The 114,023-nt window shown below is 59.6% G+C and carries 104 protein-coding genes, 1 tRNA gene and 4 pseudogenes (1 of these 109 running past the window's edge); 61 read left to right on the forward strand and 48 right to left on the reverse strand.

Annotated features, from left to right (window positions below; all coding sequences use genetic code 11):
- Nucleotides 1–213 precede the first annotated feature (213 nt).
- Nucleotides 214–1,665 carry a pyruvate kinase gene (gene pyk, locus B0D71_RS27315; protein WP_103397488.1) on the reverse strand — a complete coding sequence of 484 codons (1,452 nt, stop codon included), beginning with the start codon at nt 1,663–1,665 and terminating at the stop codon, nt 214–216.
- A gap of 205 nt (nt 1,666–1,870) precedes the next feature.
- Between pyk and B0D71_RS27320 the strand changes: the two genes are divergently transcribed.
- The gene (locus tag B0D71_RS27320; protein ID WP_103397489.1) at nt 1,871–2,254 is read left to right on the forward strand and encodes a tetratricopeptide repeat protein; all 384 of its coding nucleotides are present in this window, start codon (nt 1,871–1,873) and stop codon (nt 2,252–2,254) included.
- A 233-nt stretch (nt 2,255–2,487) separates the two neighbouring features.
- Nucleotides 2,488–2,847, forward strand: coding sequence for a PilZ domain-containing protein (locus B0D71_RS27325; RefSeq protein WP_056726083.1), 360 nt, complete (start codon nt 2,488–2,490; stop codon nt 2,845–2,847).
- A gap of 37 nt (nt 2,848–2,884) precedes the next feature.
- Here B0D71_RS27325 and B0D71_RS27330 read toward each other — a convergent pair whose 3' ends face one another.
- Nucleotides 2,885–4,213: a DUF58 domain-containing protein gene (locus tag B0D71_RS27330; protein ID WP_103397490.1), complete on the reverse strand. Its 1,329-nt coding sequence runs from the start codon at nt 4,211–4,213 to the stop codon at nt 2,885–2,887.
- Entirely contained in the window at nt 4,210–5,256 is a 1,047-nt protein-coding gene (locus tag B0D71_RS27335) for an AAA family ATPase (RefSeq protein WP_165798760.1), read from the reverse strand. Before B0D71_RS27335 ends, B0D71_RS27330 begins: the two co-directional genes overlap by 4 nt.
- A gap of 243 nt (nt 5,257–5,499) precedes the next feature.
- On the opposite strand from B0D71_RS27335, the pseudogene B0D71_RS32495 reads away from it, so the two are divergent.
- Together B0D71_RS32495 and B0D71_RS27340 are read left to right on the forward strand one after the other, a co-directional pair.
- Nucleotides 5,500–5,595: pseudogene (locus tag B0D71_RS32495) on the forward strand (hypothetical protein); the annotation flags it as partial.
- 412 nt (nt 5,596–6,007) lie between these two features.
- Nucleotides 6,008–6,376, forward strand: coding sequence for a DUF5064 family protein (locus B0D71_RS27340; RefSeq protein ID WP_103397491.1), 369 nt, complete (start codon nt 6,008–6,010; stop codon nt 6,374–6,376).
- Nucleotides 6,377–6,392: 16 nt separating this feature from the next.
- Here the strand turns inward: B0D71_RS27340 and B0D71_RS27345 are convergent, their stop codons facing one another.
- The 6 genes from B0D71_RS27345 to B0D71_RS27370 all read right to left on the reverse strand — a co-directional run bounded on the left by B0D71_RS27345 (nt 6,393) and on the right by B0D71_RS27370 (nt 13,967).
- Nucleotides 6,393–8,180 (reverse strand): SulP family inorganic anion transporter, encoded by a 1,788-nt coding sequence (locus B0D71_RS27345; RefSeq protein WP_103397492.1) that lies wholly within the window; start codon nt 8,178–8,180, stop codon nt 6,393–6,395.
- 49 nt (nt 8,181–8,229) lie between these two features.
- Complete coding sequence (ppk2, locus tag B0D71_RS27350) at nt 8,230–9,051, reverse strand: polyphosphate kinase 2 (protein WP_103397493.1); 822 nt, start codon at nt 9,049–9,051, stop codon at nt 8,230–8,232.
- Nucleotides 9,052–9,576: 525 nt separating this feature from the next.
- On the reverse strand, nt 9,577–10,740 hold the full coding sequence (locus B0D71_RS27355) for a DUF4350 domain-containing protein (protein WP_103397494.1): 1,164 nt from the start codon (nt 10,738–10,740) through the stop codon (nt 9,577–9,579).
- Nucleotides 10,737–12,281 (reverse strand): DUF4129 domain-containing protein, encoded by a 1,545-nt coding sequence (locus tag B0D71_RS27360; protein WP_103397495.1) that lies wholly within the window; start codon nt 12,279–12,281, stop codon nt 10,737–10,739. Before B0D71_RS27360 ends, B0D71_RS27355 begins: the two co-directional genes overlap by 4 nt.
- On the reverse strand, nt 12,268–13,245 hold the full coding sequence (locus B0D71_RS27365; RefSeq protein ID WP_103397496.1) for a stage II sporulation protein M: 978 nt from the start codon (nt 13,243–13,245) through the stop codon (nt 12,268–12,270). The genes B0D71_RS27360 and B0D71_RS27365 overlap by 14 nt, the downstream gene beginning before the upstream one ends.
- Nucleotides 13,242–13,967: an RDD family protein gene (locus B0D71_RS27370; RefSeq protein WP_103397497.1), complete on the reverse strand. Its 726-nt coding sequence runs from the start codon at nt 13,965–13,967 to the stop codon at nt 13,242–13,244. Before B0D71_RS27370 ends, B0D71_RS27365 begins: the two co-directional genes overlap by 4 nt.
- Before the next feature lie 186 nt (nt 13,968–14,153).
- On the opposite strand from B0D71_RS27370, the gene sbcB reads away from it, so the two are divergent.
- A complete protein-coding gene (gene sbcB, locus B0D71_RS27375; protein ID WP_103397498.1) occupies nt 14,154–15,584 on the forward strand; it encodes an exodeoxyribonuclease I in 1,431 nt (476 codons plus the stop codon).
- A gap of 99 nt (nt 15,585–15,683) precedes the next feature.
- Here the strand turns inward: sbcB and mvaT are convergent, their stop codons facing one another.
- Nucleotides 15,684–16,061, reverse strand: a complete 378-nt coding sequence (gene mvaT, locus B0D71_RS27380) for a histone-like nucleoid-structuring protein MvaT (RefSeq protein WP_007945872.1) — start codon at nt 16,059–16,061, stop codon at nt 15,684–15,686.
- A 325-nt stretch (nt 16,062–16,386) separates the two neighbouring features.
- Here mvaT and purU point away from each other — a divergent pair, with 325 nt between their 5' ends.
- Together purU and B0D71_RS32500 are read left to right on the forward strand one after the other, a co-directional pair.
- Nucleotides 16,387–17,235 carry a formyltetrahydrofolate deformylase gene (gene purU, locus B0D71_RS27385; protein WP_103397499.1) on the forward strand — a complete coding sequence of 283 codons (849 nt, stop codon included), beginning with the start codon at nt 16,387–16,389 and terminating at the stop codon, nt 17,233–17,235.
- Nucleotides 17,236–17,321: 86 nt separating this feature from the next.
- The gene (locus B0D71_RS32500; protein ID WP_420825152.1) at nt 17,322–17,561 is read left to right on the forward strand and encodes a hypothetical protein; all 240 of its coding nucleotides are present in this window, start codon (nt 17,322–17,324) and stop codon (nt 17,559–17,561) included.
- Here the strand turns inward: B0D71_RS32500 and B0D71_RS27395 are convergent.
- The 3 genes and pseudogenes from B0D71_RS27395 to B0D71_RS27405 form a co-directional block, all read right to left on the reverse strand.
- A pseudogene (locus B0D71_RS27395) lies at nt 17,542–18,013 on the reverse strand (lysylphosphatidylglycerol synthase transmembrane domain-containing protein); the annotation flags it as partial. The gene B0D71_RS32500 and the pseudogene B0D71_RS27395 overlap by 20 nt on opposite strands.
- A gap of 56 nt (nt 18,014–18,069) precedes the next feature.
- Nucleotides 18,070–18,219 (reverse strand): annotated as a pseudogene (locus B0D71_RS27400) (DUF2334 domain-containing protein); the annotation flags it as partial.
- A 65-nt stretch (nt 18,220–18,284) separates the two neighbouring features.
- Nucleotides 18,285–20,174, reverse strand: coding sequence for a methyl-accepting chemotaxis protein (locus B0D71_RS27405; protein WP_103397501.1), 1,890 nt, complete (start codon nt 20,172–20,174; stop codon nt 18,285–18,287).
- Between the two features lie 188 nt (nt 20,175–20,362).
- On the opposite strand from B0D71_RS27405, the gene B0D71_RS27410 reads away from it, so the two are divergent.
- Nucleotides 20,363–21,850 (forward strand): helicase HerA-like domain-containing protein, encoded by a 1,488-nt coding sequence (locus tag B0D71_RS27410; protein WP_103397589.1) that lies wholly within the window; start codon nt 20,363–20,365, stop codon nt 21,848–21,850.
- 107 nt (nt 21,851–21,957) lie between these two features.
- Here the strand turns inward: B0D71_RS27410 and B0D71_RS27415 are convergent, their stop codons facing one another.
- The gene (locus B0D71_RS27415; protein ID WP_103397502.1) at nt 21,958–22,413 is read right to left on the reverse strand and encodes a DUF721 domain-containing protein; all 456 of its coding nucleotides are present in this window, start codon (nt 22,411–22,413) and stop codon (nt 21,958–21,960) included.
- Nucleotides 22,414–22,720: 307 nt separating this feature from the next.
- On the opposite strand from B0D71_RS27415, the gene secA reads away from it, so the two are divergent.
- From secA to B0D71_RS27435, 4 genes are all read left to right on the forward strand, one after another.
- Complete coding sequence (gene secA / locus B0D71_RS27420; protein ID WP_103397503.1) at nt 22,721–25,456, forward strand: preprotein translocase subunit SecA; 2,736 nt, start codon at nt 22,721–22,723, stop codon at nt 25,454–25,456.
- A gap of 120 nt (nt 25,457–25,576) precedes the next feature.
- Complete coding sequence (gene argJ, locus B0D71_RS27425; protein WP_103397504.1) at nt 25,577–26,794, forward strand: bifunctional glutamate N-acetyltransferase/amino-acid acetyltransferase ArgJ; 1,218 nt, start codon at nt 25,577–25,579, stop codon at nt 26,792–26,794.
- A gap of 92 nt (nt 26,795–26,886) precedes the next feature.
- Nucleotides 26,887–27,519, forward strand: coding sequence for a glutathione S-transferase (locus tag B0D71_RS27430; protein WP_103397505.1), 633 nt, complete (start codon nt 26,887–26,889; stop codon nt 27,517–27,519).
- Nucleotides 27,516–28,460 (forward strand): Nudix family hydrolase, encoded by a 945-nt coding sequence (locus tag B0D71_RS27435; RefSeq protein WP_103397506.1) that lies wholly within the window; start codon nt 27,516–27,518, stop codon nt 28,458–28,460. Before B0D71_RS27430 ends, B0D71_RS27435 begins: the two co-directional genes overlap by 4 nt.
- Before the next feature lie 115 nt (nt 28,461–28,575).
- Here the strand turns inward: B0D71_RS27435 and B0D71_RS27440 are convergent, their stop codons facing one another.
- The 3 genes from B0D71_RS27440 to B0D71_RS27450 are packed head-to-tail and all read right to left on the reverse strand — an operon-like array spanning nt 28,576 to nt 32,159.
- Nucleotides 28,576–29,157 carry a cob(I)yrinic acid a,c-diamide adenosyltransferase gene (locus B0D71_RS27440; RefSeq protein ID WP_103397507.1) on the reverse strand — a complete coding sequence of 194 codons (582 nt, stop codon included), beginning with the start codon at nt 29,155–29,157 and terminating at the stop codon, nt 28,576–28,578.
- A gap of 2 nt (nt 29,158–29,159) precedes the next feature.
- Nucleotides 29,160–31,196, reverse strand: coding sequence for a HAMP domain-containing sensor histidine kinase (locus B0D71_RS27445; protein WP_103397508.1), 2,037 nt, complete (start codon nt 31,194–31,196; stop codon nt 29,160–29,162).
- Between the two features lie 45 nt (nt 31,197–31,241).
- The gene (locus B0D71_RS27450; protein ID WP_103397509.1) at nt 31,242–32,159 is read right to left on the reverse strand and encodes a putative 2-dehydropantoate 2-reductase; all 918 of its coding nucleotides are present in this window, start codon (nt 32,157–32,159) and stop codon (nt 31,242–31,244) included.
- A gap of 134 nt (nt 32,160–32,293) precedes the next feature.
- On the opposite strand from B0D71_RS27450, the gene B0D71_RS27455 reads away from it, so the two are divergent.
- The gene (locus B0D71_RS27455) at nt 32,294–32,779 is read left to right on the forward strand and encodes a YajQ family cyclic di-GMP-binding protein (RefSeq protein ID WP_007977344.1); all 486 of its coding nucleotides are present in this window, start codon (nt 32,294–32,296) and stop codon (nt 32,777–32,779) included.
- Between the two features lie 137 nt (nt 32,780–32,916).
- Nucleotides 32,917–33,759 carry a mechanosensitive ion channel family protein gene (locus tag B0D71_RS27460; RefSeq protein WP_103397510.1) on the forward strand — a complete coding sequence of 281 codons (843 nt, stop codon included), beginning with the start codon at nt 32,917–32,919 and terminating at the stop codon, nt 33,757–33,759.
- A gap of 141 nt (nt 33,760–33,900) precedes the next feature.
- On the opposite strand, the gene B0D71_RS27465 is transcribed toward B0D71_RS27460, so the two are convergent.
- The gene (locus B0D71_RS27465) at nt 33,901–35,229 is read right to left on the reverse strand and encodes an OprD family porin (protein WP_103397511.1); all 1,329 of its coding nucleotides are present in this window, start codon (nt 35,227–35,229) and stop codon (nt 33,901–33,903) included.
- 911 nt (nt 35,230–36,140) lie between these two features.
- Here B0D71_RS27465 and B0D71_RS27470 point away from each other — a divergent pair.
- Both B0D71_RS27470 and B0D71_RS27475 read left to right on the forward strand, forming a co-directional pair.
- Nucleotides 36,141–36,566, forward strand: a complete 426-nt coding sequence (locus B0D71_RS27470; RefSeq protein ID WP_103397590.1) for an HIT domain-containing protein — start codon at nt 36,141–36,143, stop codon at nt 36,564–36,566.
- A gap of 3 nt (nt 36,567–36,569) precedes the next feature.
- Nucleotides 36,570–36,776: a SlyX family protein gene (locus B0D71_RS27475; RefSeq protein WP_007977339.1), complete on the forward strand. Its 207-nt coding sequence runs from the start codon at nt 36,570–36,572 to the stop codon at nt 36,774–36,776.
- A gap of 64 nt (nt 36,777–36,840) precedes the next feature.
- On the opposite strand, the gene B0D71_RS32135 is transcribed toward B0D71_RS27475, so the two are convergent.
- A complete protein-coding gene (locus B0D71_RS32135; RefSeq protein ID WP_103397512.1) occupies nt 36,841–37,443 on the reverse strand; it encodes a cold-shock protein in 603 nt (200 codons plus the stop codon).
- Between the two features lie 311 nt (nt 37,444–37,754).
- On the opposite strand from B0D71_RS32135, the gene B0D71_RS27485 reads away from it, so the two are divergent.
- From B0D71_RS27485 to nadA, 19 genes are all read left to right on the forward strand, one after another.
- Nucleotides 37,755–38,225: a Dps family protein gene (locus B0D71_RS27485; RefSeq protein WP_103397513.1), complete on the forward strand. Its 471-nt coding sequence runs from the start codon at nt 37,755–37,757 to the stop codon at nt 38,223–38,225.
- Between the two features lie 266 nt (nt 38,226–38,491).
- The gene (locus B0D71_RS27490) at nt 38,492–38,827 is read left to right on the forward strand and encodes a ribbon-helix-helix domain-containing protein (RefSeq protein WP_103397514.1); all 336 of its coding nucleotides are present in this window, start codon (nt 38,492–38,494) and stop codon (nt 38,825–38,827) included.
- Between the two features lie 136 nt (nt 38,828–38,963).
- Nucleotides 38,964–39,185, forward strand: a complete 222-nt coding sequence (locus B0D71_RS27495; RefSeq protein WP_007977333.1) for an FmdB family zinc ribbon protein — start codon at nt 38,964–38,966, stop codon at nt 39,183–39,185.
- A 119-nt stretch (nt 39,186–39,304) separates the two neighbouring features.
- A complete protein-coding gene (gene aspS, locus B0D71_RS27500) occupies nt 39,305–41,080 on the forward strand; it encodes an aspartate--tRNA ligase (RefSeq protein ID WP_103397515.1) in 1,776 nt (591 codons plus the stop codon).
- 128 nt (nt 41,081–41,208) lie between these two features.
- Entirely contained in the window at nt 41,209–41,955 is a 747-nt protein-coding gene (locus B0D71_RS27505) for a YebC/PmpR family DNA-binding transcriptional regulator (protein WP_007977329.1), read from the forward strand.
- Between the two features lie 160 nt (nt 41,956–42,115).
- A complete protein-coding gene (ruvC, locus tag B0D71_RS27515) occupies nt 42,116–42,640 on the forward strand; it encodes a crossover junction endodeoxyribonuclease RuvC (protein WP_103397516.1) in 525 nt (174 codons plus the stop codon).
- Between the two features lie 114 nt (nt 42,641–42,754).
- The gene (gene ruvA / locus B0D71_RS27520) at nt 42,755–43,363 is read left to right on the forward strand and encodes a Holliday junction branch migration protein RuvA (protein WP_103397517.1); all 609 of its coding nucleotides are present in this window, start codon (nt 42,755–42,757) and stop codon (nt 43,361–43,363) included.
- A complete protein-coding gene (gene ruvB / locus B0D71_RS27525) occupies nt 43,364–44,425 on the forward strand; it encodes a Holliday junction branch migration DNA helicase RuvB (RefSeq protein ID WP_008015800.1) in 1,062 nt (353 codons plus the stop codon). It begins immediately after the preceding gene.
- A gap of 127 nt (nt 44,426–44,552) precedes the next feature.
- The gene (ybgC, locus tag B0D71_RS27530; protein ID WP_007990726.1) at nt 44,553–45,020 is read left to right on the forward strand and encodes a tol-pal system-associated acyl-CoA thioesterase; all 468 of its coding nucleotides are present in this window, start codon (nt 44,553–44,555) and stop codon (nt 45,018–45,020) included.
- Nucleotides 45,010–45,705 (forward strand): protein TolQ, encoded by a 696-nt coding sequence (tolQ, locus tag B0D71_RS27535; RefSeq protein ID WP_007995636.1) that lies wholly within the window; start codon nt 45,010–45,012, stop codon nt 45,703–45,705. Before ybgC ends, tolQ begins: the two co-directional genes overlap by 11 nt.
- Before the next feature lie 23 nt (nt 45,706–45,728).
- Entirely contained in the window at nt 45,729–46,181 is a 453-nt protein-coding gene (gene tolR, locus B0D71_RS27540) for a protein TolR (RefSeq protein ID WP_162130292.1), read from the forward strand.
- Nucleotides 46,181–47,260, forward strand: coding sequence for a cell envelope integrity protein TolA (tolA, locus tag B0D71_RS27545; protein ID WP_103397518.1), 1,080 nt, complete (start codon nt 46,181–46,183; stop codon nt 47,258–47,260). Before tolR ends, tolA begins: the two co-directional genes overlap by 1 nt.
- 17 nt (nt 47,261–47,277) lie before the next feature.
- Nucleotides 47,278–48,558, forward strand: a complete 1,281-nt coding sequence (gene tolB / locus B0D71_RS27550; RefSeq protein ID WP_263296155.1) for a Tol-Pal system beta propeller repeat protein TolB — start codon at nt 47,278–47,280, stop codon at nt 48,556–48,558.
- A gap of 52 nt (nt 48,559–48,610) precedes the next feature.
- Entirely contained in the window at nt 48,611–49,108 is a 498-nt protein-coding gene (gene pal / locus B0D71_RS27555; RefSeq protein WP_003178634.1) for a peptidoglycan-associated lipoprotein Pal, read from the forward strand.
- A gap of 6 nt (nt 49,109–49,114) precedes the next feature.
- Entirely contained in the window at nt 49,115–49,954 is an 840-nt protein-coding gene (ybgF, locus tag B0D71_RS27560) for a tol-pal system protein YbgF (RefSeq protein ID WP_103397520.1), read from the forward strand.
- A gap of 165 nt (nt 49,955–50,119) precedes the next feature.
- Entirely contained in the window at nt 50,120–50,767 is a 648-nt protein-coding gene (gene queE, locus B0D71_RS27565) for a 7-carboxy-7-deazaguanine synthase QueE (protein ID WP_103397521.1), read from the forward strand.
- Between the two features lies 1 nt (nt 50,768).
- Nucleotides 50,769–51,461, forward strand: a complete 693-nt coding sequence (gene queC, locus B0D71_RS27570) for a 7-cyano-7-deazaguanine synthase QueC (RefSeq protein WP_103397522.1) — start codon at nt 50,769–50,771, stop codon at nt 51,459–51,461.
- 63 nt (nt 51,462–51,524) lie between these two features.
- Nucleotides 51,525–51,600, forward strand: a tRNA-Lys gene (locus B0D71_RS27575).
- Between the two features lie 270 nt (nt 51,601–51,870).
- The gene (nadA, locus tag B0D71_RS27580) at nt 51,871–52,929 is read left to right on the forward strand and encodes a quinolinate synthase NadA (protein ID WP_103397523.1); all 1,059 of its coding nucleotides are present in this window, start codon (nt 51,871–51,873) and stop codon (nt 52,927–52,929) included.
- A gap of 73 nt (nt 52,930–53,002) precedes the next feature.
- Here the strand turns inward: nadA and B0D71_RS27585 are convergent, their stop codons facing one another.
- The 12 genes from B0D71_RS27585 to arcD (B0D71_RS27640) form a co-directional block, all read right to left on the reverse strand.
- Nucleotides 53,003–53,491 carry an RDD family protein gene (locus B0D71_RS27585; RefSeq protein WP_103397524.1) on the reverse strand — a complete coding sequence of 163 codons (489 nt, stop codon included), beginning with the start codon at nt 53,489–53,491 and terminating at the stop codon, nt 53,003–53,005.
- Between the two features lie 95 nt (nt 53,492–53,586).
- Nucleotides 53,587–53,799, reverse strand: a complete 213-nt coding sequence (locus B0D71_RS27590; protein ID WP_007977299.1) for a cold-shock protein — start codon at nt 53,797–53,799, stop codon at nt 53,587–53,589.
- Nucleotides 53,800–54,202: 403 nt separating this feature from the next.
- Nucleotides 54,203–55,327: a glycine cleavage system aminomethyltransferase GcvT gene (gcvT, locus tag B0D71_RS27595; RefSeq protein WP_103397525.1), complete on the reverse strand. Its 1,125-nt coding sequence runs from the start codon at nt 55,325–55,327 to the stop codon at nt 54,203–54,205.
- A gap of 36 nt (nt 55,328–55,363) precedes the next feature.
- Nucleotides 55,364–56,740, reverse strand: coding sequence for an L-serine ammonia-lyase (locus B0D71_RS27600; protein ID WP_103397526.1), 1,377 nt, complete (start codon nt 56,738–56,740; stop codon nt 55,364–55,366).
- A 204-nt stretch (nt 56,741–56,944) separates the two neighbouring features.
- The gene (gene gcvP / locus B0D71_RS27605; RefSeq protein WP_103397527.1) at nt 56,945–59,812 is read right to left on the reverse strand and encodes an aminomethyl-transferring glycine dehydrogenase; all 2,868 of its coding nucleotides are present in this window, start codon (nt 59,810–59,812) and stop codon (nt 56,945–56,947) included.
- An 11-nt stretch (nt 59,813–59,823) separates the two neighbouring features.
- On the reverse strand, nt 59,824–60,207 hold the full coding sequence (gene gcvH / locus B0D71_RS27610; protein WP_008047373.1) for a glycine cleavage system protein GcvH: 384 nt from the start codon (nt 60,205–60,207) through the stop codon (nt 59,824–59,826).
- Nucleotides 60,208–60,600: 393 nt separating this feature from the next.
- Entirely contained in the window at nt 60,601–62,109 is a 1,509-nt protein-coding gene (locus tag B0D71_RS27615; RefSeq protein WP_103397528.1) for a sigma-54-dependent transcriptional regulator, read from the reverse strand.
- Between the two features lie 187 nt (nt 62,110–62,296).
- The gene (locus B0D71_RS27620; RefSeq protein ID WP_103397529.1) at nt 62,297–62,659 is read right to left on the reverse strand and encodes a DUF5064 family protein; all 363 of its coding nucleotides are present in this window, start codon (nt 62,657–62,659) and stop codon (nt 62,297–62,299) included.
- 12 nt (nt 62,660–62,671) lie between these two features.
- Nucleotides 62,672–63,601, reverse strand: coding sequence for a carbamate kinase (gene arcC / locus B0D71_RS27625; protein ID WP_103397530.1), 930 nt, complete (start codon nt 63,599–63,601; stop codon nt 62,672–62,674).
- Between the two features lie 152 nt (nt 63,602–63,753).
- Entirely contained in the window at nt 63,754–64,764 is a 1,011-nt protein-coding gene (locus tag B0D71_RS27630) for an ornithine carbamoyltransferase (protein WP_007974406.1), read from the reverse strand.
- A gap of 82 nt (nt 64,765–64,846) precedes the next feature.
- Complete coding sequence (arcA, locus tag B0D71_RS27635; protein WP_103397531.1) at nt 64,847–66,103, reverse strand: arginine deiminase; 1,257 nt, start codon at nt 66,101–66,103, stop codon at nt 64,847–64,849.
- A gap of 31 nt (nt 66,104–66,134) precedes the next feature.
- Nucleotides 66,135–67,562: an arginine-ornithine antiporter gene (gene arcD, locus B0D71_RS27640; RefSeq protein ID WP_103397532.1), complete on the reverse strand. Its 1,428-nt coding sequence runs from the start codon at nt 67,560–67,562 to the stop codon at nt 66,135–66,137.
- Nucleotides 67,563–67,999: 437 nt separating this feature from the next.
- Between arcD (B0D71_RS27640) and arcD (B0D71_RS27645) the strand changes: the two genes are divergently transcribed.
- Together arcD (B0D71_RS27645) and B0D71_RS27650 are read left to right on the forward strand one after the other, a co-directional pair.
- Nucleotides 68,000–69,427 carry an arginine-ornithine antiporter gene (gene arcD / locus B0D71_RS27645; protein ID WP_103397591.1) on the forward strand — a complete coding sequence of 476 codons (1,428 nt, stop codon included), beginning with the start codon at nt 68,000–68,002 and terminating at the stop codon, nt 69,425–69,427.
- Nucleotides 69,424–70,287, forward strand: a complete 864-nt coding sequence (locus tag B0D71_RS27650; RefSeq protein ID WP_103397533.1) for a DNA-3-methyladenine glycosylase family protein — start codon at nt 69,424–69,426, stop codon at nt 70,285–70,287. Before arcD (B0D71_RS27645) ends, B0D71_RS27650 begins: the two co-directional genes overlap by 4 nt.
- Before the next feature lie 130 nt (nt 70,288–70,417).
- Here B0D71_RS27650 and B0D71_RS27655 read toward each other — a convergent pair whose 3' ends face one another.
- The 10 genes and pseudogenes from B0D71_RS27655 to gap all read right to left on the reverse strand — a co-directional run bounded on the left by B0D71_RS27655 (nt 70,418) and on the right by gap (nt 81,542).
- Nucleotides 70,418–71,767, reverse strand: a complete 1,350-nt coding sequence (locus B0D71_RS27655) for a CoA transferase (protein ID WP_103397534.1) — start codon at nt 71,765–71,767, stop codon at nt 70,418–70,420.
- 172 nt (nt 71,768–71,939) lie between these two features.
- The gene (locus B0D71_RS32505) at nt 71,940–72,695 is read right to left on the reverse strand and encodes a methyl-accepting chemotaxis protein (RefSeq protein ID WP_420825153.1); all 756 of its coding nucleotides are present in this window, start codon (nt 72,693–72,695) and stop codon (nt 71,940–71,942) included.
- Nucleotides 72,696–72,797: 102 nt separating this feature from the next.
- Nucleotides 72,798–74,078, reverse strand: a pseudogene (locus B0D71_RS32510) (methyl-accepting chemotaxis protein); the annotation flags it as partial.
- A 200-nt stretch (nt 74,079–74,278) separates the two neighbouring features.
- Nucleotides 74,279–74,668 carry a YbaN family protein gene (locus B0D71_RS27665; RefSeq protein WP_103397536.1) on the reverse strand — a complete coding sequence of 130 codons (390 nt, stop codon included), beginning with the start codon at nt 74,666–74,668 and terminating at the stop codon, nt 74,279–74,281.
- Nucleotides 74,669–74,829: 161 nt separating this feature from the next.
- The gene (locus B0D71_RS27670; protein ID WP_103397537.1) at nt 74,830–75,438 is read right to left on the reverse strand and encodes a biliverdin-producing heme oxygenase; all 609 of its coding nucleotides are present in this window, start codon (nt 75,436–75,438) and stop codon (nt 74,830–74,832) included.
- Between the two features lie 114 nt (nt 75,439–75,552).
- The gene (locus B0D71_RS27675) at nt 75,553–78,120 is read right to left on the reverse strand and encodes a TonB-dependent receptor (protein ID WP_103397538.1); all 2,568 of its coding nucleotides are present in this window, start codon (nt 78,118–78,120) and stop codon (nt 75,553–75,555) included.
- A gap of 122 nt (nt 78,121–78,242) precedes the next feature.
- Nucleotides 78,243–79,208 carry a FecR family protein gene (locus tag B0D71_RS27680; protein ID WP_103397539.1) on the reverse strand — a complete coding sequence of 322 codons (966 nt, stop codon included), beginning with the start codon at nt 79,206–79,208 and terminating at the stop codon, nt 78,243–78,245.
- A gap of 121 nt (nt 79,209–79,329) precedes the next feature.
- Nucleotides 79,330–79,848: an RNA polymerase sigma factor gene (locus B0D71_RS27685; protein WP_103397540.1), complete on the reverse strand. Its 519-nt coding sequence runs from the start codon at nt 79,846–79,848 to the stop codon at nt 79,330–79,332.
- 77 nt (nt 79,849–79,925) lie between these two features.
- The gene (locus B0D71_RS27690; RefSeq protein ID WP_103397541.1) at nt 79,926–80,390 is read right to left on the reverse strand and encodes a methylglyoxal synthase; all 465 of its coding nucleotides are present in this window, start codon (nt 80,388–80,390) and stop codon (nt 79,926–79,928) included.
- A 150-nt stretch (nt 80,391–80,540) separates the two neighbouring features.
- Entirely contained in the window at nt 80,541–81,542 is a 1,002-nt protein-coding gene (gene gap, locus B0D71_RS27695; protein ID WP_103397542.1) for a type I glyceraldehyde-3-phosphate dehydrogenase, read from the reverse strand.
- A 220-nt stretch (nt 81,543–81,762) separates the two neighbouring features.
- Here gap and edd point away from each other — a divergent pair, with 220 nt between their 5' ends.
- The 11 genes from edd to B0D71_RS27750 all read left to right on the forward strand — a co-directional run bounded on the left by edd (nt 81,763) and on the right by B0D71_RS27750 (nt 95,455).
- Complete coding sequence (gene edd, locus B0D71_RS27700) at nt 81,763–83,589, forward strand: phosphogluconate dehydratase (RefSeq protein ID WP_103397543.1); 1,827 nt, start codon at nt 81,763–81,765, stop codon at nt 83,587–83,589.
- Complete coding sequence (locus B0D71_RS27705; protein WP_103397544.1) at nt 83,586–84,545, forward strand: glucokinase; 960 nt, start codon at nt 83,586–83,588, stop codon at nt 84,543–84,545. The genes edd and B0D71_RS27705 overlap by 4 nt, the downstream gene beginning before the upstream one ends.
- A 187-nt stretch (nt 84,546–84,732) precedes the next feature.
- Nucleotides 84,733–85,464 (forward strand): response regulator, encoded by a 732-nt coding sequence (locus tag B0D71_RS27710; protein ID WP_103397545.1) that lies wholly within the window; start codon nt 84,733–84,735, stop codon nt 85,462–85,464.
- A gap of 31 nt (nt 85,465–85,495) precedes the next feature.
- On the forward strand, nt 85,496–86,923 hold the full coding sequence (locus B0D71_RS27715; RefSeq protein WP_205886065.1) for an ATP-binding protein: 1,428 nt from the start codon (nt 85,496–85,498) through the stop codon (nt 86,921–86,923).
- Between the two features lie 185 nt (nt 86,924–87,108).
- Nucleotides 87,109–88,368 (forward strand): D-mannose isomerase, encoded by a 1,260-nt coding sequence (locus B0D71_RS27720; protein ID WP_103397547.1) that lies wholly within the window; start codon nt 87,109–87,111, stop codon nt 88,366–88,368.
- A 117-nt stretch (nt 88,369–88,485) separates the two neighbouring features.
- On the forward strand, nt 88,486–89,784 hold the full coding sequence (locus B0D71_RS27725; protein WP_103397548.1) for an ABC transporter substrate-binding protein: 1,299 nt from the start codon (nt 88,486–88,488) through the stop codon (nt 89,782–89,784).
- Nucleotides 89,785–89,944: 160 nt separating this feature from the next.
- Nucleotides 89,945–90,853 (forward strand): carbohydrate ABC transporter permease, encoded by a 909-nt coding sequence (locus B0D71_RS27730; protein ID WP_008056768.1) that lies wholly within the window; start codon nt 89,945–89,947, stop codon nt 90,851–90,853.
- Nucleotides 90,846–91,691, forward strand: a complete 846-nt coding sequence (locus B0D71_RS27735) for a carbohydrate ABC transporter permease (RefSeq protein ID WP_103397549.1) — start codon at nt 90,846–90,848, stop codon at nt 91,689–91,691. Before B0D71_RS27730 ends, B0D71_RS27735 begins: the two co-directional genes overlap by 8 nt.
- A 4-nt stretch (nt 91,692–91,695) precedes the next feature.
- Nucleotides 91,696–92,856: an ABC transporter ATP-binding protein gene (locus tag B0D71_RS27740; RefSeq protein WP_103397550.1), complete on the forward strand. Its 1,161-nt coding sequence runs from the start codon at nt 91,696–91,698 to the stop codon at nt 92,854–92,856.
- A 206-nt stretch (nt 92,857–93,062) separates the two neighbouring features.
- The gene (locus B0D71_RS27745) at nt 93,063–94,409 is read left to right on the forward strand and encodes a carbohydrate porin (protein WP_103397551.1); all 1,347 of its coding nucleotides are present in this window, start codon (nt 93,063–93,065) and stop codon (nt 94,407–94,409) included.
- A gap of 191 nt (nt 94,410–94,600) precedes the next feature.
- Nucleotides 94,601–95,455, forward strand: coding sequence for a D-hexose-6-phosphate mutarotase (locus B0D71_RS27750; RefSeq protein ID WP_103397552.1), 855 nt, complete (start codon nt 94,601–94,603; stop codon nt 95,453–95,455).
- 150 nt (nt 95,456–95,605) lie between these two features.
- On the opposite strand, the gene B0D71_RS27755 is transcribed toward B0D71_RS27750, so the two are convergent.
- A complete protein-coding gene (locus tag B0D71_RS27755; protein ID WP_170948639.1) occupies nt 95,606–96,466 on the reverse strand; it encodes a MurR/RpiR family transcriptional regulator in 861 nt (286 codons plus the stop codon).
- A 228-nt stretch (nt 96,467–96,694) separates the two neighbouring features.
- Here B0D71_RS27755 and zwf point away from each other — a divergent pair, with 228 nt between their 5' ends.
- The 3 genes from zwf to B0D71_RS27770 are packed head-to-tail and all read left to right on the forward strand — an operon-like array spanning nt 96,695 to nt 99,547.
- Nucleotides 96,695–98,164, forward strand: coding sequence for a glucose-6-phosphate dehydrogenase (gene zwf / locus B0D71_RS27760; RefSeq protein WP_103397553.1), 1,470 nt, complete (start codon nt 96,695–96,697; stop codon nt 98,162–98,164).
- Nucleotides 98,151–98,864, forward strand: coding sequence for a 6-phosphogluconolactonase (gene pgl, locus B0D71_RS27765; RefSeq protein ID WP_103397554.1), 714 nt, complete (start codon nt 98,151–98,153; stop codon nt 98,862–98,864). The genes zwf and pgl overlap by 14 nt, the downstream gene beginning before the upstream one ends.
- Nucleotides 98,865–98,881: 17 nt before the next feature.
- On the forward strand, nt 98,882–99,547 hold the full coding sequence (locus tag B0D71_RS27770; RefSeq protein WP_103397555.1) for a bifunctional 4-hydroxy-2-oxoglutarate aldolase/2-dehydro-3-deoxy-phosphogluconate aldolase: 666 nt from the start codon (nt 98,882–98,884) through the stop codon (nt 99,545–99,547).
- Between the two features lie 207 nt (nt 99,548–99,754).
- Here the strand turns inward: B0D71_RS27770 and B0D71_RS27775 are convergent, their stop codons facing one another.
- Both B0D71_RS27775 and B0D71_RS27780 read right to left on the reverse strand, forming a co-directional pair.
- The gene (locus tag B0D71_RS27775; protein WP_103397556.1) at nt 99,755–100,936 is read right to left on the reverse strand and encodes an aminotransferase class V-fold PLP-dependent enzyme; all 1,182 of its coding nucleotides are present in this window, start codon (nt 100,934–100,936) and stop codon (nt 99,755–99,757) included.
- A 19-nt stretch (nt 100,937–100,955) separates the two neighbouring features.
- Nucleotides 100,956–101,192 carry a DUF3820 family protein gene (locus B0D71_RS27780; protein ID WP_003227425.1) on the reverse strand — a complete coding sequence of 79 codons (237 nt, stop codon included), beginning with the start codon at nt 101,190–101,192 and terminating at the stop codon, nt 100,956–100,958.
- A 203-nt stretch (nt 101,193–101,395) separates the two neighbouring features.
- Here B0D71_RS27780 and B0D71_RS27785 point away from each other — a divergent pair, with 203 nt between their 5' ends.
- On the forward strand, nt 101,396–101,863 hold the full coding sequence (locus B0D71_RS27785) for a ferritin-like domain-containing protein (RefSeq protein ID WP_103397557.1): 468 nt from the start codon (nt 101,396–101,398) through the stop codon (nt 101,861–101,863).
- Nucleotides 101,864–101,991: 128 nt separating this feature from the next.
- On the opposite strand, the gene B0D71_RS27790 is transcribed toward B0D71_RS27785, so the two are convergent.
- Together B0D71_RS27790 and B0D71_RS27795 are read right to left on the reverse strand one after the other, a co-directional pair.
- The gene (locus B0D71_RS27790; protein ID WP_095967928.1) at nt 101,992–102,462 is read right to left on the reverse strand and encodes a MaoC family dehydratase; all 471 of its coding nucleotides are present in this window, start codon (nt 102,460–102,462) and stop codon (nt 101,992–101,994) included.
- 41 nt (nt 102,463–102,503) lie between these two features.
- Entirely contained in the window at nt 102,504–103,448 is a 945-nt protein-coding gene (locus B0D71_RS27795; RefSeq protein ID WP_103397558.1) for an alpha/beta hydrolase, read from the reverse strand.
- 258 nt (nt 103,449–103,706) lie between these two features.
- Between B0D71_RS27795 and fadD2 the strand changes: the two genes are divergently transcribed.
- A complete protein-coding gene (fadD2, locus tag B0D71_RS27800) occupies nt 103,707–105,395 on the forward strand; it encodes a long-chain-fatty-acid--CoA ligase FadD2 (RefSeq protein ID WP_103397559.1) in 1,689 nt (562 codons plus the stop codon).
- Between the two features lie 384 nt (nt 105,396–105,779).
- Nucleotides 105,780–107,480: a long-chain-fatty-acid--CoA ligase FadD1 gene (gene fadD1, locus B0D71_RS27805; RefSeq protein WP_103397560.1), complete on the forward strand. Its 1,701-nt coding sequence runs from the start codon at nt 105,780–105,782 to the stop codon at nt 107,478–107,480.
- A 210-nt stretch (nt 107,481–107,690) separates the two neighbouring features.
- Here the strand turns inward: fadD1 and B0D71_RS27810 are convergent, their stop codons facing one another.
- Nucleotides 107,691–108,068: a hypothetical protein gene (locus B0D71_RS27810; RefSeq protein WP_103397561.1), complete on the reverse strand. Its 378-nt coding sequence runs from the start codon at nt 108,066–108,068 to the stop codon at nt 107,691–107,693.
- Nucleotides 108,069–108,270: 202 nt separating this feature from the next.
- On the opposite strand from B0D71_RS27810, the gene B0D71_RS27815 reads away from it, so the two are divergent.
- The 3 genes from B0D71_RS27815 (at nt 108,271) to def (ending at nt 110,138) form a co-directional block, all read left to right on the forward strand.
- The gene (locus B0D71_RS27815) at nt 108,271–108,462 is read left to right on the forward strand and encodes a CsbD family protein (RefSeq protein WP_103397562.1); all 192 of its coding nucleotides are present in this window, start codon (nt 108,271–108,273) and stop codon (nt 108,460–108,462) included.
- A gap of 177 nt (nt 108,463–108,639) precedes the next feature.
- Nucleotides 108,640–109,596: a YihY/virulence factor BrkB family protein gene (locus tag B0D71_RS27820; RefSeq protein ID WP_103397563.1), complete on the forward strand. Its 957-nt coding sequence runs from the start codon at nt 108,640–108,642 to the stop codon at nt 109,594–109,596.
- 2 nt (nt 109,597–109,598) lie between these two features.
- Complete coding sequence (def, locus tag B0D71_RS27825) at nt 109,599–110,138, forward strand: peptide deformylase (RefSeq protein WP_103397564.1); 540 nt, start codon at nt 109,599–109,601, stop codon at nt 110,136–110,138.
- Nucleotides 110,139–110,257: 119 nt separating this feature from the next.
- Here def and B0D71_RS27830 read toward each other — a convergent pair whose 3' ends face one another.
- Nucleotides 110,258–110,668 (reverse strand): GNAT family N-acetyltransferase, encoded by a 411-nt coding sequence (locus tag B0D71_RS27830; protein WP_103397565.1) that lies wholly within the window; start codon nt 110,666–110,668, stop codon nt 110,258–110,260.
- Nucleotides 110,669–110,997: 329 nt separating this feature from the next.
- On the opposite strand from B0D71_RS27830, the gene B0D71_RS27835 reads away from it, so the two are divergent.
- The 4 genes from B0D71_RS27835 to B0D71_RS27850 form a co-directional block, all read left to right on the forward strand.
- Nucleotides 110,998–111,939, forward strand: coding sequence for a fatty acid desaturase (locus B0D71_RS27835; RefSeq protein ID WP_103397566.1), 942 nt, complete (start codon nt 110,998–111,000; stop codon nt 111,937–111,939).
- Nucleotides 111,940–112,081: 142 nt separating this feature from the next.
- Nucleotides 112,082–112,873: a phosphate/phosphite/phosphonate ABC transporter substrate-binding protein gene (locus B0D71_RS27840; protein ID WP_103397567.1), complete on the forward strand. Its 792-nt coding sequence runs from the start codon at nt 112,082–112,084 to the stop codon at nt 112,871–112,873.
- Nucleotides 112,874–113,016: 143 nt separating this feature from the next.
- Nucleotides 113,017–113,565: a sigma-70 family RNA polymerase sigma factor gene (locus B0D71_RS27845; RefSeq protein ID WP_103397568.1), complete on the forward strand. Its 549-nt coding sequence runs from the start codon at nt 113,017–113,019 to the stop codon at nt 113,563–113,565.
- Nucleotides 113,562–114,023 carry the 5' end (the start) of an ABC transporter substrate-binding protein gene (locus tag B0D71_RS27850; RefSeq protein ID WP_103397569.1) on the forward strand. Its footprint extends 552 nt past the window's final position, so the window shows 462 of its 1,014 coding nt (coding positions 1–462); it begins with the start codon at nt 113,562–113,564; its stop codon lies off the right edge, out of view. Before B0D71_RS27845 ends, B0D71_RS27850 begins: the two co-directional genes overlap by 4 nt.

Below are 114,023 nucleotides of genomic sequence, written 5' to 3' on the forward strand. Positions count from 1 at the left end.
CGTTGGGCATCGATTCTCATCGAGGCGCGGGGCGACACCCCCACTCAGACGCCGGATAGATGAAAGCAAGCCAAACACGCATCAAATACAGTATTGCAGAAAAGGGGGTAACCATAGATGTAGGAGCTGGCTTGCCAGCGATGAGGCCGGATCAGAAAACAAAAAGCCCCGCCATTCACATGGCGGGGCTTTTGTTTTTCAGCAATCGGTCACTCAGACCATCGGGTCGCCAACGTGCAGGATCTTCATGCCGTTGGTGCCGCCGGTGGTGTTGTAGCTGTCGCCCTTGGTCAGGATGACCCAGTCGCCTTTCTCTACGACGCCGCGCTTGACCAGCTCGTCGATCGCCTTCTGGCTGACTTCGTTCGGTGCCAGCGAAGCGGGGTCGAACGGGATGGTGTACACGCCACGGAACATCGCCGCGCGAGCCTGGGCTTCGCGGTGTGGGGTGAACGCGTAGATCGGCACCGAGGAGCGGATGCGCGACATGATCAGCGGGGTGTAGCCACTTTCAGTCAGGGCAATGATCGCCTTTACGCCCGGGAAGTGGTTGGCGGTGTACATGGTCGCCAGTGCGATGCTTTCGTCGCAGCGCTCGAACTCTTTGCCGATGCGGTGGCTGGAGGTCTTGCTGGTCGGGTGCTTTTCGGCGCCGACGCAGATACGCGCCATGGCCTGAACGGCTTCCAGTGGGTACAAACCGGCAGCACTTTCGGCCGAGAGCATCACGGCGTCGGTGTAGTCGAGCACGGCGTTGGCTACGTCGGACACTTCGGCGCGGGTCGGCATCGGGTTCTGGATCATCGACTCCATCATCTGGGTCGCGACGATCACTGCCTTGTTGTGGCGGCGTGCATGCAGAATGATTTTCTTCTGGATGCCTACCAGCTCGGCGTCGCCGATTTCCACACCCAGGTCACCACGGGCAACCATCACCGCGTCGGACGCCTTGATCAGGCCGTCGAGGGTTTCGTCGTCGGCCACGGCTTCGGCGCGTTCGATCTTCGCCACCAGCCAGGCGGTGCCGCCGGCTTCGTCGCGCAGTTGACGGGCGTATTCCATGTCGGCGGCGTCGCGCGGGAAGGAGACCGCTAGGTAGTCGACTTCCATTTCCGCGGCGAGCTTGATGTCGGCCTTGTCTTTTTCAGTCAGGGCCGGAGCGGTCAGGCCGCCACCACGACGGTTGATGCCTTTGTGGTCCGACAGCGGGCCGCCGATGGTCACGGTGCAGTTCAGTTCGGTGGCCGTGGCGGTATCGACGCGCATCACTACACGACCATCGTCGAGCAGCAGCTCATCGCCCACGCCGCAGTCTTTGACCAGGTCCGGGTAGTCGATGCCGACCACTTGCTGGTTGCCTTCGGTCAGAGGATGGCTGGTGGAGAAGGTGAATTGATCACCGATCTTCAGCTCGATCTTCTTGTTGGCGAATTTGGCGATACGGATTTTCGGGCCTTGCAGGTCACCCAGCAGGGCGACGAAGCGGCCGTGCTTGGCAGCCAGGTCACGCACCAGCTTCGCGCGAGCCTTGTGCTCGTCGGGGGTGCCGTGGGAGAAGTTCAGTCGGGCGACGTCCAGGCCAGCCAGAATCAGCTGTTCGAGAACTTCCGGCGAGTTACTGGCCGGGCCAAGGGTGGCGACGATTTTGGTACGACGGACGGACATGCAAAGACTCCTGAGTTCAAGCGCTGAGTGAGGCTACTATGCTGCGAAGGTGTAGTCATTGTTCGTATGCACTACTTTTCGTGAAGAGCTTGGTTTTTTCGAAGAACCTGGTTATTGCCTTCTTTATTGAACGTAGCGACTTTGCATCGGGTGCCTGAAGATTTTCGCTCGCGGGTCGATACAGCGTTCAAGACAGGAGATTCCCATGCGATTCGTACTCATTGCTGCCCTTGCCGTCGGCGCCCTCAGTGCCACGGGCTGCACCCGTTGGGCAATGAACCATCACTTGAACAATGCCTACAGCGCCTATGACCGGGGCAATTGCGAGCAGGTGATGCTCGAACTGTCCAAGGTCGAGCGCGATAGCCGCGCGCGGCCTTACGTGTGGCCGGAAGTGTCGATGATGCGCGGCCAGTGCCTGGAGCGACAGAAGATGTTTATCGACGCGGCCCAGACGTATCAGTTCATCATCGCCTCGTATCCGCAAAGCGAATACGCCTACCGCGCCCGTGCCCGCCTGGAAACCTTGCAGAGCCTGGGTCACTACCCGATGCGCAGTGCCGCAGCGGTAAAACCGACGCAGTTCTGATGGCGGTTGTCATGCAATCGCTGGCTCCCCGGCGGTGGTGAGCTATAGTCCAATGAACCGGTTTTAGAGCCTTGCCTCTGAATCGGGGCAACACCTGTGACCGGCAAAAGCAGGACTCAGCGCTGTAAGGCCTGGCGCACCGGGAGCGGGGAGAGCGGGCCAAGACTCAATGCACACCCGTTCCGAAGCAGTAGTGCGGCTCTGCTTAAGAGCCTTGCATAGCGAAATTGCACATGTTCACCGACCGCCGAATCGAGCGGCATCAACTGCCGTATTTCCTGAAAGTGTTCAACGGCATCACCGGCAAACCCATTGGCTATCTGGGCAATGTCTCCGAAGACGGGCTGATGCTGATCAGCCAGCTGCCGATGATGATTGGCGCGGACTTTAACCTGCGCCTGAAAATTCCCGCCAGCGAAGGTGGCCAGCGGATCATCGATCTGCAGGCCTGCTGCCTGTGGTGCCACGAAGACGCGACACCCCAACATTACGACGCCGGGTTCAGCCTGCAACGGGCGCCACCGGAGTATGGGCAACTGGTGGAGGCGCTGAAGCAGTATTTCAGTTTTCTGCCGCTGCCGGCTTCGGCCTGAGATCAATGGGAACATGGCTGTGAGTGACTGCTGCGGCTCAAAGTCCGGTTCTTTTCCAGCCCAGGTACCGAGTCACCAGCTCTGCCCCCAACTCACCGGGGCGTGCATCCATCACCAACACTCCATGAGCGTTCAAGCGCTCATGGAGTTCTGCGCGTGCATTCAGGTAGTCCACGGTCCCGCAATAGGCCAGCGCGTCGGACAAAGTCTGCACGGGTGACTGACGCAGGCTGTCGAGCACGTCTTCGCGCAGGCTCGCGATCAGCACCTGATGCTGCTGGCTCAGGCGCTTGGCGGCCGGAAGCAGTTCATCGTCGTCCTCTTCGCGCAGGTTGGTCACCAGCACCACCAGCGCCCGGCGTTTTTGCCGGGCCAGCAGTTGCGTGGCCGCGGCTTGATAGTCGGCGCTGCGTTGGGTGCTGTTCAAGTCATAGACGGTATTGAGCAGGGTATTGAGATGGCTGGTGCCTTTGACCGGCGCGAGGTAGCGCGGCTGTTCGCTGGCAAAGGTACTCAGGCCCACAGCGTCGCCCTGGCGTAGCGCTACGTAGCTGAGCAGCAGACAGGCGTTGAGGGCGTGATCGAAGTGCGACAACTCATCATCCTGGCTGCGCATGTGCCGGCCGCAGTCGAGCATGAAGATGATCTGCTGGTCCCGTTCGTCCTGATACTCCCGGGCAATCGGCGTGCGCTGGCGGGCGGTGGCTTTCCAGTCGATCTGGCGCAGGCTGTCGCCCTCGCGAAATTCGCGCAATTGGTGGAACTCCAGGCCCAGGCCCCGCCGTTGTTTCTGGCGGACGCCAAGCTGGCTGAGCCAGTTATCCACAGCCAGCAATTGCCCTTCATAGAGGCGGGCGAAATCAGGGTAGACGCGGGTGGCGTCCGGTAGTTCGAGCAAGCGTCGGTCCGACCAGAGCCCCAAGGGGCTTGGCAGGTTGATTTCGCAGTGTCCGAAGCTGAAGTGACCGCGCTTGAGTGGGCGCAGGCGATAACCGGCCTGGCTGTGCTGGCCGGGTTGCAACTCGACCGTCAGGGGCAGGTGTTCGAAGCTCAGGCCTGGCGGTACGTGGTCGAAGACTTGTACGTTCAGCGGTTGGGCAAAGTCGTGTTCGAGGTTCAGTTGCACCTCGCTCCATCGACCCAGCGCCAGGCTGCCGGGCAACTGGCGTTTCAGCCGGGGCGAAGACAGGCGTTTCACGCGAACAGCATCCAGTAGGGCCAGGGCCAGCAATGCCAGGAGCAACCCCCAGTTGATCGCCATGAGATTCGCCGGAACCGCAAACTCCAACGCCCGCAATGTGCCCGACACGATGCCGCAGGCCAGCAGGACCAGCAGCCAGGCGAGCATCAGGCGCGAGGGCTTCACAGGCGCGGTGCCGGCACTTGGTCGAGCATCTGCTGGAGCACCTGATCGACATCCAGTCCCTCGATGTCCAGCTCCGGCGCGATGCGCACGCGATGACGCAACACGGCCAGGGCGCAACCCTTGATGTCATCCGGAATCACGAATTCACCACCGCGCAGCAACGCGCGGGCGCGGGCGCAACGCACCAGCGCGATGGAAGCACGCGGGCCGGCGCCGAGGATCAAGCCGGGCCAACTGCGGGTGGCGCGGGCCAGGCGCACGGCGTAATCGAGCACCTGATCGTCCAGCGCCAGTTCGCTGGCGATGCGTTGCAGGGCCAGTACATCCTTGGCCTGCAACAACGTGCGCATTGGCTGGACATCGAGCATGTCGGCCCGGGTCGAGCGGCTGACCTGACGCACCATGTTCAGCTCTTGCTCGGCGTCGGGGTAGTCCATGCGCACCTTGAGCATGAAGCGATCCAGCTCGGCTTCCGGCAATGGGTAAGTGCCTTCCTGCTCGATCGGGTTTTGCGTGGCGAGCACCATGAACGGTTGCGCAATCGGCAATGGCTGGCCTTCGAGGGTGACTTGCCGCTCCTGCATGGCTTCGAGCAGCGCCGCCTGGGTTTTCGCCGGGGCACGGTTGATCTCGTCGGCCAGTAGCAGGTTGGTGAATAACGGCCCCTTGCGCAGTTTGAATTGCTCGGTCTGCAAGTCATACACCGCGTGCCCGGTGACGTCGCTGGGCATCAGGTCCGGGGTGAACTGGATGCGTGCGAACTCACCGCCGAAGCAACGGGCGAGGGCGCGTACCAGCAGGGTCTTGCCCAAACCCGGTACGCCTTCGAGCAACACGTGGCCGCCGGCGATCAGCGCTGTCAGCACGTCGTCGATCACGCCGTCCTGACCCATCACTGCTTTTTGCAATTCTTTGCGCACGGCCTGGGCCAGATGGCCGGCACGCTGACGCTGTTGAGCGGCATGGCTCGCTGCGTCGGGCTCGATCGGTTTTTTTTCCAGTTCCGGAACCTTGCTACCAGTTACATCTGTTTTATCTTCCATAAATCAGTCACTTACCTAATCTAACGTTTTTTCACGTATTTTTTGCGCAGGGAACGAGTGAGTGACTGCCAATCTGCCTCATTGTGATCCGATCGCAACCCCTCATTTGAGCATTCGTCTGAAGTGGAGGTTAGGCCATGACGGTCGCTTATGTTTGACCGGCAGCTTTCGGCCCAGAGTGTGTAAAAACGCCTTCGCGAACCCTTGCTATGATTTCGGAGGATTTCATCGCAGGGATCGCTCATGAAGCGCTTTATCCAAGGTGAACATCGAGGCCAAGACACCTTGCTTCCCGAGAGCCTCGACGACTGCGTCAGTGGCGTGACGGTTCTGCGTGTCAAGTGCCTCGAATCTGGTACTCGACACACTTTTATAGCGCTTTAAAGGTAGAAAATACTAAACGAGCACTAAGCTCTAAGGGGAGTTTGCGCTGCTACTCATTGATAGCGCCACACTATGGAACACACTCCACTGATGCGGTTTGCACGGACTGAAATCCGGGTTATTTGACCTCCAGTGCTGGAGATCGTGATGCTTAGGAATTTGATCCCTTTCGTTATGTTTGCTGCAATCATCGGTGTCAGCGGATCGTCCTGTCATCGAGAAGGTAAAAGCGAAGACAATTGGCAAAGCGAACCCTCGATGGTCGGGGGCAATCGAACGGGTTACGGAATTGTTCCCCGCCAGCAAATCGAACCTCGAATCCAGCCGATGCCAAGAAGGTAGCCACCTACCCGAAAAGGAGCCTCACATGTTCACGCCCGGTCACCTGCACCGTACCAATACTCCTGCCATTCCTGGAGTCCCGGAATACAACATTGATGTCTTCTATGAAGTCCGCCGCGACCCCAAGGAAGGCATGCTGATGCACTTCAAAATGGTCGGAGACGTTTCAGGTCACAGCTTCACTGAAGAATTCGATATGCACCGTGACACGGCCTTCAACTTTGCGAGCCGCGTGGCAAAGGCTGCGGTCAAGCATGGTGTGCCCGCCAATGCCAGTCTGATCATGCGCGGGCACAAGGAATACGACGCGATGTTCGAGGATATTCGCGACAAACTCGGCGTCCAACCGGGCGATCCAGTCAATCTGGATAACGCGGAGAACGACCGCCGCTGAGTGACTCCAGCGCCATTCAGCGCACCTCGTCCTGCCGACCTGCCTCCTCCACCGGATGGATCACGAGGAAGCTGTCGACGGCGTCGTCGATGGTTGGAAAGAACGCCGTTTCGCCAAGTCGCGCGAACAGCCCGAATCGCTTCAGCTTGTCCTTGACCGGGTCCTTCATTTCGGCCACGCACAGCTTGATGCCCGCCGCGTGCAAGGTGTCGTCCAGTTCAGCCAACACGTCGGCAGAGGTCACGTCCACACTGGTGACGGGTTCCGCTGCAACGACCAACCAGTGCACGGGCGTAGGCGATGCCGCCACTGCGTCGAGTACTCGGCCATTGAACAGTTCGGCGTTGGCGAAAAACAACGGCGCATCCCAGCGAAACAGCACCAGGCCGGGAATAAGGCGCGCGTCGGGATAACGCTGGATGTCGTGGAAACCCTTGACACCCTTGGCTTGCCCCAGCACTGCAGAATACGGCCGCCAGCCATCCCACAGGAACTCGATGACGGCTATCACGATGGCCAACCCGATGCCCTCGATCGCACCCAGCACGGCCACGCCGACGGTGCAGACGATCGACAACCAGAACTCCCAGCGCTGGATGCGATAAATGCGTCGCAGGTCGGCGACTTCAATCAGGCCGATGGCCGACGCGATCACGACCGCTGCCAGTGCGCTGTTGGGCAAACTCTGCAACAGATTCGGCGCCACCATCAGCAATAAGGCAACTGCCAATGCGCCGACAACGCCGGTCAACTGGGTTTTGGCGCCTGCGGCTTCGGCCACGGGGGTACGTGACGAACTGCTACTGATTGGAAAACCCTGGAAAAATCCAGCCGCCAGATTGGCAAAACCGAGCCCTGCCATCTCCTGGTTCGGGTCCACGTAGGTATGGGTCCGTGCCGCATAGACACGCGAGAGCACGCTAGTGTCGGCGAACGACACCAGGGCGACGGCGCAACCGCCGATGAGCACGGGGACAATATCGGCGCGGGAGATCCAAGGGAGGTTAAACGTCGGTAAACCTTGTGGAAGAGAACCGAGGACCGACACATCCGCACGCGCGGCAAGATCCAGCACGCCGACGACGACGGTCGCACCTGCCACTGCGATCAAGATACTCGGCACACGTTTGTAATCCTTGAGCAGCAGGATCACGGCCAAGGTGGCTGCGCTGATCACAAACGCGGTCCAGTTGGTGTTTCCCTCCATCACCGCGGTGACGATAGCCCATATGTTTGTCAGCGGGCCGTCGGACTCGATCGAGAAACCGAAAAACTTGGGCAGTTGGCTGATCAAAACCGTCAGGGCGATGCCGTTCATGTACCCGTAGCGGATCGGCTTTGAAAGCAACTCCGTAATGAAACCCAAGCGCATGATGCCCGCCAGGATGCACACGGTGCCTGAAACGATCGCCATCATGCCCGCAAGGGCGACGGCGCGATGTGGGTCGCCGCCCGACAGGGGCAGGACGACAGCCAGGATAACGGCGGCCAGTGAGGAATCCGGGCCCAGCACCAGAATCCGGCTAGGCCCGAACAATGCGTAAGCGAGTAGCGGAACGATGGTCGCGTAGAGGCCATAGATGCCGGGTACGCCCGATGCCACGGCGTAGGCGATGCCGACGGGTACCAACATCGTGGTGAGCACCAGGCCGGCCATGATGTCGTGACGCAACCAGGCAACCTGATACCCGCGCAGCGTGCGAAGTCCAGGAAACCAGCGGCTCCAGCCGATTTCGTCGCTGGTATCGCGGCGTGCAATCCGGCCCGGTTCCGGGACGGGAGGCGAAGAATCCGAATCGCTCATAGAACTGTGACCTATAGGTGTACAGCGCCGATTCGCTTAAACGTGTCCGTCAGAATTTTTCAGGCACTCGCCGTTGCGGATAATCTGGGTCGCGATAGCCGCCTGGCTTCTGCCGTTTGGGCAATATCACCTTCTCGCGTAAGACATCCTTGTACGGGATACGGCTGAGCAAATCGGTGATGATGTTAAGGCGCGCCCGCCGTTTGTCGTTCGAGTTGGCCACCAGCCATGGGGCATGTTCGGTGTCGGTTGCCTTGAACATGTCGTCACGCGCGCGTGAATAGTCATACCAGCGGCTGTATGACTTGAGATCCATGGAGGTCAGCTTCCAGATTTTGCGCCCATCCTTGATGCGGGCCTCGAGCCGGCGGGTTTGCTCCTCTTCGCTGACTTCCAGCCAGTATTTGAGCAGGATCACGCCCGAATCGACGATTGCACGCTCCACCAGAGGCGTTGTCTTCATGAAACTGGCAACCTGCTCTTTGGTGCAGAACCCCATCACACGCTCGACGCCCGCCCGGTTGTACCAACTGCGATCGAAGATCACCACTTCGCCAGCCGCGGGCAGATACGGTAGGTAACGCTGGACATACATCTGGCTTTTCTCTCGATCAGTTGGCGCCGTTAGCGCGACCACCCGGAAGACACGCGGACTCACGCGTTCGGTGAGTGCCTTGATCGTCCCGCCCTTGCCAGCGCCATCGCGCCCTTCGAAAACGATGCAGAGCTTTATGCCCTTGGCTTTTACCCACTCCTGCAACTTGACCAGTTCGACGTGCAGGGTGCGCAGTTGCTCAAGATAATCCTTGTTTTTCAGCTTCGGGTTTTCAGCGGCATTACGCTTAGGGGCTTTCTTCTTGTCCTTTGCCATGACCAAGACCTCATAGATGCCAGTCGCCAGTAGGTAAACAGCGTAGGTTGCGATCCGCTCCCCCGCCGAGCGCGATGATCGCAGTGATTAGCACAGCGCTGGCGATCAACAGCACCCCGAGACCGACCAGTCGGCCACGCTACGATTCCAGCTCTTCAGGGCCGGCCGTTACTGCGATACGCGGGGGGTAATGCCTCAGCAATAAGCGCTTGCCCGGCGGCGACATCGGTCGCATCGCGCAGGTTGTTACGAAGCGTACGGCTGCGTCGGCGTGATGCCCTTTGCTTAAGGTTCACAGGCCAGAGCACGGAACCTTTTTTCAGGGCGTTCTCAACCCACTTCATTGTAGTTTGAAAAGATTTTTTCGCGCCTGTGGCCACCGTGATCAATCGCGGAGCCTCTTTGTTCTAGGCTGCGGAGCAGGTATTGACCAAAGAACTGATTGGCCGCGACAGGGTTAGGGCCATTACATCGAACCGAAGCAATATGAGCCTAGTGGATACCTAACGCTCTTACGGTGCCAGATCATAAGGCGTTCCTCAAAAATTGCAGGTGGGCGACCTGACGGCTGAATTCAACGCTGGAAAGCCGTTGCTTCGGTCGCGGGCTCATGGCCTGGCTGATCGCGCGTGTGGGTTGGCCGGTCAGGCGTGCGAGCACCAGCCATTGTTCGGCGACGCCGAGTTGTTCAAAGCCGGGATGGCGATGCCGCACGCGTCGCAGAATGTCCTGCTGCAAGGCTTGCAGCAGGCCAGCCTGACCGTTGCGACGCAACAAGAAGTCGGCACTGGCGCGTAGGTGCTCCTGCAATTGCCGGCGTGCTTTCGGTGCCGGTTCCAGCAAGGGACCCTGCCGAATGCCAAAGTGCCAGAAACCCAGGCCGATCAAGGCGAACAACGCGACCAGTGCCTGGGGAAAGTAACGCAGCAGCAAGGTCGGCAGGCTGTCGTGATCGGTATTGAATATCAGTGTCACGCGGGTGTCGGCAGTCAGGTACCAAAGCAGCCAGGCGTTGTCGTACTGCTCGATGGCCGGGGTTTTCCACAGGTCGGCATCGGTGACCACGATGATTGAGCCGAGGCCGCTGTTGAGTTGCATCATGTGCGTGGCCCCGGCGCTGTTGGCCCAGGCCTGGGCGAGGTTTTTCGGGTCTTCGAGGTGGAACGCGGTATCGAAACCGGCGTAGGCCGGGGCGTCTTCGTCTTCCAGGTACAGCTTGGTCAGTTGCGGGTACGGATCTTCGCCGACATTGGGTGGCGGCTGCTTGAGGTCTTTGCTCAGGGATTGGCGCAGTTCTACCCGATCAAGCAGCAGGTCGTTGCTTTGGCCGAGTTTTTCATCCCACAACGACTCGGCAACGAACAGAAGCCGTCCGCCGGCCCGGGTCCAGTTCATCACCTGGTCGATCTGTCGTGGGGACATGTTGTAGCGGTCACCGAGCAACAGCAGGCTGTGTTGATGCGGGTCGAGGCTGGGCAGGATGTCGAGGCCATTGGCGTGGCCGACACTCAGGCCTTGCTTGCGCAGGAACAGTTCCGCCGCCAGATAAGGGTTGGCCCTGGCTTCGGGAGAAGGACCGTGGTCTATTTCGGTCTGATAAGGCGTTGCCTTGAGGTACAGATAAACACCCAGCGCAGCCACCAGCACGGCGAGCAATGCAACGGCTAGCGCCCCCCGGTGCCGACTCAACGGACTGCCCCCGCGTCGAACAACACTCGCCAGCCATCACACAGTTCCTGTTGCACTTGTTCGGGTGGCAAACGGTGACCATAGGCCATGTTTTGCCAGTGCCCGGTCAGGTTTTTGCTGTAGGCCAGCAAGGCTGGTTGCTGTAACAACTCGACCCGCCGCAGCACCTGCCCTTCGGTGTCGGCGGCTTTGAGCGCGATGTTGAAGTCGTGCAACAGGCGGCTGAGCAGGGCGCGATAGAGCAAGCCGAGGGCTTCGCGAGGATCAGTCTGCCAGAGGCTTTCAGCGCGGGCGGCAATGTCGGCGGGCAGAGTTTCGGGCTTGAGGTCCAGGCCGAATGCCTGCTGAGGTAATGACCGGGTGGCTTTAACCTTGAGCGTCGGCTGTCGGCCGACGAACGCCTGCAACCAATCGCGATAGCGCCAGATCAACAGGCCGATGCATGCGATGACGATGCCCCACAGCGTGACTTCAATCAGTGTCGCCAAGGCCCCGAAGTGTTGCCCCTCAAACAGTTTTAACAGCGCCTTCAACCATTGCGGTGTCTTGCCGTCGTCCGAGGCATCAGCGTCCGGCTTGTCTTCGCCCAAGCGATAGCGTGTCACCGTTTCCCGGTTCTTGAAGGGCGGCTGTTCGAGGATCGTCTTGATGCTGTCCCTGGAGGCCTGGCTGGACAGTGGCTGATCCAGCAAGCGCGGGCTGTCGAGTGAGTTGGCCGGTTCGGCGGCCCATACGCTGTGCGTGGCTGGCATCAGAACAATCACGGCCACCAGCAAGACAGCGCCTGCACTGACCAGGCGTTGACGCAATCGGCGGAACACCAGTTCGATATCCCAGGCCTCAAGCACGGTGCGCCGGTTCAGGTAAAGGCTGAAGCCGCAGGCGACGTAGACCGGCTCCCAGACCACCAGCACCAGTGCATAAAAGGCATTGGTCAGGTGTTCCAGCCAGCGCCAGTCCTGGCTGGCCGCCGAGATCAGCGACTGCCAGCTCCAGTCGAGCGCGACCTGTTGTGGCAGCAGCAGATAGAACAACACCATCAAGCCGATCCACAACGCGCCTTCCAGGTGCGCGCCGATGATCGTCAGCCAGCGTGCGGCGCCAGCCTCTCGCTGCAAAAGCACCTGTAAACGTTGCTGGCGTTGCGCTCCGTCGAGGCCTTCGAGTTGCACCACCGGCATCACGAAACTGCGGTGCAGACTCAGGCGGCGCCAGGTCAGGCTGGCCAGCAATTGTGGTTTGAGCAGGCGTGGCCATTGTTGCAGGGCCTGCTTCAGTGTGGGCGTTTCACCGAACATGGCTTTGGACAGGATGTACAAGGGCAGGCGTTCGAACGCCGGCTTCAGCCACCAGAATATGAACACGGCGAGCGAGGGCGAATCCCAGAGTCCCCAACTGAGCAGCGCGAAAATGGGCAAGGTGATCATGGCCCAACTGGTCATCAGCAGACGTCGGTGGCGCTGGCTCAGGAGCACGCCGAGGTCCATGGCTTCCCAGGTCGAGCGCGGGCGAATCATCACGGTGGCGTCACTCAGGCGCATGGCGGCGACGTCCGGCAAACACGAGATAAACCACCACCAGCAACCAGAGCGCCGCGCCAACCAGGTACTTGGTCTGGTGCGACGGGCCAGTCATTGATGACCAGTAGGCTTCGATAAACGCTGCAATCAACAGAAACAGCATGACCCCGCAGATCAGCAGCACGCTCTTGCGCGCCGCCAATTGCAATGCCTCGGCGCGCGGCAGGCGCCCTGGGGCGATCAACGCCCAGCCCAGCTTCAGGCCGGCGGCACCGGCCAGGGCGATGGCGCTGAGTTCAAAAGCGCCATGACCGATCACGAATGACCAAAAGGTTTGCCCATAACCGACGTAGGTCAGGTGACCGGCCACCGCACCAATCATCAGGCCGTTATAGATCAGGAAAAACACACTGCCCAAACCAAACAGCAAACCGCTGGCAAAGGTCTGAAAGGCAATGCCGATGTTGTGCATGATGTAGTAGCCGAACATCGCCCAGTCCTCGCTGGCGGCCCGTTCCACCGTGCGCCCGAGATGACCGGCAACGGGGTCGTACATGCTTTGCATCTCGCTGACCTGTTCGGCGGGGATCAGGTTGTAGACCAGGTTCGGGTACAGGTACACCAGCAGCGCGAATCCGCCCAGACTGACAAAAAACATCAGGCTGGCGGCGAGGACGAAACGCCACTGTTCACGCACCAGTCGCGGAAAGTCGGCCAGGATGAATGCCAGCACGCTGGCGCCCAGACGGCTGCGGTGACGGTAGAGTTGTTGGTGTCCGCGCAGGACTTGTTGTTGCAAGGAGTCGATCAGAAAGCTGCTGTAGCCACGCTCCCGTGCCAGTGCCAGGTGGTGGCAGAGGCGTCGGTAGTCCTTCGGGAAACTACCGGCATTGGCGGCTTTGCCGTCCCGTTCCAACTGATCGAGCAGGCCGGAGAAGCGCTCCCATTCGGCCTTGTGCCGGCTTTCGAAAAGGCTTTGCTTCATGTCGGCCCCAACAAGCCGCGGGCGATGCCGTTGAGCTCGTTCACAGCCTGCGGGGCCGGAACCTGCAAGGGGTGGGCGAGAATCGCGGCCAGCTCATCGGCCCGCGCCCGGGAGAGTTCACCCTGACGCTCGGCAAACCCTAGAATCGCCCGTTGCTCGGTGAGTGTCAGGGCAAAGGGCGGGCGGCGGGGCTGTGCTTCGGGGAGTTCGGGGCGGATGTGCGACTGTTCGCGGTGGATCACCAGGGTCCCGGCGGCGAGATCGCCGAGGCGCTTGAAGTGGGGGTGTTGCAGGCAACTGATGGCCCCGAGGAAGTAACCGAACGGCAGCAGGTCGACAACGCGCAGCAGGTTGCGTAGCAGGGACGCGGACCAGCCGATCGGGGTGCCATCGTCGTGCACCACCCGCAGTCCCATCCATTGCTTGCCCGGCGAGCGGCCTTGGTTCAGCACCTCGAACAGCACCATGTACCACCAGCTCACCACGAACAGCAGGATCGACCCGAGCCCGGCACCCAGTTTGCCGAGCATCGCCAAGGCAATGAACAGCACGCCCAGGATCAGCCCGCGCAACCCCAGATCGATGGAGAACGCCAGCGCACGGACCATCAACCCGGCCGGGCGCAGTGGCAGGTCGACGCCCTCTGGCGTTTCGACCTGGTACTGCGTATCCAGTGGCGGTGACAGCGGCGCATTCCCTGGCAGTGCTGTGGTCTCGAGCATGGGCAACCTGATGATGTGGCCTGGATCGGGATTCTGTGTCCATCCGATGCTAGCAGCCTATGCGGGGGGAAACGACATAACTGTGTATTGCCTGGCGAGTCGCGCAAGGTGTTTGAATGACAAGACACTGGTCGGGGCGGGAGGTGAACGCCTAGACTTTGCCGATCTTCAGTTCAGGAATCGCCCGTGACCTCCATCTTCTGGTACGACTACGAAACCACTGGCATCAATCCCCGTTGCGACCGTCCGTTGCAAATGGCCGGCCTGCGCACTGACTTCGATCTCAATGAAATTGACGAACCGGTCAATCTTTTCTGCCGGCCCAGTGACGACATCCTGCCGCACCCGGCCGCCTGCGCGATCACCGGAATCACCCCTGGGCAACTGCAGGCGCAAGGCTTGAGCGAAGCCGATTTCATGACCCGGGTGCATGCCCAGCTGGCGGCGCCGGGTACCTGTGGCGCGGGGTATAACACCTTGCGTTTCGATGATGAGATGACCCGCTACAGCCTGTACCGAAACTTTTTCGACCCTTATGCGCGGGAGTGGCAGGGCGGCAACAGCCGCTGGGACCTGATCGATGTGGTGCGCGCCGCCTATGCCTTGCGTCCCGATGGCCTGGTCTGGCCGACCGATGACGAGGGGCGGGTCACGCTCAAGCTCGAACGCCTGACCGCTGCCAATGGCATTGATCATGGCAATGCCCACGAAGCGCTGTCGGACGTTCGCGCGACGATCGCCCTGGCGCGCCTGATACGGGAAAAACAGCCAAAGTTGTACGACTGGCTGTTTCAGCTACGCAGCAAGCAAAAAGTCATGGACCAGATACGCCTGCTGCAACCGCTGGTGCATGTTTCCGGGCGCTTTTCGGCCGCGCGCAGCTATGTGGGTGTGGTGTTGCCGCTGGCCTGGCACCCGCGCAACAAGAACGCCCTGATTGTCTGTGACCTGCACCTCGATCCCCAGGGCCTGCTCGATCTGGATGCCGAAAGCTTGCGCCAGCGCTTGTACACCCGCCGCGACGAACTGGCCGAAGGCGAGTTGCCGGTGCCGTTGAAGCTGATTCACATCAACAAGTGCCCGGTGGTGGCACCGTTGTCGGTACTTCGCCAGGCAGACCAGCAACGCCTGGGGCTGGATATGGCGCTGTATCAGCAGCGGGTGTTGCGGCTAAATGACGCGCAAAAAGTTTGGCGCGATAAAGTCCTGGCGATTTATGCCCGTGAAGATTTTTCTCAGAGCCAGGATCCGGAACAACAGTTATACGATGGATTTATCGGTGATCGGGATCGGCGATTGTGTGAACAAGTCAGAACCGTGGACCCGCTGCAATTGGCGCAAGAGCAGTGGCCTTTCGATGACGAACGTTTGCCTGAATTGCTGTTTCGATATCGCGCACGTAACTTTCCCGAGACGTTGAATGCCGAGGAGCAAGAACGCTGGCGAATATTCTGTCAGAAACGTTTGTCAGAACCCGAGTGGGGGGCGCCAAATACCCTTGAAAGTTTTGTAGACGCCGCGGCCCAGTTGAGCGTTAGTGCTACTCCGTTTCAGCAGGGGGTGCTCAGTGAGTGGCAGGATTATGTCCAGGGACTGCGCCAGCGTTTGTGTCTTTGAATTCGAACATGCCGGGGCTTAAACGCCACACATAAAAAAACGCCAGCAATTGCTGGCGTTCTTTTTTGTCACGGATCCATCTGCGACAAGCTCTGAGGCTTAGCCCAGCAGGGTAGCCCAGCCTTCCACTACGTCACCGCCCCACTTGGCTTTCCACTCTTTCAGAGTCTTGTGGTTGCCACCTTTGGTTTCGATGACTTCGCCGTTGTGCGGGTTTTTGTATTGTTTAACTTTGCGGGCACGCTTGGTGCCGGTAGTTTTTACTGCACCGCCGCGTGGTGCCTTGGATTTGGATTCTGGATCCAGCAGCGCGATGATGTCACGCAGGGACTTGGAGTATTCACCCATCAGAGTGCGCAGTTTGCCTTCGAATTCCAGCTCGGTTTGCAGTTTGTCGTCTTGGGACAGGTTCTTCAAACGGGCTTGCAGCTCTTTGATAGCTTCTTCGGTGGCGCGATATTCGTTGATCAAGGACATGTGGACTACCTTATGTTGTGCGCTGGATGGCAGGTGACAGTGCGGCAATAATAGTCACGGTGTTTCATCAAGTAAACATTTAAGCCAACTTTATTTAATTTAGTTGCTGTGTCTTTGGCGCACATTGGGTAGTGCAGTTATTGTCGGTCAGATATACATAAATTAACAATTGACCGGCACCGCTAGAGCACTGGTGCTAACAAGCACAGGTGTTGTCCGCCTTGCCGCACCGACCTTCCGGCAGGGCGAATCGTCAACAATACTGCAGTTTTGCTGCGCAATCGCTAGAATGGCGGCCTTTGCGAAGTTCTGGAGTTTCCCCCTCATGCGCACTTTTCGTCTGGTGATTTCTTGCCCGGACCGTGTTGGCATCGTTGCCAAAGTCAGTAACTTTCTGGCGTCACACAACGGCTGGATCACTGAAGCGAGCCATCACTCGGACAATCTCAGTGGCTGGTTCTTCATGCGTCACGAAATCCGTGCCGACTCCCTGCCATTTGGTATTGAAGCGTTTCGCGAAGCCTTTGCGCCGATCGCCGAAGAGTTCTCGATGGACTGGCGCATCACCGATACCGAGCAAAAGAAACGCGTGGTCCTGATGGCCAGCCGCGAGTCGCACTGCCTGGCTGACTTGCTGCACCGCTGGCACAGCGATGAACTGGACTGTGAAATCTCCTGCGTGATTTCCAACCATGATGATTTGCGTAGCATGGTGGAGTGGCACGGTATTCCGTACTACCACGTCCCGGTCAATCCGCACGACAAGCAGCCAGCCTTCGCCGAGGTTTCGCGCCTGGTTAAACAGCACGATGCTGAAGTTGTGGTGCTTGCCCGCTACATGCAAATCCTGCCGCCCGAGTTGTGCAGCGAATATGCCCACAAGGTGATCAACATTCACCACAGCTTCCTGCCGTCGTTCGTCGGCGCGAAGCCATATCACCAGGCCTCCCTGCGTGGCGTGAAGCTGATCGGCGCGACCTGCCACTACGTGACCGAAGAGCTGGATGCCGGCCCGATCATCGAGCAGGACGTGGTGCGCGTAAGCCACAGCGACAGTATCGAAGACATGGTGCGTTTCGGCCGTGATGTCGAGAAAATGGTGTTGGCCCGTGGCCTGCGTTATCACCTGGAAGACCGGGTGCTGGTGCACGGCAACAAAACCGTCGTCTTCTGATAGACGTACGGCGCGGTTGAAATTCGAAGGGCCTGAGCGTTCAATCGCTTCAGGCCCTTCGCCGTTTCTGCACCGAGGACAAGACCATGGCCGATCCATTGGACAAAGCCACATCCAAGGCTCCCGCCACGTTGGGCGAGGGTTGCCTGAGCCGCTACGACCCCGATGACATGGGGCCTGAAACAGGTACGGAGTTCCCTGGCGCCGCGCAATTGTGGGAGGAATTGAACGTAGGAGCCGGCTTGCCGGCGAAAGAGTCCCAGGCTTGCAGTGATTTCCAGGGCCCTATCGCTGGCACGCCAGCTCCTACGGATAGACATTCTTGATCAATTTCTTGAGCGACGGCCGGCCCAGCATCAGCCAAAACACCGGCCCGCCGACCAGCAAGTAGAAGTAATACGTCACCGCCCGCCAAATCAGAATCGCCGCCGTGGACTTCCCGACCATGGGCGCCAGCAACGCCGCCGATGTTAGCTCAGCCGCTCCGGCTCCGCCCGGCAACAGGCTGAATTGCCCGGCACTCAGCGCCAGCATCTGGATCGGAAAACTCCAGGCCCACTGCAAATCCGCGCCGAGCCCGCGCAACGCCAGATAGAGCACGCTGTGGCGCAGGACCCAATGCACACAGGTCAGGGCAAATACCTTGATCAAGGTCCGCACGGGTAGTTTCAGCGTGTCGGTAAACGCTGCCAGAAACTGCAGGAGCTTGCGCGCCAAGGCGAATCAATGAACGGTGATAGCGCGCGACCATCACGCAACTGATCAGGCTATCGAACAACAGTTTTGGAATCAGCACTGCCGCGAGCAGGCCGAGAATCAACAGCAGTGCGCGACTCATGCCGCACGACCTACGCGGTCGTTTTGCAGCGCCAGCCAACGGGCCTTGGTCATCGGAACTCTTGCGTTGTCGAGCAGGCGCTCCGGGGTTTGTAGCCAGTATTGACGCGAAAACACATGGCGCATGTCCACCGGGTGCAGGCGCAGGTGACGGTGCTCAGATAAGTGCGCACCCCATCGCTGGCTTACCAGCGATGGGGCCGGTTCAGGCGCTAGATACGGAAACTGCCTACCAGCTGCTTCAACCGTGATGCCTGTTGTTCAAGGTCCGAGCACGCGCGCAAGGTCGACTGCAGGTTCTCCACGCCTTCCTGGTTCAACGTGTTGATCTCGGTGATATCGACGTTGATCGACTCCACCACGGCGGTCTGCTCCTCGGTTGCGGTGGCCACCGACTGGTTCATGCCGTCGATTTCACCGATACGCAGCGTCACGCTGTTCAGGCGCTCGCCTGCGAGGTTGGCGATTTCCACACTGTCCTGGCTGTGGCGCTGACTGTCGCTCATTGTGCTGACCGATTCCCGGGCGCCGACTTGCAGCTCCTCGATCATGGTCTGTACCTGTTGTGCCGATTCCTGCGTGCGGTGTGCCAGGTTGCGCACCTCGTCTGCCACTACGGCAAAACCGCGACCAGCCTCACCGGCGCGCGCAGCTTCAATGGCGGCGTTGAGCGCCAGCAAGTTGGTTTGTTGGGAAATGCTGGTGATCACTTCGAGAATCTGCCCGATGTTCACCGTTTTACTGTTCAACGATTCGATGTTGGTACTCGATGCGCTGAGCATGCTCGACAGTTGATTCATCGCCACGATACTGCGGTCCACCACTTGCTGGCCATCTTCGGCCAGGCTGCGGGCATCGCTGGCCTGGCTCGAAGCCTGAGCGGCGTTGCGGGCAATTTCCTGGGCGGCGGCGCCGAGCTGGTTGATGGCTGCCGCGACGCTGCTGGTTCGCGAGGCTTGCTGGTCGGAGTTGAACATCGACGAGTTGGAGGCGGCCACTACGCGCAACGCCACTTCGTTGACTTGCCCGGTCGCCGAGGACACTTCGCGGATCGAACCGTGAATGCGCTCGACGAAGCGGTTGAACGCGGTGCCGAGGGTGCCGAACTCGTCATTGTTCTGAATGGTCAGGCGCTTGGTCAGGTCGCCTTCGCCATCGGCGATATCGGCCATGGCACGGGTCATGACGTGCAAAGGCTGGATCAGGATGCGAATCAGCATGCCCAGCAGGGCGATGATGATCGCCACGGCAATGATGGTCGCAACCACAGCAGAGGTGCGGAATTCGCTGAGCATCGAGTAGGCTTTTTCTTTGTCGACCGACAGACCGATGTACCAGCTGACCGATGGCAAGCCCTTGATCGGGGTGAAGCTGACGATGCGGGTCTTGCCATCGACATCCACTTCACTGAAGCCTTTGCCGATGCGCGGGGTATCTTTCGGATACGCCTCGCTCAGGGATTTCATCACCAGCGCTTTGTCCGGGTGCACCAGGATCTTGCCGTCGGCGCTGACCAGGAACGCGTAACCCATGCCACCGAAGTCGCGGGCACTGAGGGTGTCGATCAGGGTTTGCAGGCTCAAGTCACCGCCCACCACACCCACGCTCTGACCGGCCTTTTTCGAAGCGGTGGCCAAGGAGATGATCAGTTGGCCGGTTGCAGCATCGATGTAGGGTTCGGTCAGGGTTGACGTGCTGCTGCTTTCGGCGCCTTTGTACCAAGGGCGAACACGCGGATCGAAACCGTCCGGCATCTTCGCGTCCGGACGAATGGTGAAGTGCCCGGTGGCGTCACCCAGGTAGGACGCCATGAACGTCGAAGTCAGGGTTTTCTGCTCAAGCAGGCTGGCAACGTTGGCTTGTTCCGGGTTGATGGCGATGTTTTGCGAGAGGTTCTCGATCAACAAAATACGCCCGGCCAGCCAGGTCTGGATGTTGTTGGCGGTGACGTCGCCCATCTCGTTGAGATAGTTATTGAGGTCTTCGCGGATGGCGTTGCGCTGTAAATAGTCGTTGTACAGCGTGAATGAGGCGAAGGCGGCAATCACAATGAGGGCGGCGGCAAGCAGGATTTTATGGCTGAAACGCAGATTTTTGTTCATGGCTTGGGGTTCCGCTAAGGTCTTAATGTCCAGCGCGTGCTTTTATAAAGAGGCGCATTACGGGCAAGGTTGAAAGCAAGTGAATTTTCCGACTCTCCTTAGGGAAATTTCCGACCAGATCGTGTCTGACTGCTTTGTCGTTATCTCTATCGGCCGTGTAGGACCAAAGATTAATCATGGGTGACCAAATGCCTGACTCACTGCAACTCGTTATCGGCGCCGACCTAAAAGCTCAGCCGATTGCCCAGGCCATGCGCCTGGCGAACCGCCACGGTTTGATCGCGGGCGCGACCGGCACCGGCAAAACCGTCACTTTGCAACGATTGGCCGAAGCTTTCAGTGATGCCGGCGTGGCGGTTTTCGCCGCCGACATCAAAGGTGACCTATGCGGCCTCGGCGCCGCCGGCAACCCCCAGGGCAAGATCGCCGAGCGGATTGCCGGGATGCCCTGGCTCAACCACAAGCCTCAGGCTTATCCGGTGACGTTGTGGGACGTACACGGTCAGTCCGGTCATCCTTTGCGTACAACCTTGAGTGAAATGGGGCCGCTGCTGCTGGGCAGCCTGCTGGAACTGACCGACAGTCAGCAGTCGGCGCTGTACGCGGCGTTCAAGGTGGCGGACCGCGAAGGCCTGTTGTTGCTCGATCTCAAGGATCTGAAGGCGTTACTCAATCATCTGCGGGACAACCCCCAGTTGCTGGGCGACGATGCGGCATTGATGACGACCGGCTCCAGTCAGGCGTTGCTGCGACGTCTGGCGACTCTGGAGCAACAGGGGGCCGAAGCCTTGTTCGGCGAGCCGGCGCTGCAACTCGAAGACATCCTCCAGCCCACTGCGGATGGCCGCGGACGCATTCATTTGCTCGATGCCAGCCGTCTGGTGCATGAAGCGCCAAAGGTCTACGCGACGTTCCTGCTGTGGCTGCTGGCCGAGCTGTTCGAACAGCTGCCGGAGCGCGGCGATGCCGATAAACCTCTACTGGCACTGTTCTTCGACGAGGCCCACTTGTTGTTCAACGGTACGCCCCAGGCATTGCGTGATCGTCTGGAACAAGTCGTGAGGCTGATTCGTTCGAAAGGCGTGGGTGTGTATTTCGTCACGCAATCGCCGGGTGACCTGCCGGATGATGTGCTGGCGCAACTGGGCTTGCGCATCCAGCATGGCTTGCGTGCGTTCACCGCCAAAGAGCAGAAGTCCCTGCGCGCGGTGGCCGAAGGCTTCCGGCCGAATCCGGCGTTCGATACGTTGTCGGTGTTGACCGAGCTCGGGATCGGCGAGGCGCTGGTTGGCACCTTGCAGGAAAAGGGCACGCCGGAAATGGTCCAACGGGTGCTGGTTGCGCCGCCGCAATCGCGGCTCGGGCCTTTGACCGATGCCGAGCGCAGCGCGCTGATTGCCGGGTCGCCGTTGCGAGGACGGTATGACAAGCCGATTGACCGTGAGTCGGCCTATGAGGTGCTGGTGGGGCGCAAAGGCCTGGCGCCGGCACCCGAAGCGGCACCGGGTAAACCGGCACCCGAGGAGCCAAGCTTCACCGAACAGGCAGGGGAGTTTCTTGGAACCGCGGCAGGGAAGGCGCTGAAATCGGCGATGCAACAAGCGGCGAACCAGATTGGCCGACAGTTGGTGCGCGGCTTGATGGGCTCATTACTGGGCGGCAGCAAACGCCGCTAGCGAGTGGGCACAGGTAAATGTGGGAGCGAGCCTGCTCGAGAATCGGTGTGTCAGGCAGCATCATTGTTGAATGTTATGCCGCCTTCGCGAGCAGGTGGGGGCGCCTATCAGGTTTTGGATTTGGCGTGCGCCGCCAGTCGTTCCAGCGCCGCCCGCAGATTCGGGTCGCTGATCCCGTCGGCCGTGGCCTGAATAGTTGCCGCAGCTTCGTCCGACAGATCCATGGTGTGCCCGGCCGCGCCCCGCTGGACGGTAGGCGGCTGCACCTTGAACAGGATTCGCGTCAGGTTGGCAAATTCGTCGAACAGTTGCAGTTGCCGTTGCAGGCGCTTCTGCTGATAGCGCAGGCGGGTTGCCCAATGACCGTCGGTGACAATCAGCAACAAACTGCCTTCGCGCCAGGAAGCCACGTGGCAATGCTCGCGAGCGGCGGGCTGCAATTGGCTCTCGAGCAAGCGTTGCAGATGACCCAGGCGTTGAGCGTGGCCGAGAATGGCTTTCAGCGGCTTGGCTTCGCGTAATAGAACGGCAGGTACTTTGGCCGTAAGTGGGCGAAATGCCATGATCAGACACCTGAAGTAACAGAGGCGCCATGGTAGCAGAAAGCACCGGATGCACCCGCCCATTGCTTTTGCGGGCGCTTTACCCATTAAATCAACAACTAACTTCTGCCCTGAACGGCTTGAAGTTGAGCAAAACGCCCCTATTTAAAGTGAGCCCCGTCAAAGCGCAGTGCCAGCATCGTGGAATTTCGCCACTTTCCTCACCACCGTTTCCGGGTAGAATGCTCGTTCGCATGCGGCCATGAGGGCTGCACGGGCGACTCACGGGGCCGCCCTCCATCCCTTTAGTGTGGAAGATCCTGCCGATATGTTTGCGCCTTTGTTAAAGAAACTTTTTGGAAGCAAGAACGAGCGTGAAGTCAAACGCATGCTCAAGACGGTGCAACTCGTCAATGCCTTCGAAGAGCAAATGGTGGCCCTTTCGGACGATCAATTGCGTGCCAAGACCAACGAGTTCAAGGCCCGCATCGCCAAAGGGGAATCCCTCGACAAGCTCCTGCCAGAAGCCTTTGCGGTCGCCCGCGAAGCCGGCAAGCGTGTCATGGGCATGCGTCACTTCGACGTCCAGCTGATCGGCGGCATGACCTTGCATGAAGGCATGATCGCGGAAATGCGTACCGGTGAAGGCAAGACCCTGGTAGCAACACTGGGCGTTTACCTCAACGCGCTGTCCGGCAAGGGCGTGCACGTTGTGACGGTGAACGACTACCTGGCCCGCCGCGACGCCAACTGGATGCGCCCGCTGTATGAATTCCTCGGCCTGACGGTCGGCGTGGTCACGCCGTTCCAGCCACCGGAAGAGAAACGCGCTGCCTACGCGTCCGATATCACCTACGGCACCAACAACGAATTCGGTTTCGATTACCTGCGCGACAACATGGCGTTCAGCATGGAAGAAAAATTCCAGCGCGAACTCAATTTTGCCGTGATCGACGAAGTCGACTCCATCCTCATCGACGAAGCCCGTACGCCGCTGATCATCTCTGGTCAGGCCGAGGACAGCTCCAAGCTGTACATCGAGATCAACAAACTGATCCCGCGGCTGGAATTGCATGTCGAAGAAGTCGAAGGCGAAGTCACCAAGGCTGGCCACTACACTGTCGACGAGAAGACCCGTCAGGTCGAGCTCAACGAAGCCGGTCATCAGTTCGTTGAAGAGTCGCTCACCTCCCTCGGCCTGCTGGCTGAAGGCGAAAGCCTGTACTCGGCGCATAACCTGAGCCTGCTGACTCACGTTTACGCCGGCCTGCGCGCGCACAAGCTGTTCCATCGCAACGTCGAATACATCGTGCAGGACGGTCAGGTCGTACTGGTCGACGAACACACCGGCCGTACCATGCCGGGTCGCCGTTTGTCCGAAGGCCTGCACCAGGCCATCGAAGCCAAGGAAAACCTGAACATCCAGGCCGAAAGCCAGACCCTGGCGTCGACCACCTTCCAGAACTACTTCCGTCTGTACAACAAACTGTCCGGCATGACCGGTACGGCCGACACCGAAGCGTTCGAGTTCCACCAGATCTATGGCCTGCAGGTCATGGTGATTCCGCCGAACAAGCCTTTGGCGCGTAAAGACTACAACGACCTGGTGTTCCTGACGGCCGACGAGAAATACGCGGCAATCGTGGCCGACATCAAGGAAAGCATGGCAGCGGGCCGTCCGGTTCTGGTCGGTACCGCCACCATCGAAACCTCCGAGCACATGTCCAGCCTGCTCGTGAAGGAAGGCATCGAACACAAGGTTCTGAACGCCAAGTTCCACGAAAAGGAAGCCGAGATCATTGCTCAGGCCGGTCGCCCGGGCGCACTGACCATCGCCACCAACATGGCCGGTCGTGGTACCGACATCCTGTTGGGCGGTAACTGGGAAGTGGAAGTGGCGTCCCTGGAAAACCCGACCCCTGAGCAGATTGCCCAGATCAAGGCCGACTGGCAGAAGCGTCACCAGCAAGTGCTCGAATCGGGCGGTTTGCAGGTGATTGCGTCCGAGCGTCACGAATCGCGCCGTATCGACAACCAACTGCGTGGTCGTGCCGGTCGTCAGGGCGACGCCGGTTCCAGCCGTTTCTACCTGTCTCTGGAAGACAGCCTGATGCGCATCTTCGCCTCTGACCGGGTGAAGAACTTCATGAAGGCCCTGGGCATGCAGCCTGGCGAAGCGATCGAGCACCGCATGGTGACCAACGCTATCGAAAAGGCCCAGCGCAAGGTTGAAGGCCGCAACTTCGACATTCGCAAGCAACTGCTCGAGTTCGACGACGTCAACAACGAACAGCGTAAAGTGATCTATCACATGCGTAACACGTTGCTGGCCGCCGACAACATCGGTGAGACCATCGCTGATTTCCGTCAGGACGTGCTCAACGCCACCGTCAGCGCACACATTCCTCCGCAATCGCTGCCTGAGCAGTGGGACGTGGCGGGTCTGGAAGCAGCGCTGCAGAGCGATTTCGGTGTAGCGCTGCCGATCCAGCAATGGCTCGACGAAGACGATCACCTGTACGAGGAAACCCTGCGCGAGAAGCTCATGAACGAGCTCATCGCGGCGTACAACGAGAAAGAAGACCAGGCGGGCGCCGAAGCGCTGCGCACCTTCGAGAAGCAAATCGTTCTGCGTGTACTGGACGACCTGTGGAAAGATCACCTGTCGACCATGGACCACCTGCGTCACGGTATCCACTTGCGTGGTTATGCCCAGAAGAACCCGAAGCAGGAATACAAGCGCGAGTCGTTCACTCTGTTCTCCGAGTTGCTGGATTCGATCAAGCGTGACTCGATCCGTGTGCTGTCCCACGTACAGGTTCGCCGCGAAGATCCGATCGAAGAAGAACAGCGCCTGCGCCAGGAAGCCGAGGCACTGGCCGCTCGCATGCAGTTCCTGCATGAAGAGGCTCCAGGCCTGGAGCAACCGGAAGTGTTGGGCGAAGAGGTCGATGTCGCTCTCGCTGCCGCGCCGGTTCGCAACGAGCAGAAGCTGGGTCGCAACGAGCTGTGCTACTGCGGTTCGGGCAAGAAGTTCAAGCATTGTCACGGGCAGATCCAGTAAAACCCGTTTCAAACGCTGAAATACCCGCGCCGCGACCGGCTTCTGCCGTCGCGGCGTTTTACCATTCGAACCACCGTTCTGCTGAAACGGTGCTGACATTATTTATAAAGGAGCGCATTCATGGCTGTTGGTCTTGGTCCTTTGCCAACGTTGCACCCGGTTGCCGGTTTTGAACTCGGTATCGCCTCGGCCGGCATCAAGCGCCCTGGGCGCAAGGATGTTGTGGTCATGCGCTGTGTTGAAGGCTCCACGGTTGCTGGCGTGTTCACCTTGAACGCCTTTTGCGCCGCACCGGTGATCCTGGCCAAGCAACGCGTGCAAGGCCCTGTGCGTTACCTGCTGACCAATACCGGCAATGCCAACGCCGGCACCGGCGAGCCAGGCCTGGCTGCTGCCGAGCGCACCTGCGCCAAGCTGGCCGAGCTGACCGGTGTCGATGCCAGCCAGGTGCTGCCGTACTCCACCGGCGTGATCGGCGAGCCGCTGCCTGTGGAGAAAATCGAAGGTGCGCTGCAAGCAGCCCTCGACGACCTGTCGGTCCACAACTGGGAAGCTGCCGCCACCGGCATCATGACCACCGACACCCTGCCAAAAGGCGCCAGCCGTCAGTTCCAGCATGACGGCGTGACCATCACCGTTACTGGCATCAGCAAGGGCGCCGGCATGATTCGCCCGAACATGGCGACCATGCTCGGCTACATCGCCACCGACGCCAAGGTTTCCCGCGACGTGCTGCAAAACCTGATGCTCGATGGCGCCAACAAGTCGTTCAACCGCATCACCATCGATGGTGATACGTCGACTAACGACTGCTGCATGCTGATTGCCACGGGTCAGGCCGCGCTGCCGGAAATTACCCGCGCCGAGGGCGAGTTGTTCGCCAAGTTGAAGCAAGCGGTATTCGAAGTGTGCATGGACGTGGCCCAGGCCATCGTTCGCGACGGCGAAGGCGCGACCAAGTTCGTCACCGTTGAAGTCAACGGCGGCGGCAATCACCAGGAGTGCCTGGACGTCGGTTACACCGTTGCTCACTCGCCGCTGATCAAGACTGCGTTGTTCGCTTCCGACCCGAACTGGGGCCGTATCCTGGCCGCGGTTGGTCGTGCCGGTGTGCCGAACCTGGACGTGAGCAAGATCGATGTTTACCTCGGCGACGTGTGCATCGCCAGCCGTGGCGCGCGCGCGGCGACCTACACCGAAGCGCAGGGCGCGGCGGTGATGCAACAGGAAGAAATCACCATCCGTATCGAGTTGGGTCGTGGCGATTGCAGCGAAACCATCTGGACCACCGACCTGTCCCACGAATACGTGAAGATTAACGCCGAGTACCGTACTTAAGACCGAGTCGATCCGATCGCGGGCAAGCCCGCGATGACGGATGACCAAGCGCTAGAGATTTTGGCCTGCCCCCTCATCTAAAGGTCCCGAACATGAGCCTGCACCTGATCATCGGCGACAAACTGCTTTCTTCCTGGTCCCTGCGCGGTGCTCTGGCCCTCGATCTGGCTGGCGCTGCCTATACCGAAGAATTGATCAAACTGAACCAGCCGGACACCCGCGAGCGTCTGCTAAAGCATTCACCGACCGGCAAGGTCCCGCTGCTGAAAACCGAACACGGCACCATCGCCGACTCCCTCGCGATTGCCGAGTACCTGGCGGAACAGTTCCCGGCCGCCGGCCTCTGGCCCAAAGACACCGCCGCCCGCGCCCAGGCACGCTCGGCGTGTGCGCAGATGCACGGTGGATTCTTCGCCATGCGCGGCAACATGCCGTTCGACCTGAGCCATGACGCGCCTTTGTCGCCGGTCCCGGCTGATGTTCAGGCCGACATCGAACGCATGTCGGCGTTGTGGGCCGAGTGTCGTGCCGCTGCGACCGAAACCGGGCCTTATCTGTTTGGCCGTATCAGTCTGGCTGACGTGTTTTTTGCGCCGATTGCCGTGCGCTTGCGCACCTATCAGGTAAAGCTGTCAGCCACTGACGAAACCTATGTCGAAACCCTCTACCAATGGCCGGCGTTCAAGGCCTGGCAGAAGGCCGGACTGGAGGAGCTGGAAAAGTGAAACGAGTCCATGTCGCCGCCGCCGTCATCCGCGATGGCAATGGCCAAATCCTGATCGCCCGTCGTGCCGACTCACAGCACCAGGGTGGCCTGTGGGAATTTCCAGGCGGCAAGGTCGAAGCCGACGAGTCGGTCGAAACCGCACTGGCCCGCGAACTCCATGAAGAGCTGGGCATTGTGGTCAACGCGGCGCGCCCGTTGATCAAGATACGGCACGATTACCCGGACAAGCAGGTGTTGCTGGATGTCTGGGAAGTCTCGGCGTTTACCGGCGAGCCCCATGGTGCCGAGGGACAACCGCTGGCCTGGGTTGCACCTCGTGATTTGTCGAATTACGAGTTCCCGGCGGCCAATCAGCCGATCGTTGCGGCCGCGAAATTACCCGCTCAGTACCTGATCACCCCGGAAGATCTGGAAACACCGGCCTTGCTGCGTGGTATTCAGAAGGCCATTGCCGGCGGCATCAAGCTGATCCAGCTGCGCGCACCGAACGGGTACGATCCGAAATATCGCGACCTGGCTGTCGATGCGGTGGGCCTGTGTGCCGGAAAGGCACAGTTGATGATCAAGGGGCCGTTCGAATGGCTGGGCGACTTCCCATCCGCGGGTTGGCACATTACCTCGGCTCAACTGCGCAAATACGCAGCAGCTGGTCGACCACTACCGGCGTCGCGCTGGCTGGCGGCGTCGTGCCATGACGCCGAAGAACTGATGCTGGCGGAGCAGATGGGGGTGGATTTCGTGACCCTGTCACCGGTTCAACCCACCTTGACTCACCCAGGCGCCGAGCCGTTGGGTTGGGAGCAGGCGTCGAGCCTGATCGAAGGTTTCAGCAAACCGGTGTTCCTGCTCGGTGGTGTTGGCCCGGCCGAGGTCGAGAAAGCCTGGGCGGCGGGTGCGCAGGGTGTGGCAGGGATTCGGGCGTTCTGGCCTGAAGCCTGACTTTGTAGCGCTCCTGCTGGCCTCTTCGCGGGCAAGCCCGCTCCCACAGGTTTTGTGAACGCCACAAATCCACTGTGTGCGAGCCTGCTCGCGAAGGGGCCCTGACAGGCGCTGGCTAAACCTCAGGTTTCGCCGCAGGCTGCCAAAGAATCTCGGCAATCCCCTGGCGCTTGGCAATCAACCGCGCTGCGACAAACAACAGATCCGACAACCGATTGATGTAGGCCAGGCCAACCCCGGCCAATGGCTCAATCGCATTCAATTGCTGACACCGTCGCTCTGCGCTGCGCGCCAGGCTGCGGCAGACATGAGCCTGGGCAATCAGCGTCGAGCCGCCGGGCAAGATGAAGTTTTCCAGCGGTCCCAACTCTTCATTCCACGCATCGATCGCGGTTTCCAGGCGTTCGATTTCCGCGCTATTCAAGGCTTGATACACCGGCATCGCCAGTTCGCCACCGAGGTCAAACAATCGGTGCTGGCAAGGTGCCAAAACATCGATCACTTCCTGCAAGCCTGCAAAGGTGTGCGTTTTCGCCGCCAATCCGGCGAGCAAAACGCCTACCTGACTGTTCAGCGTATCGACTTCGCCAATGGCTTCGATCCGTGGGTGATCCTTGGGTACGCGGCGTCCGTCGCCCAGCCCGGTCTCGCCTTTGTCGCCAGTGCGGGTGTAAATCTTCGACAAACGAAAGCCCATGGTTACCTCGATAGCAGATTGAGTTCTTGCGAGACAGGTGGCGTGCTCGCCAGGGGCAGGCGCAAGGTGAAGCACGTGCCTTGGCCCAGGGTCGATTGCACTTCCATCTGCCCCTTGTGGTTGTTAGTGATGATGAAATACGACACCGACAGCCCAAGTCCGGTGCCCTGGCCGATTTCCTTGGTGGTGAAGAACGGTTCGAAGGTCCGTTTGCGCACGCTTTCGCTCATGCCGATGCCATTGTCCTCGACCTGAATTTCCGCCCATGGCGGATTCAGCCTGGTGCGCAGAATGATGCGCCCCGGCTCGCTGTCGTCTTCGCGCTGGTGGATGGCTTGCGCGGCGTTTTTCAACAGGTTGAGCAGCACTTGTTCCAGTTCGTTGGCGGTGCCGGGGACCGGTCCAAGCGCGGGATCGAACTGGCGAATGATGGCCTGGCCCTTGAAGTCGAAACCGATCGCCAGGTCGAAATCGTTACCGGCGATCTCCACCGCCTGGTCGATCAGGGCGGGCAGGTCGCAGGGGGCCATCTGGCGGGTGCTGCGACGGCTGAAACTGAGCATGTGGGTGACGATTTTGGCGGCCCGGGCGCCGGCCTGCTGGATGCCGTCGAGTAACTGTGGCACTTCGCGGATTTGCAGGTACTGATTGACCGTCGCCAGTTCGATGCCGGCCTGTTCGGCCACTTCGAGGTTCTTCGGCAGATCGGGGGACAGACGTCGGCGAATGTTTTGCACGTTGTGCAGGATCGCACCCAAAGGGTTGTTGATCTCGTGGGCCATACCGGCGGCAAGACCGCCGACCGAGAGCATTTTCTCCGACTGCACCATCATCTCTTCCAGGGACAGGCGCTGGGTGATGTCGTCGATCCGGATCACCACGCCCCGCCCGGCGCCGCCCATCAACGGATAGAAGGTCAGGGCGTAGTGGCGGGGCTCTTCGTCCTTGAGCCAGGTGACACGTTCGATTTTGGCCACCGTGTGCTGTTCGACCGTTTGCTTGAGTTGCGGCAAGAACGGCTTGAGCGGTTCGAAGGCAAGGAAGATCGGCTGGTTCAGGGCTTCGTCGAGGCGAGTGCCGGACAAGGCGCTGGCTTCCTGGTTCCATTGCGTCACATAGAGCTGTTCGTCGAGGGCGATCAGTGCCGACGGCATGGAGTCGATGATGCTGTTGAGGTAGTTCTGGAAACCAGTGAGCTTTTTCTCGATCTTGCTGCGCACCTGGACTTCGAGCTCCAGCTTGCGGTTGGTATGGCGGGTTTCTTCCGCCAGGCCCTGGGCCTGGTCATAGGCAGCCTGGGAGTCGTCCCTGGCGCGTTTGAGTTGCTGCTCTCGGGCCTCGATCCGCGAGAGCATGGTGTTGAACGCTTCGGCGAGGCTGCCGATTTCATCGTGGTTGCCTCGCGAAGCACGCAGTGCGTAGTTTTCCTCACGGGTTACCTGGCGGGACAACTCTTCGAGCTGATGGATCGGCCGGGTAATCAGGCGCTTGATCTGACGGGCGATGATCAGCCACAGCAACACACTGAAAATCAGAATCCCCAGGCTGGCCGTCAGGGTGCCGGTGTAGAACGCCACAGGCAGTTCACTGCTGGCGACCAACAGCAAATGCCCGGGCGCGGTTCCGGGGCGGGGCAGGGTGATGACCTGATTGCTGCGAAACTCGGTCACCTGCCAATCTTCGATATGCCGGAACCGTTTCGGCAACTCCAGTTTCTCGCCGCGTTGCAGCTGCGCCAACTGTTCGCCCTTTCCGTCATACAGGACTGCCGCGCGCAGCGGTGAATAACTGTTGAGTTCGTTGAGCAGGCGCTCGGCGCTTTGCGGCGATTCCAGGGCTTCGGACACAAGGCTCGGGTTCGACACCAGTCGGCCGATGGTCTGCAGGGCCTGGGGTGCCATGCTTTCCTGGGAGATGTAGTAAGCGGCGCTGATAAAGGTCAGGTTGGCAACCAGCAGGACGGTGACCATCAGTGCCAGCAGGGCGGCCAGCAGTTTCTGGCCGACGGGCAGGTTTTCAAGGCGCTGGCGCAATGGCATTGGATTGATCGCAGAAAAGGAACAAGTGGCCAGCGTAGCCGCTGCTCAGTCGCTGGGCAATCCAAGGCTTTGCAGGCGAGCGATCAACCGTGACTCAAGCTGATTGAGGTGAGGCAGGTTCAGTTGATGGCGTCCGGCCACTTTGCAGGCGTAGCCCAGCAGATAGCTGATTTCTGTTCGGCGTTTGCTCGTGACGTCCTGATGCATTGATGAGTAGTTGGCTGCGGTGGCGTGAATCACCCGTTCGACTTCCTGTTGCAGGTTTTCGGCGGCTGCCGGCTGACCGCAACGCTCGAGCAACTCCACCAGTTCACCGCACAGGGTGGCAACCTCGCAGTGATGTTGCTGTAAGCCACCGTTGCGGCAATCGTGTAGCACCGTCAGCGGATTGATTGCACAGTTGAGGGCGAGTTTGCGCCACAGTCGGGTCAGGATGTCGGTACTCCATTCGTGGGGGATGCTGGCGGTGCTCAGGTCGTCGAGCCAGATCGGTGCGACCGGATGGCTCGCATCCCCCAGCCAGGTGAAGCCGTGCCCGGCAAACACCACGCGCCAATCGCCGTCGCGGAAGGCGCCTTCGGTGCTCGACGCATAGATGCAGCGTGCCTGCGGAACCTGTGCGGCCACTGCGTCCTGGCTGCCCAGGCCATTTTGTAGCAGGATCAGCTCGGCACCGGGGGCCAGGCGGGGCGCCAGTCGGGCCACCGCGCTTTCGGTATCGTAGGCTTTACACGCCACCAGCAGGCGGTTGATCGGCTGCGTGCTGTCGGCTGTCTCTGCGGGCACGGCATAGTGTTGCGCCTCGCCGTGTTCCACCAATGTCAAACCACCGCTCGCCTCATAGGCCTGTAGTCTCGTGGTATCCCGCAGGACCAGCCTCACCGGTACGCCAGCCCGCGCCAGACGTGTTGCCCATAAAGTGCCGAGGCTGCCGGCGCCCAGAACATGCCAGGTGGTGGACATCAGCTTTTTGCTCTCTTTAAGGCGTGCATTGGCAGCTCACAGTGAATGATGGGAAAGACCCGTTATAATCAGCGCGGATTTTAACCGCAAGCCAGGCGTGCTCCATCGGCGCGCCTTTATATTGGAGAGATTACATGCCGTCGTTCGACGTGGTATCCGAACTGGACAAACACGAAGTCACCAACGCGGTCGAGAACGCCGTCAAGGAACTCGATCGTCGTTATGACCTGAAAGGCAAAGGCAGCTTCGAGTTCAAGGAAAAAGACCTGACCGTCAACCTGACCGCGGAAGCGGATTTCCAGCTCGAAGCGATGATTGAGATCCTCAAGCTGGCCCTGGTCAAGCGCAAAATCGACGTGCAGTGCCTTGAGGTCAAGGACGCGTTCGCGTCGGGCAAGCTGATGAAGCAGGAAGCCGTCCTCAAGGAAGGCATCGACAAGGAGCTGGCGAAGAAAATCGTCGCTCACGTCAAAGATGCCAAGCTCAAGGTCCAGGCTGCCATTCAGGGCGAGCAGGTTCGTATTACCGGCAAGAAGCGCGATGACCTGCAGGAAGCCATTGCTGTGCTGCGAGCCAAGGAATTCGGTATGCCGCTGCAGTTCAACAACTTCCGCGACTGATTTGAAAGCGGGAACCTATCGGCGTTTGCGACGTCGGAGGCCCAAGCAACGGCAGAAACGATTGAACCCGTCGCGGTTCGATCTTTCTGCCGCTTTTTTTTACGCATGCCGGATAGCCGGAAAACAGGAGCAAGTAGATGGACTTAAATGCTGAGGTAGACAACCTGGTCAAGGTTTCCCAAACCTGGATCCCGATGATCATGGAATACGGCAGTCGTGTACTGCTGGCGGTCATCACCCTGGCCATCGGCTGGTGGCTGATCAACAAAGTCACGAAAAAGCTCGGCGGCCTGATTGCCTTGCGCAATGCCGACCTGGCGCTGCAAGGTTTTATCAGCAGCCTGGCGAACATCATCCTCAAGATCCTGCTGGTCGTCAGCGTAGCCTCGATGATCGGTGTGGAAACCACTTCGTTTGTCGCGGCGATTGGTGCGGCGGGTCTGGCCATTGGTCTGGCCTTGCAGGGCAGCCTGGCGAACTTCGCCGGCGGCGTGTTGATCTTGCTGTTCCGTCCGTTTCGTATCGGTGACTGGATCGAGGCTCAGGGTATCGCCGGCACCGTCGACAGCATCCAGATTTTCCATACCGTGCTGCGTACCGGTGACAACAAGACCATCATCGTGCCCAACGGCAATTTGTCGAACGGCATCATCACCAACACCAATCGTCAGCCGACCCGCAAAGTCGTGTTTGATGTAGGTGTTGATTACGAAGCGGACTTGCAGAAAGCCCGTCAAGTATTGCTGGAGCTGGCCAAGGATCCCCGTGTATTGACTGACCCGGCACCTCAGGCAGTCATTTCGACATTGGGTGACAGTTCTATCACTGTTTCGCTGCGTGTCTGGGTGAAGACAGCAGATTATTGGGATGTGATGTTCATGTTCAACGAACTGTCCCGTGATCACCTGAGACAAGCTGGTATCGATATTCCATTTCCACAGCGGGTTATTCGCGTGGTTCAGGAATCCGCAGTGCAGTGACGGGCCTTGCCATACATGACTGACTTTTCGGTCAGGTATGTAAGTCGGCTGTTCAATAATTGAACAATTTGCACAGGCAATAAAAAAGGCCCATCCGAAGATGGGCCTTTTGTTTTGTTACCGCAAACTAACTGGATGCGATTACAAAACCGACAGCGGGTAGTCGACGATGAAACGGAACTCTTTCACGTCGCCTTCACCTTCGTCAGCGTTAGCGAAGTGCCATGCTTGACGAATACGGAAGGACAGGTCTTTTGCCGGGCCAGATTGAACAACGTACTTGGCTTCGAAGTTGGTTTCGTTGTGCTTGCCGTCTGCACCGTAGATGCCTTCGTAAGCGCCGCCAACTGGAGCTTTGGTGCCGTCGATGTCCCAACCTTTCACGTAACGGGTCATGAAGCTCAGACCTGGAACGCCGTACTCAGCCATTTTCAGGTCGTAACGAACCTGTGCAGACTTCTCGCCAGGGGCGTTGAAGTCAGAGTACTGGATGGAGTTGGCGAGGAAGATCGAGTCGCCGCCGCGGTTGTTTTTACCCACACCGATGTAGTCGAACGGAGTGTCACCGTTAACCTTCTGGAAGGCGAGGGTGATGGTGTGCGCTTTCATGAACGAGAACGCGGCTGCCAGGGAGTAAGCAGTGTTGCTGATCTCGCCTGCTTTGGCATCACCAGTGTCTTTGGTGTTGTAGATGTTACCGTCCAGGTTCAGCGACTCGTCGCCACCCATCGGGATGGTGTAGTTCAGGTTGGCGTAGTACTGGTTCCAGATGTCTTCCAGCTTGGCGCCGTACAGCGATGCCGACAGGTTGTCGGTGATGCCGTATTTGCCACCGAAGTAGTCGATGGAGTTGGCTTCTACGCCAGCGTAGGTTGCAAACAGGCCGCCGTCACGAGCGTTACGGTCCTGGCTGGTACCCGAGTAGAAGTGACCGGCTTCGAGGTCAAGGTCTTTGACTTCGCTGCTCTGCAGCTGGATGCCGCTGGCAGTTTGAGGAAGGATTCGGGAGCCGCCAACTGCAAACACTGGAGCAGTGCTTGGCTGCATGTCGCCGACTTTCAGCTCGGTTTTGGATACGCGGAATTTAACAGCGCCACCGGCCTTGCCCTGGCTGTCGTTGACTTCGCCATCGGCATCGCGGCTCATGTTGCCGGTGCCGCCGGTGCCATCACCGCCGTCCAGTTTGATTGCCAGGTAACCGAAAGCGTCAACGCCAACGCCGATCAGGCCTTGGGTGTAACCGGAGCTGAAGTTGCCCCAAATACCTTGGGTCCAGTCTTTCTGGTCGTTGCCGCCATCTTTGTTATCACGGTTGAAGTAGTAGTTGCGAACCAGCAAGTTCAGAGTGCTGTCTTCAACAATACCTTTGGCTTCAGCCTGGTCACTTACGAAAGGGGCGGCCGTAGCCAATTGGGTACTGGCTGCTGCTGCAACTGCCAGTGCGATCATGCTCCACTTCATCACGCGCATCGTGATTTGCTCCTTTGGTTTTAGAAGAGTACTGCCGTCCCACCTGTTTTATTATCTGGGCGGCTCTTTCTTTTTGTGTCGGCGCAAACTTATATCACGCCGACAATGTTGGCGATACTTGCGTATCTAACCTTTCGCGTTCTTTACGACCCTGTCGCAAACAGCTTGGTAGATGTCGCAAATTTCGAGCTCCGACGCAACCGGGCTGACAACTTTAATGCTGTTTTTCGAGCCTTGGCGCCAGTAAAAAGAGTCCTGGTGAAACGTTTGAATCTCCATCGGGCTACCTTGCCACTGTCTTTTTTGCCTGAAGGCCACCGCTTCCAGCAGGTGCCACTCAGGTGATGTTGGGTATGAATGCAACAAACATGCACAAATTTGGTTTTGTTACATTTTTTTTCTATTTTGACTGCCTGACGCTGTAAAAGCCTCATAAAACCGGGGGGTTCAAGCGCGTTTAGTTTGGGCTTGACGCCTTGCCTGACATCATGTTGCATCCTTCGGGTCGACTGCCTGACAACCCTAAATGTTACCGGTTCACCCCGCCAGTGAGTAAATGGCGGATGTCGAAGCGTTCAGCGTAGACCCACTGTGCGGTTTTGGTGCAAAAAATCTTTTGCCTTGTGATGAACTCATCCCTGTCCAGCGCTTGCCTGAAGCGAACTATCTCTTGCTAATCAGTCATTTCGGCATTTTTTCCGGCCAATCAGTTCTGTAATGGTGCGCGGCGGTGAAAAGTGTCTCATCCGGGGGCGGGCTTTCAGCCTTTTGTTGGCGCTCGTGGCCTCTGTGCAAGGTTCGCCGTGAAGCGCGCGCCGTTCGCAGGTATGCTGCCGTCCGGTCGCTTGGTGTGCTGTCCCATCTGGATGGGCGCTAAGCTGAAAAATGATGACCCGGCGGGAGTACGCGCAGTGTTCGCTCTAGATCCACGACTTCAACAAGACACGTTACCGATCGGGGACTTTCCGCTCTGCCGGTTGCTGTTGTCCAACGATTCGAACTATCCCTGGTTCATCCTGGTACCTCGTCGTGAGGCTATCAGTGAGATATTTCAGTTGGATGTCGCAGACCAGCAGCAGCTTTGGCAGGAGACGACGGCGCTTTCGCAAGTGCTCAAGGATTCGTTCGATGCGGACAAGTTGAATGTTGCGGCGCTGGGCAATGTCGTCAGTCAGTTGCACATGCATGTGATCGTACGCCAGCGCGAAGATGCCGCCTGGCCAGCACCGGTTTGGGGTAAGTGCCCGGCAAAACCCTACAGTTCGGAGCAGATTGCCGCCATTCGCGAGCGTTTGCGCCTGATATTGACCGATGAATTTACGTTTCTGGAGGGCTGACCCATGAGCCTGGAAGAACGCGTTACCGACCTTGAAAGCCGCCTGGCCTTTCAGGATGACACCATCCAGGCATTGAATGATGTGCTGGTCGCGCAGCAGCGCGTGGTCGAGCGCCTGCAACTGCAAATGGCTGCGCTGCTCAAGCGGCAGGAGGAGATGGTCGGCCAGTTCGAGTCGTTCGAAGAAGAAGCGCCCCCGCCGCACTATTAAGCAATATGCAGGCATAAAAAAACCGCGGACAGCCAAGCTGTGCGCGGTTTTTTTTAGCCTTGAATCAGCGGCGCGGCAGTGCGGCGATCACATCTTCGGCTTGCAGGCCCTTGTCACGATTCATGACAGAGAACTCCACGCGCTGGCCTTCGACCAGGACGCGGTGGCCTTCACCGCGAATGGCCCGGAAGTGGACGAAGATATCGTCGCCGGAGTCTCGGGAAATGAAGCCAAAGCCTTTGGACGTGTTGAACCACTTGACGGTGCCGGTATCGCGGTTGCTCATGTCGTAGCTTGGCGAGGCGGCGGCCGGAGACGATTTGTAGAAGCTGATGCCCAGGTGCAGGGCAACAGCGATCACGGCTGCGACCAGGCTGAACAGAACGGCCGGTTGGCCGGCGATGACCGGCATCGGTGCGATAAGCGTCAGGGTTTGCAGGACTACCGCCAGCACCAGCAGGGCGCTGACCAGATTCTGCAGTTGGTGGCGCGGACCTTTGTTCCAGTACGGGATGACAGGTGCAAGCGTGAGGTTGAGCAGGCCGAAAAAGGCCAGGTACAGCGCGTCAGGTTGTTGCAGGTAAGGTAAGGCTTCGGAGTGCAGGCTAGGGATGAAGGACAGCAGCAAGGCCGCTGTGCCTATCAGCAGATGGACGATTTTCAACATTTTAATTAACTCACGTTAAGACAGCTCACAAGGAAGAGCTGATGGCGCACGGTTCGCTTCAAAACAATGAAAGAGGCGTTGGACACGTACCCGGTATCAGCCTATGCGCCATACCCCGAAAAAATAGGCACTGGCGACACGCTGTCTATTTAACAGCAAAGCCGCAGGCTACTCAAATCAGGGCGTCCGGCGGCTCTTTGAGGGCGATTTGCCGCAGGTTGCCCGAAGTTCCGCGGCTGCGGCAAGGCGGTAGGCTTGCTAGAGTGAGCGGGCACCTGCTGGCTGAACTTCATCACCTTTAGGGGAAAAACATGGCAATCGATATCGGTATCAGTGAAGAGGACCGCAAGTCCATCGTCGACGGGCTTTCGCGCCTGCTGTCGGACACCTACGTGCTTTATTTGAAAACCCATAATTTCCATTGGAATGTCACCGGGCCGATGTTTCGAACTCTGCACTTGATGTTCGAAGAGCAATATACCGAGCTGGCCCTGGCAGTCGATTCGATTGCCGAGCGCATTCGTGCCCTGGGGTTTCCTGCTCCCGGTGCCTATTCCGTCTATGCGCGGCTTTCCTCTATCAAGGAGGAGGTGGGCGTGCCTGCCGCCGAGGACATGATCAGGCAATTGGTCGAGGGGCAGGAGGCGGTCACGCGGACGGCGCGGGGGATTTTTCCCCTGCTCGACAAGGTCAGTGACGAACCTACGGCGGACTTGCTGACCCAGCGCATGCAGGTGCATGAAAAAACGGCGTGGATGCTTCGCGCTCTGCTGGATCAGTAACGCTTGCGTGCGCGGATGACGCCTTGAAGTGTCGTCTGCGCTCTTCTTTCCTACGCCATTCAATTAGGTGCTTCTGAAGGGGGCATTACTTCGCTGCGTGGGAAAAAGTCCGGAGTAGGACGTTCTCCGGGGTCTGCCAACAGTTGTTGGCTTATCCTACGCCGAAGGCCATAAAGTCATCTGGATATACCTTTGTACCTGCGTTTTTATAAGTCGACACACAGTTGCGCTTAAGGAAGCCAGGATGGCAAAGGAGTGTCAGCGTTATGGTTTATGAACGGCAGGAAGAGGGGCGAAACGGTTCGCGCAAGGATGTACGGGTCGATCCGTTTGTTCGCGAGTTCGATATGGGGCTGGCCCAGCCCTTGTCCCGCTCGGTACGATTGAATGGCTTCGCAACCTGTTTGCGGCTTGAGCAGGTTTATTGGGATATTTTGGGGGAGATGGCCCGGGTCAATGGTTGCTCAGTCAGTAGCCTGCTGTCTCATGTGGATCGCGAAGTTCACCTGCGTCACGGCGGGGTAAGGAACTTCAGTGGATTGGTGCGGGTTGTCTGTGTCGTGCACAGCCTCAAGGAAGGAGGTTGCATCGTCGCGGCCTAGTCTGGGTAGCAAAAGCAGCAGAGTGTCGGTCTGTGCAGTCTTACGGCTGCACAGGCCGCATTTAATGGATATAATCCCGCTCTTTGCCGCAAAACCCAGCGTGTGCGGTAGCAATCTGATCGCCGAGACAAACTCCATGCCGATGTACGATTATCAATGTGCTTCCTGTGGTCATCAGTTGGAAGCCATTCAAAAAATCAGCGATGCACCGCTGGTCGACTGCCCTGCCTGTCAGGCGCCAGAACTGAAAAAAATGCTGTCCATGCCGGGCTTTCGCCTCAGCGGCACGGGTTGGTACGAAACCGATTTCAAGACCGGTTCCAAGAAGAACCTGGCCGGCGGCGACAAAGCTGACTAAGGTCTGGAACCTGAGCTGAACGACACGCGTGCTCTTGCATCACCCGACGACTTTATTAAAGGCGGGGCTGCTGCAGGATCTCCACCGAATTTCGAATTACGAGAAGTGAAACCACGACCATGATGCGCAGCCATTATTGCGGCCAACTGAACGAAAGCCTGGACGGCCAGGAAATTACCCTTTGCGGATGGGTCCACCGTCGCCGTGACCACGGTGGGGTGATTTTCCTCGATATCCGTGATCGTGATGGTCTGGCACAGGTCGTGTTCGATCCGGACCGTGCTGAAACCTTCGCAGCAGCCGATCGCGTGCGCAGCGAGTACGTCGTGAAGATCACCGGCAAGGTTCGCCTGCGTCCGGCCGGTGCGACCAACGCCAACATGGCGTCGGGCATGATCGAAGTCCTCGGCTACGAGCTGGAAGTGCTGAACGAATCGGAAACCCCGCCGTTCCCGTTGAACGAGTTCTCCGACGTCGGCGAAGAAACCCGTCTGCGCTACCGTTTCCTCGACCTGCGTCGCCCGGAAATGGCCGAGAAGCTGCGTCTGCGTTCGCGCATGACCACCAGCATCCGCCGCTTCCTGGACGAGAACGGCTTCCTCGACGTCGAGACGCCGATCCTGACCCGTGCCACCCCTGAAGGTGCGCGTGACTACCTGGTGCCGAGCCGTACTCATGCCGGTTCGTTCTTCGCCTTGCCGCAATCGCCGCAGCTGTTCAAGCAACTGCTGATGGTGGCCGGCTTCGATCGTTACTACCAGATCGCCAAGTGCTTCCGTGACGAAGACCTGCGTGCCGACCGTCAGCCGGAATTCACCCAGATCGACATCGAAACCAGCTTCCTCGATGAAAAAGAGATCATGGGCCTGACCGAGCAAATGATCCGCAACCTGTTCAAGGAAGTGCTGGATCTGGAATTCGGCGATTTCCCGCACATGACCTTCGAAGAAGCCATGCGTCGCTACGGTTCCGACAAGCCAGACCTGCGTAACCCGCTGGAACTGGTGGACGTGGCCGATCAGCTCAAGGAAGTCGACTTCAAGGTGTTCAGCGGCCCGGCCAACGACCCGAAATGCCGTATCGCCGCCTTGCGTGTACCAGGCGGGGCGAGCATGCCGCGCAAGCAGATCGACGACTACACCAAGTTCGTCGGCATCTACGGCGCCAAGGGCCTGGCGTATATCAAGGTCAACGAGCGCGCTGCCGGTGTTGACGGTCTGCAATCGCCGATCGTGAAGAACATCCCTGAAGCCAACCTCAACGTGATCCTGGATCGTGTTGGTGCAGTTGACGGCGACATCGTGTTCTTCGGCGCCGACAAGGCCAAGATCGTCAGCGAAGCGTTGGGCGCATTGCGCATCAAACTCGGTCACGACCTGAACCTGCTGACCTGCGAATGGGCTCCGATGTGGGTCGTCGACTTCCCGATGTTCGAAGAAAACGACGACGGCAGCTTCAGTGCCTTGCACCACCCGTTCACCGCGCCGAAGTGCTCCCCTGCGGAGTTGGAAGCCAACCCGGCCGGCGCTCTGTCCCGTGCCTATGACATGGTGTTGAACGGCACCGAGCTGGGTGGCGGTTCGATCCGTATCCACCGCAAAGAGATGCAACAAGCGGTCTTCCGCCTGCTGGGTATCAACGAAGTGGAACAGGAAGAAAAATTCGGCTTCCTGCTCGACGCCCTGAAGTACGGCGCACCGCCGCACGGTGGTCTGGCTTTCGGTCTGGACCGTCTGGTGATGCTGATGACCGGCGCCCAGTCGATCCGTGAAGTGATCGCCTTCCCGAAAACCCAGAGCGCGGCCGATGTCATGACCCAGGCGCCGGGCCAGGTGGATGCCAAGGCATTGCGCGAGCTGCACATTCGTCTGCGTGAAACGCCTAAGGCCGAGTAAGGCTGGCCAGAAGGGCGCATCCGTGGATGCGCCCTTTCTTTATACGCAAAGCTGTTCAAGACTTTTGTTTGCCCGCCGGTGCAATGCAGCGCAGCGGGCAATGTTTCAAAGAGAATTCGGAGCGAGTTATGGCAGGTCATTCCAAGTGGGCGAACATCAAGCACCGCAAAGAACGTCAGGATGCCAAGAGGGGCAAGATCTTCACCAAGTGGATTCGTGAGCTGACCGTTGCAGCCCGTCAGGGTGGCGGCGATCCGGGCTCCAACCCGCGCCTGCGTCTGGCCCTGGACAAGGCCCTGGGTGCCAACATGAGCCGCGACATCATCGATCGTGCGATCGCCCGTGGTACCGGCGCTGCCGACACCGACGATGTGGTTGAGCTGACCTACGAAGGTTATGGTCCGGGCGGCGTGGCGGTGATGGTCGAATGCATGACCGATAACCGGAATCGCACCGCGGCCGCGGTTCGTCACGCGTTCAGCAAGTGCGGTGGCAACCTCGGCACCGATGGTTCGGTCGCTTATCTGTTCGAACGCAAGGGACAGATCTCCTTCGCTGCCGGCGTCGACGAAGACGCGCTGATGGAAGCGGCCATGGAGGCTGACGCCGATGACGTGGTGACCAACGAAGACGGTTCCATCGATGTGTTCACCTCGTTTGCCGGTTTCTATTCTGTGCGTAATGCCCTGGAAGCGGCGGGCTTCAAAGGTGACGACGCGGAAATTGTCATGTTGCCGACCACCAGCGCCGAGCTCGATCTTGAAGGTGCGGAGAAAGTCCTCAAACTGATCGATATGCTCGAAGACCTGGATGACGTGCAAAACGTCTATTCCAACGCGGAGATTCCGGAGTCGGTGGCCGCACAGCTCGGTTAAGGGCGGCTAAGATCCAATAGGTGGGAGCGGGCTTGCTCGCGAACGCGTCAGGTCAGTCAATGCAGTGGTTGAATGACACAGCGCTTTCGCGAGCAAGCCCGCTCCCACATTTTTCCTTCGCTGTGTCGAATATCGTGTTTTTTCTTAACCCGCAGGCGTTATGACTTTAATTCTAGGTATCGACCCCGGTTCGCGTATCACCGGTTACGGTGTGGTTCGTGATACTGGCCGTGGCTGCGAGTACGTCGCGTCCGGTTGTATCCGCACTGGCGCCGGCGAGCTGCCTGAGCGACTGCAGATTGTCTATCGCGGGGTACGGGAGATCATTCAGACCTACCATCCGGTGACCATGGGGATCGAAAAGGTGTTCATGGCCCGTAACGCCGATTCCGCCCTGAAACTGGGGCAGGCCCGTGGCGCTGCGATCGTGGCAGGTGCCGAGGAAAGCCTGGAAATTGCCGAATACACCGCAACCCAGGTCAAGCAGGCAGTTGTCGGCACTGGTGCGGCCAACAAGGAGCAGGTGCAGATGATGGTCATGCACATGCTCAAGCTGACCAGCAAACCGCAGATCGATGCTTCGGACGCCCTGGCCATTGCCATTTGCCACGCTCATACCCGTTCCAGCCTGCTGCCCCATGGTCTGGGAGCTGCACGCAGTCGTGGCGGGCGCCTGCGTCTCTGATAGCATCAGCAATCAACTTTATGGAGTGGGGACGTTTCGCCCGGGTTGTCGGCGTTATTCCCTCGCTCTGTCAGTCGCTGGCCCAGAGCTGGCCAACGCTCAAGGATTTGTAACGTGATTGGACGTTTGCGCGGCACCCTGGCTGAGAAGCAGCCTCCGCATCTGATTCTGGATGTAAACGGCCTGGGCTATGAGCTCGAAGTACCCATGACGACCCTTTACCGCTTGCCGTCGGTCGGTGAGCCGCTGACCTTGCACACCCATTTGGTCGTGCGCGAAGACGCACAGTTACTCTATGGTTTTGTCGGCAGGCGTGAGCGAGACTTTTTTCGCGAGTTGATCCGCCTCAATGGTGTCGGGCCGAAACTGGCGCTGGCCTTGATGTCGAGTCTGGAAGTCGACGAACTGGTTCGTTGCGTACAGTCCCAGGACACTTCGGCATTGACCAAGGTCCCGGGTGTTGGCAAGAAAACCGCCGAACGCTTACTGGTAGAGCTCAAGGACCGCTTCAAGGCCTGGGAAACCGTACCGGCCATGTTCGCCCTGGTGCCGAACCAGCCGGATGGACCGGCCCCGGTGAACACCGCTGAAAACGATGCCGTGAGCGCGCTGATTTCCCTGGGCTACAAACCCCAGGAAGCGAGCAAGGCCGTGTCTGCGATCAAGGAGAAAGGTTTGAGCAGTGAAGACATGATCCGCCGCGCCTTGAAGGGAATGATCTAAGTGATTGAAGCTGATCGTCTGATCGCTGCCACGCACAGCCCGCGTGAGCGCGAAGAAGTCCAGGACCGGGCGATTCGCCCGGTCAGCCTGGCCGAATACATTGGCCAGCCGACCGTTCGCGAGCAGATGGAATTGTTCATTCAAGCTGCTCGCGGTCGTAACGAGTCCCTGGATCACACGCTGATCTTTGGTCCGCCGGGCCTTGGCAAGACCACCCTCGCCAACATCATCGCCCAGGAAATGGGCGTGTCGATCAAGAGCACCTCGGGGCCGGTGCTGGAGCGGCCGGGTGACCTGGCGGCGCTGTTGACCAACCTTGAGCCTCATGATGTGTTGTTTATCGACGAAATCCATCGCCTGTCGCCCATCGTTGAAGAAGTGCTGTACCCGGCCATGGAGGATTTTCAGCTCGATATCATGATCGGCGAGGGGCCGGCTGCGCGTTCGATCAAGCTGGATCTGCCGCCGTTCACCCTGGTCGGCGCAACGACGCGGGCCGGGATGCTGACCAATCCGTTGCGCGACCGTTTCGGCATCGTTCAGCGTCTTGAGTTCTACAATAACGCCGACTTGTCGACGATTGTCAGCCGTTCGGCGAGCATCCTCGGTTTGCCGCTGGACCCGGAAGGCGCCTTCGAAATTGCCCGCCGTGCCCGTGGCACGCCACGCATTGCCAATCGACTGCTACGCCGGGTGCGAGACTTCGCCGAAGTTCGCGCCAAGGGGCACATTACCAAGCCGATTGCCGACCTGGCGCTGAACCTGCTGGACGTTGACGAGCGGGGCTTCGATCACCAGGACCGGCGTCTGTTGCTGACCATGATCGAGAAGTTCGACGGCGGGCCAGTCGGGGTCGACAGCCTGGCCGCCGCCATCAGCGAAGAGCGTCACACCATTGAAGACGTGCTGGAGCCTTATCTGATCCAACAGGGCTATATCATGCGCACGCCACGGGGGCGGGTGGTGACGCGGCATGCCTACCTGCATTTCGGTTTAAACATTCCGTCACGATTGGGCGAAATGCCCGTGGTAGACGAGTTTCTCGATGCCGCTGACGATTAATTAACATTGCGTGCAGATTTTTTCGGGCAATGTAGGGTCCCAGGACCGTACTTTCACGAGAAAGCCGCAGAACAATGAAAAACAGTTGCCTGGCCGGATTGGCAACCTGAGGAGTAAGCACTAGAGTATGCGCGCGCAAAACGGGCTTGAGCCTTTCGCACATCGTTGTCGCGTTTATTACGAGGACACCGATGCGGGCGGCATCGTGTATTACGTTAATTACCTTAAGTTTATGGAGCGGGCTCGAACCGAGCGGCTACGAGATCTGGGCTTTGCCCAATCGCAGCTTGCCGGGGAGGACCTGTTGTTCGTCGTGCATTCCAGCGAAGCGCGCTACCACGCGCCGGCGCGACTGGACGACGAACTGCTGGTAAGCGCCGAGGTAATCGAATTGAACCGTGCCAGCCTGCGCTTCAAACAGCAGGTCAGGCGGGCGACGGATAATGTGCTGCTCTGTGAAGGGCAGTTTCTGGTGGCCTGTGTGCGCACTGAAAGTTTGAAACCCCGGGCCATTCCCGAAGCTCTACGAGCGGCCTTTGCCGACGTGAGCGGCGCGGGTACACACTCAAAGCAGGAGATAAAGCGTGGAAGCTAACGTCGTCGACCATTCCTCCATGTGGAGCCTGGTCAGCAATGCCAGTATCGTGGTGCAACTGGTAATGCTGACCCTGGTAGCCGCATCGGTGACCTCGTGGATCATGATCTTTCAGCGCAGCAACCTGCTGCGCGCCGGTCGACGTGCCCTGGAGAGCTTTGAAGAGCGCTTCTGGTCGGGTATCGACCTGTCCAAGCTGTACCGTCAGGCCGGCAGCAACCCGGACCCTGATTCGGGCGTCGAGCAAATTTTCCGTGCCGGTTTCAAGGAGTTCTCCCGTCTGCGCCAGCAGCCAGGCGTTGATCCGGAAGCGGTCATGGAAGGTGTGGCCCGCGCCATGCGCGTTGCCATTTCCCGCGAAGAAGAAAAGCTCGAGCAGAGCCTGCCGTTCCTGGCCACTGTCGGTTCCGTCAGCCCGTATATCGGCCTGTTCGGTACCGTCTGGGGGATCATGAACTCCTTCCGTGGTCTGGCGACCGCCCAGCAAGCGACCCTGGCCACTGTGGCCCCGGGTATCGCCGAAGCACTGATCGCCACGGCCATCGGTCTGTTCGCTGCTATTCCAGCCGTTATCGCTTACAACCGTTTTGCTGCTCGCAGTGAAACCCTGCTGGGCCGCTACTACACCTTCGCCGATGAATTCCAGGCGATCCTGCACCGCAAAGTGCACACCAGCGAAGAATAAGCAGGTAATTTCCAATGGCTTTAATCGCTCGAGCTCGCAAAAAGCGCAAGCCGGTCGCCGAGATGAACGTGGTGCCTTACATCGACGTGATGTTGGTGCTGCTGGTCATCTTCATGGTGACCGCGCCGATGCTCAATCAGGGCGTGAAAGTTGATCTGCCCAAGGTTTCCAGCGAAGCCTTGCCGCAGGACAACAACACCCAGGTCCTGACCATTTCCATCAAATCCGACAAGACCTACTACTGGAACCTTGGCAGCGAAGTCGACACGGACAAGCAGCAAGACCGGGCCATGACGTTGCCGCAGATGACGGACGCCGTGACCAAGATCATTCGCGTCGGCAATGAAAACGGCAAGCACACCCAGGTCTTCATTCGTGGTGACAAATCCGTCGATTACGGTTCCGTCATGGGGGCCATGGGCGGGTTGCAGAAAGCCGGGGTCGGTAATGTTGGCTTGATTACCGAGGCGCCCTGATGCAGCAACAGCGAGAGCCGTCCGCCTCGGAAAGCTACTTCTGGCCTAGTGTCTGGGCGATTGGCTTGCACGTGCTGGTGTTCGGCATGCTGTTCGTCAGTTTTGCCTTTACCCCGGAACTGCCGCCGGCCAAGCCGATTGTCCAGGCGACCTTGTACCAGCTGAAATCGAAAAGTCGGGCGACCACCCAGACCAATCAGAAGATTGCCGGTGAAGCGCAGAAATCTGCTGCGCGCCAGACCGAAGTCGAGCAGATGGAACAGAAGAAGGTCGAGCAGGAAGCGGTGAAGGCTGCGGAACAAAAGAAAGAAGAAGCGGCTCAAAAGGCCGAGGAAGCCAAGAAGGCCGACGAGGCGAAGAAAGCGGACGAGGCGAAGAAGGCTGATGAAGCCAAGAAAACCGACGACGCGAAGAAAGCTGCGGAAGCCAAGAAGGCAGAAGAGAAACAATTGGCTGATATAGCCAAGAAGAAAGCTGAAGAAGAAGCCAAGAAGGCTGCTGAAGAAGAGGCCAAGAAAGCGGCCGCTGAAGAAGCCAAGAAAAAGATCGTCGAAGACGCGAAGAAGAAAGCCGCGGAAGACGCCAAGAAGAAAGCCGAAGCTGAAGAGGCGAAGAAGAAAGTCGCCGAGGAAGCGAAGAAGAAAGCTGCTGCCGATGCTGCGAAGAAGAAATCGCAGGACGCGGCACGTAAATCCGCCGAAGACAAAAAGGCCCAGGCCCTGGCAGATTTGCTTTCCGACACGCCGCAGCGTCAGCAGGCCTTGGCCGATGAGCAGGGCGACGAAGTCGCCGGCAGTTTCGACGACCTGATTCGTGCGCGTGCAGCGGAAGGCTGGGCTCGTCCACCTTCGGCACGCAAAGGCATGACGGTTGTGTTGCAGATCGGCATGTTGCCGGACGGTACGGTGACTTCGGTCAGCGTGTCCAAGTCCAGTGGCGACGGTCCGTTTGACGCATCGGCTGTTGCAGCGGTGAAGAATATTGGACGTTTGACAGAAATGCAGGGAATGAAGCCGAGTGATTTCGCTCCGTATCGTTCATTCAAGATGACATTCACACCTGAGGATCTAGCCTTGTGAGAAACCTTCTTCGAGGAATGCTCGTCGCCATCTGCTGCCTGGCAGGCATGGCGATGGCAGATGAGAAAAACATTCTGGTCACCAGCGGCAGCGATCGAGCGACCCCGATCGCGGTAGTGCCGTTCGGTTTCCAGGGCGGTAGCGTGCTGCCGGACGACATGGCGGAAATCATCGGTAACGACCTGCGTAACTCGGGTTACTACTCGCCGATTCCCAAGCAGAACATGATCAGCCAGCCGAGCCAGGCCAGCGAAGTCATCTTCCGTGACTTCAAGGCACTGGGTGCCCAGTACGTCATGGTCGGTAGCATTGTTCCGGCGGGCGGTCGCCTGCAGGTGCAATACACACTGTTCAACGTGGCCACCGAGCAGCAAGTGCTGACCGGCAGTGTATCGGGCGGTGTCGACCAGTTGCGCGACATGGCGCACTACATCTCTGACCAGTCGTTCGAAAAACTCACGGGTATCAAGGGTGCCTTCTCGACTCGCCTGCTGTACGTAACGGCCGAGCGTTTCTCCGAGAACAACACGCGCTATACCCTGCAACGCTCGGACTACGACGGTGCCCGCGCCGTGACGCTGCTGCAGTCACGCGAGCCGATCCTGTCGCCGCGTTTCGCACCGGATGGCAAGCGCATCGCTTATGTGTCCTTTGAGCAGAAGCGTCCACGCATCTTCATGCAGAACATCGACACCGGTCGTCGTGAGCAGATCACCAACTTCGAAGGCCTGAACGGCGCACCAGCCTGGTCGCCGGATGGCAATCGCCTGGCGTTCGTGCTGTCGAAAGACGGTAACCCGGACATCTACGTGATGAACCTGGGCTCGCGTCAGATCTCCCGCGTCACCAACGGTCCTGGCATCAACACCGAACCGTTCTGGGGCAAGGATGGCTCGACCATCTACTTCACTTCCGACCGTGGCGGCAAACCGCAGATCTACAAAACCAGCGCGGGTGGTGGCGGTGCCGAGCGTGTGACTTTCGTCGGTAACTACAACGCCAACCCTAAACTGTCGGCAGATGAAAAGACGCTTGTCATGATTCACCGTCAGGATGGCTTCACCAATTTCAAGGTGGCGGCCCAGGATTTGCAGCGCGGTAGTGTAAAAATCCTCACTGATAGCACTCTGGACGAGTCGCCTACTGTCGCGCCCAACGGCACCATGGTAATCTACGCCACCCGCCAGCAGGGCCGGGGAGTCTTGATGCTCGTGTCCATCAATGGACGCGTAAGGCTCCCGCTTCCTACCGCACAAGGCGAAGTCAGAGAACCTTCCTGGTCCCCTTACCTGAACTGACGCGGCGCTATACGTTTTACTTAACACACTGGGGTTCATTAGGAGTTTCACGATGGAAATGCTGAAGTTTGGTAAATTTGCTGCGCTGGCACTGGCCATGGCTGTAGCTGTAGGTTGCTCGTCCAAAGGCGGCGACAATGCCGGTGAAGGCGCGGTAGATCCAAACGCTGGTTACGGCGCAAACACTGGTGCAGTTGACGGCTCCCTGAGCGAAGAAGCTGCTCTGCGCGCTATCACCACTTTCTACTTCGAATACGACAGTTCGGACCTGAAGCCAGAAGCCATGCGCGCTCTGGACGTTCACGCCAAAGACCTGAAAGCAAACGGCGCTCGCGTTGTTCTGGAAGGCAACACCGACGAACGTGGTACTCGTGAGTACAACATGGCACTGGGCGAGCGTCGTGCGAAAGCCGTTCAGCGCTACCTGGTACTGCAAGGCGTTTCCCCAGCTCAGCTGGAACTGGTTTCCTACGGCGAAGAGCGTCCAGTTGCTACCGGCAACGACGAGCAGTCCTGGGCTCAAAACCGTCGCGTCGAACTGCGTAAGTAATTCGTCATGCGAACGTGCCGTCGTGCTGTAACTGTTCTGGCTCTCAGTCTCGCCCCGCTTGCGGTGTGGGCTGCGGTTCCTGTGGTCGATAACGACTCCGGCTATAACAATAGCGGGAGCAGTTATCCGCCTGCAGGTTACGGTACGAACGGCGCCTATGCCGGGGGAGGGGTTTCCGCCCCTGTCTCGGCACAGGGCGAGCTGTTCAACCAACTGCAACAAATGCAGGAGCAGATCTCGCGCCAACAGGGTGTGATTGAAGTTCTGCAAAATGATGTAGCGCGCATGAAGCAGGAGAATCTGGAGCGATACCAGGATCTTGATCGGCGCATAGGAACCGGCGTTGCACCAGCCGCGACTCCTGAAAATTCTTCCACCGGTGGTGATTTGAACGCCCCCGGTGCAGCCGCAGGTGCGGCAGCTGGCGCAGCCGCCGCTCAAGCACCTGCCGCGGGTAGCGAGCCGGCAGATCCGGCGAAGGAAAAGCTCTATTACGATGCTGCCTTCGACCTGATCAAGGCCAAGGACTTCGACAAGGCCAGCCAGGCTTTCGCCGCATTCCTGCGCAAATACCCGAACAGTCAGTACGCGGGCAACGCCCAATACTGGTTGGGCGAAGTGAACCTGGCCAAGGGTGATCTGCAGGGTGCAGGTCAGGCGTTCGCCAAGGTTTCGCAGTTGTATCCGAAGCACGCCAAAGTGCCGGACTCGCTGTACAAGCTCGCTGATGTAGAGCGCCGCCTAGGTCATACCGACCGGGTCAAAGGCATTTTGCAGCAGGTCGTGTCCCAGTATCCGGGCACTTCCGCCGCTCAGTTGGCCCAGCGCGATTTACAGAAGATGTAAGCCTGCTTGACCCGTTTTGAAGAAACCCGCGCTTGTCGCGGGTTTTTTCGTTAGAATTCACCCCCTTTTTCTGAACACGCTTTTTGGGGCCTGCGCTTTGCCGGGGTTCCTTGAAGTGCCTGACGGAGGCGGACAGCCTGTTTAGCTGTTACGCCCGTGGCGACTATGCAAGACACATTGAGAATCACCGAAGTTTTCTACTCGTTGCAGGGTGAAACTCGGACTGCCGGCCTGCCCACTGTTTTTGTGCGCCTGACCGGTTGCCCGTTGCGTTGCCAATACTGCGACAGCGCCTACGCGTTCACAGGCGGAACCATTCGCACGCTCGACGACATCCTCGAGCAGGTCGCCGGTTACCGCCCGCGTTATGTCTGTGTCACGGGCGGCGAGCCCTTGGCGCAACCCAATGCCATTCCCTTGCTCAGGCGCCTCTGTGATGCCGGCTACGAAGTGTCACTGGAAACCAGTGGCTCTATCGACATCTCGGCAGTAGATTCCCGGGTCAGTCGCGTTGTCGACCTGAAAACCCCGGGTTCGAAGGAAGCGCATCGCAATCGTTACGAAAACATTGAGCTGCTCACGCCCAACGATCAGGTGAAGTTTGTCATCTGCTCGCGGGAGGACTATGACTGGTCCGTTTCCAAGCTAATCCAGTACGGTCTGGACCAGCGCGCCGGCGAAGTCCTGTTCTCGCCAAGTCACCATGATCTCAATGCTCGGGATCTGGCGGACTGGGTGGTGGCGGATAACCTGCCAGTACGTTTGCAATTGCAGCTGCATAAATATCTTTGGAATGACGAGCCGGGGCGCTGAAATGACTGAACAACTGAACACTGCTGAAAAACGTGCGGTCATCCTGCTGTCCGGTGGCCTGGACTCGGCGACCGTCGTGGCGATGGCTCGTGCCGAAGGCTACAACTGCTACACCATGAGCTTCGACTACGGACAGCGTTCTCACGCCGAGTTGTATGCCGCCGAACGCGTCGCCCGGGACCTGGGCGTGGTCGAGCACAAGGTGATCGGTCTCAATCTGAATGGCATGGGCGGCTCGGCGCTGACCGACAGGAGCATCGATATTCCCGAAGAGTTGGGTGAGGGCATTCCGGTGACTTACGTGCCTGCACGTAACACGGTGTTCCTGTCGCTGGCCCTGGGCTGGGCAGAAGTGCTCGGTGCGCGGGACATCTTCATCGGCGTCAATGCGGTGGATTACTCCGGTTACCCGGACTGCCGTCCCGAGTTCATCGAGTCGTTCGAGCGCATGGCCAACCTGGCAACCAAAGCCGGCGTAGAAGGTAATGGCTTCCGCATTCAGGCACCGCTGCAAAACCTCAGCAAGGCGCAGATCGTCCAGGCCGGCGTGAAGCTTGGCGTGAACTACGGGCTGACCGTTTCCTGCTATCAGGCCGACGATGAGGGTCGTGCGTGCGGCAAGTGCGACAGCTGCCGATTGCGTGCGGAAGGCTTTGCGGCGGCCGGAATCAGCGATCCAACCCCTTATTTTTGATTTTTTTCAAAATAGGTGTTGAATAGTCCTTAAAAATCAGTATTATACGCGCCACCACACAGCGGGTCGTTAGCTCAGTTGGTAGAGCAGTTGGCTTTTAACCAATTGGTCGTAGGTTCGAATCCCACACGACCCACCATTTTTGGCGGTTTAGAAAATCCGGAAGGCCCACGCAAGTGAGGATTTCCGGGTTTTTTTTTGCCCGCGATTCAAGTCCGCCTCGCTCTGGGCTGCTGCGCAAGGCGCAGGTCAGAATCATCTTTTGCATCTGTCGGATATTCTGTAGCCTTGCGCAACTTCAACGCTGTCCGTGCCTGATGAATACTCACTTTCCCGGCGGTACCCTTAAGGGTCCGGAGCCGGGTGTATACTCGACTTTCGCGCGAATGCGCCTGCAGGTCTTGCGAACATGACGCAAATTTCCGAACGCCTTCTGGTTCAAGCCCACCTCGACGCGAAACAGCCCAAGCCGCTGACCGCCGATGAAGAGGCTTACTACCGTGCCGCCATCGCTGCCGAGCTCAAGGCTCAGGACGCGGTGCTGGTGGCCCACTTCTATTGTGACCCTGTCATTCAGGCGCTGGCCGAAGAAACGGGTGGCTGTGTCTCCGACTCGCTGGAAATGGCCCGTTTCGGCAACGCCCATCCGGCCAAGACAGTGGTCGTCGCCGGCGTGAAGTTCATGGGGGAGACTGCCAAGATCCTCAACCCGGAAAAACGCGTGCTGATGCCGACGCTCGAAGCGACCTGTTCGCTCGACCTGGGTTGCCCGGTGGACGAGTTTTCCGCTTTCTGCGATCAACACCCGGAGCGCACGGTGGTGGTGTACGCCAACACCTCCGCTGCGGTAAAAGCCCGAGCGGATTGGGTCGTGACTTCCAGCTGTGCGCTTGAAATCGTCGAAAGCCTGATGGACAACGGCGAGACCATCATCTGGGGCCCGGACAAGCACCTGGGTACCTACATTCAGCGCCAGACCGGTGCCGACATGCTGCTGTGGGACGGTGCCTGCATCGTTCACGAAGAGTTCAAGTCCAAGCAACTTGAAGACATGAAGGCGCTATACCCGGATGCGGCGATTCTGGTGCACCCGGAGTCGCCGACATCGGTGATTGAACTGGCCGATGCCGTCGGTTCTACCAGTCAGTTGATTGCGGCGGCACAGAGCCTGCCGAACAAGACGCTGATTGTGGCGACCGACCGTGGCATCTTCTACAAGATGCAGCAGCTGTGTCCGGACAAGGTCTTTATCGAGGCTCCGACGGCGGGTAACGGCGCGGCGTGCCGCAGCTGTGCACATTGCCCGTGGATGGCCATGAACACCCTTGAGCGTACGCTCAAGGCGTTGAAGGAAGGGGCGAATGAGATCTTTGTCGATCCGGCGCTGATTCCGCAGGCGATTCGCCCGCTCAAGCGCATGCTTGATTTCACTGCTGCAGCCCGATTGAAGCTCGCGGGTAACGCATAAGCGCTTTCAACCAAGCTCAAAAAACTGTGGGAGCGGGCTTGCTCGCTCCCACATTGGTTTGTGTGTGTCGGGACTACTTGGTTTTCTTAGGGACTCGCACCAGCCGGGTGTTGGAATACATGTCGTGCCAGCTGCGTTTTTGCTTGTCGAACAGCGACCAGATGAATCCCAGGCCGACGCACAGCAACGAGGCGATCGAGACCACAAAGCGCAACAGCGCCTGCCACAGGCTGATGGACGAGCCATCGGCATTCTGAACGCGGATGCACCAGACCTGCATGCCCAGGGTTTGACCGGACCAGGTCCAGAATTTGGCGAAGAAGCCGAACAGTACGAACAACAGCACAGTGGAGAGCAGGGGATCGCCGTCCAGCGCGCCGGTTTCGGTCAGGGTACGCATCCGTTCTTCGCCGATGATCGCCATCTGGATCATCTTGTAAATACCGCTGGTGACGATCAGCAGGGCGGTGCACAGCAGAAAATCATAGAACATCGCTGCCAGGCGACGACCCAGGCCAGCGGCAGGAAAGTCACCCTGGGGAGTAAGCAGGTGTTTCGACATGGCAGGCTCTCGGCGAAAAAAGAAGCCATTTTACGGATTTACGCGCACAAAAAAGCCCCTGATGTCAGCATCAGGGGCTTTTTCGTTACAGAAGATTAGGCTTCTGCTTGGACTTCGTCAGCCTGCATGCCTTTCTGGCCCTGCACGGCGATGAAAGTCACTTTCTGGCCTTCTTTCAGGCTCTTGAAGCCGTTGCCCTGGATGGCGCGGAAATGCACGAACAGATCCGGACCGCTTTCAGGAGTGATAAAACCAAAACCTTTCTCGTCGTTAAACCACTTGACGGTACCGCTCTGACGTTGGGACATTTCTTATTTCCTTTGACGCAAAAAATTAATGACAGTCTCCTTCTCATGAAAGAGTACTGGGGCTGGTTGCAGGAGAGTAAGAAGACGTCGAACGGGATGTAGCTAACTTGTAGGCTACTGCCCAGGTCACGATTCCAAGCGACCCATGCAAACACAGTGGACAAACTCTACGCCAACTACGGGAGAAAAAACAAGCCCCGTGAAGGCCCCGTATTTCCTCAGGTTGATGGCAAAGTCAGTCCACTAGTGGGGCCTTATACGTTAACGCTGTTCAAATGTTTTCGATCGTTATAAGCAAAGTTCATAATCGAAGCTTAGAGTCAAACAATGCACTATTTTATGGCGGTTGCGTTACACATTAGTGCACAGTTAACGCAACCGCGTTACTTATAGGAACATTCAATCAGCCGCGATAGTAGCGTTGTGGAACGAATGGCATTTTGCTCACAAGCAAAGGCACCTTTTTCCCACGAACAATCGCCCAAACGGGTGTGTCCAGTGCGATGTAAGCGCTATCGACGTAACCCATGGCCAGCGGCCCGCCCAGGGTCGGACCGAAACCGCCACTGCAGACGCTGCCGATGATGTCGCCGGCTTCGTTGACGATCTCGGCACCTTCGCGTACCGGTGTGCGTTCCTGCGGTAACAGACCGACGCGCTTGCGGCTGACACCTGCCTGTTGCTGGGCAAATACGGTTTCGGCGCCAGGGAAACCGCCGGCCCGTGCGCCATCGGCGCGACGTGGCTTGGAGATGGCCCACAGCAGGCTTGCTTCGATCGGGCTGGTCTCGGTGTTCATGTCATGGCCATACAGGCACAGACCTGCTTCCAGGCGCAGGGAGTCGCGGGCGCCAAGGCCGATGGCAGCCACTTCCGGTTCGGCCAGCAGGGCGCGGGCCAGGGCTTCGGCATTGGCGGCCGGCACGGAGATTTCGAACCCGTCTTCACCGGTGTATCCCGAACGGCTGACAAAACAGTCCACGCCCAGCAGTTTTACTTGAGCAAACTGCATGAAGGTCATCTTCGCCACTTCCGGTGCCAGACGCGCCAGTACAGTGACCGCCGCCGGGCCTTGCAGGGCGAGCAGGGCGCGTTCTTCGAACAGCGGCTCGATGCTGCACTGATCGCCGATGTGCTGGCGCAGGTGCGCCAGGTCCTGATCCTTGCACGCGGCGTTGACCACCAGGAACAGTTCGTCGTTACCCAGGTTCGCGACCATCAGGTCATCGAGAATGCCGCCTGTCGCGTTGGTGAACATCGCGTAACGCTGCATGCCCACCGGCAGGTCGATGATGTCCACCGGCACCAGGGTTTCCAGTGCCTTGGCGGCATTGGCGCCGGTCAGGCGGATCTGGCCCATGTGCGAGACATCAAACAGCCCGGCCTGGTCGCGGGTGTGCTGGTGTTCTTTCATCACGCCCAACGGGTACTGCACCGGCATGTCATAGCCGGCGAACGGCACCATACGCGCGCCGAATTCGATGTGCAGTGCGTGCAACGGGGTTTTCAACAGTTGTTCGGTGGACATATTCAGCTCCTGAAGAAGGGTGCAGATGAGCGCGCATCAGCACTCGATAATGTTGACCGCCAAACCGCCACGGGCGGTTTCCTTGTATTTGCTTTTCATGTCGGCGCCGGTCTGGCGCATGGTGCGAATGACCTTGTCGAGGGAGACGAAGTGTTGCCCGTCACCGCGCATGGCCATGCGCACGGCATTGATGGCCTTGACCGAACCCATGGCGTTGCGCTCGATGCAAGGCACTTGCACCAGTCCGCCAATCGGGTCGCAGGTCAGCCCGAGGTTGTGTTCCATGCCGATTTCCGCGGCGTTCTCCACTTGTTGCACGCTGCCGCCCAGCACTTCGCACAGGGCACCGGCAGCCATCGAGCAGGCGACACCGACTTCACCCTGGCAGCCGACTTCGGCGCCGGAGATCGAGGCGTTTTCCTTGTACAGAATGCCGATGGCCGCGGCGGTGAGCAGAAAGCGCACCACGCCGTCGTCATTCGAGCCTGGGATGAAGCGCATGTAGTAATGCAGTACCGCCGGAACGATTCCCGCCGCACCGTTTGTGGGCGCGGTCACGACGCGACCGCCGTTGGCGTTTTCTTCATTGACCGCCAAGGCGTAGAGGTTGACCCAGTCCAGCACTGACAACGGGTCGCGTAACGACGATTCCGGGTTCTTGCACAATTGGCGATGCAGGGCGGCGGCCCGGCGTTTGACCTTCAGCCCGCCAGGCAGGATGCCTTCATTGCGGCAACCGGCAGCAACGCAGTCCTGCATCACTTGCCAGATGTTCAGCAAACCGGCGCGGGTTTCCGCTTCCGGGCGCCAGGCGCTTTCGTTGGTCAGCATCACCTGGCTGATCGACAGCCCATATTTGGCGCAATGAGCGAGAAGATCCTTGGCGCTTTTGAACGGAAAGGTCAGGGGCGTGACGTCTTCGACGATGCGATCGGCGCCGGCGGCGTCCTCATCGACCACAAAACCGCCGCCGACCGAGTAGTACTCGCGGCTGCGGATTTGCAGGCCCGCTGCGTCGAAGGCGCGGAAAATCATGCCGTTGGGGTGATAGGCCAACGGTTTTCGAATCATCGCCAGGTGTTCTTTCTCGTTGAACGCAATGCTGTGTTCGCCGAGCAGGTTCAAGCGACCGCTACCGCGAATGTCTTGCAGACGGGCGGCGACGGTTTCAGTGTCCACGGTGTCCGGGTGTTCGCCTTCCAGGCCCAGCAGCACAGCCTTGTCACTGCCGTGGCCCTTGCCGGTGGCACCGAGGGAGCCATACAGCTCGACTTTTACGCAGGCCGTTGCCGCCAGCAGCCCTTCACGGCGCAAGCCTTCGACAAACCGCGCAGCGGCACGCATCGGGCCGACGGTATGGGAGCTGGAGGGGCCGATGCCAATCTTGAACAGGTCGAACACGCTTAACGACATGGTGGTTCTCCGGTTTCTTGTTATAGGAATTCACGGAAGGTCAGGCTTGATTCGATCCTTGTAGGAGCTGGCTTGCCAGCGATGACGGTGTGTCAGGCAACAGAAATGTCGACTGATCCAACCCTGATCGCTGGCAAGCCAGCTCCTACAAGGGCTTTGCGGTGTTCTTGAAATGGGAGCGAGTAAACCCGCCCCCTTATTGCTTTAAGCGTAGCTTTCGATCGACGGGCAGGCGCAGACCAGGTTGCGGTCGCCGAACACGTTGTCGACGCGACCGACCGGTGGCCAGTACTTGCCTTCGATCAGCGAGGCAACCGGGTAAACCGCTTGCTCACGGCTGTACGGGTGCGACCACTCTCCGACCAGTTCCTTGGCGGTGTGCGGAGCGTTTTTCAGCGGGTTGTCGTCCTTGTCCAGGGTGCCGTTTTCCACTGCGCGGATTTCTTCGCGGATGCGGATCATGGCGTCGCAGAAGCGGTCCAGTTCTTCCTTGGATTCGCTTTCGGTCGGCTCGATCATCAACGTGCCGGCTACCGGGAACGACATGGTCGGCGCGTGGAAGCCGAAGTCGATCAGGCGCTTGGCCACGTCATCGACGCTGATGCCGCTGCTGTCTTTGAGTGGGCGCAGGTCGAGGATGCACTCGTGCGCCACCAGGCCGTTACTGCCGGTGTACAGCACCGGGTAGTGCTCTTCGAGGCGACGGGAGATGTAGTTGGCATTGAGGATCGCCAGCTGCGAAGCACGCTTGAGACCCGCGCCACCCATCATACGAATGTACATCCAGGTGATCGGCAGAATGCTCGCGCTGCCGAACGGTGCCGCGCAAACGGCGCCTTCCTTGCGCTCCATCTGTGCGTGGCCCGGCAGGAACGGTGCCAAGTGCGATTTCACGCCGATCGGGCCGACGCCCGGGCCGCCACCGCCGTGGGGGATGCAGAAGGTCTTGTGCAGGTTCAGGTGCGAAACGTCGCCGCCGAACTTGCCCGGTGCGCACAGGCCGACCATCGCGTTCATGTTGGCGCCGTCGATGTACACCTGGCCGCCGTTGTCATGAACGATGCCGCAGATTTCGCGGATGCCTTCTTCGAACACGCCGTGGGTCGACGGGTAGGTGATCATCAACGCAGCGAGGTGTTCGCGGTGCTCGATGGCCTTGGCGCGCAGGTCTTCGATGTCGACGTTGCCACGGGCATCGCACGCGGTCACGACAACGCGCATGCCAGCCATTTGTGCGGTGGCCGGGTTGGTGCCATGGGCCGACGACGGGATCAGGCAGATATCGCGACGGTCTTCGCCACGGCTCTGGTGGTAGGCACGAATCGCCAGCAGACCTGCGTATTCACCCTGGGAACCGGCGTTCGGTTGCAGCGAAACCGAGTCATAACCGGTAGCCGCGCAAAGCATGGCCTCCAGTTCGTCGGTCAATTGTTGATAACCGGCGCTTTGCTCGGCCGGGGCGAACGGGTGCAGGGCGCCGAACTCGGCCCAGGTCACCGGAATCATTTCGCTGGCGGCATTGAGTTTCATGGTGCACGAACCCAGCGGGATCATGGTGCGGTCCAGCGCCAGGTCCTTGTCCGCCAGTTTGCGCAGGTAGCGCATCAGCTCGGTTTCCGAGTGATAACGGTTGAACACCGGGTGGCTGAGGATCGGCGACTGACGCACCAGCGCGGCCGGGATGGCGCTCTGCACCGAGGCGGCGAGGGCGGCAAAGTCCGGCAGGGCCTTGCCGTCGGACAGCAGGCTCCACAGGGTTTCAACGTCGGCCTGAGTGGTGGTTTCGTCCAGGGACAGGCCCAGGCGTTCGCCATCGACCACACGCAGGTTGATGCGCTGGGCGTGCGCCTTGTCGTGCAGGGCGGCAGTTTGAGCACCGGTCTTGACGGTCAGGGTGTCGAAGAAGCTCGCTTGCTCGACGTTCAGACCCAATGCGCTCAAGCCTTTGGCCAGGATCGCGGTCAGGTGGTGCACGCGATTGGCGATCTGCGTCAGGCCTTTTGGACCGTGGTACACGGCGTACATGCTGGCGATGTTGGCCAGCAGCACTTGCGCGGTGCAGATGTTCGACGTGGCTTTCTCGCGACGGATGTGTTGTTCGCGGGTCTGCATGGCCAGGCGCAGGGCCGGGTTGCCGAAGCGGTCTACGGAAACACCGACCAGACGGCCCGGCATGTCACGCTTGAACGCATCTTTGGTGGAGAAGTACGCCGCGTGCGGGCCACCGAAGCCCAGCGGCACGCCGAAGCGTTGTGCGCTGCCGATGGCCACGTCGGCACCGAATTCGCCCGGCGCGGTCAGTACGGTCAGGGCCAGCAGGTCGGCAGCCACGGCTACCAGGGCGTTGGCGGCGTGGAAGCGTTCGGTCAGCTCGCGGTAATCGAACACGTCACCGTTGCTTGCCGGGTATTGCAGCAGAGCGCCGAAGAACGGCGTCACGTCGCTCAGTTCGCGCTCGTCGCCAACCACCACGTCGATGCCCAAAGGCTCGGCACGGGTGCGCAGTACGTCGAGGGTTTGCGGGTGGCAATGCACGGAGGCGAAGAATTGGTGGCTGCCTTTGTTCTTGCTCAGGCGTTTGCAGAAGGTCATGGCTTCGGCAGCGGCGGTGGCTTCGTCGAGCAGGGAGGCGTTGGCAATCGGCAGGCCGGTGAGGTCGCTGATCAGGGTCTGGAAGTTCAGCAGCGCTTCGAGACGGCCCTGGGAAATTTCTGGCTGGTACGGGGTGTAGGCGGTGTACCAGGCCGGGTTTTCCAGCAGGTTGCGCAGGATCGGCGACGGCGTGTGGGTGCCGTAGTAACCCTGGCCGATGAAGGTCTTGAACAGCTGGTTTTTAGTGGCGATGGACTTGATCAAGGCCAGGGCATCGGCTTCGCTCAGGCCGTCTTCCAGGCCGAGGACGCTGGTGCCCTTGATGCTGTCGGGAATCACGCTGGCGCTCAGGGCTTCCAGGGAATCGAAGCCGAGGCTGTTGAGCATGGCTTGCTCGTCACCGGCGCGCGGGCCGATGTGACGGGCGATGAATTCGTTGGCAGTGCTTACATTTGCAACAGCAGGGTTCACTTGGGTCATGTCATCGCTCCTCAGGCTTCGGCTTGGGCTTTGATCAGGCGGTCGTAGGCGTCCTGATCCAGCAGTTGAGCGACAGCCGAGGCGTCGCTTGGCTGGAAGCGGAAGAACCAACCTTCGCCCAGCGGATCTTCGTTGACCAGTTCAGGGCTGCTGTCCAGGGCCGGGTTCACTTCCAGCACTTCGCCATCCAGCGGCATGTACACGCCGCTGGCAGCTTTTACCGACTCCACTGTGGCGGCTTCGGCGCCTTTGTCGTAGGACTGCAGCTCAGGCAGTTGAACGAAAACCACGTCGCCCAGGGCGTTCTGTGCGAAAGCGGTGATGCCGACCGTGACGCTGCCGTCAGCTTCGGTGCGCAGCCATTCGTGATCTTCAGTAAAACGCAACTCGCTCATGGAAACTCCTAAGGGGGCCAGACTCGTCTGGTGGACGCGATTGAATGCTTGGGCGATGCCCTGGTTATGCAGGACTACATAGCAAGAACGCGGCCAACGTTGCTTTTATTGTTATTGATCAATGATTTAGGTGGTTTCGGCAAAGGCTGAAATTCGTTCGCTGTAGCGAAATCGATACGTCATATGCCAGGGATAAAAGCCGAGGTGGATCAAAGCCTTGCACAGCCGTGATCGCAGGGGTGTGTAGCGATATCGTTCCGCTGTAGCGCTTTCAGTACAGGTTGAGGTCGTTTTCAGAGCTGATTCTCGCCCACATTGTAGGAGCCGGCTGCCGGCGATGGCGATTTCAAAGGCCCCATCGCTGGCAAGCCAGCGCCTACAGGTGAGTGTGGTTCAGGCCTTGTTGGGGATGCCGTATTTACGCAACCGGTGGGCAATTGCAGTGTGGGAGGTTTGCAGGCGGGTCGCCAGTTGCCGGGTCGAGGGATAGCTGACGTAGAGTTTTTCCAGGAGGGTTTTCTCGAATTCGTCCATGGCCTGTTCCAGGCTGTCGACGTCATGGTCGCTCTGACGGGCCACCGAGGTGCCGGCGATATCGAGGTCGCCAATGTCCACCAGACTGCTTTCGCAAATCGCCGCGGCACGGAAGATCACGTTCTGCAATTGCCGCACGTTGCCCGGCCAGCGGTTGCCCAGCAGTGCCGGGTAAGTGCCAGGCGCCAGGCGACAGATCGGGCGCTGGATCTGCGCGCAGGCCTGCTGCATGAAGTAGCGGGCGAGCAGCAGAATATCCTGGCCGCGCTCGCGTAGCGGCGGCACTTCAACATTGAGCACGTTGAGGCGATAGAACAGGTCTTCACGGAACAGGCCTTCGCTGACCATTTTTTCCAGGTCGCGGTGGGTCGCGCTGAGGATCCGCACGTTGACCTTGACCTCGCGATCACCGCCCACCCGACGAAAACTGCCGTCGTTGAGGAAACGCAGCAATTTGGCCTGCAAGTACGGCGACATCTCGCCGATTTCATCGAGAAACACCGTGCCCTGGTTGGCCAGTTCCATCAGCCCGGGCTTGCCGCCCCGTTGTGCGCCGGTGAAGGCGCCGGGGGCGTAGCCGAACAGTTCACTTTCGGCGAGGTTCTCCGGCAATGCCGCGCAGTTCAACGCCAGGAATGGTGAGCTGTGCCGGGCGCTGATGGCGTGGCAGGCACGGGCCACCAGTTCTTTGCCGGTGCCGGTTTCACCCTGGATCAGCAGCGGTGCATCAAGGGCCGCCACCCGCTGTGCGCGCGCCTTGAGGGTGCGGATCACCGGGGACTCGCCGAGCAGTGCATCGAAACCTTCAGCGTGATCGTGATGCAACGCGGAGAGGCGTTCGCCGATGCGGTTCGGTTGGTACAGGGTCAGCAGGGCGCCGGCGTCGGTGATCGGTGTGGCGTCGAGCAACAAGGTCTGGCCGTTGACGGTGATTTCCCGCAAAGGCAGGCGAAAGCCGTGTTCGAGCAGGGCGTCGAGCAAGGCCGGGTCGGCAAACAGGTCGGCCACGCTTTCACCGGCCGGTTCGCGGCCGTAAAGGGCGATCAACGCCGGGTTGGCCAGCAGCACCTTGCCGTCGCTGTCCAGTGCCAATACCGGGTCGGTCATGGCGGCAAGCAGCGCGTCGAGCTGCAAGTGCCGGCGCTGGCCGGGCAGGATGTCGACCACCGTCACCGCTTGCACGCCACGCACGCTGAACAGGGCATCGCGCAGTTCCTCGAGGACTTGTGGGCTCAGGGTCGGGGCGTCGATGTAAACATTGGGCGGGACCATTTCCACCGCATCCAGGTTCAGATTGCGCCCGCCGAGCAGGGCCAGGACTTCCTGGGTGATACCGACGCGGTCGATGAAGCTGACGTGGATACGCATGGGGCGGTTTTGGGTTCTGCAGTGCGAAGGGTGGCAAGTATGCCTTGGTGAAGGGGTAGAGGTGAAATCCGCAGTCAGGTACAGCACCTGTAGGAGCCGGCTTGCTGGCGATTCGGACGGTGCGGTATGTCAGTAATACCGCGTTATCGTTCATCGCAGGCAAGCCAGCTCCTACAAGGGATAGGGGTTACTCGAAGTTCTCGAGATCTATCGGGTCGCCGGATTTCATATTCAGTTGCTGGCGGATGTCTTCAAACATCAGGTCGTAATGTTCGTGTGACGAGCCAATGGCGATTTTTTCCTTGGGAATGCCATATTTGTCGGCGATTTTCGTCACATTGCTGGCGAAGTTGTAGGCTTCCACCTTGGGCAGGAAGAAGGGCTCCTTCAGGTCCTTGCCCTGAATGCTGCCATGCATGGTGAACTGAATGCCTTTTTCCCCTGCGGGGTTCTTGCTGACTTCATAGTCGAGGTGAATGTTGTAGCTCACATCATCCTTGTTCAGCGCATGGCGCTCGATGTGTAAGTGACCTGGCTCAAACATTGCCATAAAGGGTTCTCCCTACAAGTAAGTAATGCCCGCTGTCGCCGTGCTGATGCGTGTACCGGCCTTGCCCTGGACGATCGCCTCGATGTCCGCGAGCGAACCGATCACCGCCACTTTTCCAGTATGGCGCGCGAATTCGCAGGCTGCCTGCACCTTCGGTCCCATGGAGCCGGCGGCGAAGCCGAGTTTTTCCATTTCGTCGGGGTGGGCCTGGGCGATGGCTTTCTGCGTGGGTTTGCCAAAGTCGATGAACGCGGCGTTGACGTCGGTGGCGATCACCAGCAGATCGGCTTCGAGCTGTTCGGCCAGCAGCGCCGAGCACAGGTCTTTGTCGATGACCGCTTCGACGCCCTCGAGTTTGCCGGGCGAGGTATACATGGTCGGAATGCCGCCGCCACCGGCGCAGATCACGATGCTGCTTTTTTCCAGCAGCCATTTGATCGGACGGATTTCGAAGATGCGCTTGGGTTTCGGACTGGCGACCACGCGACGGTATTTGTCGCCGTCCGGAGCGATTGCCCAGCCTTTTTCGGCGGCGAGTTTTTCCGCATCAGCCTTGCTGTAGACCGGGCCGATGGGTTTGGTCGGGTTCTTGAACGCCGGGTCATTGGCATCGACTTCGACCTGGGTCAGCAAGGTCGCGAAGGGCACTTCGAAGTCCAGCAGGTTGCCCAGTTCCTGTTCGATGATGTAGCCGATCATGCCTTCGGTTTCGGCGCCGAGCACGTCCAGCGGGTAAGGGGTGACAGAGGTGTAGGCCGCCGCCTGCAATGACAGCAGGCCGACCTGAGGGCCATTGCCGTGGGCGATGACCAGTTGGTTGCCAGGATGGATCTTGGCGATCTGTTCGGTGGCGATCCGGATGTTGGCGCGCTGGTTGTCAGCGGTCATCGGTTCGCCGCGGCGGAGCAGGGCGTTACCGCCAAGAGCTACGACGATGCGCATGGTGCAGTCCTTCTAAAAGAGAAGTCACAAACAACTCGATCCTTTGTGGGAGCGAGCCTGCTCGCGAAGGCGATGTGTCAGTCGACATCAATGCTGAATGTCAAACCGCAATCGCGAGCAGGCTCGCTCCCACATTGACCGGGCTCCGTTCTTTAGAGATCAGCCAACGTCGACACCAGAATCGCCTTGATGGTGTGCATGCGGTTTTCTGCTTGCTCGAAGGCGATGCAGGCCGGCGACTCGAACACGTCATCGGTCACTTCGATGCCGTTGCTCAGGTGCGGGTACTGCTCGGCAATCTGCTTGCCGACTTTGGTATCGCAGTTGTGGAACGCCGGCAGACAGTGCATGAACTTGGTGCGCGGATTGCCGGTGGCTTTCATCAGTTCGGCGTTGACCTGATACGGCAGCAGTTGCTGGATGCGTTCGGCCCAGGCCTCGACCGGCTCGCCCATCGACACCCAGACGTCGGTGTGGATGAAGTCCACGCCCTTGACCGCCGCTTTCGGGTCTTCGGTGAGGGTGATGCGCGCACCGCTTTCTTCACCGTACTGTTTGCAGCGGGCCACCAGATCGTCCGCCGGCCACAAGGCCTTCGGCGCGCAGATGCGCACGTCCATGCCGAGTTTGGCGCCGATCAGCAACAGCGAGTTGCCCATGTTGTTACGGGCATCGCCGAGGTAGGCATAGCTGATTTCGTGGATCGGCTTGTCGGCGTGCTCACGCATGGTCAGCACGTCGGCGATCATTTGCGTCGGGTGGTATTCGTCGGTCAGGCCGTTGAACACCGGTACGCCGGCGAACTTGGCCAGTTCTTCGACGATTTCCTGCTTGAAGCCACGGTACTCAATGGCGTCGTACATGCGCCCGAGCACGCGGGCGGTGTCCTTCATGCTTTCCTTGTGGCCGATCTGCGAGGAGTTCGGGTCGATGTAGGTGACGTTGGCGCCCTGGTCATAGGCGGCTACTTCGAACGCGCAGCGGGTGCGGGTCGAGGTTTTTTCGAAGATCAGCGCGATGTTGTTGCCCTTGAGATGCTGCTGTTCGGTGCCGGTGTACTTGGCACGCTTGAGGTCGCGGGACAGGTCGAGCAGGTAGCGCAATTCGCGAGGGGTGTGGTGTTCCAGGCTCAGCAGATTGCGGTTATGGATATTGAACGCCATTTTGGATCTCCTAAGGTGTCGGTTATCCCCTTGGCCTGAGCATGCTCTTGGGGAGAGGGCTGCGCGGGCCAAGGTTCATAGGTTAGTAGTCAATCGGGTCGCGGATGATCGGGCAGGTCATGCAGTGGCCGCCGCCCCGTCCCCGGCCGAGTTCGCCGGCGCTGATGGTGATGACTTCCACACCGGCCTTGCGCAGCAGGGTGTTGGTGTAGGTATTGCGGTCGTAGCCGATGACCACGCCTGGCTCCACGGCCACCACGTTATTGCCGTCGTCCCATTGCTCGCGTTCGGCGGCGAAGCTGTTGCCGCCGGTTTCCACTACGCGCAACGCCTTGAGGTTCAGGGCCTGGGCCACAGTGTCGAGGAAGGTGGTTTCTTCGCGACGGATGTCGATGCCGCCCGCTTTGCTTTCATCGGGACGCAGGGTGAAGGCGACAATCTGGTTCACCACTTCCGGGAAAATCGTGACGAGGTCGCGATCGCAGAAGCTGAACACTGTGTCCAGGTGCATCGCCGCGCGGGATTTCGGCAGACCGGCAACGATGACTTTCTCGACGGCTTTGTTCTTGAACAGGTTCACCGCCAGTTGCGCAATGGCCTGGCGCGACGAGCGTTCGCCCATGCCGATCAACACCACGCCGTTGCCAATCGGCATCACGTCACCGCCCTCAAGGGTGGAGTTACCGTGGTCTTTGTCCGGGTCGCCGTACCAGATCTGGAAGTCGGCGTTGGTGAACTCGGGGTGGAATTTGTAGATGGCGGTGGTCAGCAGGGTTTCCTGACGGCGCGCCGGCCAGTACATCGGGTTGAGCGTGACGCCACCGTAGATCCAGCAGGTGGTGTCGCGGGTGAACTGGGTGTTGGGCAGCGGCGGCAGGATGAAGCTGGAGTTGCCAAGGAAGTCGCGGAACATCTCGATGACCTTGCCACCGAAACTGGTGGGCAAATCGTCGCCCGAGACACCACCGATCAGGAACTCGGCGATCTTGCGCGGCTCCAGGCTGCGCAGCCACGAGGCGGTTTCGTTGATCAGGCCCAGACCCACCGAGTTGGCGGTGATCTTGCGCTCCAGAATCCAGTCCAGGGCTTCGGGAATGGCAACGATGTCGGTCAGCAGGTTGTGCATTTCCAGCACATCGATGTTGCGCTCGCGCATCTTGGTGACGAAGTCGAAGTGGTCGCGCTTGGCCTGGGCCACCCACAGCACGTCATCGAACAGCAGTTCATCGCAGTTGTTCGGGGTCAGCCGCTGATGGGCCAGGCCTGGGGAGCAAACCATGACTTTGCGCAGTTTGCCGGCTTCGGAATGGACGCCGTACTTAACTTTTTCCTTGGTCATTACAGTGATCCTCCAGATGTAAACAGGGTTATTACAGAGTCAGGAAGCCGTCATAGAGACCGTAGGCCGCCGCCACGGCGCCCACGACCACCGCGGCGAAAATCAGCTTCTCGACGTTGGTGAAAACCGGTTTGTTGATTTCCAGCTTGGCCTTGGCGAACAGGATCACGCCGGGGGCGTAGAGCAGGGCGGACAGCAGCAGGTACTTGATGCCGCCGGCGTACAACAGCCAGATCGCGTAGATCAGGGCCACGGCGCCGATGATCAGATCCTTGCGCCGCTCGCTCGCCGCGCCTTCGTAGCTTTCGCCACGTACCGCCAACAGCAACGCGTAGGCCGCTGACCACAGGTAGGGCACCAGAATCATCGAGGTGGCGAGGTAGATCAGCGACAGGTAGGTACTGGCCGAGAACAGCGTGATGATCAGGAAAACCTGGACCATGGCGTTGGTCAGCCACAGGGCGTTGACCGGTACATGGTTGGCGTTTTCCTTGCGCAAAAACGCCGGCATGGTGTGGTCCTTGGCGGCGGCGAACATGATCTCCGCGCACAGCAGCACCCACGACAGCAATGCCCCCAACAGCGAGATGATCAGGCCGACACTGATCAGCACCGCGCCCCAGTGGCCGACCACATGTTCCAGCACGGCGGCCATCGACGGATTCTGCAGTTTGGCCAGTTCCGGCTGGGTCATGATCCCCAGCGACAGGACGTTGACCAGGACTAAGAACAGCAGCACGGTGACAAAGCCGATCACGGTGGCTTTACCCACATCGCTGCGTTTTTCCGCCCGGGCCGAAAAGATGCTCGCGCCTTCGATACCGATGAACACCCACACGGTGACCAGCATCATTTTGCGTACCTGGTCCATCACGCTGCCCAGGTCCGGGTTCTTGAGGCCCCAGATGTCAGCGGTGAAGATGTCCAGTTTGAAGGCGAACAACGCGATCAACATGAACAACAGCAACGGCACGATCTTGGCGACCGTGGTCACCAGGTTGATGAACGCTGCTTCCTTTATTCCTCGCAGCACGAGGAAATGTACGGCCCAGAGCAACACCGAGGCCCCGATCACGGCAGCGGGGGTATTGCCCTCCCCAAATAGCGGAAAGAAGTAGCCGAGGGTGCTGAACAACAGTACGAAGTACCCCACGTTGCCCAGCCAGGCACTGATCCAGTACCCCCAGGCGGACGAGAAACCCATGTAGTCGCCGAAACCGGCCTTGGCGTAGGCGTAGACCCCACCGTCCAGGTCGGGCTTGCGGTTGGCCAGGGTCTGGAATACGAATGCCAGGGTGAGCATGCCGACGGCGGTGATCGCCCAACCGATCAGAATGGCGCCGACATCGGCACTGGCGGCCATGTTTTGTGGCAAGGAAAAGATCCCGCCACCAATCATCGACCCGACGACTAACGCAACCAGCGCGCCGAGTTTGAGTTTTCCGGGAGCTTCAGACATTGCATGACTCCAATGCAGGAGAAGAGAGGCAACAGATTATTCTGTTGGCTTTCCGATCAGCTGACTTAGATCACTAAATGAAAGCGTTCCCGAGATGTTGGCTGAGTGCCATCACTTATAAATATTCTACCTGTAATGCCTGATCTAGAGGCCTTTGCTGGTTATTCAAGAACTTTTCAGCATTTGTTTCGAATTATGACGCTAGTTGTTATTTCAAAATCTGCAAATTTTATTCATGCATTTTTTGGACAAAATGGATGTATTAAAAAAACGTATAAAACAAATAATTATATCGACGTTTCGATAGCCGTTTTGTGCAAGTAAAAGGTGGCTGTTGGCGTTATCCAATAAACGTTATTACTCTTCAACAGTTTAGTTGACGCCCGATATGTGACGATCTCGCGGCAGTGCCGCCCCCGGAAAATGGAGATGCAATGATGTCGCAATCACCGAACAAGCTTCGCCTGAGCGCATTGATCGCGTTGGTGGTGGGTTCGATGATCGGCGGCGGGATTTTTTCCCTGCCGCAAAACATGGCGGCCAGGGCCGATGCCGGGGCGATTCTGATCGGTTGGGCGATCACCGCCGTCGGCATGCTGACCCTGGCGTTCGTGTTCCAGACCCTGGCCAATCGCAAGCCGGAACTGAACTCCGGCGTGTACGCCTACGCCAAGGCCGGGTTCGGCGACTACATGGGTTTTTCATCCGCCTGGGGGTACTGGATCAGTGCCTGGCTGGGCAACGTCGGATACTTCATTTTGCTTTTTAGTACCCTCGGCTATTTCTTCCCGGTCTTCGGCGAAGGCAACACACCGATTGCCATCGCCTGTGCTTCGGTGCTGCTCTGGACCGTGCATTTTGTGGTGATGCGCGGGATCAAGGAGGCCGCGTTCATCAATCAGGTGACCACAGTCGCCAAGATCGTGCCGCTGATCATGTTCATCGTTATCGCCGCCGTGGCGTTCAAGGCGGACATCTTCACCCTCGATATCTGGGGGCGCAACAACCCGGAATTCGGCAGCGTGATGGATCAGGTTCGGCACATGATGCTGGTCACCGTGTTCGTGTTCATCGGGATCGAAGGCGCCAGTGTCTATTCGGCCCGGGCGGAGAAACGCTCCGACGTGGGCCGGGCGACGGTGATCGGGTTCGTTGGGGTACTGGCGCTGCTGGTGCTGGTGAACGTGCTGTCGCTGGGGATCATGACCCAACCGGAGTTGGCGAAACTGCAGAACCCCTCGTTGGCGGCGGTGCTTGAACACATCGTCGGCCCTTGGGGCGCGTTGCTGATCAGCGTCGGCCTGGCGATCTCCCTGTTGGGTGCCTTGTTGTCCTGGGCGCTGCTGTGCGCCGAAATCCTGTTTGCCACGGCGAAAGACAAGACCATGCCGGCATTCCTGACCAGGGAGAACGCCAACCACGTGCCGGTCAATGCGATGTGGCTGACCAACTCGATGATCCAGTTGTTCCTGCTGATCACGCTGTTTTCCGCCGGCACCTACACCAGCCTGATTTATCTGGCGTCATCGATGATTCTGGTGCCGTACCTGTGGTCGGCGGCCTATGCGGTGTTGTTGTGCGCGCGCGGCGACACTTATCAACAGGCGCCCGTCGAGCGCACCAAGGATCTGTTGATTGGTGGCATCGCCCTGGTCTATGCGGTGTGGTTGCTGTATGCCGGCGGCCTGAAGTATCTGCTGCTGTCGGCGTTGCTGTATGCGCCGGGCGTGATCCTGTTTGCCAAGGCTCGCCATGAGCAGGGCATGCCATTGTTCACGGTTATCGAGAAAGGCATTTTCACCTGTGTCATCGGTGGTGCAGGGTTGGCGGCCTATGGCTTGTACAGCGGCTTGTTGAGCCTGTGAAGCGGTTGCTGGCGTATCAACCACCCTATGACTGGCCGGCGATGCTGGGTTTTTTGTCGGCGCGGGCGATTACCGGGCTGGAAACCGTGGTCGACGGCGTGTATTCGCGCAGCATCGGTTGGAACGGTGCCTGGGGTACGTTCTCGATCCAGCCTGCCAGCCCGGATGCCCTTGAGTTGACCCTGGACTTTCCAGACCCGGCCGCCGTACCTGCAATCGTCGCAAGCGTGCGGCGGATGTTCGATCTGGACGCCGACCTGTCCACGATGCATCGGCACCTGGCAGTTGATCCGCTGCTGGCGCGGCTGATTGCAGAGCGCCCCGGGCTGCGTGTGCCAGGGACGTGGGATGGCCTGGAACTGGCGATCCGCGCGGTGCTGGGGCAGCAGATTACGGTGGTGGCGGCGATCCGATTGGCGGGCAAACTGGTCGCGCAGTACGGCACACCCTTTCATTCCGGGTTACCGGGGTTGACCCATGTGTTTCCCGAGGCCGGCGTTCTGGCGGGTGCAGACCTGGCCGCGTTGGGCATGCCGAAAAGCCGTGGCCGGACGTTGTCGGGCGTGGCTCAGGCGTTGCTCGATGATCCGCGGTTATTCGAGCCCGCTCGGGACGGGGGCGTCGCGCGGTTGTTGGCCTTGCATGGAGTGGGTGACTGGACGGCGCAGTACATCGCGCTGCGGCAGTTGCGGGAGATGGATGGGTTTCCCAATGGTGATGTCGGCCTGATCAATGCGTTGGTGGCGCTGGAGGGCGGGCCGGTGACGGCCAGGCAGCTCTTGGCGCGAGCCGAAACCTGGCGGCCTTATCGAGGGTATGCGGCGCAATTGCTGTGGACTTCGTTGAGTCGGGTGGACTGAGCCGATCCGGAACCTGTATTGACGGTTCAGACGCCATCGCTGGCAAGCCAGCTCCTACATTTGATCGCGGTCGTCCGGGACAACCCGGTCACCTGTAGGAGCTGGCTTGCCAGCGATGACGATCTGACGGTCACCGCCACTGCGCACGATGGGAACCCAATTCCGTTGCCGGTAATGCCCACTGCAACGGCGTCCCGCTTATCTTCAAAGGTGCGTGCAACCGATGCGCAGGCCCCCACGGCGTCTGCTCCACGATCAACCCCTGATCCTGTACATCTTCCGCGCGTAATGCCTCACTCGTCCCCGGCCCCTGCTCGATCAACAACTTCGCCGTACGCGCCAACGACAACCGCGCCGAGCCCCCCGTACCGTCGCTCAACCGCTGCGCCAACAACCTGATCGCACTGGCCGCCATCAAATACCCGGTGGCGTGATCGAGGGCCTGCACCGGCAACGGCACCGGCTTGTCCGCTTGCTTCCAGCGCATGCCCGCTTCGGCAATGCCGCTGCTCATCTGTACCAGGCTGTCGAAACCTCTGCGGTTTTGCCAGGGGCCGCTCCAGCCATAAGCGTTGAGGCAAACATCGATCAGACCGGGGTTCAGTTGCCGCCGCTCATTCGTGCCCAAGCCAAGTCGCTCCAGCGCATCGGCACGATAGCCATGGAGCAGAATGTCGGCGTCCTTGAGCAGGCATTCGAATACGGCGCGGTCGGACTTGTCGTTCAGATCAAGACGCGCGCAACGTTTTCCCAACGTGACTTCCGGTACCACCCCCGGCTCGTTCCAGGTCGGCGGATCGATGCGCAAGACATCGGCACCGAGGCCAGCAAGAAAGCGACTGGCGATGGGGCCGGCCAGCACGCGGGTCAAATCCAGCACTTTGATACCGGCCAGTGGTCGAGCCACTGAACCTGTCCACGCTTTGCTGCCCTGGCCGGGGAGGCTGGCGAGTTGAATCAAGGGGGCGGCATTGACTGCCTGGCCCTGAGGATGGGTCTGCCATTGATCCCAGGTGCGCATCTCGGCGGCACAACCACCGGCATCGACCACTGCCTGTTCCAGCTCGCTTTTCGCCCATTGCGCCACTTTGCCGGCCATCGCTGCGCGGTCGGCACAGGCACCCAGCACGCTTTCGGCCGCAGCACGGTGATGGGGCGCGTTGGTGTGCAGGCGAATCCAGCCATCGCGGGTGGGGTAGTCACCTGCGACCGGATCCCACAGCGGCGGAACGCTCCAGCCTATCGGGCGAATCGAAGTCGCGAACCAGAACGAGGCCAGGCGTCGGTCAACTTCAAGATCGGGCAGGCGTCCGGTTTGTTGGTGCAGCAGTTCGCTGGCGGCCTGGCCGGCGGCAGCGATGCTGGCGCAGGCCAGATCCGTGACGGCAAACGCCGAGGGCAGGGCGCCGCTGGAGGTGAATGGAATCGGGGTGTGAGGCAAACCGAGTGCGGCTTGAATGGGCGTGAGCAAATCAGTCATCGATGGGCCCTCCGGAGCGAGAGCCAGATCTTAGTTCAAAACATGACCGGAGCATGTGAAACCTTGTGGGAGCGAGCCTGCTCGCGAAGGCGATGTGTCAGCCACATTGATGTTGCATGGGCTGCCGTCTTCGCGAGCAGGCTGGCTCCCACAGGGAGGATGAGGCGATTGTTTAAACGCGGAACTGATCCATCAACTTCATCTGGTGGTTGGTCAGGGAGTTGAGCTGGCTGCTGATCTGCGCCGATTCGGTGGCCTGGCCGGTCAGGGTTTCGGTCACGGTGCGGATCGCCGAGACGTTGCGGTTGACCTCTTCGGCCACGGCGCTTTGCTGTTCGGCGGCACTGGCGATTTGCAGGTTCATGTCGCTGATCACGGTGACCGCGTCGCTGATCTTGCTCAAGGCCTGGACCGCCTGCTGGATCTGCCCGGCGTTGCTGTGGGCCTGGGTCTGGCTCGAATGCATGGTGGCGACCACGCCACGGGTGCCGTTCTGGATGCGTTCGATGACCAGGCGAATTTCTTCCACCGAATCCTGGGTCCGTTTGGCCAGGTTGCGCACTTCGTCGGCGACCACCGCAAAGCCGCGACCGCTCTCGCCGGCACGGGCGGCTTCAATCGCCGCGTTGAGGGCCAGCAGGTTGGTTTGTTCGGCGATGCTGCGAATCACCTCCAGTACCGAACCGATTTGCTCGCTGTTGACCGCGAGCGCTTCGACTTCGGTCACGGCCTTGCTCACTTCGTCGGCGAGTTGATTGATGTCGCGGGTGCTGCGCTCGATGATCTGCATGCCGTCGCGGGCCGACTGGTCGGCGCCCTTGGCGGCACTGGCCGCGTTCGAGGCGCTGTTGGCGACATCGTGGGCGGTGGCGCTCATTTCGTTGGATGCGGTGGCAACCTGATCGATTTCGCGGAACTGCACCTGCATGCCTTCGCTGGTTTGACGGGCGATTTCCGAAGACTGGTCAGCCGTGCCACGGGCATCGGTGATGCTTTGCTTGATCTGCGCGATGGTCGGTTGCAGCTTGTCGAGGAAGCGGTTGAACCAGCTCACCAGCTCGCCCAGTTCGTCCTTCTTGTTGTAGTGCAGGCGCTGAGTCAGGTCGCCGTCGCCACTGGCAATCGCCTTGAGCATGTCGGCCACGCTATTGATCGGCCGGGTCACGCCCGACGCGGTGAGCCACATCAGCAGCAGACCGAGTACTCCGGCGATCACCGCCACCGACAGGGCCTTGATCGTGCCGCTTTGCTGGGCATCGTCGAGCACGGCCTGCAGTTTCACCGAATCGGCCAGCAGCACTTGCTTGGGCAGGTCGATCACCACGGCCCAGGCCTTGGCATCGGCGATCGGGCTGACCGGGTACACCGCACGGATCAGGTCACCTTGCTGGAGAATCTTCGGTGCACCACTGCCGAGCAATTGCAGGATGTCCTTGCCATCCGCACCCAGGGTGTCGCCGATGCTCTTGCCGACTTTCGTTGCGTCGACGCTGTAGGCCGCCATCACGCCAGTGCCGGAGACGATCAGCATGTGCCCGGCGCTGTTGAACAGTTCGCGCTGGGAACCGACGGCCGCCGCTTGCAGGGCGTCGAGGGCGATGTCGATGCCAACCACGCCGATGGACTTGCCGTCCACCAGCAGCGGGACGGAAATGGTGGTCATCAGCACTTCCTTGTTGCCGACGGTATCGGCGTACGGGTCGAGCAGGCAGATGCGCTTGCTGTCCCGGGGGCAGGTGTACCAGACGTTGTACGGCGTACCGCTGAGATTCAGGGTGGTTTTGGTCATGTCCTCTTCGACCATGATCGTGTTCAGCGACTCACCCCCGGCGCGGCTCCAGTAGGTGGCGAAACGGCCGATCTCGTTGGACTGGCGGGCGGCGTCGTTGGCGAACTCGCTGTCCTTGCCGTCCAGCCCATTGGGTTCGAACGCCAGCCAGATGCCCAGCACTTTGCTGTTGCGCTCGAAGGCGGTTTTCAGGCTCAGGTTCAATTCTTCACGCAGGGCGCCGGGCTCAAGGGCGCGCTTGGCGGCCATGGTTCGCATGTCCTTGATCTGATCGGCCAGGGCGGTCACCACCGTCAGGGTTTCACCGAACGTCTTCTGCACCCGCACCGCTTGCTCGGCGGCCTTGGCCTGGAGCAGGTCCTGCACACTGGCGGTGAGCATTCTGCTGCTGGAATCGTTGACCAGATCATCGTTCTGATTGGTCTGGTAGATGTTCATGCCCACTATCAAGGCGACTACGCCCAGCAGGCACAGACCGGACAGCAGGACGATTTTCAGGCGAATGGACAGTGAGTCGAACATAGGGCGAGCTCGCGAATGGATGAAGTGTTGGCTGTGGGCCGTTGTGGCTCACTCGCTAAATCCATTTAGCGCCGATCTATGCACATCGGCGTGGCGTTGAGGTTACATGAGGGGCAACCCGACGAACGGTAGTTGTTGAACGTTTGCGCAGAAAAATGTGCCGAAAAGCGCTTTAAAACGAGGAAAAGTCGCGGAATTACTCAGGAGGGTTCTGGCACTGACTCCGGCCGTGACCAGATCCACAGGTTGCCTAGCCCCATCCCGGCCATCGCCAGGTAAATCGGCCAGCCGTGATCGAGCATCACCAGCATCAGGCCGGCACATAACAGCATGCTGACAGTGGCGCTGACTTTTGCCCGGCGCGCAATGATCTTGCCGTTGCGCCAGTTATGGAGGATAGGGCCGAACAGCCGGTGGTTTTCCAGCCAGGCACTCAGACGCGGTGAACTGCGCGTCGCGGCCCAGGCGGCCAGCAGGATGAACTCGGTGGTTGGCAGACCGGGTATGACGATGGCGATCAGGCCGATGCCCAGGCTGACATAGGCGAGCAGTCCGAAGAGGAGGCGGGAGAGTTTTGAAGAAGCGGGCATGGGCTCTGGGGATGCGTATGAAGCTGAATGGAGATCTTACAGATTTACCTGGCCCTTTGTGGGAGCGAGCCTGCTCGCGAAAGCTGAGTATCAGTCGACATAAATGTTGAATGAAAGACCATTTTCGCGAGCAGGCTCGCTCCCATAGGGACCGCGGTGTATCAGGCGACTTCTGGTGCGCTGGCGTAAGCCTGCTCCAGCAACACGGTAAAACGGTTGAACGCGTCGATGGCGCCTTTTTCCACTTCGGCTTCTTCCTGGGCGCTGAGCTCAAGGCCGTCCAGGGTTTTGACGAAGTTCTTCCAGCCTTCCGCGCGGCCACCGGCCGGTTCGCCGAGGTGACGGGCGCCGAAGGTTTCGCTCAGGCCAAGGCCCACGGCGCGCTTGATCAGGAACGCCGCGCCGAGCTTCGAACCTTCCGAAACAAAGATCCAGCCCAGGGCTTGGGCCTTGGTCGGGTTCTTCAGGGCGCCGGCGACAGGTGCCGGCACGTCGGTGTCCAGGTCCGCGAGGTCCGCCCTGGCCGCATCGGCGCGGCAGCGAGCCGGCAGGTCCGGGACGATGGCGGTCAGTTCGGCATCGTTGTACAGCGACACCAGCTCCGACTGGAACAGGTACTGCGCCACCACGAAACGGGCGAAATTGGCCTGGGTCTCAAACGGGGCATGGGCTTTGACCAGGACATCGAGCTTGGTGTGTGGCTCGTTGGTGACCTGGTTCAAACGCTGTGAACGCAGGTTGGGGCGTTGTTCGGTGGCCTGGGTAGTCATGGCATTTCCTTGGAGAAATTAGAGGCGCTTGGTAACGAGACGTACAGGAAGGCGCCTGACAGTAAAAAATCCTCGCTGGGCGGTTTCAATTCACCGCCCGGCGGGATGAACGGGTCAGATATCCCAGATCAGGTTGACCGCGAAGTTGCGACCCGGCTGGGTCAGGCGGTCGAGGTTGGCCGGTTGGGTCACCGAGGCTTCGCCGACACTGTCGTAGCCGCGCACGTCATCCCACAGCCAGTATTTCTTGTCGGTCAAGTTGTAGACGCCGCCGCTGACGGTCACATCGTCTGTCACCTTGTAGAACGCGCTCAGGTCCAGAATGCCGAAGCCTGGGGTCTTGAACTGGGTGCTGGTGCCGTCCGGGGTTTTGAAACTGGTGCTGTCGACGCGATCCTTCTTCTTCACCAGGGTCCAGCTGAGCAAGCCACCGTAGTTGTCCTGGTCGTAGCCAAGGCCGAATACGCCGGTCAGCGGATTGACGCTGTTGAGCGGCTCGCCCGAGTCGTCGTTGCGACCGTAGGCATAGGCCACCGAACCCTGGGTGTAGAGGCCTTGCGGTGCACCGAAGGCGTCAAGGTTCAGACGGCCCTTGACCTCGGCACCCTTGATGGTGGCGTGCTTGATGTTGTTGCTCTGGAAGGTGAGCTCGGTGTAGCCCGGCGTGATGGCGTTCTCGTTAATGAAGTCGCGGTATTTGTTGTAGAACACGGCGACGTCAAACGAGCCCTGCTCGAAGTTGCCGCGCAAACCCGTCTCGTAGCTTTTGCTCTTTTCCGGTTCGAGGTCCGGATTAGGGGCGACCTTATAGCCGCCAGAGAGGTTTTCGAAACGACCGTACAAAGCCTTGGCGGACGGGGTGCGGAAGCCTTCGGCGTATTTGCCGTACCAGGTGTAATAGTCGTTGAAGCTGTAGGTAGTGCCAAAATTCGGCGACAGGCGATGCCAGGTCTTGGTCTCGTCACTCACCGTGCCGTTGCCGCTCTGGTCGGCGGTGGCCAGGAACTCTTCGGTGATGTGCGGCTTGAGCTCGGTGTAGTCGTAGCGTGCACCCGGCAGGAAGGTCCAGTTGCCCCAGCTGATCTGATCCTGGGCGAACAGGCTGTAGCTGTTGATGGTCGGGTCCGGGAAGTCACTGGCGGGTGTCAGCGTGTCGTTGGCGCTAGGGGCACCAATGACCCGGCAGGCACCGGCCACGGTCAGGCAAGTGCCGGTACCGGTACGCAGGCCGGTGATTTTGTCCTGCTTGATGGTGGTGCCATAGGTGACGAGGTGTTCGGTGTCGGCGATGGCAAACGACTTGTCAGCCTGGGCATCGAATACCCATTGGCGGTCCTTGTAGGTGGTATCGCGGTTACGCAGCACGGTTCGTGACGGCGGCGCGTAGATTTCCTCGGTGCTCTGGTCGGTCTTGGCGATCTGGTAGTTCAGTGTCCACTTGATGTTGTCGGCTAGGGCGCTGTCCAGACCGAAGCTGTGTTCCAGGCCAAAGCGTTCGCGGGTGATCGTGTCGTTACCGGTACGGGACTTGTAGTAGCCAAAACCGCGTCCTGCATTGAACGGGCCGCCCACGGCGCTCAATTGATTGGTGTCGCGGTCGTCCTTGTAATGCTCATAGGTCAGGCCCAGGCGCGCGTCGTCGGCGTAATCCCAGCCCAGTTTGGCCAGCACGCTGGTGGTGCGAGCGTCTTGGGGATTGGCTTCAGTACGGTTCAGGCCAGTGCCACCGGTTTCTCCGTAGGATTCTGTTTCATGACCGTTGCGTTGACTGAGATGCAGCAGGCCATCGAACTCACCGGTGCGACCGGCGACGGTGCCGGACGTCAGCCAACTTTCGTCGGCGGAGCTGTAGCCGGTTTTCAGGCGCGCACCGACATCCTTGCCCGGTTTGATGATGTCGTCCGGGTCCAGCGTGTAGTAGCTGACGGCGCCGCCAATGGCATTGCTGCCGTACAAAACAGAGGCCGGGCCGCGGAGGATTTCCACACGCTTGACGATTTCCGGGTCGACATAGTTGCGGTTGGTCTGGGCATAGGGGCCGTTGAAGAAGCCGTCAGGTACCTGCACGCCATCGACCTGGGTCAGCACGCGGTCGCCATCGATGCCGCGAATGTTGTAGCCGGTGATACCGGCCCGCTGGCCTGCGCCGCCGACCGAAACACCGGGTTCGTAGCGCACCAGTTCCTTGATGGTATTGACGTTGTTGCGGTCCAGATCTTCGCGGGTGTAGACAGAGACCGTGCTCGGCACGCTATTCACAGACTGTTCGTTACGGGTGGCGCTGATGGTCACCTGATCCAGATTCAGGGCACTGCTACCGCTACGCTTTTCCAGCACGATGCTGTTGTTGCCCAGTTTGCGATAGCTCAGGTTGGTCCCCACCAACAGGCGCTCCAGGGCTTTCTCCGGCGACAGGGAACCGCGTACGCCCGGCGAGGCCACACCTTGTGCCAGCTCCGACGACACACCGACCTGCCAGCCCGTCACGGCGGTAAAGGCATTGAGTGCCGACACCAGTGACTGCTGGGGAATGGCGAACGAGTAGTCGCCCATTTTGCGGGTCGACTGCTCGGCGGCGGTGGCGGCCATCAGCGGTGCGGTGCCGGCCATCAGGATGGCAGCGGTCAATAGCGACAGCACGCGGGAAGGTGAAGGGGCTTGGCGGGTAAGGCGAGAGGACATCGATAGCGCTCCGTGTCGCACGAATCTTTATAGGTGCTGATTGGCATCATGAGATGCGAATCAATTGCATTGGCTATAACGAGACGTACGGGATTTGCCTATCGAGTAAAAATAATTCTCATTCAGTTCAGGATGACCAGCGCCGGGAATTCCTGGAGCCGGGCCGAGGTGATGTGGGCCAGGGAACGGATCACGTCCAGCGGCTGATCGAGGCGATAGTTGCCGGTCACGGCGACATCGGCCAGTTGTTCGTTGTTGTTGATGATCCAGCCCGGGTAGTAGCGGCGGAGTTCTGACAGGACCTGGTTCAACGGGCAGTTTTCAAACACCAGTCGCCCCTGAACCCATGCCAGATCGGTGGCGGCATCCAGCTTGGCCGGGCGGTCGAAGCCGTTGGGGCCGATGCGGATACTTTCCCCGGCGGACAAGCGCACTCGGGCATCGTCACGGGTGGCGCGCAAGTCGACATCCCCACGCTGTACCCGCACCTGTGCCACGCCGTCGAGGTAACGCACGGCAAACGCGGTATCGCGAACGCTGGCCGTGACCGGGCCGGCATCGATTTCCAGAGGCTGGCTGCGATTGGCCTGTACTTCGAAAAACGCTTCACCCTGATACAGGCGGGCAACACGTTGTTGATCATTGATGGTGCTGGAGAACGCCGAATTGGTATTGAGCAGGACTTTGGAGCCGTCCTCCAGTTGCAGGCGCTGGCGCTCGCCGACCACGGTCAGGTGATCGGCCTGCAGGCGCATCGGCAGATTGCTGAAACTGAACAGGCCGAGCAACAGCACGGCGGCGGTGGCCAGCGGTTTCCAGTGCGGACGCAGGCGGCCTAGCACAGAGACTTTCGCGGGACGGGCAGCCAGGCTTTGCGCGCATTGCGCTACCTGCGGGCCGTCCCAAATCGCCTGGGCCTTGGCGAAGGCCTGGGCATTGAGCGGGTCGGCATCGAGCCAGGCATGGAACTGGCGGGTCTGCTCCTCGTCGGGACTGCCGAGCACTATCAGCCAGTCCAGGGCCTGGTCCATCGCGCTAGCGGGGTCCTGCGCCGATGAAGGCTCAGGGGAGCGGTGGTTGTCCGTCACGGTGTTTCCTCGGCAGTGTCTGTGCACGGCTGTTTTTTTAGTGAAGCGTAAAAAGTGTGCCAAGGGTAGCAAAGCCCGATGACCAGCGCAGTCGGTCAGGGTAAGCGCAAGATCCTGATGCTCAATTGGCGTTCAGGCGATCAGCAACCCCGATGCAGATCGACATGATCAATTTGAGTTCTTTCTGCACGGTACTGAGGGACACGTTCAGCTCGTCGGCGATTTCCTGGTAGCTGTGCCCGTGCAGGCGGCTGAGGATGAAAATCCGCTGTTGGCGGGCGCTGAGTTCACTGAGGCTCACGTTCAGGCGCTCCAGCAATTGTTCGGCATGGGCGGCGTCTTCGGCACTGCTGGTGGGGGCGGCGACGCTGTGCACCACCTCCTGCGGCACGTCGTCGACCATGGTGCGCGAATGGATGCGTCGCGCGCGCAGATGGTCCAGCGCCAGGTTGCGCGCCGTCTGGAAAACAAAGGGCTCAAGATGATCGATGGCCCGTTCACTCAACGCACGGGTCACTCGCAGGTAGGTTTCCTGCAAGAGGTCTTCGGCGGTGCTGTGATTGTTGACCATCCGTTCCAGCGTGCGCAGCAGGGAGGTGCGCTGGGTGAGGAAAACGTGGTTGAAGCGCGACTGACTCACGGGAGGACCTGATCCATTTCTAGCGAATGATAATGCTTATCATCCACACGAATGGTCAAGTACTGATTTGTGAAGCTTTAGCCGCGACCCTGTAGATAGCTCGCGTAATCGGGAATCCGATGGGAATGCGCCTGATCTATCAACGGGCTGCTGAGCAGGTAGTCGGCGCTGCATTCGTTGCAGGCCACCGGAATGTTCCAGACGGCCGCGACCCGCAGCAACGCCTTGATGTCCGGGTCGTGTGGCTGCGGTTCGAACGGGTCCCAGAAGAACACCAGCATGTCGACCCGCTGCTCGGCGATTTGCGCACCGAGCTGTTGGTCTCCGCCCAGCGGACCACTGATCATGCTCTCCACGGGCAGGTCGAGGCGTTGTTGCAACAACAGCCCCGTGGTGCCCGTGGCGACCAGATCATGCTGGGCCAATTTGTCTTTTTGCCGTTCGGCCCAGTCCAGCAAGAACACCTTGCAGTGGTCATGGGCAACCAGGGCGATACGCTTGCGCGCCGCCAGGGTCTTTTGCGTAAAGCTGATGCCGATCATGGGTTGTTGCTCCAGAAATGACACGCACCCTGTAGGAGCGAGCTTGCTCGCGATGGTCGTTAACGATGACAAGGGTCGCCTGAATGAGCGCGGTGCCCTTACATCCATCGCGAGCAAGCTCGCTCCTACAAGACCGGGGGGGCGTGCTGCTTATTCAGCGTTGCACAGTGCCAGGCAGTTATCGAGCATGCGGTTGGAGAAGCCCCACTCGTTGTCATACCAGGCCAGCACCTTGAGCAGCTTGCCGCTGGATTTGGTGTGGTTGGCGTCGAAGATCGACGACAGCGGGTTGTGGTTGAAGTCACTGGAGACCAGCGGCAGGGTGTTGTACCCAAGGATCTTCGAGTGCTGGCTGGCTTCTTTCATCAGCGCATTGACGTCCTCTACGCTGGCTTCTTTTTTCAGCTGAACGGTCAGGTCCACCAGCGACACGTTGATCACCGGGACGCGCACCGCCATGCCGGTCAGTTTGCCCGCCAGTTCCGGCAGCACCAGGCCGACGGCTTCGGCGGCGCCGGTCTTGCTCGGGATCATGTTCTGGGTGGCCGAGCGGGCGCGGTACGGGTCGGTGTGGTAGACGTCGGTCAGGTTCTGGTCGTTGGTGTAGGCGTGAATGGTGGTCATCAGACCGCTTTCGATGCCCAGCTCGCGGTGCAGCACCTGGGCCACCGGGGCCAGGCAGTTGGTGGTGCACGACGCATTGGAAATAATCTGGTGCGATTGGCGCAGAATGTCGTGGTTCACCCCATAAACCACGGTGGCGTCGGCGCCTTTGGCGGGGGCCGAGATGATCACTTTGCGCGCACCGGCCGTAATATGCGCGGCGGCTTTGGCCCGGTCGGTGAACAGACCGGTGCATTCGAACACCACATCAATCTTTTCCGCAGCCCAGGGCAGGTCGGCCGGATTGCGAATGGCGCTGACCGAAATGCGGTCGCCATTGACCGTCAGGCTCTCCTGGTCGTGCTGGACATCGGCATCGAACGTGCCGTGAACGGTGTCGTACTTGAGCAAGTGAGCGTTCATAGCACTGTCGCCCAGGTCGTTGATGGCGACGATCTGCAGATCCTGACGGTAGCCCTGGGTATAGAGTGCACGCAGAACATTACGGCCGATGCGGCCAAAGCCATTGATTGCGATTCGAAGAGTCATATGTCTGCGCTACCGTCGTTTTGTTGTTGGAATTACAAGATTATTCGCAAAAAAATAGAAAACAAGCCTTTTTGATGGCAATATTTTGTTCAATCTACAACGAGTGACCTGAATCAACTGGTCCAACCGATCAAGAAAACCGTCTGTCATCCCATCGACACCGGCCTTTGATCAGCATAGACAATCAGGTCGCCACATCCGTTAGCCTGGAGTTCTACACATGCATCCCCGCGTCCTTGAGGTCACCGAACGGCTTATCGCCCGCAGCCGCGCCACGCGTGAGGCTTACCTTGCATTGATTCGCGGTGCGGCCAGCGACGGTCCGATGCGCGGCCAGCTGCAATGCGCCAACTTCGCCCATGGCGTGGCCGGTTGCGGCAGCGACGACAAGCACAGTCTGCGGATGATGAACTCCGCCAACATCGCGATAGTTTCGTCATATAACGACATGCTCTCGGCGCACCAGCCGTATGAAGTCTTTCCCGAATTGATCAAAAAGGCCCTGCGCGAGATCGGCTCCGTCGGTCAGTTCGCCGGTGGCACCCCGGCCATGTGCGATGGCGTGACCCAGGGCGAGCCGGGCATGGAACTGAGCCTGCCGAGCCGCGAAGTGATCGCGTTGTCCACCGCCGTGGCGCTGTCCCACAACATGTTCGACGGCGCGCTACTGCTCGGCATCTGCGACAAGATCGTGCCGGGCCTGATGATGGGCGCGCTGCGTTTCGGCCATCTGCCGATGATCTTCGTGCCGGGCGGGCCGATGGTGTCGGGCATTTCCAACAAGCAGAAAGCCGACGTGCGCCAGAAGTACGCCGAAGGCAAGGCGACCCGCGAGGAGCTGCTGGAGTCGGAAATGAAGTCCTACCACAGCCCTGGCACCTGCACTTTCTACGGCACCGCCAACACCAACCAGTTGCTGATGGAAGTCATGGGCCTGCACTTGCCGGGCGCGTCCTTCGTCAACCCGAACACACCGTTGCGCGATGCCCTGACTCGCGAAGCCGCGCACCAGGTCACGCGCCTGACCAAGCAGAACGGCGACTTTATGCCGATCGGCGAAATCGTCGACGAGCGTTCGCTGGTCAACTCGATTGTCGCGCTGCACGCCACCGGCGGCTCGACCAACCACACCTTGCACATGCCGGCCATCGCCATGGCGGCGGGCATTCAATTGACCTGGCAGGACATGGCCGACCTCTCCGAAGTCGTGCCGACCCTGAGTCACGTCTACCCGAACGGCAAAGCCGACATCAACCACTTCCAGGCGGCGGGCGGCATGTCGTTCTTGATCCGCGAACTGCTGGACGCCGGGTTGCTCCACGAAAACGTCAACACCGTGATGGGCCACGGCCTGAGTCGCTACACCCAGGAACCGTTCCTCGACAATGGCCAACTGGTGTGGCGTGAAGGCGTGACCGACAGCCTCGATGAAAGCATCCTGCGTCCTGTCGCCCGTGCATTCTCGCCGGAAGGTGGCCTGCGGGTGATGGAAGGCAACCTCGGTCGCGGCGTGATGAAAGTCTCCGCCGTCGCCGTGGAAAACCAGATCGTCGAAGCACCGGCCATGGTGTTCCAGGATCAGCAGGACCTGGCCGATGCGTTCAAGGCCGGTTTGCTGGAGAAGGATTTTGTCGCGGTGATGCGCTTCCAGGGCCCGCGCTCCAACGGCATGCCGGAACTGCACAAGATGACGCCGTTCCTCGGCGTGTTGCAGGATCGCGGCTTCAAAGTGGCGCTGGTAACCGACGGGCGCATGTCCGGCGCGTCGGGGAAAATCCCGGCGGCCATCCACGTCAGCCCCGAAGCTTATGTCGGCGGCGCTTTGGCGCGGGTGCAAGAGGGCGATATCATCCGCGTCGATGGCGTCAAAGGCACCCTGGAACTTAAGGTGGACGCCGAAGAATTCGCAGCGCGCACGCCGGCCAAGGGCCTGTTGGGTAACAACATCGGCACCGGTCGCGAACTGTTTGGTTTCATGCGCATGGCCTTCAGCTCGGCGGAGCAGGGCGCCAGCGCCTTCACTTCTGCCCTGGAGACGCTTAATTGAAACTGGCCTTGGTCGGTGACATCGGTGGGACCAACGCACGTTTCGCGTTGTGGAAAAACCAGCAACTGGAATCGGTCCAGGTGCTGGCGACAGCAGATTTCCCCAGCCCGGAAGAGGCAATCAGCCTCTACCTGAGCGGCCTGGGGCTGGCGCCTGGCTCGATCGGTTCGGTGTGCCTGTCGGTGGCAGGTCCCGTGAGCGGCGATGAATTCAAGTTCACCAACAATCACTGGCGCCTGAGCCGCAAGGGCTTTTGCCAGACCTTGCAGGTCGAGCAATTGTTACTGGTCAACGACTTCTCGGCCATGGCCCTGGGCATGACCCGTTTGCAGCCTGGCGAATATCGCGTGGTTTGCGAAGGCACGCCGGAGCCGTTGCGCCCGGCGGTGGTGATTGGCCCGGGTACGGGGCTGGGCGTCGGCACCTTGCTCGATTTGGGCGAAGGCCGATTCGCCGCGTTGCCGGGGGAGGGCGGCCATGTCGACCTGCCACTGAGCAGCCCGCGTGAAACCCAACTCTGGCAGCACATTTCCAACGAGATCGGCCACGTCAGCGCTGAAACCGCGTTGAGCGGCGGCGGCTTGCCCCGCGTCTACCGGGCAATCTGCGCGGTGGATGGGCACACGCCGGTGCTCGACACACCGGAAGCCATCACCGCTGCCGGGCTGGCGGGTGACCCGATTGCCGTGGAAGTGCTGGAGCAGTTCTGCTGCTGGCTCGGTCGAGTGGCCGGCAACAACGTGCTGACCACCGGCGGGCGTGGTGGCGTGTACATCGTTGGCGGGGTGATTCCGCGCTTTGCCGATTTTTTCCTCGAAAGCGGTTTCGCCCGTTGCTTCGCCGACAAGGGTTGCATGAGCGATTACTTCAAGGGGATTCCGGTGTGGCTGGTGACGGCGCCGTTTTCGGGGTTGATGGGGGCGGGTGTGGCGCTGGAGCAATCAATCTCAACTTGAAACCCGATTACCTGTAGGAGCGAGCCTGCTCGCGATGGACGTCAACGATAACGCGTGCTTTCTGAATGTACGCGGTGCCTTCAAGTCCATCGCGAGCAGGCTCGCTCCTACAGTAGTTTTGAGCTGTTTGCAGTTTCAGCGCATCAGGCATAATCGGCCCCAATTCAAACAACAAGGACGCCGCCCCGTGAGCTCAGTCAACAAGTCGATTTTGTTGGTCGATGACGATCAAGAGATACGCGAGTTGCTGGACACCTACCTGACCCGCGCCGGTTTCCAGGTGCGTGCCACCGCCGATGGCGCCGGGTTTCGCCAGGCGCTGAACGACGCGCCGGCCGACTTGGTGATCCTTGATGTGATGCTGCCCGACGAAGACGGCTTCAGCCTGTGCCGCTGGATTCGCCAGCATCCACGCCAGGCGCAGGTGCCGATCATCATGCTCACCGCCAGTTCCGACGAAGCCGACCGTGTCATCGGCCTGGAGCTGGGCGCCGACGATTACCTCGGCAAGCCGTTCAGCCCACGGGAGTTGCAGGCGCGGATCAAGGCGTTGCTGCGCCGCGCGCAGTTCGGCCAGGAGCGTAACGGCGGTGAGGTGCTGGCCTTCGATGACTGGCGTCTGGACATGGTCAGCCATCGGCTGTTTCACATCGACGGCGAAGAAGTGATTCTCTCGGGCGCCGACTTCGCGCTGCTGAAACTGTTCCTCGATCACCCGCAGGAAATCCTCGACCGCGACACCATCGGCAACGCCACCCGTGGCCGTGAACTGATGCCCCTTGATCGCATCGTCGACATGGCGGTCAGCCGGTTGCGCCAGCGTCTGCGCGACACGGAAAAACCGCCACGGCTGATCCGCACCGTGCGTGGCAGTGGCTACCAATTGGCGGCCCACGTGGTTGCCGGCAATGGTCACTGAGATTTTCCGCAAACTCGCTGCCAAGGTACCGATGCCACGTTCGCTGCTCGGGCGGATGTTGCTGTTGACCCTGCTGGCGGTGTTGTTCGCCCAGGCGTTGTCGAGCGTGATCTGGGTGTCGCAATTGCGTGCCACGCAGCTTGAAGGCTTGGTCACCAGCGCCCGCAGCCTGGCCCATTCGATGACGGCCAGTGTCAGCTATTTTCGTTCGTTGCCAGTGGCGTTTCGGCCCCTGGTGCTGGACCAGTTGCGCAGCATGGGTGGCACCCGGTTTGTGGTGACACTCAATGACAAACCCCTGGGCATGGAAGTGCTGCCCATCACCCCGCGCAAAGAGGCAGTGCTCAAAGCGGTGGACGAGGTGCTGCGCCAGTCCCTCGGCCAGGACACGGACATCTCGGTGACCTTCGTCAGCCCGGAAGACCTGCGCATCTTCAATGGCGGCTTGAAGCTCGATGAGTTGCCGCGATCCTGGGCGCACTACGCGCTGACCCTGGAACCGGTGAACCCGCCGGTACTGGTCACGCAGATCCAGATGGCACCGGGCGAATGGCTGTACATCGCCTCGCTGTTGCCCGAGCCCTACACCAGCCTTGAAGAGCAAGGCCTGCCGGCGCAGCAGGTGTGGTTCATCGTCCTCACCAGCGGTTTTTTGCTGTTGTTCATCGGCCTGCTGGTGCACTGGCAGAGTCGACCGCTCAAGCGCCTGGCGCGGGCGGCGCGGGACCTGTCGTTGGGGGCAGACGTGGAACCAGTGGCCGAAGGCGGTGGCAGCGAAGTGGTCGAGGTCGGGCGCGCCTTCAACACCATGCGAGAGCGCATCAGCCGTTACCTGACCGAGCGTAGCCAGTTGTTCAGCGCCATTTCCCACGACCTGCGCACGCCGATCACCCGCTTGCGTTTGCGGGTTGAGTTACTCGAAGACGAAAAGCTGCAAGCCAAGTTCGGCCGCGATCTGGATGAGCTTGAACTACTGGTCAAGGGCGCGCTGCAATGCGTGAAAGACACCGACATCCACGAGAACATCGAGCCGGTGGATCTCAATCACGTGCTCGACTGTCTGGTGGAGCCCTATCTAGCGCCGAACGGCAATGGTCGCGTGACCCAGCAGGGGCGGGCGCTGGCGACGTATCCGGGCAAACCGCTGGCGCTCAAGCGCTGCATCGGCAACCTGATCGACAATGCGTTGAAGTACGGGCAGAACGCGCACCTGCACATCGATGACGATGAAAGCGCGTTCATCCTGCATGTCGATGATGAAGGGCCGGGCGTACCGGAACAGCGGCTGGAGCAGGTGTTCGAACCGCACTTCCGTCTGGCCGGGCAGCAGCAGGGGTATGGGTTGGGGCTGGGGATTGCCCGCAACATTGCCCATAGCCATGGGGGTGAAGTCAGCTTGCAGAATTTGCGTGAAGGCGGGTTGCGGGTGACCCTGCAGCTACCCCGATCAATCGATTGACGCACCTGTCCCTGTAGGAGCCGGCTTGCCGGCGATGGCGTATTCAAGAATGTCATCGCTGGCAAGCCAGCTCCTACAAGTCTGATTGTCACAGCCTGGTGACATAACCCACCCCCTTCGTTACAAGCCCGCCTTCGTCCGTTGTTTATGCTGCCCTGCAGTCATAACAACAAAAAAGGTACGCCATGGACACCTTCCAACCCGCCTTCAGCCGTTGGCTGAACGCACCTGCCCATCAGCAATGGCTTGCCGCCGAAGGCTTGCGCCTGCTGGCGTTTGCCAAGGCTTCGAAGCTGCCTGAAGGCTTCGGCAATCTCGATGAAAAAGGTCGCCTTGCGGCTGATGCGCAAGCCCAGACCATGAACACCGCGCGCATGACCCACAGCTTCGCCATGGCTCATATTCAGGGCTTGCCGGGCTTTGCCGGGCTGGTCGATCACGGTATCGCGGCGCTGCGCGGACCGTTGCGGGATGCGCTGCAGGGTGGCTGGTTCGCCACGGCCGAACATCGCGATGGCAACACCGGCAAGAACGCCTACCTGCATGCTTTCGTCGCGCTGGCAGCGAGTTCTGCGGTGGTCGCGCAACGTCCCGGTGCACAAGCCTTGCTCGATGATGCCATCGACATCATCGACACGTACTTCTGGAGCGAAGAAGAGGGCGCCATGCGCGAGTCCTTCAACCGCGACTGGAGCGAAGAGGAGGCGTACCGGGGCGCCAACAGCAACATGCACGCCACTGAAGCATTCCTCGCACTGGCGGATGTCACCGATGACAACCGTTGGCTGAGCCGTGCCCAGCGTATCGTCGAGCGAGTGATCCATGGCCACGCCGCCGCCAACGATTACCTGGTGATCGAGCATTTCGACCGTGCCTGGCAGCCGCTGCGGGACTACAACCACGACAATCCGGCCGACGGCTTCCGCCCCTACGGCACCACCCCGGGTCATGGTTTCGAGTGGGCGCGGCTGTTGCTGCACCTCGAAGCTTCGCGGGTGAGAGCGGGGATGCTCACGCCGGGCTGGCTGGTTACCGACGCGCAAAAACTCTTCGAGCACAATTGCCGTCACGGTTGGAATATCGATGGTGCGCCGGGGATTGTCTACACCCTGGACTGGGACAACAAAGCGGTGGTCCGCCATCGCCTGCACTGGACCCATTGCGAAGCCAGTGCCGCCGCCAGTGCCTTGCTCAAGCGTACCGGTGAAGACCAATACGAGCAGTGGTACCGACTATTCTGGGAATTCTGTGACAGTCATTTCATCGACCGCGAAGGCGGCAGCTGGCATCACGAACTCGACCCGCAAAACCGCCCGAGTGCCGACATCTGGCCCGGCAAACCTGACCTTTATCACGCCTGGCAAGCCGTGTTGATTCCGCGCCTGGCGCTGGCGCCAAGCATGGCCACGGCGCTGGCGCAGCTGTCCCAGAGCGGTTCTATGTAACCATGCGGTGACATTCGCGCATCCCTTCGTTACCTGCGAGGGGATATCCCCTGTTTAAAATCCTATGCAGCGCAAGCAACAGACTTGCATGCATAACAACAAGAAAGGTGCTCCTAGATGAATGCGATTTCTCGCCTCGCTACTGTCATTTCTCTCGCTTCCCTGTCTGCGCTCCCCCTCAGTGTCCTGGCTGCCGAATCCAAAGGTTCCGTTGAAGTCGTTCATTGGTGGACCTCCGGTGGTGAAAAGGCAGCGGTCGATGTCCTGAAGGCCCAAGTCGAAAAAGACGGCTTCACCTGGAAGGACGGCGCAGTCGCCGGTGGCGGCGGTTCCACGGCCATGACCGTACTCAAAAGTCGCGCCGTAGCCGGCAACCCGCCAGGCGTTGCCCAGATCAAAGGCCCGGACATCCAGGAGTGGGGCAGCACCGGCCTGCTCAGCACCGACGCGCTGAAAGAAGTATCCAAGGCGGAAAACTGGGATGGCCTGCTGTCGAAGAAAGTCTCCGACACCGTGAAGTACGAAGGTGACTACGTCGCCGTGCCGGTGAACATCCACCGCGTCAACTGGCTGTGGATCAACCCGGAAGTGTTCAAGAAAGCCGGGATCGAAAAAGCCCCGACGACCCTCGAAGAATTCTATGCCGCCGGCGACAAGCTCAAAGCCGCAGGCTTCATCGCGCTCGCCCACGGCGGCCAGCCTTGGCAGGACAGCACCGTGTTCGAAGACGTGGTGCTCTCGGTCATGGGCGCTGACGGCTACAAGAAAGCGCTGGTCGACCTGGACCAGAAAACCCTGTCCGGCCCGGAGATGACCCAGTCGTTCACCGAGCTGAAAAAAATCACCACTTACATGGACCCGAACCGCGCCGGTCGTGACTGGAATATCGCGGCCGCTGACGTCATCAACGGCAAGGCTGGCATGCAGATGATGGGCGACTGGGCCAAGAGCGAGTGGACTGCCGCGAAGAAAGTCGCCGGCAAGGACTACCAGTGCGTGGCGTTCCCGGGCACGGAAAAGGCCTTCACCTACAACATCGACTCCCTGGCGGTGTTCAAGCTCAAAGCCGATCGCAAGGGCGACATCGCTGCCCAGCAAGACCTGGCCAAAGTGGCGTTGGGTACCGACTTCCAGAAAGTCTTCAGCATGAACAAGGGGTCGATCCCGGTGCGTAACGACATGCTGAACGAAATGGACAAGCTCGGCTTCGACGAGTGCGCGCAGAAGGCGGCGAAGGACTTCATCGCCGACGACAAGACCGGCGGCCTGCAACCGAGCATGGCGCACAACATGGCCACTTCCCTGGCTGTGCAAGGCGCGATCTTCGACGTGGTCACCAACTTCATGAACGACAAGGATGCTGACCCGGCCAAGGCCAGCGCCCAACTGGCATCGGCTGTCAAAGCGGCCCAGTAATTCCTGGTCCCGCGGCCATGCGCCGCGGTCACTTTCGATACGTTCTCCTGTAGGAGCCGGCTTGCCGGCGATGGCGGTGTGCCTGACACACCGCGGTGCCTGAATCGCTGGCAAGCCAGCTCCTACAGGTGGTACTTCAATTTCTGACTGGATTATCCCGATGAGCTCTGTGGCGGTTTTCAGCAAAGCCTCACCGTTCGATGCGCTGCAACGCTGGCTACCCAAGTTGGTACTCGCGCCGAGCATGCTGATCGTGTTGGTTGGCTTCTACGGTTACATCATCTGGACGTTCATTCTGTCCTTCACCAACTCCAGCTTCATGCCGAGCTACAAGTGGGTCGGCCTGCAGCAATACATGCGCTTGATGGACAACGACCGCTGGTGGGTCGCGAGCAAGAACCTCGCGCTGTTCGGTGGCATGTTCATCGGCATCAGCCTGGTGCTGGGGGTGTTCCTCGCGGTGCTGCTGGACCAGCGCATTCGCAAGGAAGGCTTCATCCGCACCATCTACCTGTACCCGATGGCGCTGTCGATGATCGTCACCGGTACCGCGTGGAAATGGCTGCTCAACCCGGGCTTGGGCCTGGACAAGATGCTGCGTGACTGGGGCTGGGAGGGCTTCCGCCTCGACTGGCTGGTGGATCAGGATCGCGTCGTCTACTGCCTGGTGATCGCCGCCGTGTGGCAAGCCTCCGGGTTTGTCATGGCGATGTTCCTCGCCGGCCTGCGCGGTGTCGATCAGTCGATCATCCGTGCCGCGCAAGTCGATGGTGCGAGCCTGCCGACCATCTACCTGAAGATCGTTTTGCCGAGCCTGCGCCCGGTGTTCTTCAGTGCCTTCATGATCCTCGCGCACATCGCGATCAAGAGCTTCGACCTGGTCGCGGCAATGACCGCGGGCGGTCCGGGCTACTCGTCCGACCTGCCGGCAATGTTCATGTATTCCTTCACCTTCAGCCGTGGCCAGATGGGTATCGGTTCGGCCAGTGCCATGTTGATGCTCGGCGCCGTGCTGACCATCCTCGTGCCGTACCTGTACTCCGAGCTGCGAGGCAAACGCCATGACTAATCAACTCGGAAAACCCGGCATCAGTTTCAGCCGCATCGCGATCTACGCAACCCTGTTGCTGGCCGCGGCGGTGTACCTGATCCCGCTGATCGTGATGCTGCTGACCAGCTTCAAATCCCCGGAAGACATCCGCACCGGCAACCTGCTGAGCTGGCCGACCGTGATCGACGGCATCGGCTGGATCAAGGCCTGGGACGTGGTGGGCGGCTACTTCTGGAACTCGGTGAAAATCACCGTGCCGGCGGTGTTGATCTCGACCTTCATCGGGGCCATGAACGGCTACGTGCTGTCGATGTGGCGCTTCCGTGGTTCGCAACTGTTCTTCGGCCTGCTGCTGTTCGGCTGCTTCCTGCCGTTCCAGACCGTGCTGCTGCCAGCCTCGTTCACCCTCGGCAAGTTCGGTCTGGCCAACACCACCACCGGCCTGGTGCTGGTGCACGTGGTCTACGGCCTGGCGTTCACCACGCTGTTCTTCCGCAACTACTACGTGAGCATTCCGGATGCGCTGGTCAAGGCCGCAAGGCTCGATGGCGCGGGCTTCTTCACGATCTTTCTGAAGATCCTGCTGCCGATGTCGATCCCGATCGTGATGGTCTGCCTGATCTGGCAGTTCACCCAGATCTGGAATGACTTCCTGTTCGGCGTGGTGTTCGCCAGTGGCGACGCCCAGCCAATTACCGTGGCCCTGAACAACCTGGTCAACACCAGCACCGGGGCCAAGGAATACAACGTTGATATGGCCGCCGCGATGATCGCCGGGCTGCCGACACTGCTGGTCTACATATTCGCTGGCAAGTATTTCCTGCGTGGGCTGACGTCCGGCGCGGTCAAGGGGTAGAAAGATGGCAACTCTCGAATTACGCAACGTCAACAAGACCTACGGCCCGGGCTTGCCGGACACCCTGAAAAACATCGAACTGAAAATCGATGACGGTGAGTTCCTGATCCTGGTCGGCCCGTCGGGCTGCGGCAAGTCGACCTTGATGAACTGCATCGCCGGCCTGGAAACCATCAGTGGCGGCGCCATCCTGGTGGACGACGCCGACATCAGCGGAATGAGCCCCAAGGATCGCGACATCGCCATGGTGTTCCAGTCCTACGCGCTGTATCCGACGATGAGCGTGCGCGACAACATCGCCTTCGGCCTGAAGATCCGCAAAATGCCGACCGCCGAAATCGACGAAGAAGTCGCTCGGGTTTCCAAGCTGTTGCAGATCGAACACCTGCTCAGCCGCAAACCCGGCCAGCTCTCCGGTGGCCAGCAGCAGCGTGTGGCGATGGGCCGTGCGCTGGCGCGGCGGCCGAAGATTTATCTGTTCGACGAGCCGCTGTCCAACCTCGACGCCAAGCTGCGGGTCGAGATGCGCACCGAAATGAAGCTGATGCACCAGCGCCTGAAAACCACCACGGTCTACGTGACCCACGACCAGATCGAAGCCATGACCCTGGGCGACAAAGTGGCGGTGATGAAAGACGGCATCATCCAGCAGTTCGGTACGCCGAAGGACATCTACAACAACCCGGCCAACCTGTTCGTGGCGAGCTTCATCGGTTCGCCACCGATGAACTTCATCCCACTGCGCCTGCAGCGCAAGGACGGTCGTCTGCTGGCGTTGCTCGACAGCGGCCAGGCCCGTTGCGAATTGCCGCTGGGAATGCAGGACGCCGGTCTTGAAGACCGCGAAGTGATCCTCGGCATGCGCCCTGAACAAATCATCCTGGCCAACGGCGAAGCGAACGGTTTGCCGACCATTCGTGCCGAAGTCCAGGTTACCGAACCGACCGGGCCCGACACCCTGGTCTTCGTCAATCTCAACGACACCAAGGTCTGCTGCCGCCTGGCACCGGACGTGGCGCCGGCAGTGGGCGAGACCCTGACGCTGCAATTCGACCCGGCGAAAGTGCTGCTGTTCGATGCCAAGACCGGGGAGCGACTGGGGGTTGCCGGCGTGCCGAAAGCCGAGGCGCATGCTGACAACGTGGCCCAATTCAAAGGCCGCTGAAGAACAAATCTGTAGGAGCGAGCCTGCTCGCGATGGACGTCAACGATGACACTGGAAACCTGACACCCCACGGTGTTCTCAGGTTTCTCGCGAGCAAGCTCGCTCCTACAGGGGGGGAATCCGCGATGCGCGGCCTGTCGCGCATCGCAACTGATGTAACCGCGTTAAAGAAGAAAAGTTAATAACAATAAAACGAGGATGTAGGGATGAAGATGAAGAACAAGGCCCGGTTGATCTGCCAAGTGTCAGCAGCGGCAGCACTGGTTCTGGCCGGCAATGCGATGGCCGATGAAGCGTTCAGCTCCGACTCCAAGTGGATGACGGGCGATTGGGGTGGCGAGCGAACCAAACTGATCGAGCAAGGCATCGACATCAAGATGGATTATGTCGGTGAAGTCGGCGGCAACCTGCATGGCGGTTTCAACGATGACAAGACCGCGCGCTATGCCGACCAGTTTGGCCTGGGCGCGGCGCTGGACCTGGAGAAACTGTTCGGCTGGGATAACACCCAGGCCAAGGTCCAGCTCACCAACCGTAACGGTGAGAACATCTCCAACGACCGTATCGGCGATCCGCGTGCCGGCACCCTGAGTTCCTCCCAGGAAGTCTACGGTCGTGGCCACATGGTGCGTCTGACCCAGTTGTGGATTCAGCACCAGTTCTTCGACAACAAACTGGACGTCAAGGCCGGTTACTTCGGTGAAGGCGAAGACTTCAACACCTTCCCGTGCGAGTTCCAGAACCTGGCGTTCTGCGGTTCCCAGGTGGGTAACTGGGCGACCAACATCTGGTACAACTGGCCGGTCAGCCAGGCGGCAATCCGCGTGAAGTACAACATCAATGACGAGCTCTACGCCCAGATCGGCGCGTACAACCAGAACCCGTCGCAACTGGAGCACGGTAACGGCTTCAAGCTCAGTGGCAGTGGTACCGCGGGCACCGTGTTGCCGGTGGAACTGGTCTGGTCGCCGAAGGTCAACAGCCTGCCGGGCGAATACCGTGTCGGTTACTACAAAAGTACCGCCCCTGCCGACGACGTTCTCGAGGACGACAACGGCCAGGACGCAGCGACCACCGGCAACGCTTATCGCGTCCACGATAGCAAGCACGGCTACTGGTTCGTTGCGCAGCAGCAGCTCACCAGCCACAACGGTGACTCTACTCGCGGTCTGAACATCGCGGCCAACGCCACTTTCCACGACAAAGACACCAACTTCATCGACAACTACCAGTCGTTGATGTTTGTGTACAAGGGCCCGTTCGACGCACGTCCGAAGGATGACGTGGGCATCGGTTTTGCCCGTATCCATGTCAACGATGACGTGAAGAAGAACGCCGAGTTGGTCAACGCTTCCAACGGTGTTTCGGATTACGACAATCCGCTGTTCTCGCCCATTCGTGAAACCGAATACAACTACGAGATCAACTACGGCTTCCACGTGACCAACTGGCTGACTGTACGTCCCAACCTGCAATACATCACGCACCCGGGTGGTGTGGATGAAGTCGATAACGCGCTGGTGGCCGGCCTGAAAATTCAGTCGGTGTTCTAACGCGTCTGCGATAAGCTTCTCTCCATGTGCGCATATTTGCGGACAGCCATGGCTGTCCGCTTTTTTTTGCGAGGGCTAACAAGACATGTTGTGTCGAGCGCAACTGTGGTGAAGGGGGCAAGCCCCCTCGCCACAGTGGTTCACTGTGCACAACCGTATGAGTTCAACCATGTTTTTCAGGACCGTGGCACATGCTTGAGCATCCGCTACAACGCTTCTTCAAATCCTTGCGCGAACGACCGGTGTTTGCGTGGGAGCGCTATCAGAAGCGCGACGTGTTGGTGATCGATCATCCGCTGTGTCAGGCGGTGTTCAGTCGTCAGGGCGCGCAGTTGCTGCACTTCCAGCCCAAGGGCCAGAAACCCTGGCTGTGGTGCGCGGCGAAGTGGCCGCAGGTCGGCGCCATTCGCGGTGGCGTGCCGGTGTGCTGGCCGTGGTATGGCCGTCATCCGAGCGAAAACGCCTGGCCGTCCCATGGCTGGGCGCGTTTGCTCGACTGGAAGCTGCTCGACAGCAGCAGTGACGATGATGGTGTGCGTTTGCACTGGCGGCTTGAGTTGTGCGACTGGCAGGTGGACCTGCACGCTCACCTGGGTGAACGCATGGAACTACGCCTGAGCACCGAGCATCAGGACGACATGCCCTGCCAGTTGAGCCAGGCTTTGCATGCTTACTGGCGTATTGGCGATGTCAGTGAGATAGCGCTGTCTGGGCTCGAAGGGGCGCAGGGTTACGACCAGTTGAACCGGCAGGTCTGTCAGCAGGAAGGCGAGTTGCGCGTGGACGGTGGTTGTCAGCGGGTGTTCCAGCATGACGGCGAGTTGCAGCTAAACGATCACGCCTGGCAGCGGGCGCTGTGCATTGATACCGGGGAAACGGCAGACACGGTGGTGTGGCATCCCGGTTCACGTCCGTTGCTGGGCGTTACCTGGAACGAGATATCCGAATTTGTCTGTGTAGAGGCGGCGAGCGGCGGCACCGACAGCCTGTGCCTGAAACCTGGGGAGCGGGCGCATTTGAGCCTGCAGGCGCGGGTGGGGGTCTAGTTCTGAATCTCGCGGTGCCTGGATTGGCCCCATCGCTGGCAAGCCAGCTCCTACAGTGTCCGCGTCGAGCACAAAAACTGCGACCGCCGCTGAACCTGTAGGAGCTGGCTTGCCAGCGATGAGGCCGGACCGGTCAGGCGCGAATTCGGATCAGTTGAATTCATCACCCACCGGATACCGGCTGGCATTCAAACTCTCCTTGATCTTGCGCAAGTGCGGCTGGAAATCCACGCCCCGGCGCAAGGTCATGCCGGTGGCGAGCACGTCCAGCACGGTCAGCTGAATGATCCGCGACGTCATCGGCATGTAAATGTCGGTGTCTTCCGGCAGCGGAATATTCAGGCTCAGGGTGCTGGCCTTGGCCAGCGGCGAGTTCTCGGCGGTCAGGCCAAGTACCGAGGCGCCGTTTTCCCGGGCAATGCGCGCCACTTCCACCAGTTCGCGGGTGCGGCCGGTGTAGGAAATGATCACGAACAACTCGCCGGTGTGGGCTACCGAGGCAATCATGCGCTGCATCAGCACATCCGCGTGGGCCGTGACGGCGAGATTGAAACGGAAGAACTTGTGCTGCGCATCCAGTGCCACGGGGGCCGAGGCGCCGAGGCCGAAGAAGTGGATTTGCCGGGCCTGGATCAGCAGGTCGACGGCGCGGCTGATCAGGTTCGGGTCCAGTGCCTGGCAAGCACTGTCCAGCGAGGCGATGGCGCTGCCGAAGATCTTCTGGGTGTAGGCCTCCGGATTGTCGTCGGCTTCCACCGCACGGCTGACATAGGCGGCACCACTGGCCAGGCTCTGGGCCAGTTGCAGTTTGAGCTCGGGGTAGCCGCTGACGCCGAAGGAGCGGCAGAAACGGTTGACCGTCGGTTCGCTGACCGAGGCGGCCTGGGCGAGGGCGGCGATGCTGAAGCGGGTGGCCTGCTGCGGGTTGAGCAGGATCACCTCGGCGACTTTGCGTTCGGCCTTGTTCAGCTCTTCAAGGCGATTCTGGATTTGCTCCAGTAAATTTCGCACGCGGTCCATATAAGTATCCTTGATTCACCGGCACCGATAAGCGCGCGGCTAATGCAAAAAGGGCCTTTGGTGAGGCCCGTAACGGTGGCCTATCCTACTGATGGCTCTGACCGACCACCACTCGGAATCTGTATTTTGCGAAAATGTTGTGGTTATTACTACATTTTCCCTTGAGTGATGCCTTGAAAAAAGGTATTTGTAGCTTAACTTGATAAAAGAACAAACATCATGCTCTCGATTACGGTTGAACCGTGCACCTTTGCCTTGTTCGGCGCCTTGGGCGATCTGGCCTTGCGCAAGCTGTTTCCTGCCCTTTATCAACTCGACGGCGCCGGCCTGTTGCACGAGGACACGCGCATCATCGCATTGGCCCGTGAGGCGGGCAGCGAGCAGGAGCACCTGGCGTTCATTGCCTCGGAGCTGCGCCGCTATGTCGGTGCCAAAGAGCTGGACGAAGCGGTGCTCGAGCGTTTTCTGGCACGCCTGAGTTACCTGCACGTCGACTTCCTCAATTCCGAAGATTACGTGGCCCTGGCCGAATCCGCTGGCAGTGCGCAGCGGGTCATCGCCTACTTTGCGACCCCGGCCGCTGTGTATGGCGCGATTTGCGAGAACCTGGCCAAGGTCGGCCTGGCGGAAAACACCCGTGTGGTGCTGGAGAAACCCATCGGTTCGGACCTGGAATCCTCGCGCAAGGTCAATGACGCGGTGGCGCAGTTCTTCCCGGAGAACCGCACCTACCGCATCGACCACTACCTGGGTAAAGAGACCGTCCAGAACCTGATCGCCCTGCGTTTCGCCAACAGCCTGTTCGAAACCCAGTGGAACCAGAACTACATTTCCCACGTGGAAATCACCGTGGCCGAGAAGGTCGGTATCGAAGGCCGCTGGGGTTACTTCGACAAGGCCGGCCAACTGCGGGACATGATCCAGAACCACTTGCTGCAACTGCTCTGCCTGATCGCCATGGACCCGCCGGCCGACCTGTCCGCCGACAGCATCCGTGACGAGAAGGTCAAAGTGCTCAAGGCCCTGGCGCCGATCAGCCCGGAGGGCCTGACCACGCAGGTGGTGCGCGGCCAGTACATTGCCGGCTACAGCGAAGGCAAAGCGGTGCCCGGGTACCTGGAAGAACCCAATTCCAACACCCAGAGCAATACCGAAACCTTCGTTGCCCTGCGTGCCGACATCCGCAACTGGCGCTGGGCCGGCGTGCCGTTTTACCTGCGTACCGGCAAGCGCATGCCGCAGAAGCTGTCGCAGATCGTCATTCACTTCAAGGAACCGTCGCACTACATCTTCGCTCCCGAGCAGCGCCTGCAAATCAGCAACAAGCTGATTATCCGCCTGCAACCGGACGAAGGCATTTCCTTGCGCGTGATGACCAAAGATCAAGGCCTGGATAAAGGCATGCAGCTGCGCAGCGGTCCGTTGCAGCTGAATTTTTCCGACACCTGGAGCAGCGCACGGATTCCCGATGCCTACGAGCGGTTGTTGCTGGAAGTGATGCGCGGCAATCAGAACCTGTTTGTCCGTAAAGATGAAATCGAAGCCGCGTGGAAGTGGTGTGACCAGTTGATCGCCGGGTGGAAAAAATCCGGTGATGCGCCCAAGCCGTACGCGGCCGGGTCCTGGGGGCCGATGAGTTCCATTGCTCTGATCACGCGGGACGGGAGGTCGTGGTATGGCGATATCTAAAATGAAACTGCCTCAAGGCGTCAGCGCCCATGCGTTCAAAAGCCCGGTGCTGCTGGCGGAAAGCCTGGCACTGAACGTGGCGAAGCAGCTGAGCGATGCGATCGACGCCCAGGGCACTGCGACCCTGGTGGTGTCCGGTGGCCGCAGCCCGGTGGCGTTTTTCCAGCACCTGGCCAAGCAGGCGCTGGAGTGGTCGAACGTGGTGGTCAGCCTGGCCGACGAGCGCTGGGTGCCGGTCGAGCACGCCGACAGCAACGCCGGCCTGATCAAGCGCTATCTGTTGCAAGGCCCGGCAGCCAAGGCGCAGTTCCTGAGCCTGTACAGCGCCAGCGCCAACCTTGAACAGGCGGCCGAGCAGGCCGACCGTTTGCTGTCCGAACTGCCGGTGATCGACGTGCTGATCCTCGGCATGGGCGATGACGGCCACACCGCGTCGCTGTTCCCCAACAGCCCGAACCTTGCCGAGGCATTGCAGGCCGATGGCATCCGTCGCTGCTGGCCGATGCTGGCGCCGACCGTGCCGCATCAGCGCCTGACCATGAGCCGTGCGCTACTGGCCTCGGCCAAACATAAGGTTCTATCGATTTCCGGTCAGTCCAAGCTGACCACCCTGAGTACCGCACTGGCCGGTGACGATGTCGCCGCAATGCCTGTGCGCGCATTTCTGCAACCCACGTTAGAGATTTACTGGTGCCCATGAGCCAAGGAACAGCCGCTATGACAAACCCATCCCCGACCGTTTCCATGGCGGACAAAGTTGCCCTGATCGACAGCCTCTGCGCGAAAGCGCGGATTCTGCCGGTGATCACCATTGCCCGCGAGCAGGACGTCCTGCCGTTGGCCGATGCCCTCGCTGCCGGTGGCCTGACCGCATTGGAGGTGACCCTGCGTTCGCAGTTCGGCCTCAAGGCCATCCAGATTCTTCGCGAGCAGCGTCCGGAGCTGGTGACCGGTGCCGGCACCGTACTCGACCGCAACATGCTGGCCGCGGCCGAAGCGGCGGGTTCGCAGTTCATTGTCACGCCGGGTATCACCCGTGACTTGCTGGAAGCCAGCGTCGCCAGCCCGATTCCACTGTTGCCGGGCATCAGCAATGCCTCGGGCATCATGGAAGGCTATGGTCTGGGTTATCGCCGCTTCAAGCTGTTCCCGGCGGAAGTCAGCGGTGGTGTTGCAGCCATCAAGGCTTTGGGCGGCCCGTTCGGCGAAGTGAAATTCTGCCCGACCGGCGGCGTGGGCCCGGCCAATATCAAGAGCTACATGGCGTTGAAAAACGTCATGTGCGTGGGCGGTAGCTGGATGCTTGATCCGGAGTGGATCAAGAACGGCGACTGGGCCCGCATTCAGGAATGCACCGCCGAGGCCTTGGCGCTGCTGGACTGATTGCTTCACCCGACACTTCGTTGTGTGTTCTACGGCTTTACGGTGCGCTTGGTCGGTGCACCGTTTTTTTTGCCCGTAAAAAACTGCGCTAATCCTTGTAGGAGCGAGCTTGCTCGCGAAAAACCCGAGGGCGACGCCGGGCATCAGGTTTCACGCGTTTTCGTTCACGACCATCGCGAGCAGGCTCGCTCGCACAGTGGTGAGTGTTCAGCGCAGTTCTTTCAGCGCGGTGATCAAGTGCTGCATATGGTCGGCAGTGCTGGTCAATCCCGGTGTCACGCGGATGCACGGCCCGCAAGCCGCGCCACTGCGCACCACGGTGAACAGGTTGTAGTCGTTGAGCAGCCTTTCGACCATCAACTGTTGATCGGCCTGTTGAGTAAAGCGCATCGAGGTGATGCCGCAATACAACCGTGGATCATCCGGGGTCAACACCTCGATGCCCCGAAGTCCGCGAACTTCGCGCACCCACAGGTTGCGCAGATAATTCAGGCGCGTGCCTTTGGCCGCGGCGCCCCCCATCGCCCAATGTTCTTCAAGCACCAGCGGCAGGGTCAGCAGCGCCGGGATGTTGGGGGTGCTGTACGAGGTGCGGGCACGGATGTCAGTCGGCGGATAATGCATCTCACCCATGTCCGGGTCGATGTCGGCCAGGCGCTCGGGGGCGATATAGATAAAGCCGAGCGTCAACGGCGCGCCGATCCACTTGTGCAGGTTGAAACCGGCGAAGTAGATGCCCAGTTCGGTGAGGTCGAATTCGATCTGGCCGAGGGCATGGGCCCCATCGAGGATGACGTCGATGCCATGTTCCTTCGCCGCGGCTGCAATCGCCTGCACCGGCATCACCAGGCCCGTGCGATGGGTGACGTGGGTCAGGGCCATCAACTTCAGCCGTGGGTGCCGCGCGAAGGTTTCGCGGTAGGTGTTCAGCAGACTGTCGAAAGTTGCCGGGTGCGTGTGTTCGATTTCGACAACTTCAACGCCGCGATTACGTGCCAGCCAACGCATGGCGCCTTTGACCGTGTCGTACTCCAGATCGCAGACCAGTACTTGATCGCCGGGCTGGAGCCGGCTGTAGTTGCGGATCAGCGACTGCAAACCTTCCGACGCGTTGCGGGTCAGGGCGATGCTGCCGGCGGGTACGCCAATCAACCTGGCCAGTTGCGCACGGATCTTCAGGCTGTCGTCCTGTTCGAAACGCTGACGCACGTACACCGAGTTACTGCGATTGATGAGTTCGATGTTGCGCTGGTATTCCTCGACTACCGTGCGCGACATGCGTCCGAAGTAACCGTTTTCCAGATTGAGCGGGCCGGGTTCGACATCGTAACGGTCGGCAAAGGTTTGCCAGAAGGCTTCATCACGGGCGCGGCGGGTGTTGTCGGGCATGGGGTACTCGATAGGTGATTCAGTGGCGCGGGGCCGGCTTGCCGTGTTTGGCGCGCAGCGGTTCGAGCAAGTCCGACAAACCGTTGTGATCGATTTCCTGCATCAGGGCCAGCAGACCGCCCAACTCGCCATGGGGGAAACCCTCCCGGGCGAACCAATTCAGGTAAGGGCCGGGCAGGTCGGCAATGATTCGACCCTTGTACTTGCCGAAGGGCATTTCGCGGGTGATCAGCAGTTCGAGCTTTTCAGGATTCATCGATCGGTCGTCTTGATTCAGTCAGTCTGGAAAATACAGGCATTCTGCATGCAGGCCAAATGACAGATCATGCAAATAAAACGGATACAGATTTCTTGAAAATAGATAACTGTTTGAAAAATAAAGAATAAATAAACGATTCCAGGCTGGCATGCAGGGTGCACTACTCATTGCATCTTTCATCACCCGTGAGGAATTGAAAAATGACCGACATGAACAAAGAAGCGATTTCTGTACTCAACGACCTGATTGAAACCAGTAAGGACGGTCAGGCCGGGTTCAAGACTTGCGCTGAAGACATCAAGCACCCTGAACTCAAAACCCTGTTTATCAACCGTGCGGCTGATTGCGGGACGGCGGCTGCAGAATTGCAGTCTGCCGTACGTTCGATGGGTGGCGATCCGGAAACCTCCACCAGCGTCAGCGGCGACCTGCACCGGCGTTGGGTCGACGTGAAGTCGATGTTCACCGGCAAGGGCGAGGAGGCTGTACTCAATGAAGCCGAGCGCGGTGAGGACCATGCATTGAAGGCTTATCGGGATGCCATGGAGAAAATCAACAAGCACAACCTGGTGGGCATTCGTGACCTGGTTGAGCGTCAGTACCACGGCGTACAACGTAACCACGACCAGGTCAAAGCCCTGCGTAACCAAGCGCGTGCACGTTCGTAAATCACGCTGAAAAAACTGTGGGAGCGAGCTTGCTCGCGATGAGGGCCTGACATTCAACAGTGATGTTGTCTGATCTGACGCTATCGCGAGCAAGCTCGCTCCCACATTGTTTGCTGTTGCCCCGTCAATCAACCGATGCTGATGGCTGGCAGCTCCGTCAACGTCACGCTCTGTTGCTTGCGCGGCGCGAGGATTTCCGCCTCGCCATCCACTACCAGTTCATCGCGCTGGTTGAACACACGGGTGGCAATGCGCACGCGAAACTTCGGCAATTTTTCCAGGATTTCCAGGCGTACGGTCAGGGTGTCGCCGATCTTTACAGGTTTCTGAAAGCTCATTGTCTGGCCAATGTAGATAGTCCCTGGCCCAGGCAATTCGCAGGCGACGGCCGCGCTGATCAGTGCACCACTGAACATGCCGTGGGCGATGCGCTCCTTGAACATGGTGCTGGCGGCGTATTCGGCGTCCAGGTGCACCGGGTTGTGATCGCCGGACATTGCAGCGAACAACTGGATGTCGCGCTCTTCGACGGTCTTGCTGAAGCTGGCGGTCTGGCCGACTTCGAGGGCTTCGTAAGGGGTGTTGGTAACCTGTGTCATCTGTCTCAATTCCTGTGACGAATTAAAAAATTCACAAAAAACTATTCGGATCGGTGGGGCCGAGGAGTGCTCAAGGCCTGTGCGATCCAGTTCAGCACGTCGGCGATGATTTCATCGCGGTTGCTCTCGTTGAACAGTTCGTGCCGCGCCTGCGGGTAAACGGTCAGTTGCAGGTGCCGGCTGCCGGCCGCCCGCAGCGCGTCGGCCAGATCCTTGAGACGTTTGCCCTCACTCACCGGATCACATTCACCGCCAATCACCAGCAGTGGCAGGCCCGGGTCGATCTGGGCGAGATTGGACGCTTTGCTGATTTGCTGCAAGCCACCGAGCAAGTCGATCCACAGTTGATTGGTGCAACGGAAACCGCAGAGCGGGTCGTTGACGTACAGGTCGACCTGCGCCGGATCACGGCTGAGCCAATCGAACGGCGTGCGTGCCGGTTTGAATTTGTTGTTGAACGAACCGAACGACAGCCATTCGATCAATGCGCTGCGTCCTTTGCCACCCTGGCGCAGGCGTTCGAAACGGGCGATTTGCCGTGCCGCGCGATAAAGCGCCACAGGCTGGAAGTTCGAGCCGCTGAGGATTGCCCCGTGCAGGCTGGCGCTGTGGTGCACCAGATAGGCCTGGGCGAGGTAGCTGCCCATGCTGTGGCCGAGCAGCACGATCGGCACGCCAGGGTATTGCTGGCCGATGTGCTGGTTGAGGCTGGCCAGGTCGCTCACGACCTTGCACCAGCCATCGTCATCGGCGAAATGTCCGAGCGTCCCGTTTTCGGCAGTTTTGCCATGTCCACGCAGGTCAGGCGCGCACACGCCGTAGCCCTGATCACAGAGTTTTTCCGCCAAGGGGCCATAGCGACCGCTGTGCTCGGCCATGCCGTGAGCGAGCAGAATCATTGCCTTGAGGCTGCCGTCGGGAAGCCACTGGTTGACGAAGAGGCGGCTGTGGTCGCTCGTGGTCAGCCAGAAAGTGTCATGGATCATGGCGGTTCCTTTGCATGAGGCTGCCTGGTTGGAAACAGCTCGTTGCAGTTTATAGCGCATCCTTGCCTGGGCGTCTGATCAGCCTACGCCACGGCACGAAGATTCATACGGTCAATGACGCTTGTGCGCATATTTGCCTGAATCGTCATAACTGCTAGTGTCCGTGAAGCTCCGCTTTTCGCTTTCTGCCTTTGAGGGATCAAAGAGAAATGACAGAAAAGTGGCCCCGGATAGATTCAGGTAAAGAGGACAAGAACAATGCAACCTGATTTCTGGAATGACAAACGCCCGGCCGGCGTCCCCCTGGATATCGATCTGGGGGCTTACAAGTCGGTGCTCGAGGTGTTCGAGCGTTCCTGCAAGAAGTTTGCTGACCGCCCCGCGTTCAGCAACATGGGTGTCACCCTGACCTACGCCGAACTGGAGCGTCAAAGCGCTGCCTTTGCCGGCTACCTGCAAGCCCACACCGACCTGGTGCCGGGAGACCGCATTGCAGTGCAGATGCCCAACGTCCTGCATTACCCGATTGCCGTGTTCGGTGCCTTGCGCGCCGGGCTGATCGTGGTCAACACCAACCCGTTGTACACCGCGCGGGAAATGCGTCACCAGTTCAAGGACTCTGGTGCCCGGGCGCTGGTATACCTGAACATGTTCGGCCAGAAAGTCCAGGAAGTGCTCCCCGACACCAATATCCAGTACCTGATCGAAGCGAAGATGGGCGACCTGATGCCCACCGCCAGGGGTTGGCTGGTCAACACTGTGGTGAGCAAGGTCAAGAAGATGGTCCCGGACTATTCCTTGCCCCTGGCTGTTTCCTTCAAGAGCGCGCTGCGCATGGGCCGGGGCCTGGGCATCAAGCCGCTGAATGTCGGCCTCGACGACATCGCCGTGCTGCAATACACCGGCGGCACCACCGGCCTGGCCAAGGGCGCGATGCTGACCCATGGCAACCTGGTGGCGAACATGCAACAGGCACGGGCCTGCCTCAGCCAGTCGTCCAGCGACGGTCAGCCGCTGTTGCGCGAAGGTCAGGAGGTCATGATCGCGCCGCTGCCGCTGTACCATATCTATGCCTTCACGGCGAACTGCATGTGCATGATGGTAACCGGCAACCACAACGTGCTGATCACCAACCCACGGGACATCGGCGGCTTCATCAAGGAACTGAAGAAGTGGCGGTTCTCGGCGTTGCTGGGGCTCAACACACTGTTCGTCGCGCTGATGGATCACCCGGAATTCAAGACCCTGGACTTCTCCAGCCTCAAGCTCACCAACTCCGGCGGTACTGCGCTGGTCAAGGCCACCGCCGAGCGGTGGGAACAACTGACCGGTTGCCGCATCACCGAAGGTTACGGCCTGACTGAAACTTCGCCGGTGGCCTGCACCAACCCCTACGGCGATCAATCGCGGATCGGTACGGTTGGCATGCCGGTGCCGGGCACCACGCTGAAAGTCATCAGCGATGACGGCGTCGAACAACCTTTGGGTGAGCGCGGCGAGCTATGCATCAAGGGCCCGCAGATCATGAAGGGCTATTGGCAGAAACCGGATGCCACGGCCGAGGTGCTGGATGCCGAGGGCTGGTTCAAGTCCGGTGACATTGCGGTGATCGACCCGGACGGTTTCGTGCGCATCGTCGATCGCAAGAAGGACATGATCATTGTCTCGGGTTTCAACGTGTACCCGAACGAGATCGAAGACATCGTGATGGCTCACCCTAAAGTCGCCAACTGTGCGGTCATCGGCGTGCCAGATGAACGGTCGGGAGAGGCGGTGAAGTTGTTCGTCGTGGCCCGAGAGGCAGGCGTCAGCCTTGAAGAGCTTAAGGCTTACTGCAAGGAGAACTTCACGGCGTATAAAGTACCGAAGCACATCGTGCTGCGCGAATCGTTGCCGATGACGCCGGTGGGCAAGATCCTGCGGCGGGAGTTGCGTGATATCGCGTAATCGCTGAATGGCCGCGCTGTGCGCGGATCGCGGGCAAGCCACGCTCCCACAGGTTCATTGTTGTGCACATATTATGTGTACGACGCGAACCCTGTAGGAGTGGGCTTGCCCGCGATGCTTTTCGGCGTACGCTAAAGCCCCGAATTCTGTGGGTTACAGGGCTTTATAGGTTTTTTGCTCTAAAATGACTTCTTGCAGGTCTTGAGTCACAAAAGTGACCGTAGAGGCCGCTTTTGGCTCTAGTCGACCCTTGGCAAAGCTGCTACTCTCGGCGCGCTTTGTGACTTCTCGGCCTTCTATCAGCCAGATTCACCAATGGCCAAACACCAATAATAATCGCATCAAATGCGGTGCTGAATTCGCGTTGCTGAGGAGTGGGCTTCCATGATCGAAGACTTTTGGAAGGATAAGTACCCAGCTGGGATTGCTGCTGACATCAATCCAGACGAGTATCCGAATATTCAGGCAGTGTTGAAGCAATCCTGCCAACGCTTCGCCAACAAGCCGGCATTCAGCAACCTGGGCAAAACACTCACCTACGGTGAACTGTACGAATTGTCCGGTGCGTTTGCCGCTTACCTGCAACAGCATACCGATTTGCAGCCCGGCGATCGAATCGCCGTGCAACTGCCCAACGTGCTGCAGTACCCGGTTGCTGTCTTCGGCGCCATCCGCGCCGGGCTGATCGTGGTCAATACCAACCCGCTGTACACCGCACGGGAAATGGAGCACCAATTCAACGACTCCGGTGCCAAGGCCTTGGTCTGCCTGGCCAACATGGCACACCTGGCAGAAACCGTGGTGCCGAAAACCGGCGTCAAGCACGTGATCGTCACCGAAGTCGCTGACCTGCTGCCGCCGCTCAAGCGCTTGCTGATCAACAGCGTCATCAAGTACGTGAAGAAGATGGTACCGGCCTATCACTTGCCGAAAGCCGTCAAGTTCAATGACGTGCTGAGCAAAGGCCAGGGCCAGCCAGTGGCGGAAGCCAACCCGGCCAGCAGCGATGTCGCGGTGCTGCAATACACCGGCGGCACCACCGGCGTGGCCAAGGGGGCGATGCTGACCCACCGCAACCTGGTGGCGAACATGCTGCAGTGCAAGGCGCTGATGGGCTCCAACCTCAATGAAGGTTGCGAAATCCTGATCACGCCGCTGCCGCTGTACCACATCTATGCGTTCACCTTTCATTGCATGGCGATGATGCTGATCGGCAACCACAACATCCTGATCAGCAACCCGCGCGACCTGCCGGCGATGGTCAAGGAACTGTCGAAGTGGAAGTTCAGCGGCTTTGTCGGTTTGAACACACTGTTCGTGGCCCTGTGCAACAACGAAGGCTTCCGCAAGCTGGATTTCTCCGCGCTGAAAGTTACCTTGTCTGGCGGCATGGCCCTGCAACTGGCCGCGGCCGAACGCTGGAAAGCGGTGACCGGTTGCGCCATCTGCGAAGGCTACGGCATGACCGAAACCAGCCCGGTGGCGACGGTGAACCCGATCCAGCACATCCAGATCGGCACCATCGGCATTCCGGTTCCGTCGACCCTGTGCAAAGTCATTAACGATGCCGGTGTCGAGCAGCCATTGGGCGAAATCGGCGAGTTGTGTGTGAAGGGTCCGCAAGTCATGAAGGGTTACTGGCAGCGCCAGGAAGCCACCGATGAGATCCTCGACAGCGAAGGCTGGTTGAAGACCGGTGACATCGCGCTGATCCAGCCCGATGGCTACATGCGCATTGTCGATCGCAAGAAAGACATGATTCTGGTTTCCGGTTTCAACGTGTACCCGAACGAGCTCGAAGACGTGCTGGCCACCCTGCCGGGCGTGCTGCAATGCGCGGCAATCGGAGTCCCGGACGAGAAATCGGGCGAGGCGATCAAGATTTTCATCGTTGCCAAGCCGGGCGTGACCCTGACCAAGGAACAGGTGATGGAGCACATGCGCGCCAACGTCACCGGCTACAAGGTCCCGCGCGCCGTGGAGTTCCGCGATGCTCTGCCGACCACCAACGTCGGCAAGATCCTGCGTCGTGAATTGCGCGATGAAGAGCTGAAGAAGATCAACGCGAAGAAAGCCACCGCGTAATCAAACAAAAAGCCCCGCAGATGCGGGGCTTTTTGTTGGTGCAGACTTTCTGGTCTGAGTGCTTTTGTGGCGAGGGAGCTTGCTCCCGCTGGGTTGCGAAGCAGCCCCAAAACCATCTACCCCGTTGTGTCATACACACTGCATTCGCCGGGTGTCCGACGGCTTCGCAGCCCAACGGGGGCAAGCCCCTCGCCACAGGGGTTCTGTGTATTACAAGCGAAACGGCGCGAAGTTGACGTTAGTCCCCGCCGGGCGCATGTCCTGCAGGAAGGAGTCCTTGTCGGCGCTCAGTTCCAGGCTCAATGCCGCCTTGCGCTTGCCTTCATTGCGCACCACCAGGCCTTCGAGTTTCTCGCGCAGGAACACGGTCGGCACTTTCAGGTGCAGCAGTTCGTCGGTGGCTGGCGTATGCATCAGCAGGTGAATCCACTCGTACTGACCGATGGCCAGGCGCGTCACCGGGAGGTCGAACCACCAGATGTTGCGATTGCGGTTCAATTCGGCGAAGTGGCAGTTGTTGACGCCAAGCACAGCACCGCCAAGTTCCTGGTTTCTGCGGGCAATGGCCTGCTTTTTATCGAGTTTCATAACATTCCTACGGGATTGGATCTTCAGCGCCATGGCCTGAATGTGTTGCGCATTCTCAGGTGTTGGCCAGCAAACATAAAGCGCAACCTGCACTGAGCGATGAAATGTCGCGGTGAAAATAAATGAAACTCCCTGCAAAAGCCCCCGGTCAACCTTGTGTAACGACTTTTCTTCCCATTGAAATGTTCACCGGAGAATCACCATGAGCAGCACAAGCGATAAAGTCAAAGGCATGGCCAATGAAGCCGCCGGCAACGTCAAGCAGGGCGTCGGCAAAGCCACCGGCAACGATAAACTGCGTGCCGAAGGCGTGATGCAGGAACGCAAAGGCGAGGCCCAGCAAGCGGTCGGCAAGGCCAAGGATGCGCTCAAGAAAGGCATCGACAAGGCGTGATCCGGCCTTTAATGAAAACAACAAGCGGCCATCTTCAGATGGCCGTTTTTGTGTCAGCCTGAACTTGCGCATTGAAATTGTTTCAAAGTCGCCAACTGGGCTACCTTGATGAAAGAAAACGGCCCCTGAGTCGCCACGACTTCAACCCAAATCCGTATGCGGCGAATGGAGACGCGAATGATTTTTCCGGACATGAGAGGCTTGCCCCTGCACCGTGTGATGATGCGCACGGTCACCGAGTTCGTCGCCGACGAGATGTCGACCTATGCCTCGGCGCTGGCCTATCAAATGCTGTTTTCGCTGTTTCCGTTCATCCTGTTCCTGATTGCCCTGATCGGCTTCCTGCACCTGCCGGATTTCTTCTCCTGGTTGCGCCTGCAATCGGAACTCGTATTGCCGCCCCAGGCGCTGGAGCAGGTCAACCCGGTGATCGACCAGTTGCAGCAATCCAAGGGTGGCTTGCTCTCGGTGGGTATCGTGATTGCGCTGTATACCGCCTCCGCCGGTGTGCGGCTGATGATGAGCGCGATGAACGCGGCCTACGACGTGGTTGAAGGGCGCCCGCTGTGGAAACGCTTTCCGTTGTCGATCATCTACACCGTCGGCATTGCCGGCATGCTGCTGATCGCCGCGGCGCTGATGGTGCTCGGGCCGCAGGTGATGGGCTGGATCGCAGCGCAAGTCGGTCTTGAGTACTTCATCGTCACGCTCTGGACCATCGTTCGCTGGCCGGTGATCGTGATCCTGCTGATGGTCGCTGTGGCGCTGATCTACTACGTCATGCCCGACGTCAAACAGGAGTTTCGCTTCATCACCCCAGGTTCGGTGCTGGCGGTCGTGGTGTGGATCGTCGCGTCCCTGGGCTTCGGTTTGTACGTCAAGGAATTCGCCAACTACAACGCAATGTATGGCAGCATCGGTGCAATCATCGTGCTGTTGCTGTACTTCTACATTTCCTCTGCCGTGCTGCTTCTAGGGGCTGAGATGAATGCAGTGATCGAGCACATGTCCAAAGAAGGCAAGGACCCAGGCGAAAAAGTCCCCGGCGAGCACGGCCCGGGCATTGAACCCAAGCACCACGTGTCGGGGCTGGGCCGGGACCACTCACTCAAACCGACCACTGACGAAGCCTGATCATGATTCGTGAAATTCTGAAAATGGGCGACGAGCGCCTGCTGCGCATTGCCCCGCCAGTGCCGGCCGAAATGTTCGACAGTCCCGAACTGTGGCAACTGATCGATGACATGTTCCAGACCATGGAAAGTGTGGGGGGCGTTGGCCTGGCTGCTCCGCAGATCGGCGTCGACCTGCAACTGGTGATCTTCGGATTCGAACACAGCGAGCGTTATCCGGATGCCGAAGCCGTACCGCAGACGATCCTGATCAATCCGTTGATCACACCGCTGAGCCCGACCCTGGAAGAGGGTTTCGAGGGCTGCTTGTCCGTACCGGGCCTGCGCGGCGCGGTGCAGCGTTACCAGCAGATTCGCTACGAAGGCGTCGATCCCAAGGGCGAGCCCATCGTGCGTATTGCCTCAGGGTTCCACGCACGGGTGGTGCAGCATGAATGTGATCATCTGATCGGCCGCCTGTACCCGTCGCGCATTACCGACTTCAGCAAGTTCGGCTTCACCGAGGTGATGTTCCCGGACCTGGACCCCAACGCCGACGATTAATCGCCGCAAAACCCTGTAGGAGCGAGCTTGCTCGCGATGGACGTTAACGATAACGCGTACTTTCTGGATTAACGCGCTTCCCTCAGGTTTTTCGCGAGTTCAAGCTCGCTCCTACAGATTCAGGGTTCCAACCCCATCGCAATCATCGGCTTGCTGCGCGCATATCGGCTCAAGCGTTCAACCATTGCGTAAGGCATCGGCGGATCGAAAGTAAACCCGTGTCGCTCGTAGAACCCGCGCAAGTCCGGATGACAGAACAACCACACCGGCTGTTCGCAATCCTTCACCGCGGCCGCAATCAACCCGGCGGCAATCCCTTGCTCGCGACACCCCGGATCGACAAACAACCCGGTCAGCCAATGCCCGCCGGACACCGGACGCAAACACAGCGCGGCAACAATCTGCTCACGCCGGGCCACCCACAACTGTGCGTCGCGCACGGCCTTCATCGACGATTGGTGAGCGCGGTAGAACTTGTTCATCAAGGGCCATAACGGCTCGTCGAGCAGGGCGTATTGGGTGTCGGGCATGGTCTAGGGCTGTCGGTGTGCAAAGCGGGCGATTATAAAAGAACACGCGCTGCGGGATAGGTGTATACCTGATCTCACATCCCCTCGAGTGGAGTACGCATCATGTCCAAAGGTATGGATTCAAAGAAAGCAGCGAAAAAGAAACCGGCGAAAACCGCCATTGAAAAACGCGCGGACAAGAAGGCCAAGAAGGTTGGTGTGTTCGGTCACTGATCCCGCGTTGACTGATCGCTCCCATGCAACATGGGAGCGATCCTCCCGAAAATAATCTGCAGGATTTCCCAAGGCCATTGCACAGAAGGGGACTGGTTCCCGATCTGAGCAACGCCATGCCCCATTATTTCGATAGCGCCCACCAAGAAGAAATCGAAACCCTGCGCCGACGCTTCACCGCCCGTACCGAATGGCCCACCTGGTTGCTGTTGATCGGTGTGTATGGGGGCTGGTTCGGCATCGTGTTGTACAGCCATCGGCTGGGTTTGTGGGGGAGCACGCTGTTGCTGATTCCACTGCTGGTGCTGTGGTTATCCGTGCAACACGAACTGCTGCACGGTCATCCCACGCGCTGGCCAATCCTGAACAAAATCCTTGGCTACGCGCCGTTTGCCGTCTGGTATCCGTACACCTTGTACCGCGATAGCCACTTGTTGCATCACCGCGACGAGGACCTGACTATCCCCGGTCGCGATCCGGAAAGCCGTTACCTGAGCGCCGGGCAGTGGCAGGGCAGTTCAATACTGGTGCGCAGGCTGCACTGGCTGAACAAGACCGTACTTGGCCGCTTTGCCCTGGGTGCTCCGTTGGCCTTGCTGGCGCTGGCCGGTGAAGAGTTGCAACGCTTGAAAGCCGGCAATCGTCAGGCCTGGCTGATGTGGTTGAGTCATGGCGCGATGACCGGGTTGATGCTGCTGCTCATCAAGAACTTCAGTGTGTTGCCGGTTTGGCATTACCTGTTCTTGATCAGCTTGCCAGCGCTGTCGATCGCCATGATTCGCTCCTACTATGAACATCGACCTCTTGCAGCGCCGAAACAACGAACCGTGCTCAATGAAGCCGCATGGCCGTGGCGCTGGCTGTTTCTGAACCTCAATTTTCATCTGGTGCATCACGAATTGCCGGGCTTGCCCTGGTACGACTTGCCACGCGCCTACCGGGCCCGTCGTGAGCAATGGCTGGTGCGCAGCGGCGGGTTTCTGGTGCAGGGTTATGGGCAGTTGTGGCGTGAACATGGCGTCAAAGCCATCGACAGCCCGAGGCATCCGTTTCACTGAAGCATGGATCACCTTCAAACCCTGTAGGAGCGAGCGAAAAACCTGAGAGCGCCGAGGTGAATCAGGCTTCCCGCGTTATCGTTGTCGCCCATCGCGAGCAGGCTCGCTCCTACAGGGGATTGCGTTGCATGAGGAAGTTTTGATGACCCAACACATCGCCGAACTACAGATGTACGTCGCCCCCGAGCTGATCCACCAGGCCAACGAACGCTGGCTGGCGCGAATCCTCGAGCACTTGGGTGAGACCCGTCGTGATGCCGAAGGCCTGTCACTGCCGGACCTGTGGCTGTCGCCGCACTTGCTGCTCACACAAACCTGCGGTTATCCGCTGATGACGGCATTGCGTGGCAAGGTCCGGGTACTGGGCCGCCCTCGTTATGAACTACCGGACAGCAGTTGCGGAAATCATTGCAGCCTGATTCTGGGCCCCGTTGCTGATGCACGGCAAACCCTGGCGGATTTTCGCCACAGCCGGGGCGTGATCAATGGCCAGGACTCCAACAGCGGCATGAACTTGCTACGCCACCGGTTGGCGCCGTTGCAACACGACGGGCAGTTTTTTGCTGAGGTCGGCGTCAGCGGTAGCCATCGCGAAAGCCTGCGCTGGTTGCGCGAAGGCCTTGCTGACCTGGCGGCCATCGACAGCGTGACCTTTGCCTATCTGGCGCGTCACGCCGCAGAGGAAGTGGCGGGTTTGCGCGTGATCACTCGCAGTGCTTTGAGCCCGACCTTGCCCTACATCACGTCAGCCACCGTCAGCGATCAGCAGGCTGAAGCGCTATTACAGGCGATGAATCAAGCGCTGCGCGAGTTGCCTGATGTCGCCGAAACCCTCGGTTTGCCAGAGGTGCTGCCGGCTAGCGAAAGCGACTATCAGGTTGTGCTCGATTATCAGCGTGAGGCTGAGGCATTGGGGTATGGGCATTTGCGATGACGGACTGGCAGGGGCAAGCAATTTTTAATTCTTTATAGGAATATAAAAATAAGTTTTAAATATTATTAACGAATAAGTCTCCTTGCTAGGATTCGCCTCACCGGACCACCGGACATTCAGCGACCCCTAACCCAGGAGCCCCTATGTCCGGCACCGATATTCTTCATCGTAAACACGTGGACAGCCTGTTCCGCGCTCACTACCACTGGCTCTGCATACGCCTGCGTCAATCCCTGAACGATGCCGCCGGTGTCGAAGACATTGCCAGCGAAACCTTTGTGCAATTGCTCGAAGCCCCTGGCCTGACGGCCATCCGCGAACCCCGTGCCTTGCTCACCACCATCGCCCAACGCCTGCTTTATCAGCGTTGGCGTCGAGGGGATCTGGAGCGCCGGTACGTTCAGCAAATGCAACAGGCCGAGCCTGACCACGCCGATTCGCCGGAGCAGCTGGCTCATTTGTCCCAGACCCTGACCCGTGTGGATCGCAGCCTTCAGCGCCTGCCCGGCAAAGTCCGCTCGACCTTCCTGCTGTCGCGGATCGACGGCCTCACCTATCCGCAAATTGCCGCTTCGCTGGGCATCTCGCTGCGTTCGGTCAGCGACTACATGACCCGTTCCCAAGCCCTGTGCGACCGGCACAGCGCCAATCAAGCCCTGAACCGTCCACTCCAGAACAAGAGGTCCGCATGAGATCGATCAAAACCCTGCTCGGCAGTTCACTGCTGGCCCTGAGCCTGTTGTCCCACCCGGCATCGGCCACGGAAAAAACCGCACCCATTCACTTCGGCGACATCACTTGGGAAAGCGGCAGTTTGATCACCGAAATCCTGCGCCTGATCGTTGAAAAAGGTTACGGCTACCCGACCGACACACTGCCGGGCAGCACCGTCAGCCTGGAAGCGGCGCTGGCCAAAAACGATATTCAGGTCATCGGTGAAGAGTGGGCCGGACGCAGCCCTGCCTGGGTCAAGGCGGCGGCGGAGGGCAAAGTGTTCGGCCTTGGCGATACGGTCAAAGGCGCCACCGAAGGCTGGTGGGTGCCGGAGTACGTGATCAAGGGTGACCCCGAACGCCGCATCAAACCGTTGGCCCCCGAGCTGAAATCCGTTGCCGATCTGGCGAAGTACAAGGACGTGTTCCGCGACCCT

This window comes from Pseudomonas laurylsulfativorans, assembly GCF_002906155.1.
GTDB lineage: Bacteria > Pseudomonadota > Gammaproteobacteria > Pseudomonadales > Pseudomonadaceae > Aquipseudomonas > Aquipseudomonas laurylsulfativorans.

Excerpts from the sequence above, each read along its gene's own strand:
- pyk (WP_103397488.1), bottom strand. The coding sequence starts at position 1,665 with ATGTCCGTCCGTCGTACCAAAATCGTCGCCACCCTTGGCCCGGCCAGT.
- B0D71_RS27320 (WP_103397489.1), top strand. The coding sequence starts at position 1,871 with ATGCGATTCGTACTCATTGCTGCCCTTGCCGTCGGCGCCCTCAGTGCC.
- B0D71_RS27325 (WP_056726083.1), top strand. The coding sequence starts at position 2,488 with ATGTTCACCGACCGCCGAATCGAGCGGCATCAACTGCCGTATTTCCTG.
- B0D71_RS27335 (WP_165798760.1), bottom strand. The coding sequence starts at position 5,256 with ATGGAAGATAAAACAGATGTAACTGGTAGCAAGGTTCCGGAACTGGAA.
- B0D71_RS27340 (WP_103397491.1), top strand. The coding sequence starts at position 6,008 with ATGTTCACGCCCGGTCACCTGCACCGTACCAATACTCCTGCCATTCCT.
- B0D71_RS27345 (WP_103397492.1), bottom strand. The coding sequence starts at position 8,180 with ATGAGCGATTCGGATTCTTCGCCTCCCGTCCCGGAACCGGGCCGGATT.
- ppk2 (WP_103397493.1), bottom strand. The coding sequence starts at position 9,051 with ATGGCAAAGGACAAGAAGAAAGCCCCTAAGCGTAATGCCGCTGAAAAC.
- B0D71_RS27360 (WP_103397495.1), bottom strand. The coding sequence starts at position 12,281 with ATGCGCCTGAGTGACGCCACCGTGATGATTCGCCCGCGCTCGACCTGG.
- B0D71_RS27365 (WP_103397496.1), bottom strand. The coding sequence starts at position 13,245 with ATGAAGCAAAGCCTTTTCGAAAGCCGGCACAAGGCCGAATGGGAGCGC.
- B0D71_RS27370 (WP_103397497.1), bottom strand. The coding sequence starts at position 13,967 with ATGCTCGAGACCACAGCACTGCCAGGGAATGCGCCGCTGTCACCGCCA.
- mvaT (WP_007945872.1), bottom strand. The coding sequence starts at position 16,061 with ATGTCCTTGATCAACGAATATCGCGCCACCGAAGAAGCTATCAAAGAG.
- purU (WP_103397499.1), top strand. The coding sequence starts at position 16,387 with ATGCGCACTTTTCGTCTGGTGATTTCTTGCCCGGACCGTGTTGGCATC.
- B0D71_RS32500 (WP_420825152.1), top strand. The coding sequence starts at position 17,322 with ATGGCCGATCCATTGGACAAAGCCACATCCAAGGCTCCCGCCACGTTG.
- B0D71_RS27405 (WP_103397501.1), bottom strand. The coding sequence starts at position 20,174 with ATGAACAAAAATCTGCGTTTCAGCCATAAAATCCTGCTTGCCGCCGCC.
- B0D71_RS27410 (WP_103397589.1), top strand. The coding sequence starts at position 20,363 with ATGCCTGACTCACTGCAACTCGTTATCGGCGCCGACCTAAAAGCTCAG.
- B0D71_RS27415 (WP_103397502.1), bottom strand. The coding sequence starts at position 22,413 with ATGGCATTTCGCCCACTTACGGCCAAAGTACCTGCCGTTCTATTACGC.
- secA (WP_103397503.1), top strand. The coding sequence starts at position 22,721 with ATGTTTGCGCCTTTGTTAAAGAAACTTTTTGGAAGCAAGAACGAGCGT.
- argJ (WP_103397504.1), top strand. The coding sequence starts at position 25,577 with ATGGCTGTTGGTCTTGGTCCTTTGCCAACGTTGCACCCGGTTGCCGGT.
- B0D71_RS27430 (WP_103397505.1), top strand. The coding sequence starts at position 26,887 with ATGAGCCTGCACCTGATCATCGGCGACAAACTGCTTTCTTCCTGGTCC.
- B0D71_RS27440 (WP_103397507.1), bottom strand. The coding sequence starts at position 29,157 with ATGGGCTTTCGTTTGTCGAAGATTTACACCCGCACTGGCGACAAAGGC.
- B0D71_RS27445 (WP_103397508.1), bottom strand. The coding sequence starts at position 31,196 with ATGCCATTGCGCCAGCGCCTTGAAAACCTGCCCGTCGGCCAGAAACTG.
- B0D71_RS27450 (WP_103397509.1), bottom strand. The coding sequence starts at position 32,159 with ATGTCCACCACCTGGCATGTTCTGGGCGCCGGCAGCCTCGGCACTTTA.
- B0D71_RS27455 (WP_007977344.1), top strand. The coding sequence starts at position 32,294 with ATGCCGTCGTTCGACGTGGTATCCGAACTGGACAAACACGAAGTCACC.
- B0D71_RS27460 (WP_103397510.1), top strand. The coding sequence starts at position 32,917 with ATGGACTTAAATGCTGAGGTAGACAACCTGGTCAAGGTTTCCCAAACC.
- B0D71_RS27465 (WP_103397511.1), bottom strand. The coding sequence starts at position 35,229 with ATGCGCGTGATGAAGTGGAGCATGATCGCACTGGCAGTTGCAGCAGCA.
- B0D71_RS27475 (WP_007977339.1), top strand. The coding sequence starts at position 36,570 with ATGAGCCTGGAAGAACGCGTTACCGACCTTGAAAGCCGCCTGGCCTTT.
- B0D71_RS32135 (WP_103397512.1), bottom strand. The coding sequence starts at position 37,443 with ATGTTGAAAATCGTCCATCTGCTGATAGGCACAGCGGCCTTGCTGCTG.
- B0D71_RS27485 (WP_103397513.1), top strand. The coding sequence starts at position 37,755 with ATGGCAATCGATATCGGTATCAGTGAAGAGGACCGCAAGTCCATCGTC.
- B0D71_RS27490 (WP_103397514.1), top strand. The coding sequence starts at position 38,492 with ATGGTTTATGAACGGCAGGAAGAGGGGCGAAACGGTTCGCGCAAGGAT.
- B0D71_RS27495 (WP_007977333.1), top strand. The coding sequence starts at position 38,964 with ATGCCGATGTACGATTATCAATGTGCTTCCTGTGGTCATCAGTTGGAA.
- aspS (WP_103397515.1), top strand. The coding sequence starts at position 39,305 with ATGATGCGCAGCCATTATTGCGGCCAACTGAACGAAAGCCTGGACGGC.
- B0D71_RS27505 (WP_007977329.1), top strand. The coding sequence starts at position 41,209 with ATGGCAGGTCATTCCAAGTGGGCGAACATCAAGCACCGCAAAGAACGT.
- ruvC (WP_103397516.1), top strand. The coding sequence starts at position 42,116 with ATGACTTTAATTCTAGGTATCGACCCCGGTTCGCGTATCACCGGTTAC.
- ybgC (WP_007990726.1), top strand. The coding sequence starts at position 44,553 with ATGCGCGCGCAAAACGGGCTTGAGCCTTTCGCACATCGTTGTCGCGTT.
- tolA (WP_103397518.1), top strand. The coding sequence starts at position 46,181 with ATGCAGCAACAGCGAGAGCCGTCCGCCTCGGAAAGCTACTTCTGGCCT.
- tolB (WP_263296155.1), top strand. The coding sequence starts at position 47,278 with ATGCTCGTCGCCATCTGCTGCCTGGCAGGCATGGCGATGGCAGATGAG.
- pal (WP_003178634.1), top strand. The coding sequence starts at position 48,611 with ATGGAAATGCTGAAGTTTGGTAAATTTGCTGCGCTGGCACTGGCCATG.
- ybgF (WP_103397520.1), top strand. The coding sequence starts at position 49,115 with ATGCGAACGTGCCGTCGTGCTGTAACTGTTCTGGCTCTCAGTCTCGCC.
- queE (WP_103397521.1), top strand. The coding sequence starts at position 50,120 with ATGCAAGACACATTGAGAATCACCGAAGTTTTCTACTCGTTGCAGGGT.
- queC (WP_103397522.1), top strand. The coding sequence starts at position 50,769 with ATGACTGAACAACTGAACACTGCTGAAAAACGTGCGGTCATCCTGCTG.
- nadA (WP_103397523.1), top strand. The coding sequence starts at position 51,871 with ATGACGCAAATTTCCGAACGCCTTCTGGTTCAAGCCCACCTCGACGCG.
- B0D71_RS27585 (WP_103397524.1), bottom strand. The coding sequence starts at position 53,491 with ATGTCGAAACACCTGCTTACTCCCCAGGGTGACTTTCCTGCCGCTGGC.
- B0D71_RS27590 (WP_007977299.1), bottom strand. The coding sequence starts at position 53,799 with ATGTCCCAACGTCAGAGCGGTACCGTCAAGTGGTTTAACGACGAGAAA.
- gcvT (WP_103397525.1), bottom strand. The coding sequence starts at position 55,327 with ATGTCCACCGAACAACTGTTGAAAACCCCGTTGCACGCACTGCACATC.
- B0D71_RS27600 (WP_103397526.1), bottom strand. The coding sequence starts at position 56,740 with ATGTCGTTAAGCGTGTTCGACCTGTTCAAGATTGGCATCGGCCCCTCC.
- gcvP (WP_103397527.1), bottom strand. The coding sequence starts at position 59,812 with ATGACCCAAGTGAACCCTGCTGTTGCAAATGTAAGCACTGCCAACGAA.
- gcvH (WP_008047373.1), bottom strand. The coding sequence starts at position 60,207 with ATGAGCGAGTTGCGTTTTACTGAAGATCACGAATGGCTGCGCACCGAA.
- B0D71_RS27615 (WP_103397528.1), bottom strand. The coding sequence starts at position 62,109 with ATGCGTATCCACGTCAGCTTCATCGACCGCGTCGGTATCACCCAGGAA.
- B0D71_RS27620 (WP_103397529.1), bottom strand. The coding sequence starts at position 62,659 with ATGGCAATGTTTGAGCCAGGTCACTTACACATCGAGCGCCATGCGCTG.
- arcC (WP_103397530.1), bottom strand. The coding sequence starts at position 63,601 with ATGCGCATCGTCGTAGCTCTTGGCGGTAACGCCCTGCTCCGCCGCGGC.
- B0D71_RS27630 (WP_007974406.1), bottom strand. The coding sequence starts at position 64,764 with ATGGCGTTCAATATCCATAACCGCAATCTGCTGAGCCTGGAACACCAC.
- arcA (WP_103397531.1), bottom strand. The coding sequence starts at position 66,103 with ATGACCAAGGAAAAAGTTAAGTACGGCGTCCATTCCGAAGCCGGCAAA.
- arcD (WP_103397532.1), bottom strand. The coding sequence starts at position 67,562 with ATGTCTGAAGCTCCCGGAAAACTCAAACTCGGCGCGCTGGTTGCGTTA.
- arcD (WP_103397591.1), top strand. The coding sequence starts at position 68,000 with ATGTCGCAATCACCGAACAAGCTTCGCCTGAGCGCATTGATCGCGTTG.
- B0D71_RS27655 (WP_103397534.1), bottom strand. The coding sequence starts at position 71,767 with ATGACTGATTTGCTCACGCCCATTCAAGCCGCACTCGGTTTGCCTCAC.
- B0D71_RS32505 (WP_420825153.1), bottom strand. The coding sequence starts at position 72,695 with ATGCAGGTGCAGTTCCGCGAAATCGATCAGGTTGCCACCGCATCCAAC.
- B0D71_RS27665 (WP_103397536.1), bottom strand. The coding sequence starts at position 74,668 with ATGCCCGCTTCTTCAAAACTCTCCCGCCTCCTCTTCGGACTGCTCGCC.
- B0D71_RS27670 (WP_103397537.1), bottom strand. The coding sequence starts at position 75,438 with ATGACTACCCAGGCCACCGAACAACGCCCCAACCTGCGTTCACAGCGT.
- B0D71_RS27675 (WP_103397538.1), bottom strand. The coding sequence starts at position 78,120 with ATGTCCTCTCGCCTTACCCGCCAAGCCCCTTCACCTTCCCGCGTGCTG.
- B0D71_RS27690 (WP_103397541.1), bottom strand. The coding sequence starts at position 80,390 with ATGATCGGCATCAGCTTTACGCAAAAGACCCTGGCGGCGCGCAAGCGT.
- gap (WP_103397542.1), bottom strand. The coding sequence starts at position 81,542 with ATGACTCTTCGAATCGCAATCAATGGCTTTGGCCGCATCGGCCGTAAT.
- edd (WP_103397543.1), top strand. The coding sequence starts at position 81,763 with ATGCATCCCCGCGTCCTTGAGGTCACCGAACGGCTTATCGCCCGCAGC.
- B0D71_RS27715 (WP_205886065.1), top strand. The coding sequence starts at position 85,496 with ATGCCACGTTCGCTGCTCGGGCGGATGTTGCTGTTGACCCTGCTGGCG.
- B0D71_RS27720 (WP_103397547.1), top strand. The coding sequence starts at position 87,109 with ATGGACACCTTCCAACCCGCCTTCAGCCGTTGGCTGAACGCACCTGCC.
- B0D71_RS27725 (WP_103397548.1), top strand. The coding sequence starts at position 88,486 with ATGAATGCGATTTCTCGCCTCGCTACTGTCATTTCTCTCGCTTCCCTG.
- B0D71_RS27730 (WP_008056768.1), top strand. The coding sequence starts at position 89,945 with ATGAGCTCTGTGGCGGTTTTCAGCAAAGCCTCACCGTTCGATGCGCTG.
- B0D71_RS27735 (WP_103397549.1), top strand. The coding sequence starts at position 90,846 with ATGACTAATCAACTCGGAAAACCCGGCATCAGTTTCAGCCGCATCGCG.
- B0D71_RS27740 (WP_103397550.1), top strand. The coding sequence starts at position 91,696 with ATGGCAACTCTCGAATTACGCAACGTCAACAAGACCTACGGCCCGGGC.
- B0D71_RS27745 (WP_103397551.1), top strand. The coding sequence starts at position 93,063 with ATGAAGATGAAGAACAAGGCCCGGTTGATCTGCCAAGTGTCAGCAGCG.
- B0D71_RS27750 (WP_103397552.1), top strand. The coding sequence starts at position 94,601 with ATGCTTGAGCATCCGCTACAACGCTTCTTCAAATCCTTGCGCGAACGA.
- zwf (WP_103397553.1), top strand. The coding sequence starts at position 96,695 with ATGCTCTCGATTACGGTTGAACCGTGCACCTTTGCCTTGTTCGGCGCC.
- pgl (WP_103397554.1), top strand. The coding sequence starts at position 98,151 with ATGGCGATATCTAAAATGAAACTGCCTCAAGGCGTCAGCGCCCATGCG.
- B0D71_RS27770 (WP_103397555.1), top strand. The coding sequence starts at position 98,882 with ATGACAAACCCATCCCCGACCGTTTCCATGGCGGACAAAGTTGCCCTG.
- B0D71_RS27775 (WP_103397556.1), bottom strand. The coding sequence starts at position 100,936 with ATGCCCGACAACACCCGCCGCGCCCGTGATGAAGCCTTCTGGCAAACC.
- B0D71_RS27780 (WP_003227425.1), bottom strand. The coding sequence starts at position 101,192 with ATGAATCCTGAAAAGCTCGAACTGCTGATCACCCGCGAAATGCCCTTC.
- B0D71_RS27785 (WP_103397557.1), top strand. The coding sequence starts at position 101,396 with ATGACCGACATGAACAAAGAAGCGATTTCTGTACTCAACGACCTGATT.
- B0D71_RS27790 (WP_095967928.1), bottom strand. The coding sequence starts at position 102,462 with ATGACACAGGTTACCAACACCCCTTACGAAGCCCTCGAAGTCGGCCAG.
- B0D71_RS27795 (WP_103397558.1), bottom strand. The coding sequence starts at position 103,448 with ATGATCCATGACACTTTCTGGCTGACCACGAGCGACCACAGCCGCCTC.
- fadD2 (WP_103397559.1), top strand. The coding sequence starts at position 103,707 with ATGCAACCTGATTTCTGGAATGACAAACGCCCGGCCGGCGTCCCCCTG.
- fadD1 (WP_103397560.1), top strand. The coding sequence starts at position 105,780 with ATGATCGAAGACTTTTGGAAGGATAAGTACCCAGCTGGGATTGCTGCT.
- B0D71_RS27810 (WP_103397561.1), bottom strand. The coding sequence starts at position 108,068 with ATGAAACTCGATAAAAAGCAGGCCATTGCCCGCAGAAACCAGGAACTT.
- B0D71_RS27815 (WP_103397562.1), top strand. The coding sequence starts at position 108,271 with ATGAGCAGCACAAGCGATAAAGTCAAAGGCATGGCCAATGAAGCCGCC.
- B0D71_RS27820 (WP_103397563.1), top strand. The coding sequence starts at position 108,640 with ATGATTTTTCCGGACATGAGAGGCTTGCCCCTGCACCGTGTGATGATG.
- def (WP_103397564.1), top strand. The coding sequence starts at position 109,599 with ATGATTCGTGAAATTCTGAAAATGGGCGACGAGCGCCTGCTGCGCATT.
- B0D71_RS27830 (WP_103397565.1), bottom strand. The coding sequence starts at position 110,668 with ATGCCCGACACCCAATACGCCCTGCTCGACGAGCCGTTATGGCCCTTG.
- B0D71_RS27835 (WP_103397566.1), top strand. The coding sequence starts at position 110,998 with ATGCCCCATTATTTCGATAGCGCCCACCAAGAAGAAATCGAAACCCTG.
- B0D71_RS27840 (WP_103397567.1), top strand. The coding sequence starts at position 112,082 with ATGACCCAACACATCGCCGAACTACAGATGTACGTCGCCCCCGAGCTG.
- B0D71_RS27845 (WP_103397568.1), top strand. The coding sequence starts at position 113,017 with ATGTCCGGCACCGATATTCTTCATCGTAAACACGTGGACAGCCTGTTC.